The organism is Mesorhizobium sp. WSM4815, from assembly GCF_055811575.1.
In genome coordinates this window covers 219,642-329,464 of sequence record NZ_JBVVQS010000099.1, presented here as the reverse complement: position 1 = coordinate 329,464, position 109,823 = coordinate 219,642, and the positions used below count along the sequence as shown (strand labels likewise).

The window sequence follows — 109,823 nt, the reverse complement described above, 5'->3', positions numbered from 1 at the left end:
GGCCGGCGGCGGGCCGTCCTCGAAGACGTGGCCGAGATGGCTGCCGCAGCGGGCGCAGTGGCATTCGGTGCGAACCATGCCGTAGCTGCGGTCGACGGTCGTCTCGACCGAACCGGGCACCGGATCGTTGAAACTTGGCCAGCCGGTACCGCTCTCGAACTTCAGCTTGGATTCGAACAAGGGCTGGTCGCAGCCGGCGCAGGAAAATGTGCCGGCGCGCTTCTCGTGAAGCAGGGCGCAACTGCCCGGCCGCTCGGTGCCGTGGTTGCGCATCACCGCATATTGCTCCGGCGTCAGCCGGGCGCGCCATTCGGCATCGGTGCGGGTAACAGGGTAGGTGTGACTATCCATTTTTGCCTCTTGGCTCATGCTGCTATTGGGCTGCTTTTCCCAAGTTCGCCTAAAATAGGCATTTGTTACGGCGTTTGCCCGTATTTCCAATCCTGCGGCGAAGAATTCCTCAGGCGATCGCTGCCAGATAGCGCGCAACAGATCTTGCAAATGCCGTCTTTGCATCGCCGATGACGTTCTGATTCCACCATGCGCCATAGATATGGTCGAACGCGAAAGGCTCCAGTGCCGACGCGATGCGGAGCACCTTCGGCGCATTGAGCGGGATGTAGTTCGGGTAGCTGTACATGAAGCTGACATGGCGGCGGGTTGGCGTCACCTGCAAGATGTCGCCGGCCAGGATGGCGTTGCCGCCGTCGCGCTTCCAGTGCAGCACCTGGCCACCGGCAAAGTGACCGCCGCAACGGATAAGTGTCAGCGACGGGTTCAGGGCGCGCGTCTCACCCTGCCAACTGACAACAGCCGAATGCGGCCGCATGATCCACTTGCGGTCATCGGCATGCAGATAGATTGGCACGCCGCCAAAGGCTTCGCTCCACTCGACCATCGCCGAATAATAATGGCAGTGCGAAATGGCGATCGCGGCCAGGCCGCCTCGTCGGTTGATTTCGGCCGCCGCCTCGTCGCTGACCATCGAGATGCAGTCCCACAGCACATTGCCGTGCGGCGTCTGTGCCAGCAGCGCCCGCTGACCGATGGCGAAGCGCGGCTCGATTCCGAAGGCGAGCACGCCGGCGTCGTCTTTCATCACGACCCGATGACCGGCGGCGAGCTCTTCCGGCGTGATCCAGGCCTGGCCCTCCCAGCGCACATATTGCCGCTCGTCCTCGCAGATCGGGCAATGGTCCGGCGGCGCGGCTGCCGCCGCGAACTGGACGCCACATTGCAGGCAGAGGAAGCAGGTCGGCCGTCCTGTTTTGTGTGGATCCATTCAGTGCTTCCTTGAAAGCTGCTTCGTCGCGGCCTCGAGCCCGGCCAGCGTAAGCGGAAACATGCGGCCGCCGAAGATGTCGCGGACCATGGCGATCGAATGGGTAAAACCCCAGTGCTTTTCGCTTTCGGGGTTCAGCCATACCGCGTTCGGCCATTGCTGCAGCAGACGGCTGAGCCAGACGACGCCGGCCTCCGGATTCCAGTGCTCGACCGAGCCGCCGGGATGCGCAATCTCATAGGGGCTCATCGAGGCATCGCCGACGACGATCACCTTGTAGTCCGGACCGTATTTGTGGAGGAGATCGAAAGTTGGAATCACCTCCGCATGGCGACGGCGATTGTCCTTCCACACACTCTCATAAAGGCAGTTGTGGAAATAAAAATATTCGAGCTGGCGGAATTCGGCGCGGGCGGCCGAAAACAGCTCCTCGACGCTTCTGATGTGATCGTCCATCGAGCCGCCGACATCGAAGAACATCAGCAGCTTCACGGCGTTGCGCCGCTCGGGCCGTGTCTGCACGTCGAGATAGCCGTGCTCGGCCGTGGCGTGGATGGTGCCGGGCAGGTCGAACTCCTCCTCGGCGCCTTCGCGCACCCAGCGGCGCAATCGCTTCAGCGCGATCTTGATGTTGCGGGTGCCGAGCTCGACGGCATCGTCGAAATTCCTGAATTCACGCTTGTCCCAGACTTTCACCGCACGGCGGTTGCGGCTCTCATGCTGGCCGATGCGAACGCCCTCGGGATTGTAGCCATAGGCGCCGAAGGGTGAGGTGCCGCCGGTGCCGATCCATTTCGACCCGCCCTGATGGCGGCCCTTCTGCTCCTCCAGCCGCTTTTTCAGCGTTTCCATCAGCTTTTCGAAACCGCCCAGCGCCTCGACCAGCTTTTTCTCCTCATCGGTCAGGTGCTTTTCGGCAAGCCGCCGCAGCCATTCCTCCGGGATGTTTTCGACGTCGACCGGGTTTTCGCCAGCCAGCGCTTCGACACCCCTAAAGACGTGCGAAAAGACCTGGTCGAAACGATCGATGTGGCGCTCGTCCTTCACCAATGCCGAGCGGGCGAGATAGTAAAAACCCTCGACGTCATAGTCGACCAGCCCCGCCTCCAGCCCTTCCAGCAGCGACAGATATTCCCGGAGCGAGACCGGAACCCGCGCAGCCTTCAGTTCGAGGAAGAAAGGGATGAACAATTGCTATCTGTGCCTCACGATCACGACGGATTCACGCCCGGGCCTGTCGATTTCGCCGGATCGCAGCAAATCCGCTACCGTCCTTGGGTTGGGTATTGGGTAAGTGCTTTGCAATACGTGCTTCGATCCATTCGCGGGTGGCGGACGTCGCGTCGGCAATTGCTTCCTCGGGGCTCGCGCCGCCGCAGCCGGGAAGATCGGGCACCCGCACCCCCCAGACGTCATCGGTGCTATCCAGAATTCCGACATAGTGCATCATCATTCCTCCTCAAATCCTTCCGGCAAGCCGGGTGATCGATCGTTCATCACATCAGATCATATTCGATGAAGCCGGTCCTGCGTGCCACGTGGTCGTAGAGCTTGCGCGCGGTGGTGTTGGTCTCGTGCGTCATCCAGTAGACGTTCTTGACGCCGATCTTGCCGGCTCCCTGCTTGACCGCCTCGATCAGGGCGGCGCCAACGCCTTTGCCGCGCACATCCGGGTCGGCGAACAGGTCCTGCAGATAGCAGTTGTTTTTTTCGGACCAGCAGGAGCGGTGGTAGAGATAGTGCGTCAGGCCGACCGCCTTGCCGCCGAACGTGGCGATGAACCCTTTTGGTTCGAACTCACCCGCCGTGAACAGGCGCTTCCAGGTGACGGCGTAGACGTCTTCCGGCAGCTTGGTTTCGTAGAAGGCGAGGTAAGCAGTCCACAGACGCTGCCAGTCGGCATGGTCGGATTGTGCGAGTGGGCGGACGGTGATCTCGGTCATTTCATTTCCTTCCGAAGTTTCGGGCCAAGGCTGCCCCGGTGCCCGGACGGCGGCAACGGTCCAGCAACGGGAAAGCGCTGTCCGCCGCATGCCCGGCCCTGCGCTATGGCTTCGGGCGTGAGTCGCTCGAAAAGCCCAAATCGTTGGCTTTTCGTCGGCCTTTGGCCGACCGCTCCTCACCCCTGCCTTCTCGCCATAAAGGCCAGCCGCTCGAACAGATGCACGTCCTGTTCGTTCTTCAACAGCGCGCCGTGCAGCTTGGGCAGTGCGTTTTTCGGGTCGCCGCGCAAATCCTCGGGCGCGATATCGTCGGTCACGAGCAGGCGGATCCAGTCCAGTGCCTCGGAGGTCGACGGCTTCTTCTTCAGGCCCGGCACGTCGCGGATTTCGTAGAACTGGGTGAGTGCGGCGCGCACCAGGTTCTGCTTGATGCCGGGATAGTGCACGTCGACAATCCGATGCAGCGTCTCGACGTCGGGAAAGCGGATATAGTGGAAGAAGCAGCGGCGCAGGAAAGCGTCCGGCAGTTCCTTCTCGTTGTTGGAGGTGATGATGACGATCGGGCGCACAGCGGCGCGGATCGTCTCGCCGGTCTCGTAGACGAAGAACTCCATTCGATCGAGTTCCTGCAGCAAATCGTTGGGGAACTCGATGTCAGCCTTGTCGATCTCATCGATCAGAAGCACGACCTTCTTGGCCGTCGCGAAGGCATCCCACAGCTTGCCACGCTTGATATAATTGCTGATGTCGTTGAAGCGCTCGTCGCCGAGTTGGCTGTCGCGCAGCCGCGACACGGCGTCATACTCGTAGAGGCCCTGCTGCGCCCTTGTCGTCGACTTGACATGCCATTCGATCAGCTCGAGGCCAAGCGCGGCCGCCACTTGCCTGGCCAGTTCGGTCTTGCCGGTGCCGGGCTCGCCCTTGACCAGCAGTGGCCGCTCCAGCGCGATCGCCGCATTGACCGCCACCATCAGATCCTTGTCGGCGACATAAGCCGCCGTGCCTTCGAAACGCATTTTTGCTCCTCGGTTTTCATGGCAACCGTAAGGAGACAGCCCAGCCCATGCAAGGCGCAGCGGCGAGCGCGCGGTGACCCCATGTGCCGCGCAGCTCCCAGGCAGGGCCTTGCGACGAATAAAGCCGCCGAACATGGCCGTCTCTCTGGCGCTTGGCCTGCCATCGGCCTATATTGGGCGTGACGGTCTGCGCTTCCCGGCAGGAGAACATTTTCCCCGGGGCCTTAATGATCCCTAGGGAGCTGTCCCTGGGAAGACCCGTGGGTTTTCTCATACGGCGCCCACCTACTTTGTAGGTTCCCGGGATCGCTCTCTCCACCGGTTGTGTGGATCGTCACTTGACGCAAAGGATCCACGCTTCGGTGGATCATGCGGTGGAAAACGTCGCTCCTAAAACTCCATCCAAATCTGACCTTTTCTATCGTCGGCGCATGACATCCTCGAAAGACCTGAAAAGACAGTTGCGACGCGAAGCACTCGGGCGCCGCGACGCGCTCGATCCGTTCTGGCGGGTGGAGGCAGCGCTCGAAGTGGCCGAGACGGCGCGGGACAGCATTGCGATGGAGCCGGGCCAGATCGTCTCCGGCTTCTGGCCGATGCGCTCGGAAGTCGACGTCCGGCCGTTGATGTTCGCCTTGCGCGAAAAAGGTGCACGGCTTTGCCTGCCGGCGATTCTCGACAAGACCACCATCGTCTTTCGCGAACTGGTGCGCGGCGCGCCGATGATCGACATGGGGTTCGGCACCGTCGGGCCGCATGAGGAGGCCGAGGTGCTCGATCCCCAGGTAATGCTGGTGCCGCTCGCGGCTTTCGACGCGCGCGGCCACCGCATCGGCTATGGCGCCGGCTACTACGACCGTGCCATCGCGCGGCTGGTCGACAAGGGGCAGCCGCCCAGGCTGATCGGCATTGCTTTCGACTGCCAGCAGGTGGCGCTGGTGCCGGACGAGCCGCATGACGTGACCATTCCGGAAATACTCACCGAGAGCGGGTTGCGCCGGTTCGCGCCGAAATTGTAGATAAGTTCCTGGACGCATGGTCTTTTCCGGAAGTCATGCAGCTTTTTGCTTCGCTGACCTCCGGTTCGGGATCATGTTTAGATGAGACTTCTCTTCCTCGGCGATATGGTCGGCAAGACGGGACGCACGGCGGTGTGGGAACAACTGCCCGGCCTGATCTCAGATTTCAAACTCGACTTCGTCATCGTCAATGGCGAGAACGCCGCCGGCGGCTTCGGCATCACCGAAGAGATCTTTCGCGAGACGATCTCGGCGGGCGCCGATGTCGTCACCACCGGAAACCATGTCTGGGACCAGCGCGATGCGCTGGCTTTTGCCCCGCGCGAGGAACGGTTCCTGCGTCCGTCCAATTTCCCCAAGGGCACGCCAGGGCGGGGCTCGGGCGTCTACATCGCCAGGAACGGCGCGCGCGTTCTGGTCGCCAACATCATGGGCCGGGTGTTCATGCATCCCGAACTCGACGATCCATTTCAGGCCGGCGAGCGCGAGCTTGCCGCCTGCCCGCTCGGCGAGCAGGCCGATGCGGTGGTCATCGATTTCCATGCCGAGGCGACCTCTGAAAAAATGTGCTTTGCGCACTTCGTCGACGGCCGCGCCAGCCTGGTCGTCGGCACCCACACGCATCAGCCGACCGGCGACCACCATATCCTCAACGGCGGCACCGGCTATATCTCAGACGCCGGCATGTGCGGCGACTATGATTCTTCGCTCGGCATGGACAAGGAGGAGCCGCTCAACCGCTTTCTGTCGAAGGTGCCGAAAGGGCGCTTCGAGGCGGCGAGCGGCCCGGCGACATTGTGCGGCGTCGGCGTCGACATTTCGGATCGCAGCGGCCTGACCGAGCGGATTGCGCCGTTTCGCCGCGGGCCGCGGCTCGAAGAAACCGCGCCCTCGTTCTGGTCATGACATTGATGTAAGCGATTGCAGTACCTAATTGCCGGCCACGCCTGCTTCAGATCGTAAGAGGGGACGACCTCCATGCAGCTCATCGAATTCCTGGCGCCACATTTCGCCTTTGTCTCCGATCCGACTGCATGGGTCGCGTTGCTGACGCTGATCGTGCTGGAGGTGGTGCTCGGCATCGACAATCTGATCTTCATTTCGATCCTGACCAACAAATTGCCGGAGGCGCAGAGGGCCCGCGCCCGGCGAATCGGTATTTCGGCGGCGCTGATCATGCGGCTGGTGCTGCTTGCCACCATCTCGATCATCGTCCAGTTGACGGCGCCGGTGTTCACCGCTTTCGGCCATGGTTTCTCCTGGCGCGATCTGATCCTGATCGCCGGCGGCCTGTTCCTCGTCTGGAAAGCGACCAAGGAAATCCACCACACGGTCGATCTCGAGGACCATCAGGACACGATGATCGGCGAAACGCTGCAGCTTTCGCTGGGCGGCGCCGTCTTCCAGATCCTGTTGCTCGACCTCGTCTTCTCGATCGATTCGATCATCACCGCAGTCGGCATGACCGACGAGATCGCCATCATGTACATCGCCGTGATCGTGGCAGTCAGCGTGATGATGCTGGCGGCCGGGCCGCTCGCCAACTTCATCGCCAAGAATCCCAGCATCGTCATGCTGGCGCTGAGCTTCCTGCTGATGATCGGCATGACGCTGATCGCCGACGGCATGGGCTTCCATGTGCCGAAGGGCTACATCTACGCCGCCATGGGCTTTTCCGCTCTTGTCGAGGGCCTCAACATGCTGGCGCGACGTCGGAGGAAGGCAAAGGCGGGCGCGGGGCACTGAGGTTGGCGGGGCGAAACGACGGCGCGAAGGCCTGAGCTCTGCCTCAATTGTCGCGGCCATGCAGAACCTTTGACACGTCGGAGGGACAGCACCCCCTCTGTCCTGCCGGACATCTTGGATCGCTGCAGAATGGCTTTTGGCACCCGGCGACTTAAGCGGTCGGCACGCCCTTCGGATGACGGTCGCCGATCAGGCCAAGCGTCAAGCCTTGCTCCAACCAGGCCTTGGCGCCGGCGAGCACCAGCGCGAAGCCCTCGGTCGAGCCGATCGCCTGCCTGACCTGCTCATCGGGTCCGCCGGCAAAACCGTAATTGCGAACCTCGACAAAGGTCGTGCCGCCGGGCATCTCGGTAAAAGTCCAGACCACGGTGATCGGCGGATCGCTCCATTGCATGACGATCTTTTCGTTCGTGACGAACTCGCTGACCGTGACCGGCGTCGAAACGCCATACATCCGCCACTCCCAGCGAACTTCCTTGCCGCTGTCCAACCTGCCGCTGCCGTGGGTGAACCAGAATTTCGTCGTGATCGCCGGATCGACGACGGCTTCGAACACTTCTGCGACCGGCCGCCGGATCAGCATGCCGGCTTCGGCGGTCGGTGTCTCACGGATATCCATTTCGTCCTCCTTCCGAACCGGTCTCCGTCACCAGGCGTCGGGTTCGCGCACCAGGTGAATGATGTTGGCCGGATTGGTGATCCAGCCGCCACGAAAACCTTCGCCGAGCGCCTCGATGGCGTCGCAGCGCACGACACCGGCTTTGGCGAGATGATCGGCGGCGGCCGGAAAATCGTCGGTGAACAGTTCCAGCCAGATCTCGGCCTGGCTCAGCATCGGCGCTTCGTCGATCCACAGGCGATTGGGGCCGAGCTCGAAACCGATGGCCGGCGCCTTGGCCGTGAACGGTTTTAGGCCGACGACATCGCGGTAGAAGGCGATCGTCTCCTGGTGTTGGTGGGGCGGCACTTTCATGGCGATGTTGATGCCGCCGGTGATTTTCGCAGCCATTCTTTCCTCCGTCTTCTCAGATATTGTCTTCATTGGCGGGCTCGCCCTTCATCTCGCTGCGATAATAGCCGTCGCGCAAATTGATGCCGTATTCGACATAGGCCTTCATGCAGGCCAGCATCTGCGACCAGCCCTCGCAATTGAGGTAGGACTTCTTCAGGCCGACCGCGTCCTCGTGCCAGCCGCCCTCGGCGATGGTGACGAAGGTGCCGCCATCGTCCAGCGGCTCGAAATTCATCTCGATGCGGGTCTTGTAGGCCGGCTTGCCGTCGGCGTCGGTGGCGTCCCAGCGCAGCACGATGCGGTTGTCTTTCTCCACCTCGTCGACTTCGACCGGGACCTTGCCCCACCAGACGACCCTGGCGCCGGCCACCAGCGGGGCACTGGCGCCGCCGATGGTGGTGAAATAGCTGCTGAGCTTGTTCGGATTGACGACCGCATCGAAGACTTCGGCGACCGGTTTGCCGATGCGGCCCGAAACTCTGAATCCAAGAGACATATCCACAGCTCCTTCCTTGATCAGAACCGCATTATGTTATAAAAATATAACATGTCAAGCAAAGCGCAGGATGACAATGTTTTCAAGGCGCTGGCGCATCCGCGCCGGCGCGCGCTGCTCGACGAGCTGAAGGACGCGCCCCGGACCACCGGCATGCTGTGCGATGCCTTTCCCGACATGGACCGCTGCACCGTCATGCTGCATCTGAAAGTGCTGGAGGAAGCCGACCTGGTGGTGGCGCGGCGCGAGGGGCGCGAGCGCTGGAACCATCTCAATGCGCTGCCGATCAAGCAGATCCACGACCGCTGGATCAGCCAGTACGCCACGCATGCGATCAGCATTCTCGACCGGCTGAGATCCGATCTGGAGGAGTGAGCGTTCGCAGGAAAGCAGCTGGCGGTTACCTTGCCGCACCATCCTTACGGCGCGGCTGGACGAATTGAGCCGATTTATCTATAAGCCGGCCATTCCGAGATAGAGCGCCGTACGTCCATCCGGACGCAGCAGGGACGTTCTGAAATTTGACTTCGAGCATTTTGGCAAAGGCGAGGTGACTACCTCGCTGCAGGATGCTCTGCCAAGAAGACGACAGGGGTGCCATGGCTGGCCATTCACAGTTCAAGAACATCATGCACCGCAAGGGCCGCCAGGACGCGGTGCGGTCGAAAATGTTTTCCAAGCTGGCGCGCGAAATAACCGTCGCCGCCAAGAGCGGCACGCCGGATCCGTCGATGAACCCGCGCCTGCGTCTTGCCGTGCAAAACGCCAAGGCGGTGTCGATGCCGAAAGACAACATCCAGCGCGCCATCAACAAGGCGTCGATGGGCGACGCCGAGACTTACGAAGCTGTGCGTTACGAAGGCTACGGGCCAGGCGGCGTTGCGCTCATCGTCGAGGCGCTGACCGACAACCGCAACCGCTCGGCGTCGAATGTGCGTGCCGCCTTCACTAAGGCCGGCGGGGCGATGGGGGAAACCGGCTCGGTGTCGTTCATGTGGGACCGTGTCGGCGAAATCTTCTATCCGGCATCGGTTGGCAGCGCGGAGAAGGTCATGGACGCGGCGATCGAGGCCGGGGCCGACGACGTCCAGTCGGACGAGGAAGGCCACACGATCTATTGCGCCTTCGAGAATCTTGGTGAGGTGTCGAAGGCGCTGGAAGGCGCGCTCGGCGAGGCTGAATCAGTGAAGCCGATCTGGAAGCCGCAGACCAACATTGCGGTCGACGAGGAGCGGGCACAGTCGCTGATGAAGTTGGTCGCCACGCTCGAGGACGATGACGACGTGCAGAGCGTCTACGCCAATTTCGAGGTCGACGACGAGACCATGGCGAAGCTCAGCGCGGCATGAGCACAGCTCAGTCCGAGAATATGAGCGGAGCTCAATTTGACATATGAGCGGAGCTCAATCTGACATGACCGAAAAGCCGTTGCCCCAGGTCCGCATCACCTATTGCGCGCAGTGCCACTGGCTGCTGCGGGCCGGCTGGATGGCGCAGGAGCTGCTGTCGACCTTCGCAACGGATCTGGGCGAGGTCACGCTGGTGCCCGGCACCGGCGGCATCTTCACCATTTCCTGCAACGAGACACTGGTCTGGGACCGCAAGCGCGACGGCGGCTTTCCCGATGCCGCAAGGCTCAAGCAACTGGTTCGCGACGTGATCGATCCGGACCGCGATCTCGGCCATGCCGACCGCAAGAGCGACAAGTCAAAAGATACCCCGTCAAAAGACCCTGCCTGACGCAAGGTCTTTTAGACTTCTGCCCTCGTTCACCGCCACGCCACGATGAAGCAGGGCAGCGCGACGATGGCGGTGATGGTACGGACGTGGTTCCACATCACCCAGTCCCTGAGATAGGTGGCCCAAACGGCGGCGCCGTTGGCGCTTGCCGGATCGACGGCGGCCAGCGCGTTGTTGAGCGGCACGTTGAAGATCATCGTCACGATCAGGTTGCCGACGACATAGATCAGGGCGCCGGCGAGAAGCCACAACGAGCCCGGTTGGCCCCAGCCGATGACAGCGCCGACGACGAGGACGAGGCAGATCAGCCCGGTGCCGAAAAGCGCGGTCATGAACAGCGGCGTCACCGCAGTGACGTTGATCGAATTCATGGCGGCGATACCGCCCGCGGCAGGCATGCGGGCGAGGCCCGGCATGACGAAGCTGGAGAAGGCGAAGAAGACACCAGCGACGACGCCCGAGCCGAGCGCGGCGATGAAGGTGAGGCTGGGAAGCAGTTTCATGATCATGTCAGTCACTCCATATGCCCGTACCAGCGGTTTCGGTTGCATAGGCCGAAAAGTCCTTTGGGGCGCGGCCGAGCACGCGCTCGACGCCGTCGGTCAGCGCCTCGTTGCGACCGTCGAGCACCTCGGTGAACAGCTCGTTGAGCAGCCAGGCGAACTCGGCCGGCAAATTGTGCCCGGCTACTGCGGCGGTGAACTCGGCATGCGAAATCCTGACAAAGCGGATGTCGCGGCCGGCCGCCTTGCCGATCTCGGCGACCGCGTCGGCGAAGCTCAGCAGACGCGGCCCGGTCAGCTCGTAAAGCTGGCCGACATGGCCTTGCCGGGTAAGCACCGTCACGGCGGCATCGGCAATGTCGTCGGCATCGACGAACGGTTCTCCGACAGTGCCGACCGGCAAAGCCACCTCACCGGCCAGCAGCGGATCGAGCAAAAAACTCTCGCTGAAATTCTGGGAAAACCAGGCGCAGCGCAGGATCGTCCAGTCGGCGCCTGAGGCTTTCAGCATCTCTTCGGCACGTTGCGCTTCGATCTCGCCGCGCCCCGACAGCAGCACCAGCCGGCGCACACCGCTTGCCACGGCAAGGTTGGCGAAGGCGCCGACCGCTTCGGCCGCGCCGGGCACCGCAAGATCGGGATAGTAGCTGATGTAGGCGGCACCGACACCATCGAGCGCGGGTTCCCAGGTCGTATCGTCTTCCCAGTCGAAGGGCGGGGCGCCCGAGCGCGAGCCGATCCGTACCGGCAGGCCCTGCGCCGTCAGCCTGTCCGCGAGACGACGGCCGGTTTTGCCGGTGCCGCCGAGGATCAAAATCGGTTTTGCTGCTGTATCGATCATGGCGATTTTCCTTTGCTCACAAATATGAGTAATCCTCACATTTGCAAAACGTGATAAACACTCGTATTTTGTGAGTCAAGCCAGTTTGTTGATCATTCGCCAGGAGACAGTGATGGAAGGCTCGAGCGTAGCGGGTTCACAGGATGGCCAGATCGCATCGCCGCGCCGGGCGCCCAGCCAGCAGCGTAGCCGCGAGCGGGTCGAGCGGATGCTGGCCGCCGCCTCTGCGCTGATCGCCGAGCGAGGCAGCGATGTCATGCGCATGGGCGAAGTTGCGGAACGGGCCGGCGTGTCGATCGGCTCGCTCTACCAGTTCTTCCCGGACAAGCGGGCGATCATCTGGACGCTGGCCGAGCGCCACACCGCCGAAAGCCAGGCCTGCATCGCGGCAGCACTTGCCGAGGTCAGCGACGCCGAGGGGCTGCGGCGGGCATTTTCCGAGTTGGTGGATATTTATTATGGGCTGTTCCTGGCGGAGCCGGTGATGCGCGACATCTGGTCGGGCACGCAAGCCGACAAGGCGCTACGCGAACTCGAACTCGCCGACAGCCGGGCCAACGCCGAATTCCTCACCGCAGTGCTGAAGCGGCTGCGGCCTGCCGCCGATCCGGCGGCGCTGGAAACGACGGCGCTTCTCATCTGGCAGATGGGCGAGGCCACCATGCGGCTGGCGATCTCGGTCGGTCGAAAGGAAGGCGACGACCTGGTCGCCGCCTACAAGCGCATGGCGCTGCGCGAACTGGTCGACGAATAGAGCCGCATTCCGGCAAGAAAAAACCCGCCACGAGGGCGGGTTCCTTCTGATCCGAAAAAGGCTTACGGCTTAGAGCCCAAAACCTTCGAAACGCTTCTTGAACTTCGACAGGCGGCCGCCGCGGTCGAGCAGGGTCTGCTGGCCGCCGGTCCAGGCCGGATGGGTGGTCGGGTCGATGTCGAGGTTCATCGTATCGCCTTCCTTGCCCCAGGTCGAACGGGTCATGTATTCGGTGCCGTCGGTCATGACGACCTTGATGGTGTGGTAGTCGGGATGGATATCGGTCTTCATTGTGCTATTCCTGGTTCGCTGGCGCCGCTGACGGGCGTAAAGCCTGCGTCGATGCGCCCCTTTTTAAAACTCGAAGCCGCAGCTATTGAGGAGCCACGGCTTTTAAAAACGGTCGGCGAGCCTATACATCAGCCGGAATTGAATCACAAGGCCGCGGTAAGCGCATATTGAGGCGCATGCCCAGAAGGCGGCCAGAGGAAACGGTCATGGCGCACACCAGCGGCGATGCAGACGAGCGTAGGCGCTCGCTCAAGCCGCTGCGGCGCCTGTTCCCCTACATCACCCGCTACCGGAAAATGGTCATTGGCGCGGTCGTCTCGCTGACCGTTGCTGCGGCGACGACGCTGGCGCTGCCGCTGGCCGTGCGGCGCATGATCGACCATGGCTTTTCCGCTTCCGATTCCATTTTCATCGCCGAGTATTTCGCCATGCTCGTGGTGATGGCTGCCTTGCTCGCTGCGGCGTCGGCCAGCCGCTATTATTTCGTCATCACGCTGGGCGAGCGCGTCGTCGCCGACATCCGCAGCGACGTCTTCCGCCATGTCACGACGCTGTCGCCATCCTTTTTCGATACCGCACAGTCGGGCGAGATCGTCTCGCGGCTCGCCGCCGACACGACGCAGGTCAAGTCGGCGGTCGGTGCCACCGCATCGGTAGCGCTGCGCAACGTCATTCTTGGGCTTGGCGCCGTGGCTATGATGGTCTTCACCAGCCCGAAACTGTCGGGCCTCGTCATCGCCGCCATCCCGGTGATCGTGCTGCCGCTGGTCGCCTTCGGCCGCTCGGTGCGGCGAAAATCGCGGCTGGCGCAGGACACGCTGGCCGACGCCACGGCCTACGCCAGCGAGCAGATCGGCGCGGTGCGCACGCTGCAGGCCTTCACCAATGAGAAGCTGGTCACCGGGCATTTTTCGGCTGCCGTGGAAGCCGCTTTCGCGGCGGCGCGATCCTCGATCTTTGCCCGCTCCTTCCTCACCTTCTTCGCCATCTTCATGATCTTTTCCTCGGTGGTGGCGGTGCTGTGGTTCGGTTCGCGCGACGTGCTCGACGGCACGCTGTCGCCTGGCACGCTCGGCCAGTTCCTGCTCTATTCGGTGTTCGCCGCCGGCGCGCTTGGCGCGCTGTCGGAAGTGTGGGGCGAGCTTTCCCAGGCGGCGGGTGCTGCCGAACGGCTGACCGAGATCCTGGCCGAGAAGCCCGCGATCCAGGCTCCCGCGCATCCGAAACTGCTGCCGGCGACGGCCAGAGGCGCAATCAGTTTCGACGACGTGTCCTTCTCCTATCCGGCCGGGCCCGACCGCGCTGCCGTCCACGGCCTGAGTTTCCAGGTCAAGCCCGGCGAGACGGTGGCGATCGTCGGCCCGTCGGGTGCTGGCAAGAGCACCGTCTTTTCGCTGCTTTTGCGATTCTACGACCCCGAGACCGGCAAGATCATGATCGACGGCGTCAATGTGCGCGAGGCCGACCCCGTCGCCATCCGAGAGCGAATCGCCATCGTGCCGCAGGACGTCACCATCTTCGCGGCCAGCGCGCGCGACAATATCGGCTTCGGCCGTCCGGACGCCAGCCAGGCCGAGATCGAGGCGGCGGCCAGGGATGCGCTTGCCGACGAGTTCATCCTGAAACTCGAGAAAGGCTATGACAGCCAGGTCGGCGAGCGCGGCGTGACCTTGTCAGGCGGCCAGCGCCAGCGCGTGGCGATTGCCCGCGCGATACTGCGCGATGCGCCGATCCTGCTGCTCGACGAGGCAACCTCGGCACTGGACGCCGAAAGCGAGACGCTGGTGCAGACGGCGCTGGAGCGGCTGATGCAGGACCGCACCACGATCGTCATCGCCCACCGGCTGGCGACGGTGCTGAAGGCGGACCGGATCCTGGTCATGGATGGCGGCTGCATCGTCGAGGAAGGCACCCACCAGAGCCTCGTTGGCAAGGGCGGCATCTATGCGCGGCTGGCCAAGCTGCAGTTCGAAACCGGGGCGAACGCTTTCAGGGGCGCCGCGGAGTAGTAGGACGACGCTGCCAAACGGCTTCGTCTTTGCAAAATGGCGCTGGTCGGCGGTGACGAAAGTGCCGCGGCGTTCGATGCGCTTAATGGTATTTCAGGCGCCCTTCAGCACCTCCCCATAGCGCTTGCGCAAATGCTCGGTGAAATGCGTGGCGTTGAGCTTCTCGCCGGTGGCGCTCTCGAGCAGGTCGGGCGTCGACCAGCGTGAGCCTTGCGACCAGATCTTTTGCCGGCGCCAGTCGTTGATCGCCGCGAAATTTCCCTTGGCGAGGTCTTCGTCGGCGGAGGGATGGTCTCTGGTCAGGGCGGCCCATTGCTGCGCCGCCATCATCGCGCCCAGTGTATAAGACGGGAAATAGCCGAAGGCAGCACCCGGCCAGTGCACGTCCTGCATCGGCCCGTCGGCCGGGTTGTCGATGGTCGACAGGCCGAGATAGTCGCGCATCCTGGCGTCCCAGGCCTCGGGCAGGTCGGCGGCCTCCAGCCGCCCCGAGACAAGCTCCTGCTCCAGTTCGTAGCGCAGGATGACGTGCAGCGGATAGGTCACCTCGTCGGCGTCGACGCGGATCAGCCCGCGCTCGACCCGGTGCACATGCGGCAGGATGTCTTCGATCGACCAGGTCTCGCCGAGGTGCTTTTCGACCACCGGCAGCGCCCAGCGCCAGAATTCGGGGTTGCGGCCGATCTGCTTCTCGACGAACAGGCTCTGGCTTTCATGCACAGCCATGCCGCGCGCCTTGCCGAGCGGCCAGTGCGCCCACGCCTGCGGCAGGTTCTGTTCGTAAAGCGCGTGCCCGGTCTCGTGCAGCACGCCCATCAGCGCCGACAGGAAATCGGAGGTCTTGTAGCGGGTGGTGATGCGCACGTCGCTCGGCACGCCGCCGCAGAACGGATGATGCGATACCGACAGCGAGCCGTGGGTGAGATCGAAGCCGACCGCCGCCATCATGGCGAGGCCAAGCTCGCGCTGCTTTTCGATCGCATAGCTGCCCGAAAGCGGCTTCAGCGGATGTTTCGCCAGCCGCTTTTCCTGCACCGCCAGTGCCTCCGGCACGAAATCCCTGAGAAAGGTCTTCAACTCGGCGAAGACCGGCGTAATGTCGGCGGCGCGGTTGCCGGGATCGTACTGCTCCATCAGCGCGTCGTAGGGATCAAGGCCGAGCACGTCGGCGCGAAGGGCTGCTTCCTCGCGCACCAGCGCAACGACGCCTTCGAGCGCCGGCAGGAACCTGGCCCAGTCGTTCTTTGCACGCAAGTCGCGCCACAACTGCTCGGAGCGCATCCGGGCGGTGGTTTGGCGCTCGACGAATTCGACCGGCAGACAGGTCAGGTTGGTGTATTGCCGCCGGAATTCCTTGACCGCTGCCTGCTGTTCTTCGTTCAGCGTTTCCTGTTCGGCCGCTGCGATCCAGTCGGCGATCTCCGGCGCTGTCGCTCTGGCGTGATGCATGCCGGCCAGCGCCGACATCGCCTCGGCGCGCTTTTCGCCGCCGCCGACGGCCATGTGGGTAGCCTCGTCGGCGCCGAGAATGGCGAGCGCATGCTCCAGTGCTTCAAGCTTGTGGCCGAGGTCGTCGAGTTTTTGAAAGGACATGGTGGCTTCCGCTGAATTTGAACGGCGGGAAAAGATACCAATGCGCTGATATTGGCAACCCTGAAAGGCGGTTCGCGATGGGCACATTGGTTGCTGGCCAGGATGCACGCTGCAATGGGTCTTGCGGGAGCGGTGGCGTGCGTGATCAATGTCGCGAGGCGGCGGCGCGTCGCATCGGGGAGACGAAGCATGATCGCCAATGTGCTGGTCGGGTTGGTGGCGCTGATCCACCTTTACATCGTCTATCTGGAGATGGTGCTGTGGGACACGCCGCGCGGCCACAAGGCATTCAAACTGACGCCGGAATTCGCCAGCGCATCGAAAGTGCTTGCGGCCAACCAGGGACTTTACAACGGCTTTCTCGCAGCCGGGCTGACCTGGGGGCTTTGCCTCGGCGCGGCTGGTTTCCAGATCAAGGTGTTTTTCCTGCTCTGCGTCGCCATCGCCGGCCTCTACGGCGCGGCAACGGTCGGCAGGAAAATCCTCTACATCCAGACCGTGCCGGCTGCAGTTGCTCTGGTCGCAGTTTGGCTGGGCGCATAACCCCGAAATCGGACTCGATTTTTGGAAACGCTCCCTGCCTGGGGCTTCGGTGCGGAACGGATCTTGCACAAAATCAACAGATCATGCGCAAAATCAAAGTGCGGCGCTGTAATGGATGATTTCAGCCTTTTGGATAGTTTGGGCCGTAGCCGTTCGGATAGTACCCGCCATCGCCACCGCTGCCGATGAGGAAGGCACTGCCGGTGGCAGCGCGCAGCCTTTGGCTGACATGATCGAGCTCAGCCAGCAATTGATGATATTGCGTGGCCGGCATCGTTCCATCTCGCGCGACCCTCTGCGCGGCCCGATCAAGTCGAGCGACCTGCGTGCGCAAGCCACGCGCTTCGTCCAGCTTGATGCTGTTCGCCTGCATGGCGCCTCGGATACCGGTATCCACGCTCTCTATCTGGTTGATCAAAGATGCCTCATGCGGGCCGGCGTCGGCGCCAGCAAACGGAACGGTGACGAGAAGTGCGGCGAGCGTTGCAGCCCTGAGGGTCTTGGGAGTGAAAGAGCGCATGTTGCGTCTCCTTTTACAGGGGAGGCGGCGATTGGGAGGGCCACCTTCCGGCCGTGGGCCGTCGGTTCCGTCGGGTCGCAATGGACGGCTCCACCGCCAGCGGTTCTCGGCCCCGTGACATAGCTAGGAGCGATCCTCGGCAAAGCGTAATCAAAAAAAGGTAATCTTTTCAGGCCTTGCTTGCCCGCATTGCCGCCCTAAATGCGGCGCCGCCTGGAGTCGGGGCGATCAGCGCTCGGTCAGTTTCAGCTCGATGCGGCGGTTCTTGTTGCGCGCGTCTTCGGTGTCGGCGGGGTCGAGCGGCTGGAATTCGCCGAAGCCAGCGGCAACCAGGCGGTTGGCCGGCACGCCGTTCTCGATCAGGAACTTCACCACCGAGGTCGAGCGCGCCGTCGACAATTCCCAATTGTCGCGGTAGCGGCCGGTGCCCGACAGCGGCTTGTCGTCGGTGTGGCCGTCGACGCGCAGCACCCAGTTGATCTCCGGCGGGATCTCCTTCTGTAGGTCGATGATGGCGTCGGCGAGCTTCTTCATCTCGTCCTTGCCGGCATCGTTGATCACTTCGGAGCCTGTCGGGAAAAGCACTTCCGACTGGAAGACGAAGCGGTCGCCGACGATGCGGATGTTCTCGCGGTCGGCGAGGATTTCGCGCAGGCGCCCGAAGAAGTCGGACCGGTAGCGGTTCAGTTCCTGCACACGTTGCGCCAACGCGACGTTCAGGCGGCGGCCGAGATCGGCGATCTTGGTGTTGGACTCGCGATCGCGCGCTTCCGACACGTTGAGCGCTTCTTCGAGCGCTCCGATCTGTCTGCGCAGCGCCGAGATCTGCTGGTTGAGGATTTCAACCTGGCTCAGCGCCTGCTGGCTGATCTGGCGCTGGTTGTCGAGTTCGCCCGACAGCGCCGTGGCCCGCTGGTTGGCGGCGTCGCCGGCACCGGCGCCCTGCGCCAGCAATTGCTCGAGCCGGCTCTTTTCCGCCTCCGACGCCGACAGCGACGCCTGCAAATTGGCGAGCGAATCTTCCTTGTCCTGCGTTGTCGAACGCTCCAGCGCCAGAAGCTGGGTCAGTTCGTTGATCTGCGAATTGAGGCGGTTGAGCACCGTGTCCTTGCCGGAGATTTCGCGGCCGAGCAGGAACTGCGCCAGCACGAAGACGGTAAGCAGGAACATGATCGCGAGCAGCAACGTCGACAGCGCGTCGACGAAGCCCGGCCAGTAATCGATACGGCGATCGGCACGCCGGCTCCTGGCGAGAGCCATGCTAATGGACTCCAGTCTTCTTCAAGGCGTCGGCGATCTTCTCCAGAGTGTTGCGCATCGCCTTCTGCTCGTCCGACTGGGCCTCGACCCAGTCGCGCATGATCTGCTGCTCCGAGCGCATGTTCTTGACCAGACCCGAAATGCCGTCGGCAAGGTTGGCCATGGCGGTGGCGACACGCGGATTGGCGCCACCGCCGCTCTCCTGCATGCTGCGCAGTCTTTCCGACAGGACGCGGATCTCGTCGGAGGACTCGACCCTGGGCGGTTCGGCGACGACGATGTCGGAGGACAGGTCGGTGACCGAGGACAGCCAGTTTTCGAGCTCGGTGTAGAAGCGTGTCTGGGCGCGGCCAGCCTGCAGGTCGAGGAAGCCGAGCACCAGGGAACCGGACAGGCCGAACAGCGAGGACGAGAAGGCGGTGCCCATGCCGGCCAGCGGCGCGGCAAGCCCGGCCTTCAGCGATTCGAGCACGGCGGCGGCATCACCGGTGCCGGGATCGAGCGAGCCGATGGTTTCGCGGATCGAGCCGATCGTGTTGAGCAGGCCCCAGAAGGTGCCAAGCAGGCCGAGGAACACCAGGAGCCCGACAAGATAGCGCGAGGTGTCGCGGCTTTCGTCGAGGCGGGTGGCGATCGAATCGAGCATGGTGCGCATCGAGCTGGTCGAGAAGGCGATCGTCGGCGAGCGGCCGATCATCGCCTTCATCGGCGCCAGCAGCACCGGTTCGGTGGTTTCGGAGCCGGCCCGAAAAGAGTTGACCCAGCGCACTTCGCGAAACAGCCGGCCGACCTGCGCGAAGGCCAGCAGGATGCCGACCGCAAGCACGCCGACGATCAGGCCGTTGAGCCCGGGATTGGTGGCAAAGGCTGTCGAGATCTGCCGGGTCAGGATGGCGGCGATGAAAGCGACGATCATCAGGAAGATGACCATGGTCAGGAGAAAGACCTGCGGGCTCGACAATTTGTGCGGATCGTACATCAGCACGTCGGAGCGCCTGCCCATGCCGAAGGATTTGAAAAAAGCCATCCGTGCCCCGTTTCCGATGCCGCCGCCGCCAATTCACGTTTGACGGCGACTCTAAACGCAATTGTGACCAAATTGAATGGCGCTTGGCAATATTGCCAAGCGGACCATTGCGTTAGAGCCGCTTGATGATCAGGCAGTCGACCATGGCAGCAAGATGCAAACCGGCGCCGGTGACGACAAAGCCGTGCCACAGCGCATTGTGGAAGCGCAGGCCTTTCCAGGCGAAGAAGATGACGCCGCAGGAATAGACGATGCCGCCGGCAACGATCAGCGCGATCGATGTCGCCGGCAATGTCTGGACGAGCGGCTCGACAAGAACGACGCCGCTCCAGCCGATGGCGAGATAGAAGACGATCGCCAGCCGGTCGAAGCGGCCGGGAAGAAGCACTTTGATGGCGATACCGATCGCTGCCGCGACCCAGACCAGGACGATCATCGAGACGGCCAGCGGCGAGCCGTCGAGCTGGGCGAGGAAAGGCGTGTAGGTCGCGGCGATCAGCAGATAGATCGCGGCATGGTCGAAGCGCCGCAATATCCACTTGGCTGGCGACGACACCGGCCACAGATTGTAGGCCAACGACACCGACAGCACGGTGAGCAGCGAAATCACGTAGAAAGCGGCGGCGATATATTCGCCCGGACCGGTATGGAAGGCAGCCAGCGCCAGCAGTGTCGAGCCAGCAGCAATGGCGAGCACGATGCCTACCGCGTGGACGATGCCGTCGGCGATCATTTCGGAGCGCGAATAGTGCCAGCGCCCCATGAACGGGATTTCGATCTGGGGTTTCGGGCCGAAATGCGTCATGAAGGATCCTGCAACCGCCTATTTGGGCGGATGCCGGACAGCATTTCAAGCTTTCGTTGCGGTTTTGCGACTGCGGCGGTTCAGCGCGCCAAGTCCGGGTTCATGCTTTTTCGGGATCATGGTCTAGCGCGGCGTCACCGGCTTCCTGACGGTCTTCAACAGCGCACGCTGGATGGTCTCGTTGCCGGCGACGATCGAGCCGCCATCCAGCATGTTCTGCCCGCCGGCGAAGTCGGAGATGAAGCCGCCCGCCTCGCGGATCAGCAGGATGCCGGCGGCGACGTCCCAGGCCGACAGGCCGGTTTCCCAGAACCCGTCCATGCGGCCGGCAGCGACGTAGGCGAGATCGAGCGAGGCGGAGCCGAGGCGGCGCACGCCTGAAACTTCGGCCATCACGTTGCGCAGCTCGATCAGGAAATTGCCATGCTGGCCGCGGCCGAGATGCGGCACGCCGCAGCCGATCACCGTGTCGATCAGTTTGGTGCGGCCGGCAACCCGCAGCCGGCGGTCGTTCATGAACGCGCCGCCGCCGCGCTCGGCGGTGTAGAGTTCGTCCATCGCCGGATTGTAGACGACACCGGCGACGATCTGGCCCTGGCGCTCCAGCGCGATCGAGATGGCGAAGAGCGGAATGCCGTGCAGGAAATTGGTGGTGCCGTCGAGCGGGTCGACGATCCAGCGGTGCTGGCTGTCGTCGCCTTCGATCAGGCCGCGCTCCTCCATCAGGAAGGCATAGCCCGGCCGCGCCTTCGACAGCTCGGTGAAGAGGATTTCTTCTGCCTTGCGGTCGGCCTGGCTGACATAGTCGCCCGGCCCCTTCATCGAGACCTGCAGGTTCTGCACTTCGCCGAAATCCCGCGACAGCGAGCGGCCGGCCTTCATAGCGGCCTGGACCATGACATTGAGGATCGCGGAACGCGCCATTGCTCTTCTTCCTGCCGCTGCGCCTATTTGCCTTGAGGCATGATCTTATCCAAAAAGTCTGCAACTTTTTGGGATGATGCTATTTGCTTTGAGAACATGATCTTGTCCAAAAAGTCTGCAACTTTTTGGGATCATGCCTTAGTCGGCGCGGCGCACATAAGTGATTTCGTTGGTGTCGACGATGATACGCTCGCCCGAGCCGATGAAAGGCGGCACCAGCACGCGAATGCCGTTTTCCAGCATCGCCGGCTTATAGGACGAGGCGGCGGTCTGGCCCTTCACCACCGGGTCGGCCTCGGTGATCGTCAGCGTCACCTGGTCGGGCAGCGAAATGCCGATCGGCCTTTCGTCATAGAGCTGGACCGTCACCATCATGCCGTCCTGCAGGAAGGCAGCGCGATCGCCGACGAAATCCTTTTGCAATTCAAGCTGCTCGTAGCTTTCGGTGTCCATGAACACCAGCGCTTCGCCCTGTTCGTAGAGGAAGGAGAAATCCTTCATCTCCAGTCGGATCTGCTCGACTGTCTCGGCCGAGCGGAAACGCTCATTGAGCTTGGTGCCGTTGATCAGGTTCTTCAACTCGACCTGATTATAGGCGCCGCCCTTGCCTGGTTTGACAGCGTTGGTTCTGACCGCCACCCACAAGCCGCCATCGTGCTCGATGACGTTGCCGGGACGGATTTCGTTGCCATTGATCTTGGCCATGATGATGTGATCCGGAATGAGATTTTCGCGACGAAAGCGATTTGGCGCCTCCAAGACCACAAATCGCCAGGAGAGGCAAGCGATTGGGCAAGAGGGGGAGTGGACAGCAGGGGGAGCGGGCAAGGGGTGGCATGAGAGGAGTGGGGGGGGCGGAGCCATTCCCTCGTCAGCATCCGCTGCCCGATATTCACTGTCCGCGACGCTTTACGGCAGGCGGTTGGCCTTCTGCAGCAACCGCTTGGTCTGGTCGTCGGTCAGGCCCTGCAGAAAATCGTCCATCTCCGGATCGATCAGCCCGGCGCGCCGTGCGACGACGTACCAGGCGCCGGCAAGGATCGGATCCGGATCGGTGCCGATGCCGGCCATGTAAAGCTTGGCGAGGCGGTTCTGGGCGGCGACATTGCCGCCCTCGGCGGCCTGTTTCATCCAGCCGAAGCCGGACTTCAGGTCGCGGGCGCCACCGCGTCCCTCGATCATCCAGGCAGCGAGATCGATCTGCGCCGTATCGTAGTTCTGCCTTGCTGCCTGCGCCAGCAGGCCGCGCGCCTGGGCATCGTCGCGCAGCTTGCCGCCGACGCCATTGGCATAGACCTGCGCCAACGCATATTGCGCGTCGGCAAGGCCGGTCGCGGCGGCGCGCTGATAATAGGACACGGCCTTTGCGATGCCGGCATCGCCGGGGTCCTGCCGCACCAGCAGCTGCGCGAAATTGAACTGCGCCAGACGGTTGCCGGCCTCGGCGGCGGCCTGCATCAGCGCGTAAGCCCCTTTCTCGTCCTTCTTGACGTAGCGGCCGTCGAGCAGCATCAGCGCATATTGGAACTGCGATTCCGGTATCCCCTGCTCGGCGGCAAGCGCGTACCACTTGGCCGCCTCCGCCGCGTCGACCGGCACGCCAAGGCCGCGCGACAATATCTCGGCGATCAACGTCTGCGCCGCCGGATCGCCGTTCTGGGCGCGAACCAGAGCGAGGTTGTAGGCCGTCTTGTAAAGGCCGCGCTGGAAGGCGCCATAGGCAGAATCCGACGGCTTTGCACCGAAGCGGTCGGGATTAATGGCGTCGGCCGACGGCAGCGGCGCCGTGGTGGCGGGCTGCGGCAGCGGCGTGGCGATCGGCTTGTCCGTGCTTGCAGCGGTGTCGGGCTTCGGTTGCGGCAATGGGACGGTTTCCGCCACGGCGACCTGCACCGTGAGCTGCGCAAGCAAAGCACCAAAAAGGATTGTCGGCGCGGGCACGTCAGTCCTCGAAACGCGGCGCGGTTTCGTCGAGCAGCGCGTTGGCGCTGGCGACTGCCATCTTTGGGTCGATGCCCTCGGCAAAGACGGCGCTGGACAGCGCCACGAATTCGGCGCCGGTGGCAGCCACCGCTTCCACCGAAGTGATGTCGGACCCGGCCATGACGATGCAAGGGATCTGGATCACATCCGCCCACCATTGCCCCAGCGACAGGTTGCGTGGGTGCGGCTCCGGCTTGTTGTCGTAGCCGAAGCGGCCGAAGAAGATGTAGTCGGGCCTGAGTTCGCCGAGTTCCAGCGCATCGTCGCGAGTCTTGGCGCCGCCGGTGCCGACCATCATTTTTTCCTGGAAACGCTCGATCGTCTCGGCGAGTTCGGCCTTGCCGGCCTCGACATGAAGGCCATCGGCCTGGACGCGGCCGGCGATGCGGGTGTCGCCGGCAATGATGACAGCGATGCCTGCCGCTTGCGCCGCCGGCACGATCTGTTCGGCGAAGGCCTGGAAGGAGGCTTCGTCCATGTCGTTTTCGGGCAGGATCAGCGAGGCGACGTCGCCGCCCTCGAACGCCGCGCCGATGTGCTCAGCCGGCATGCCGGGCGGCGCGATCAGCACGATGCGGCAGCGATTTGGAGGCGTTGCGTCGTTCATTGGTTTTTGACCCCGGTTTTCGCCTATGCCGGGCGAAGATGGTTGCATTGCGGCATAGAGCAAAGTGCCGGCCTTGAACAGGCGGGCGGCCAGGACCGTTGGCGCATGATTGTCGCACGGCGACGTTGTTGCCTCACTTGATTGGCTGGGTGCTCTCGGCTGGGGTCTTCGATTTCCACAGCGTCCAGCCAAGATTCATGCCGGCGGCAGCGATCAGGATGGCGGCGCCGCCGACCATCTGGGCCGGATGCAGCCGGTGGCCGAAGGCGACGACATCGACCAGGATCGCGACCACAGGGTAGATGAAGGACAGCGACCCCTGCAGATAGGTTGGCAGTTTCTGAATGGCGCCGTACATCAGGATGTACATCAGGCCGGTATGGACGACGCCAAGCGTCGCCAGCATGCTCCAGCTCCACACGTCGGCGGGAAGGTGGGAAAGGTTGGCGAAGGGTGCCAGGATGACGACGCCGACGCAGACCTGGATGAGGGCGATCAGGTGCGGCGACGTGCCTTTGAGCTTCTTGGTGACGATGGCGGCGACGGCCCAGAAGAAAGCCGCACCCAGCGCCATCGCGATGCCGATAAAATAATCCGTGCCGACATTACCTGTATTGGGGCCTGCATCGGAGCCGGCATCAGGCGAGCCTTGCACGATCAGCAGCATGCCGGCGAAGGCGATGCCAAGCCAGGCCAGCTTTGTCAGGGTCAGCCGCTCTGGGAAGAAGAGCGCGCCAAAGCCAACCAGCATGAAGGGCTGCGTGTTGTAAACAGCCGTGGCGATCGAGATCGAGGCGCGGGAAAACGAGCTGAACAGCAGCAGCCAGTTGATGACGATGGCCGCGCCGCCAAGGGCCGCAATCGCCACGATGCGCAGTGACAGCGTACCGCGCAGCAGCCCCAGGGCAGCGCAGATGATCAGCAGCGTTATAGCGCCGAAGGCGCAGCGCCAGAAGACGACGTTCATGATGGGCTCGCCCGACATGACGACGAACCATCCGATCGTTCCGAGGATCACCATTGCGGCCGTCATTTCGACCGTGCCACGCACCGTGCTGTCCATGAATACTGCCTCTCGAAACGCTGATGGTTGATAATCCCATGCCACATCAGCGCTTTCAATAATTTGCGCCGGGTGATATGCCCGTTATGCCTAATTAAATAAGGTGAAGATGGCCTTTTCCTTGGAAATGTCAAATGCTGGACGATCTGGACCGACGCCTTCTCGAAAGTCTGATCAAGGATTCGCGAACCTCATTGAAGGAACTGGCCCAGCAGGTTGGACTGTCATCGCCGAGTGTCGCGGAACGCCTGCGTCGGCTGGAGGATCGTGGCGTTATCAGGGCCTTCACCGTCGAAATCGATCCCCAAGCGCTCGGCTACACTTTGCAGGCGATCGTTCGCATCCGGCCCTTGCCGGGCAAGCTGCATATTGTCCAGAAGCTGATCGAGGAGATTCCGGAATTTGGCGAATGCGACAAGGTGACGGGCGACGACTGCTTTGTTGCCCGGCTGTTCGTGCGCTCGATCGGCGACCTCGACAAGCTTCTCGACCGTATCGCCGACAAGGCCGAAACGAGCACAGCCATCATCAAGGCGCAGCCGATCCGCAGGCGCCCGCCGCCACTCGGCGCAACTGCCTCCTCAAAACCGTGACAGACCTCAGCGCGAACGACCACAGCGTCGTGTGCGCATTTGCAGTCGCGGCGCGAAGGTTTATCGGCTATTCCAGCGTCTGCACGCTTTCCCTCCAACTGCTCCCCGCCGATGTCAGGCCTGCTTCTCGATCCGTGGTTCTATGCCGCCGCCATTCCAGCCGTCATCCTGGTCGGTCTGTCCAAGGGCGGCTTTGGCGGTGCGGTCGGATTCGTCGGCGTGCCGCTGATGGCGCTGGCCATGCCGCCGGTGCAGGCAGCCGCCATCCTGCTGCCCATACTGTGCCTGATGGACATCGTCTCGGTTTGGACATGGCGGGGTGTCTACGACCGCAAGATGCTTGCGGACATGATGCCGGGCGCGGTGATCGGCATCGGCCTCGGCTGGCTGACCGCGGCGCTGGTGACAGTGGAAATGGTGCGGCTGATCGTCGGCGCCGTGGCAATCATCTTCGTGCTTCGCTGGGTCTATCTACAAATGCGGCACGGTGCGCGCCACTCAGCCGAGCCCAACCGCGCGGCTGCCGCCTTCTGGGGGACGGTCGCCGGCTTCACCAGCTTCGTCGCCCATGTCGGCGGCCCGCCGTTTCAGGTCTATGCGCTGCCGATCCGGCTCGATCCGAAAGTGCTGTCGGGCACCGCCGCAATCTTCTTTGCTGCCACCAACGCGTTGAAGCTCATCCCCTATTTTGCGCTCGGACAGTTCGACACCACCAACCTGATCGCATCGGCGGTTCTGGTGCCGCTGGCGCCGCTCTCGACCATCGCCGGCGCCTGGCTGGTGCGGCGGATGCGACCGGAACTGTTCTACCCCTTCACCTATGCGACCGTAGCGGTCGTCGCGGTCAAGCTCCTGTGGGACGGGACCGCCGGCCTTTTCTAGATTGCCAGCCGGTTGGAAGCCGCCGGCAGCCGAGCCGTCAGCAGCGTTGTTTCGGAACGATGGTGCGCGGGAGACGGCTTTGCTCGGCGTCCTGTGAGACACGGCCGGAAGGGAACCGCTCGAGGATTGCGCAAGCGCGTCCCGCCGTTTTCGGCTATTGTGGCAGCGCCGGGGAAGGGTCGGGCGCGATGCGACATCGTCCAGAAACATTGCCGATGCTAATGCGCCGATGCCGGGGACCGGTGGCGGGGCGACCGCCTGATCTCAACCCATTCCCATGACGGGAAAAGGCAAATCGGGGCACACAATGCAAAAGGTAGCACGAAACTTCTTCACGCTGGCCGTTGTCTACGCACTGGTCGGAATGGCGCTCGGCCTGCAGATGGCGATCAGCAAAGATCATGCGCAGATGCCAACCCACGCCCACATCATGGTGGCCGGATGGCTGATGTCGGCGGTGTTCGCCTTCTTCTACCATCTGTTTCCGGCAGTCGCGGAAAAGACGCTTGCCACCGTGCATTTCTGGTTGACGGCAATCAGTGGCACCGGCCTGTTGATCGGCCTTTACATCATGCTTGCCGGCAACCCGGCGATCGAGCCGCTGGTGGCAACATCCTCGATGGGCTTTTACGCGGGGCTGCTGCTGTTTGCTTATATCGCGCTGCCGGTGGTGTGGAAGGCAGAGCGGCATGCTGAGACGCAAAAGGCCTGAGTGCAAAGGTCTAGGCCCCCAAAAAGCCTGGAGTTATTGTGCTGTTACGGCACAGGGGGGCGACGCTTGTTCAAAAAATATCCACGCTGTTAAGGCTTCATTAAGCTTTACGGGCGTTTACTATGCGCATCCAGTGATCTGGATTCTTACCGAGTGGTTGGAGCCACTTTGTTTGACGCCTCCCTGTTAAACTCCTGAGAGCCGCCTTATCCGCGGCTCTTTTTTTTCGGCAATCCGGATTGCCGGTCGCCCGTGCCGCTGCGCCGCCGTTAACCGTTTGTTAAACATGTGCTTGCCTTCACCGGCGGCGAAGCGCATTTTCAAGCCTCGGTCATATAGGGTGCAGGCGTGACGGCGATGACGCCGATTCGGCCGGCTGTAAGGCAAGTGCAGGGCGTATCGATGAACGATCCTTCGATGGGAAGCGCGAAAACCATCAAGCTGGCGGAGCGCCGGGTTTTCTCCCAATCTTTCAAGCCGCTCTACCAGGAAGGCATGGGCCTGGTCGAGCAGGCGGCCGAATATCTGGACGGCAAGGGCCGGGCCGAGGCGAAGAAACTGTCCAGGCTGGCGGCGACGCTCTATGCGGCCGAGTCGATGCGACTGACCACGAGGCTGATGCAGGTCGCCTCATGGCTGCTTCTGCAGCGCGCCGCGAATTCCGGCGAGATGACTCGCGATCAGGTTGCTTCCGAAAAATCCAAGGTGCGTCTCGATACCGCTTCCGCCAACAACGATGCCGCAGGCTGGGTCGAGTTGCCCAAGGATTTTCTTGACCTCATCGACCGCTCGCTGCGCCTGCAGGCGCTGGTGCGTCGCATGGACGAGGAAATCTACGGCGGCGCCGTGGCCGAGGCCGCTCCATCCGGCCGCCGCATCAATCCGGTTTCCGACCAGATCACGCTGCTCAACACGGCTTTCGCCCGCGGCTGAGAGACTGCTCGATAATTCTCCGCTAAACGCCAGGAGCGTCCTTTTGTGGGCCAATCCTCAAATCGTGTTTGGGCCGAAATGGGGCCGCAAGCCGCCGGGCTGGTTTCGAGCATAATTGCGCAAACGCGCCATTTACGCGCTCACTAGTCCCCATACTGCCCAGTGGCAGGCTAGACAGGCACTAGATCTTGCATTGCCCGGTAGGATAGCCAAACCTGTGCCCGAGTAGCGCGACCGGTCATCCGTTGAAGGCAAGATCAATAACGACGTCCGGATCCACTCGTCGCAGGATGCGATCGACGCGATCAAAGCATTGCCGAGGCGACGAGCACGGGTAGAATTGACGCGGACAGCATCGAACATCTGCGGCGCTGTTTCAAACCTCTGGTCCAGCCCGCATAAGGGGGTGCAATGACCGAGCATCGAATCTATTCCATGAGCTTTGCCAGCGTCTATCCGCACTATGTCGCCAAGGCGGAAAAGAAAGGACGCACCAAAGCCGAGGTTGATGAGATCATCCGCTGGCTGACGGGCTACACCCAGAAGCGGCTGGACGCCCAGCTGAGGAAGAAAACCAGCCTGAAGGATTTCTTTGATCAGGCGCCTCAACTGAATCCTTCTCGGAATTTGATCACGGGGGTGATCTGCGGTGTCCGGGTGGAAGACATCGAAGACCCGCTGATGAAGGAAATCCGCTACCTCGACAAGCTGATCGACGAGCTTGCCAGGGGCAAGGCGATGGAGAAGATCTTGCGGAAATGACGCGATCGCACGATCGCATCAACCGCGATCCGTTTCAGATCGGATACCTGAAGAACGCCGTTGGCGACGGTCGCGACGGCATCGACAACGATGGACACAACGAAATTCGACATCGACACAGGGCGGCTTCGGCCGCCCCGTTTGATGGCAACGGATGACGTTCACGGCTCTGTAGCACGGCGGCGACGAGCCCGACACGATGTCGCAGGCATATCCACGCGACGGGCAGCAAGGGCCGTCGCCGGCTCTATGTTCCCTTTACGATTCTCGGCTTGATTGGTCGGCGAGGTTGAGCCGCACTTTCAAGGGCCAAGGCCAGCCGTTTCTCGTCTTCGAGGGCGCGATCGACTGCCTCGATTTCCTCTTGGAGCTCCTTTAGCTTGGCTCCGTAGCTGGAGCCGTCGCTGTCCCCGATCTGAAAGCCGCTTGCCCGCATTGCGTCGCGGGTATGGTGCACGTTACGGACTCCTTCGCGTCGAGTCGCGACCAGGATTTCCCTGAACTCTTCAAGACGTTCAACGTGATTGCGAGGCATTGCGTTCTCCTATTTCGTCGTCATCGGCGCTGGCGGCGATTCAGCAGGGTTACAACTTACGGCGCAGAAGGTTTAGGCGACTCTAAGAGATACGCTCGACAAAGCATGAATGCGAAAGCTCAAATTTGATCGTCTTGCCGGTATTGCCACAAAGTGGAGCGGGAGGAGGAAATTGGCTGAAACCCGACCGATCACCGACCAGGTGCCAGACACTTCGGCCGAGCGCGTCAGCTGCTCGGCGCTTGCCGGTTCTGCCCTCTTCCTGCACCCAGCCCTGACCGCTCGTGATGATAAGCATCTGGCCTGCCTGGCCAGACCGTCCGCGCGGCGGCCAGTGGATACGGCATCGCCTACGTCCCGGAGAACATCGTCGAGCAGCACATCGCACGTGGCAAGCTGGTTCAGCTTCTGGACGATTGGTCGCCGCTTTTTGAAGGCTATTTCCTCTACTATCCGAGCCGTCGTCAAAATCTTCCCGCGTTCAAGGTCATCGTCGATGCGCTACGACATCGGAATTGAAGCGAGGGGATCTACGCGCGGCTCACGGACCCAAATGTCCGCTCCGCTTCGGTTCTCGCAAACCACGCCGTCTGTCTCGTCAGAACGAATTCTCAAACAGCCTGTGGGACGCAGCAGAACCTGTTTCTGGTTTGTTCACATTTCGCTGGCATCGCTGTCCGCCACGGGTAGACTTGGCGGATGGGGGAAACGATTCGCATCATCGGCATCGATCCGGGGCTGAGGCGCACCGGCTGGGGCATCGTCGAAAGCCTCGGCAACTCGCTGCGCTTCGTCGCCTCCGGCACCGTGCGTTCAGACGACAAGGCGGCGCTGGCGACACGGCTTTGCCAGTTGCATGACGGGCTTGCCGAGATCCTGCACGCCGCCATGCCGCACGAGGCGGCGGTTGAGCAGACATTCGTCAACAAGGATGCGGCCGCGACCCTGAAGCTCGGCCAGGCGCGCGGCATCGCCATGCTGGTGCCGGCGCTGGCCGGCCTGGTCGTTGCCGAATATGCGCCCAACGCCGTCAAGAAGGCGGTGATCGGCGTCGGCCATGGCGACAAGAAGCAGATCCATTTGATGGTCAAGGTGCTGATGCCGAAGGCGACGTTCGACACCGACGATGCCGCCGACGCGCTGGCCATTGCCATCTGCCACGCGCATCACCGGCAGAGCGTTGTCTACAGGTTGGCGGCGTTGACGGGATAATCTTGTTCTTGACTTGTTCTCGGAGAGGCCGTAAGTAATACCTGTGAGGTATTACCATGCGGGTGACAACCAAAGGACAGGTGACGATCCCGAAAGAGATACGGGATCGCCTGGGCATTGGCCCAGGCTCGGAGGTGGAGTTCTTGCCGACCGAGGACGGCGTCCGTGTTGTTGCGGTCAACGAAAACATTTCCGAAGAAGAGGCCTCTCGCAAATTCAGCCACTTGCTCGATCAAATGGCCGGTACGTTGGATCTGGGAGGGATGACGACGGACGAGTATATGGAGTGGCTGAGGGGTCCACGTGAAGATCTCGACATTGATTGACACGAATGTCCTGATCGACGTTTGGGGTCCGGCCGGACGGGAGACGAAGTGGTCGGCGTCGGCGATCACCGCATGCCGGCGCGAAGGCGCACTCGTTATCAACACAATCGTCTGGTCCGAACTGGCGCCGCTGATAGCGACGGAGGCGGCCCTTCGTAAAGCAGTCGAGACGCTCAAGGTGGAACGCGAACTCCTGCCTTGGGAAGCGGCATTCCTTGCCGGGGTCACGCATTGCCGCTATCGCCACGCCGGCGGTCTACGCGAACGAACGCTGCCGGATTTCTTTATCGGAGCCCATGCGGTTGTCGCTGGACATCGCCTGCTGACGCGCGACGCGGCGCGCTACCGCAGCTATTTTCCGGGTCTCGATATCATGTCTCCGGAAAACTACCCATGAGGCCCCTTTATCCATGAAAATCTTGGCATGATCGGCAAGCTAAAATGATCGGCAAGCTAAAAGGCACGGTGGACGAGATCGATGAGGATTTCTGCATCATCGACGTGCACGGCGTCGGCTATGTCGCCCACTGCTCGACGCGCACGCTGGCCGCCTTGCCGGCCCCCGGCGAGGCGGTGGTGCTGTTTATCGAGACCTATGTCCGCGAAGACATGCTGCGGCTGTACGGTTTCCAGTCGGTGCTGGAGCGTGAATGGTTCCGGCTGTTGATGAACAATGTGCAGGGCGTTGGCGCCAAGGTGGCGCTGGCCATTTTGTCGACGCTGGCGCCGGCCGATCTCGCCAATGCCATCGCATTGCGGGATATTGCCATGGTCAGCCGCGCGCCCGGCGTCGGCAAGAAGGTGGCCGAGCGCATCGTCACCGAACTGAAGAACAAGGCGCCGGCCTTTGCAGGCGCTGCCTCCGGCACCATCGGCCTGAAGCAGGAGCTTGGCGAAGGCGTCGCGCCGGCGCCGATCACCGACGCCGTCTCGGCGCTGGTCAATCTCGGCTATTCGCGCGATACCGCCGCCAATGCGGTGGCGGCGGCGCTGAAAAGCGCCGGCGAGGACGCGGATGCGTCGAAGCTGATCCGCTTCGGGCTGAAGGAACTGGCGCGGTGAGACCGTTGCCCGAGAAATAAATTCCGACTAGGAACAAGAGCATGGGCAGATATGCGGGCTTGACCTCCAGGGGGCAGCTTACGATTCCAAAGAAAGTCCGGGACGCGTTGTCGCTCAAGGCGGGCGATACGGTTGCGTGGACGGTCATGGACGGTCTTCTGATAGGAACGCCGCGCAATCTTAGATTTGCCGACCTTGCCGGATTTCTGGGCAATCCGCCCGGCGGGCCTGCCACGCTGGAGGAAATCGACGCCGCGCTAGGGGATGCCGTCGGTCGCCACGCCGCCGGCGATCGCGATGGAAGTGGGCGCGCCTGATGAGCCTTTCGCCACGCCTCATTGCTCCCGACAAGCGCGGCGAGGACGCCGAGCAGACCTTGCGTCCGCAGACGCTCGGCGATTTTGTCGGCCAGGCGGCGGTGCGGGCCAATCTCAAAGTGTTCATCGAGGCCGCCAAGGGCCGCAGCGAGGCGCTCGACCATGTGCTGTTCGTTGGCCCGCCCGGCCTCGGCAAGACGACGCTGGCGCAGATCATGGCACGCGAGCTCGGCGTCAATTTCCGCTCGACCTCCGGTCCGGTCATCGCCAAGGCCGGCGATCTCGCAGCACTGCTCACCAATCTCGAAGACCGCGACGTGCTGTTCATCGACGAGATCCACCGGCTCAACCCGGCGGTCGAGGAAATACTCTATCCGGCGATGGAGGATTTCCAGCTCGACCTGATCATCGGCGAAGGGCCGGCGGCGCGTTCGGTCAAGATCGATCTTGCCCGCTTTACCCTAGTCGCTGCCACCACCCGGCTCGGCCTTTTGACCAATCCGCTGCGCGACCGCTTCGGCATTCCGGTCCGCCTCAATTTCTACTCGGTCGAGGAACTGGAGCAGATCGTGCGCCGCGGCGCCCGCATCCTTGCCATGCCGCTCGGTGACGATGGCGCGCTGGAGATCGCGCGGCGCGCGCGCGGCACGCCGCGTATCGCCGGCCGGCTGTTGCGCCGCGTGCGCGATTTTGCCTCCGTCGCCGGCGACGGTCACGTCGACCGCCAGATTGCCGACGAGGCGCTGACGCGGCTTGAGGTCGATGCGCTCGGCCTCGACGCGCTCGACCGCCGCTATCTCTCGATGATCGCTCGGAATTTTGGCGGCGGGCCGGTCGGCATCGAGACCATCGCGGCAGGGCTTTCCGAGCCGCGCGACGCCATCGAGGACATCATCGAGCCCTATCTGATCCAGCAGGGTTTTATTCAGCGCACGCCGCGCGGCCGCGTGCTGACCGCCAATGCCTGGCGGCATCTCGGCCTCGATGCGCCGAAGGACCTGGCGCAGCAGCAGATCAGCCTGTTCCAGGAAGAGTAGCCGCGCGGCCTTGCGGCTCCATTCCTGCGCAAAATGTCCTAATCCTGGTCAGCTTGCCGGCGCATTTGCGGGCTCTAACGCTTCGCTGTGGGACTGTCGGTTCCACGAATGACGGGGTTGAGCGATGATCACCAGACGCGGCTTCCTGCGCCTCATCGGCGGTTCCTTCCTATCTGCCGTGTCGCTCAGCGCTTATGCGGTTGGCCTCGAGCCGATGCTGCTGACACATGTAAAGCGCTATTCACTGACCCCGCCAAACTGGCCTGCAGGATTGCGGCTTCGCGTCGTCGCTCTCGCCGATATTCATGCCTGTCGGCCATGGATGACGCCGGAGCGGATCAGGTCGCTTGCCGAACGGGCGAACAGCCTGCAGCCGGATCTGATTGTCCTGCTTGGCGACTATGCAGCCGGCACACGCCTGGTTACGGACTGGGTGGGCTCCTCCGAATGGGCGCCGGCATTGTCAGGCCTGAAGGCGCCACTCGGGGTGTGGTCAATCCTTGGCAATCACGACTGGTGGGAGGACCTTTCCGCGCAGAAGGCCGGGTTGGGGCCGACGGTGGCGCGCCGGGCGCTCGAGAGCGCCGGCATACCGGTCCTGGAAAACGATGTGGTGCGCCTGGAAAAAGACGGGCATGGCTTCTGGGTCGCCGGACTTGCCGACCAACTTGCGCTGCGGCCGGGCAAGGCCTGGAGCCGCAGCAGGTTCAAAGGACTGGACGATCTGCGCGGCACGCTGGCAAAGGTAAGCGACAAGGCTCCTGTTATCCTGCTGGCACATGAGCCGGACATTTTTCCGAAGGTCCCATCACGGGTATCGTTGACCCTTTCGGGTCATACCCATGGTGGACAGGTGCGGTTACTCGGCTATTCTCCGGTCGTGCCATCCCGCTTCGGCAACCGTTTTGCCTATGGCCATGTCGTGGAGGAGAACCGCAACCTGATCGTCTCCGGAGGCCTCGGTTTCAGCATCCTGCCGGTGCGTTTCGGGATGCGCCCAGAGATTCTTTCGATCGACCTGGGTTCAGCACTTCAATGAAGTGACCTGATCGCGTCCATCACATCCGGCTCGGCCTTGTCGCCGTCGAAAGCGTCGACGATGCCGAAGGCGCCGCCATAGCTCCAGACCGACCATGCGAAGCCATGGGCTTCGGCGCGCGCGATCATGTCCCTGGCATAAGCGGCACGGTATTCGGCCGGCATCACGTAGGCATTGCCGTATTCCTGGCGGATCATGCCGAATTCGCCGAGCGTGATGTTCTCCGGCTTTATCCCGTTGGCCTTTGCCCAAGCCTCGACCCTGGTGAACGGCGCATCCATCGTCTCGCGCAGCTCCTCGTCGGTGTCCAGGCTGGCGACCTGCTCGTCGAGATAGGCAAGCAGGCCGCTCTGGCGCGCCCATGGCGCCTCGGCCTTGATCCTTGCGCGGATCGTATCGAGCGCAGTATCCAGCTGGGCGCGCGAGACGGCGCTGAGCGGATAGGGCAGGCCGGTGACATAGGGGATGAAGTCGCCGGCCCAGGTCGCGCCCTGATGGGTCAGCAGGAAGGGGTCGTAGGAGTGAAAGGTCCAGATGATGTTGTCGTCGGGGATCGCCTTCGGATCGATCTTTGCCAGCGATGCCGCATCGGAATAGCAGGCGCCGGTCAGGATCAGGGTGAGCCTGGTGGCTGACGAACGCGCCGCCGCGAACAGTTTCTGCTGGCGCTCCGGCCACAGGCCGGCGCCCTCGGCGTCGCAGTCGATGACCGGCTCGTTCATCAACTCGAAAGCGACCTGGCGCGGATCCTCATCGGCCAGCGTGCGCGCCATCCTGCGCACCATTTCGACATAGGCGTCGAACATTTGTGGATCGTCCATCACCTCGCCCATGCCGATCTTGCGGCTGCTGCCGCTGGGGATCAGATGCATGTCGACGATCACCTTCAGCCCGGCGCGATTGATCATGCGCACCGAGGCCAGCACGCTGGCATAGAGGTCGTCGCGCAGCGCCAGCGTCTCGCCGGACAGGAACGGCGACGGATCGACCGGCATGCGCAGGAAATCGAAGCCGGCGCTCTTCAGCGCCTTGAGGTCGTCGTCGTTGAGGAACTTGCGCCATTCGGGATAGGGCAGGATTGCCCGCCGGTCGCCCCATTTGTCCTCGCCCGGCCATGTCGTCCATTGGTCGAGATTGAGGCCGCGCTTCATCATAAAGCTCGCCGCCTGGCCCGGCGGCACCAGCGCGGCCAGCGCAAGCAGCGCTGCCATCAAGGTCTTGATCATCGCCGTCAACAGTGCCATCGGGTTCATGCGCCAAGTTAATGCGTGTCGCCCAAAACTGTGTAGCGGTTTTGGGACAACGACGCGCCCGGAACCTGAACCGCGTCGCGCTTTAGGTGCCCGGCCAGGCCAAAAAAGGAAAGCGCGATGGACGATCATGGTGAATCGGCGGCGCTCTGCGCCGGGCTTTCCGGCGCGCTGACCGAATTCGGCCACCGGCTGATGGCGCGGGTCTACTATGCCGACACCGATTTCTCCGGCGTCGTCTATCACGCGCGCTATCTCGAATTCTTCGAGCGCGGCCGTTCCGATTATCTCAGGCTTGCCGGCGTCCACCACACCGAGCTTGCCGACGGCAAGCACGGCGAAAGAATAATCTGGGTGGTGCGGCGCATGGAGATCGACTTTCGCGGCTCCGCCCGCATGGACGATGTCTTGACCATCGAGACGCGCACCGAGGACATTTCGGGCGCCCGCATCTTTATGGCGCAGCAGCTGAAGCGCGGCGGCGAGGTGCTGGTCGAGGCGCGGGTCGAGGCGGCGATCATCGGCGAGAACGGCCGGCCAAGGCGCTTTCCGAAGGAATGGATCGCAACCTTCATGCCCAAGACAAATCGGTAGTTCAAATCGGCAAGTTACCGATCCCAATGATCCGCTGACGATGCCAGGTGGCTCGCCCAAGGCGCGGCAATGCGCCGCGCTGTGCGTCCTAACCCATCCTTAACCATAACGGTTCATGAAGAGAGTGGTGAAGATTGGAGGAATCCAGCGCCTTCCTTTCACCAAGATTTGCCCTGAAAAGGCCGCCTACGGTGCATTTTGGGGTTATTCCGCAAGCTTTGCGCGAACGGATTGCAAGGGATGCCTATGGGCCAGCCGCCAGCCGTGCCCGGAAAATTCTTAAGGACGTAACCATGGAAAATATCGCACTCGCCGAACCGGGCGCGCATTTGTCGATTTGGGCGCTGTTCACGCAGGCCGGCTGGGTGGTCAAGCTGGTCATGATCGGGCTGCTCGGCGCCTCGATCTGGACCTGGGCGATCATCGTCGACAAGCTCGTCGCCTATGGCCGCATGCGGCTCGCGCTCAATCGCTTCGAACAGGTGTTCTGGTCCGGGCAGTCGCTGGAAGAGCTCTACCGCACGCTCGCAGACCGCAAGACGTCAGGCATGGGCGCGATCTTCGTCGCCGCCATGCGCGAATGGAAGAAGAGTTTCGAGAAGGGGGCGAAATCGCCGCTGGGCCTGCAGACCCGCATCGACAAGGCGATGGACCTGGCGCTGACCCGCGAAATGGAAAAACTGGAAGGACGGCTTGGCTTTCTCGCCACCACTGGCTCGGCGGCGCCGTTCATCGGCCTGTTCGGCACCGTGATCGGCATCATGACCTCGTTCCAGGCGATCGCGGCATCCAAGAATACCAGCCTGTCGGTGGTCGCACCCGGCATTGCCGAGGCGCTGCTGGCCACGGCAATAGGCCTGCTGGCGGCTATCCCCGCCGTCATCGCCTACAATAAGCTGTCGTCGGACGCGAGCAAGATCGCCGTGCGCATGGAAGGGTTCGCGGACGAGTTCTCCGCCATACTCTCGCGCCAAATCGATGAAAAAGTCGCGCAGAAGGCCTGAGGAACAATCATGGGAATGTCTGTAGGCGCGGGTGGCGGGGGACGCGGTGGTCGCGGCCACAGGCGGCGCGGCCGCCATCACGCCATGATATCGGAAATCAACGTCACGCCGATGGTCGACGTGATGCTGGTGCTGTTGATCATCTTCATGGTCGCCGCGCCCTTGCTGACGGTCGGCGTGCCAATCGACCTGCCGGACACGCAGGCCAAGGCGATGAATGTCGACACGCAGCCGATCACCGTCTCCATCAACTCTGCCGGCCAGATCTATCTCCAGGAGACTGAAATCCCGGTTGACGAACTGGTGGCGAAGCTGCAGGCGATTTCGAAGACCGGCTATGACGAGCGCATCTTCATCCGCGGCGACAAGTCCACCGACTATGGCACGGCAATGAGGGTGATGGCCCGTATCTCGGCCGCCGGCTACAAGAACATCGGCCTGGTCTCGTTGCAGGAACAGGATCAGTAGACGCTAAATGAGAACCGGCCTCACCACATCGGTGATCTTGCATGCGGTCGCGATCGGCTTCGGCCTGTTCACGCTGTCGGCGCCGGCGGCGTTGCCGGCGTCCGATGCCGAGTCGCTGGCGGTCGAAATCGTGCCGATGGAAGCGATCGCGCAGCTACAGCAAGGCGACAAGAAAGCTGCGGTGAGCGAAAAGCCGGCGCCATTGCCGACCCAGCGCCCGGACATCGTGGCCGACGCGAAGACGGTCGGCGACGCCAGCGTCGATACCGACAAGCCGCCGACGCCGGATCCCAAGCCACAGCCCGTCGACAAGGCTGAGGCGCCGCCGCCGGCGCCGACGCCGAAAGAAAAGCCCAAGCCCGAGGACGCGCCGAAGCCGAAGGAGCCGCCGAAGCCTGTTCCGGCGACGGAGGTCGCACCGGTGCCGCAGCCGAAGGAAGAGGTCAAGCCGGAGCCGGTCAAGCAGGCGGAGCCCAAGCCGACGCCGGCCAAGGAGCCGGCGCCGACGCCGCCGCAGGACAAGACCGCCGCCATCGACCCGAAGCCCGAGGTCAAGCCGGACGCCGTCGCCGAAGCGATTGCCCAGGAGCCGCCAAGCGAGGAGACGCAGCTTCCGGACTCGGCGCCCGCCCCGCAGGCGCGGCCGAAGCCGCAGCCGGCCCAGGCCGAAAGCGCCAAGGCGCCCGAGCGCAAGGACGCCGACAAGCCGGTCAAGGAGGCCTCGTCGAAGCCGAAATCGGAAGACAAGCAGTTCAATGCCGACGAGATTTCGGCGCTGCTCGACAAGCGCAAGCCGTCCGGCGGCGGCGCCAAGCGCTCGACCCAGCAGGCATCGCTCGGTGGCGACAAAAACCAGGGTCAGAAGCTTTCGAGATCGGAACAGGGCGCGTTGGAGGCGCAGCTTGGCGGTTGCTGGACCCTGCCGGTGGGGCTCGAGGGTTCGGAGAATTTCATCGTTGTAGTCCGGTTCAACCTCGACGCCTCCGGCAATCTGGACGGACGGCCATCTGTCGAACAGTCGAGCGGCAACCGCCCGTTCGACGAAAGTGCCGTGCGCGCGGTTCAGAAATGCGATGTCGCCGGCCTGCAGGTTCCCGCAGGCAAGCAAGACATCTGGGCCGACGTCCGGGTCACGTTCGATCCGAGGGAGATGCTGGGCTTATGAGCCTGGCGCCCGTAGAAACATTGAAGAGAAGCGAGAAGATATGAAATCCATCCTCAAGCCGCTCCTGATGATCGTAGCGATGGCGCTGGGCATGACTGCCGCCGCCACCTTGCCAGCGCGGGCGCTCGTTGAGCTCAATGTCAACAAAGGCAATGTCGAGCCGCTGCCGATCGCCATCACCGATTTCCAGGGCGGCGATGCGTTGGGCGCGGAGATTTCCGGCATCGTCAGCGCAGACCTGAAACGCTCCGGCCTGTTCGCGCCGATCGACAAGAGCGCCTTCATCGAAAAGATCTCCAACCCGGATGCCGCGCCCCGCTTCGAGGACTGGAAGGTGATCAACGCCCAGGCGCTGGTCACCGGCAGCGTCAGCAAGGAGGCCGATGGCCGCGTCCGTGCCCAGTACCGGTTGTGGGACACCTTTGCCGGCCAGCAGATGTCGGGCGAGCAGTTCTTCGCCAACGACGCCAATACGAGGCGCGTCGCCCACATCATCGCCGACGCTATCTATGAGCGGCTGACCGGCGAGAAAGGCTATTTCGACACGCGCGTCGTCTTCATCGACGAATCGGGCGCAAAGAACGCGCGCAAGAAGCGCCTCGCCATCATGGACCAGGACGGCGCCAATATCCGCTATTTGTCGGATGGCAGGTCGATCGTGCTGACCCCGCGTTTCTCGCCGAACCGGCAGGAAATCACCTACATGTCCTATGAAAGCGGCCAGCCGAAGGTCTATCTGCTGCAGATCGAGACCGGACAGCGCGAACTGGTCGGCGACTTTCCCGGCATGACTTTTGCGCCGCGCTTCTCGCCCGACGGCCAGAAGGTGATCATGAGCCTGCTGCGCGAAGACGGCAATTCCAACATCTTCGCCATGGATTTGAGAAGCCGCTCGACGACCAGGCTCACCAACTCGACGGCCATCGACACCTCGCCGTCCTATTCGCCGGATGGCAGCAAGGTGGTATTCACCTCCGACCGCGGCGGCCGCGCGCAGATCTATGTGATGGGCGCCGACGGTTCGGGCCAGACCCGCATCTCCTTCGGCGACGGCGTCTATTCGACGCCGGTGTGGTCGCCGCGCGGCGACCTCATCGCCTTCACCAAGCAGACTGCCGGCGAGTTCCAGATCGGCGTCATGCGCGTCGACGGTTCGGGCGAGCGCATCCTTTCAACCGGCTTCCAGCAGGAGGGGCCGACCTGGGCGCCCAACGGCCGGGTGCTGATGTTCTTCCGCGATTCAGCCGGCGGCCCGAAACTCGTTTCGGTCGATCTCACCGGCCGCAACGAACAGCCGATCCCGACCGCGAATTTTGCTTCGGACCCGGCCTGGTCGCCGCTGCTCGAGTAAGTGGGAATTGGAGAAATGAGGAATTAAGGAATTGAAGAATTGAAGAGATGGAGAAAAAGGGATTCCTCAACTCTTCAATTCGCTCTTTCCACGGCCTGGTCGCGTTTCAGCCGCATTTCTGCCTACGGTCCGCGCACATTGTGGATCCCTCGGGCGGCGCTCGGCAAACGGTTGCGGACGGCAGCCGAAACCAAATTTTAACCGTGTTTCTTGAACGCCGGTTAACCCAAACGTGGTTACTGGACGATCAACGAAATCACTCGAATTGCGAAGGAGAGGCGGCATGGGCCGTATCGCAGCACTTACCAGAAACCCGGCGATGATCGCGCTGGTGGCGTTGCTCGCCATCGCCGGCTGCGCCTCGAAGAAGAACCTGAACAGCGCCGCCGATCTCGGTCTCAGCGGCGCCGGGGCGGCAACGCCCGGATCGGCCCAGGATTTTACCGTCAACATCGGAGACCGCATCTTCTTCGACACGGATTCGTCCTCGATCCGCGCCGACGCGCAGACGACGCTTTCGCGCCAGGCGCAATGGCTGAATCAGTATCGGCAGTATGCCATCGTCATCGAAGGCCATGCCGACGAGCGCGGCACGCGCGAATACAATCTGGCGCTCGGCGCCCGCCGCGCCGCCGCCACCCGCGATTTTCTCGTCGCCAGGGGTGTTTCCGGCCAGCGCCTGAAGACCATTTCCTACGGCAAGGAGCGTCCGGTCGCGGTTTGCGACGACATCTCCTGCTGGTCGCAGAACCGCCGCGCCGTCACCACGATCAGCGGCGCCGGTTCCTGATCGGCAATTTTCCGATCGGCAGAAATGCAACACCTACGTGTGAAAGGCGGCTGCGGCCGCCTTTTTCATGTCCGGCGCCCGGATGTGGGACTTGAAACAAAATTTGGCCGAAGTCCTGCGTCCTTGGTAATAACCGAGGCGCCTGACGGTCCACTCCGATCGGAAGGCATGCAACAGGCAAACAATCCACGGCGAGAGGCACATGCATTTCAGATCGGTCTTGAGCGGCACGCTTGCGTTGCTGCTCGTATCAAGCGTCGCTGCCCCGGCAGTAGGCAATGAGCAAGGCACAGAAAAAAGCGGTTTTTCTTTCCGCCTGCCGACGCTCGGCATTTTCGGTGAAAAAAAGAAACCGGATCAGGTGCAATTTGCGCAGGATGGCACCGGCACTACCGCGCTGGAGGAACAACTCCGGCAAATGAACGGCAAGATCGAGGAGCTCAACTTCCAGGTGCTGCAGATGCAGGAGCAGATCCGCAAGCAGCAGGAAGATAACGAGTTCCGTTTCCAGCAGCTGGAAGGCGGCTCACAAGGCGCGCAGCAGCCACGCGAGCAGAAGAAGTCGGACGCCACCACCAACACCGACAGCAGCGTCGCCGAGGCTCCGGCGACGCATGCCCCGGCCGATGCGGGCACACCGCCCGCCGGCGGCCAGAGCGGCGAGGTGATCGTCGAATCACCGACAGGCGAACCCGGCGCGGTGATCCCGGGCACGCCGCCGAAGACGTTCGGCACCATCACGGTCGACAAGAACGGCAATGTGATCGAGGGCAACACGCAGGCACATGCACCGGCGCAGAACACCGCCCCTGTCCCCGGCGACCAGGCCGCTGGCACGCAGGCCGGCAAGTCCGACGATACGGTGGTCGCGGCGCTGCCCGCCACCGACGACCCGGAGGAGCTTTACCGCAATTCCTATCAGTTCGTCCTGTCGGGCGACTACGGCACTGCCGAACAGGGTTTTCGCGACCACATCGCCCGCTTCCCCAAGGACGCCAAGACGGCGGACGCGCATTACTGGCTGGGTGAGTCGCTGCTCGGCCAGCAAAAATACCGCGACGCGGCCGAGACCTTTCTCGCCGCCAGCAAGGACTATCCGAAGGCCAAGAAGGCTCCCGACATGCTGCTGAAGCTCGGTGTGTCGCTGGTCGGATTGAACCAGCGCGACGTGGCCTGCGCCACTTTCGGCGAAATCGGCAAGCGCTATCCGAACGTTTCCGGCGCGCTCAAGGAACGCGTCAAGCAGGAAAGGGCGCTCGCGGCGTGCTAGTTTTTCTCCTGCACGTCGTTGCCCCAAAGCCGGGGCGACTTTTGGGCGACATGCTTTGACGCCCGAAACCGAGCCTGACCGTTCGGTTTTTTCGCAGATCGACTTTACCAGCGGCGCTGTTGCGGCCGTGTCCGGCGGCAGCGACTCGACCGCCCTCCTCCTTCTCCTCAAAGATCACCTCGACCGTACCGCGCCGGCAACGAAATTGCTGGCTGTGACCATCGATCACGCTCTGCGGCCGGGCTCGGCAGCGGAAGCGCAGGCCGTGGCCAGGCTTTGCGCCGGGCGCGGCATTGCCCACCGCATCCTGCTCTGGTCCGGGCGCAAGCCGTCGACCGGTCTGCCGGCTGCCGCGCGAGAGGCACGCTACCGGCTGCTGGCCGAGGCGGCTCAGGCGGAAGGTATCGGCTTGATCCTGACCGGCCACACGGCCGACGACCAGGCCGAGACGGTGCTGATGCGGCAAGCTCGCCAGGAGGGGGCGCGAGAGCCAGAGCGAGGTCTAGCCGGCATGTCACCGGCCACCCTCTATGACTGGCGGATCTGGATCGCACGGCCGCTTCTCGGCACACGGCGTGCGGCGCTGCGCGAAGTCCTGCGGCGCGCGAATGTCGGCTGGGCCGAAGACCCGACCAATGAAGACGAGGCTTTCGAGAGGCCGCGTATCCGCGCAGCGCTTGCCGACCGCAATGGTGCGCGGGAAGAGGCGTTGGCGTTGGCCGCGCGGGCTGCGGTAGAGCGCGAGCAGCTTGGCCATCGCGCCGCCGCGCTGATCCGTGGCTTTGCCCGCAGGCCTGCAGCCGGCCTTGTCCGTCTCGATCCGGGCTTTGCGACAGCCGTCGACGAGGCGGCGGCCGTATACGCGCTGCGCATCCTGCTGGCGACTGTCGGCGGCGTTGCGTTTCTGCCCGGTCAGGCTCGCAGCGAGGCGCTGCTCAACCGGCTGAGGCCCGGACCTCCTGGCACAACCCCAATTTTGGCTGCCCCGTTTTGCGCTACTTTGTCGCGGACGGTGGTCGATGCGCGGCGTGCCGGCATCTTCCTGCGTCGCGAAACCCGCAACCTGCCGCCCGCTGCGCCTGCCGTGAACAATGCCCTCTGGGACGGTCGCCGGAGGATCACATTGGGCGACGAGCCGGGTGCATTTTTGATCGCGCCGCTCGGCGCGGCTGGTGCCGCAAGACTGGCGATTGCCGAAAACGGCACGCAGCCAAGCCTTGTCCGCGCGGCTCTGGCGGCCGAGCCGGTGCTGTGGCGCGCAAGCGAATATCCTGGCGACAGCCCGGTCTTGCCAGGAATGGCGGTATGCCCGGTCGTCGCGCCCTTTGCCCGCTTCCTGCCGTCCTTCGACCTGGCGCCGGCCGGAACTGTCGCCGCGCTGATCGGTGCGCCGCGACTTCCTGCCTCGCCTTTCGGCGGCCACACTGCCGGTTGATCATGGGCGAAAGCTTAACCGCGACATGCTGTTCTGCTTGGCAATGAAGGGCGCCATCCCTATGTTAGACCCAAGTTTCCTCTCACGACGCGTGTCCGCTGGCGGACACCAACGGGACAATTGATGAATCCGAATTATCGCAATCTCGCGCTCTGGGCGATCATAGCGGTCCTGCTCATCGCTCTCTTCAATCTGTTCCAGACGCCGCAGACGCGCGGAGCAGCGAGTGACGTCCCCTATTCGCAGTTCCTGCAGGACGTCGCGGCCGGCCGGGTCAAGACGGTGACCATCGCGGGCGCCCGCATCTCGGGCACCTATACCGACACCTCTACCGGCTTCCAGACCTATTCGCCGGGTGATCCATCGCTGGTTTCGAGACTCCAGGACAAGAACGTCACCATCAACGCGCGCCCCGAATCCGACGGTTCCAATTCGCTGTTCAGCTATCTCATCTCCTGGCTGCCGATGATCCTCATCCTTGGCGTCTGGATATTCTTCATGCGCCAGATGCAGTCCGGCTCCGGCCGCGCCATGGGCTTCGGCAAGTCGAAGGCCAAGCTTTTGACTGAAGCGCATGGCCGCGTCACCTTCCAGGATGTCGCCGGCGTCGACGAAGCCAAGCAGGATTTGGAAGAGATTGTCGAATTCCTGCGTGATCCGCAGAAGTTCCAGCGGCTTGGCGGCAAGATTCCGCGCGGCGTGCTGCTCGTCGGCCCTCCCGGGACCGGCAAGACGCTGCTTGCCCGTTCGGTCGCCGGTGAGGCCAACGTGCCGTTCTTCACCATTTCCGGCTCGGACTTTGTCGAGATGTTCGTCGGCGTTGGCGCTAGCCGCGTCCGCGACATGTTCGACCAGGCCAAGAAGAATGCGCCCTGCATCATCTTCATCGACGAAATCGACGCGGTCGGCCGCCATCGCGGCGCCGGCCTCGGCGGCGGCAACGACGAGCGCGAGCAGACGCTGAACCAGTTGCTGGTCGAAATGGACGGCTTCGAATCCAACGAAAGCATCATCCTGATCGCTGCCACCAACCGGCCGGACGTGCTCGATCCGGCGCTGCTCAGGCCCGGCCGTTTCGACCGCCAGGTGGTAGTGCCGAACCCCGACATCGTCGGCCGCGAGAAGATCCTGAAGGTGCATGTGCGCAACGTGCCGCTGGCCCCCAATGTCGACCTCAAGGTGATCGCACGCGGCACGCCGGGCTTTTCCGGCGCCGACCTGATGAACCTCGTCAACGAATCCGCCCTGATGGCGGCGCGGCGCAACAAGCGCCTTGTCACCATGGCCGAGTTCGAGGACGCCAAGGACAAGATCATGATGGGCGCCGAGCGCCGCTCGTCGGCGATGACCCAGGCCGAGAAGGAACTCACCGCCTATCACGAGGCCGGTCACGCCATCCTGGCGCTGAACGTGCCGTCGGCCGATCCGCTGCACAAGGCGACCATCATCCCGCGCGGCCGGGCGCTTGGCATGGTCATGCAGTTGCCGGAAGGCGACCGCTATTCGATGAGCTACAAATACATGATCTCGCGCCTCGCCATCATGATGGGTGGCCGCGTCGCCGAGGAGTTCAAGTTCGGCAAGGAGAACATCACCTCGGGCGCCTCCTCGGACATCGAGCAGGCAACCAAGCTGGCGCGCGCCATGGTCACGCGCTGGGGTTTTTCCGACAAGCTTGGCCACGTCGCTTATGGCGACAACCAGGAGGAAGTGTTCCTCGGCCATTCGGTGGCGCGCACGCAGAACGTATCGGAAGAGACGGCGCAGATCATCGACGCCGAAGTGCGCCGGCTGATCGACGAGGCCTATTCGACGGCGAAATCCATCCTGACCAAGAAGAAAAAGGAATGGATCGCGCTGGCGGAGGGGCTTTTGGAATATGAGACGCTGTCCGGCGACGAGATCAAGCAGCTGATCGCCGGCCACAAGCCGGCACGCGATCTCGGCGACGACACGCCGCCGAGCCGGGGCTCGGCCGTGCCGAAGTCCGGCAGCCGCCGCAAGAAGGGCCCGGAGCCCGAAGGCGGCATGGAGCCTCAGCCGTCAAGCTAGGGCTCGGCTCAGAAGATTGATTTCGAAAACGCCGCGGCCTGGACCGCGGCGTTTCTGTTTGAAGTTGGAGAGGGCTGCCGGAGTTGTCCGCGGCCTTGCACGCGCAGTTGGCGATTGGCGAAAGCCGCCATGGCGGCTAATCTCCCCACTTGTGGGGGAGATGTCCGGCAGGACAGAGGGGGGCGCTGTCCCGCCGACCTGTCAACGTAGCGCAGCCATGCCCACGCTAACTAATCCCAATCAGCGAGGCGAATAATGGGAAGGTTAGCGATCCTTCGCGCCCCCCCCTCTGCCATGCCGGGCATCTCCCCCACGACGGGGGGATTGGCAGCGTCGATGCTGCTCCTCGCAACGCAGGTAGCCTCTTGGAAAGTCGGCCAACAAAAAAGGCCCGCGAAGCTTGCGGTTCGCGGGCCTTGCTATCTTCGAATGTTGATGCCGATCAGCTCTTCAGTGCGGCATTGCACAGGCTGTAAAAGCCGCCACCGGTCTGGATCCATTTGAGGCCGCCCAGCGTCCCGGCCCCCTTGTTGGCGTGGTACTGGTCGCGGCAGGTGTACATGCGGGCCTTGGCCGGAGTTTCGCTGCTATATTTGGTGGAGATCGCCTTCGGAAACGTCACTCCCTGGGGAGCGGTGACGGTCGGCTTTTCCGGCTGGCTGGTGAGGCTTGCCTGATCGGCTGCCGGCTTGGTGTCTTCGTCGAAGGCACTGGCACCGCACTGGCCCATGCGGAAGTCGTTCCACTTCATGCCGTTCAGCGTGTTGCCGGCCTTGGCCGCCCGATATTTGGCGCCGCACTCCGCCCTGCTGAGGCCGCTGCCTGCATTGGCAGTTGCCGCTGCCTTGGTCGTCGCTGCGGCGGCCGCATCGGGCGTTGCAGCGCTGGTGCTGTTCGCCTTGGCTGGCGTGGCGTCGGTTGCGGCGGCGACGGTGGCGCATTCTGCCTTGCGGAACTGGTTCCAGTTCTGCCCGCCAAGTGTTCCGGCGTCCTTTGCCGCGTTATACTTGGTGCTGCATTCAGCCATGGTCAGCGCATTGGCGGGCGCTGTCAGGAATAAAGTCACGACGGCAAGACCCGTCAAAGTTGCAAGTCGATGGATAAGCATGTGTCTTCTCCCTCTGATGTTCACGTTATGTACCAAGCAAGCAATAGCACTCAACGAATGGTTGCGCCAGAGGCCAAATGGCGTAAAACCCTTCGGAAAATGCATTATTTTGGATGAACTTGTTGCCAGCTCCTGCCCCCAGGCAATTTCCTGGGCGCATATGCACGGAAAACTTGTATAGAGCGGACCACTCTCCGGGAACTGCCTCGCATGACGGGCCGAGCGGGTCGGCCAGTGCGGCGGACCTGACTGCCCGGTCCAGAGCAACACGATTTGTGGGTTCCGAATTCAATGCCTATCGACTGACACTTGAAAGAATCCGGATGCGGACTGAAGTCCCTGAACGCTGCTGCTGCAACCAGGGCAGGCAAAATCACAGCACTGACGTGACACAAAACACACAAGACAACAGTTTTCTAAGGAATGGTGCCCTATAATCATGAATTGTGATGATAGGGCTCGGGCCAATGTGTGGCATGACGTGCCGGCAATGAACAATCGGGAAGCTGACTAGCATGGCAGGAAGTTATTTCGGAACGGACGGCATTCGCGGCCGCGCCAATAGATTTCCAATGACGGCGGAGATCGCCATGAGGGTCGGCATGGCCGCCGGCCTTTCGTTCCAGCGCGGCAACCATCGTCACCGCGTCGTGCTCGGCAAGGATACCAGACTTTCCGGCTACATGATCGAGAATGCGATGGTGTCGGGCCTGTGCGCCGCCGGCATGGATGTGTTCCTGCTCGGCCCGATTCCGACGCCCGCGGTCGCCATGCTGGTGCGCTCATTGCGCGCCGACATCGGCGTGATGATCTCGGCCTCGCACAATCCTTACTACGACAACGGCATCAAGCTGTTCGGTCCCGATGGCTACAAGCTTTCCGACGAGATCGAGGAGCGCATCGAGGGCATGCTCGACAAGGATATCGAACTGGCGCTCGCCGACTCGGACGGGCTCGGCCGCGCCAAGCGCGTCGACGGCGTTCATGACCGCTATATCGAATTTGCCAAGCGCACGCTGCCGCGGTCGATGTCGCTGTCGGGCCTCCGCATCGTCGTCGATTGCGCCAATGGCGCCGCCTACAAGGTGGCACCCGAGGCGCTGTGGGAACTCGGCGCCGAAGTTGTCGCCATCAACGTCGAGCCCAACGGCTTCAACATCAACAAGGAGTGTGGCTCGACCCATCCGGCCGGCCTGCAGAAGAAGGTGCATGAAGTACGCGCCGATATCGGCATCGCGCTCGACGGCGACGCCGACCGCGTCGTCATCGTCGACGAGAACGGCGCGATCGTCGATGGCGACCAGATCATGGCGCTGATTGCCGAGTCCTGGCATCAGAGCGGACGGCTGGCCGGCGGTGGCGTCGTCTCGACGGTGATGTCCAATCTCGGCCTCGAACGCTTCCTCGGCGACATGAACCTGCAGTTGCACCGCACCAAGGTCGGCGACCGCTATGTCGTCGAGCACATGCGCGCGCACGGCCTGAATGTCGGCGGCGAACAGTCGGGCCACATCGTGCTGTCCGATTTTTCCACCACCGGCGACGGCCTCGTCTCGGCGCTTCAGGTGCTCGCCTGCATCAAGCGGCAGAACCGACCGGTCAGCGAATTGTCGAAGAAGTTCGCGCCGGTGCCGCAATTGCTGAAGAACGTTCATATTTCCGGCGGCAAGCCGCTCGAGGAAGCTTTGGTCAAGGCGGCGATCGAAGATGGACGCCACCGCCTGGGCCAGGCTGGCCGCCTCGTCATCCGGCCGTCCGGCACGGAACCGCTGATCCGCGTCATGGCGGAAGGCGACGATCAGCAACTGGTCGAGGCCGTCGTCAACGACATCGTCGAGGTCATTTCGGAAACCCGCAGCGCCGCCTGATCCCCCAGTTTTTGCCAGGTTGAAAAGCCCGCCCTCCGGCGGGCTTTTTCGTGTGTCCGCACGCCAAATCGTTGGCGGACAACGCGAAAATCCTGAAAGATTTAGAGATTCATGGTTAAGCGATAGGGTTAAACGCGTTTTAACTTTTCCAATTCATTATCCACGACTGAAGCCAATCAGATTCGGACGCGTTCGCTGTGCCGAGGGTTCTCAGGGGTGACAAGCATGTTCAATACAGCAAGAATGGCCCTCTTTGCCGCGCTGCTCGCGGGCGTGGCCGGACCAGTGTTCGCCGCCGACTTCGTCGAGCCGCCCGTGGTCGAGCCGGCCCCGCCGCCGCCCGTCTATGAGCAGCCGGTCGAATATGGCGGCTGGTACATTCGCGGCGACATCGACTACCACTGGTCGAAGTTCCGCGGCGGCGACTACATCACTTATAGCGCGGTCGCGCCGCAGAATCCCGGCCGCTTCGACAGCGGCGAGCTGGAGGGCGCCTTCTCGGCCGGCGCCGGCGTAGGTTACCAGATCAACCGGCACTTCCGCACCGACCTGACCGCGGACTGGATGAGCAAATCCGATTTCCGCGGCTCGACCAGCGGCTTCTGCGGCATCAATCAGACGCCCTGCACTTCGACCGACCACTCATCCTATACGGCGCTGCTGCTCCTGGCCAATGCCTATGTCGATATCGGCACCTGGCACGGCGTCACGCCTTATGTCGGCGCCGGCATTGGCGGCGCCTGGGTCAAATGGGACACGCTGCACAACAATGACATCGACGGCGAGTTCGAGCATCATGGCGGCAAGGGCTGGCGCTTTGCCTATGCGGCCATGGCGGGCGCCTCCTACTGCCTGACCGATCGCGTCAAGCTCGATCTCGGCTACCGCTTCAGCCATATCGAGGGCGGCAAGATGTTCGACTACGCTTCAGACAGCAATGTCGGTCCCGGCCGTGACAAGGGCATCAATGTGCACGAAGTGCGCGGCGGCCTGCGCTACCAGTTCGGCAACTCGGACTGCGCCCAGCCGGAGCCGATCGCCTACGAACCCGAACCGGTTTACACCAAGTAATCGCTTCGAGAGCAGGTTTGCGGACCGCCCGGCAGAAGCCGGGCGGTTTTTTTCGTTGTGGCGGCAACGCGCATCAAAATCAATTCGCTAACGCCTTGTTATCCTTAACCGCCACTTAACCACTATGGTTAACAATGCCCTGAAACGGCGCTCGCGATCGCGAATGGCGCCACCTTCGGGAGCCGGGGATCATGACAGTCAAATCGCGCATAGCACTGGCGCTTGCAGCAATCGCCCTGACGCCGTTGTCGCAGGCGCTTGGCGCCGACTACGATCCGCCGATCTATGTCGACCAGGCGCCGGACTATGTGCCGGTCGAAGTCGGTTCGGGATGGTATCTGCGCGGCGATGTCTCCTATCTGGTGCAGAAGAGCTTCGACAATGAGGACTTCGCCTTCGCGCCAGCGAACTTCGACGAAGAAGAGGATCACATCTTTGCCAGCATCGGCTTCGGCTACCATTTCAACGATTATCTGCGCGCCGATCTCAACCTCGGCTATCTGCCGGGCAACGAAATCAGCGTCAGCTATGACAACGGAGCGACCGTGGCATCGGCGGACCTGGAGAACTACGCGTTCTCGGGCATGCTCAACGGCTATGTTGATCTTGGCACCTATGTCGGGATCACACCCTATCTCGGCGCTGGTATCGGTATTGTCCAGACCAGGCGGCGCCTCTCGGCGGACTACTTCACAGCCAACGCCGACCCCGCCGACGATTTCGTCCGGGATGACAACGAGACCCATTACTCTTTCGCCTATACGCTGAACGCCGGCCTTGCCTACCAGGTGTCCAAGAATCTTTCAGTCGATCTGGGCTACCAATATTTTTCCGCACCCGACGCCGAATATACCACCGCACAGGATTTGGATTCCTATCCGATCGACAAAGGGATCAGCAATCATCAGGTGAAGGTGGGGCTGCGCTACGATCTCTGGTAGGCACGGCGAAAGCCTCGGGAATGCCAGCGGCGGACTTCGGTCCGTCGTTCTTTTTTTCGGTGGGACGCGACCAGTATCCCGTCAGCGACAAAAACTTTCCTCTTGACGCCGGAAGCCTGAACGCATATCGCCGTCTGTGGGCCACCCCTCCCCAACGAGGGGCCACTATCTGGAAGGATAGACCACGATGACGATCCATACGAAGCCCGGACTGCGCCCGGCAAATCCCAATTTTTCCTCAGGTCCCTGTGCAAAACGCCCCGGCTGGTCAGTCGAGGCGCTGGCCAATGCCGCGCTCGGACGCTCGCACCGCGCCAAGATCGGCAAGACCAAGCTCGAACAGGCGATCGAGCTGACGCGGGAAATTCTCCAAATTCCGGCGGATTATCGCATCGGCATCGTGCCGGCGTCGGACACCGGCGCGGTCGAGATGGCGCTGTGGTCGCTGCTCGGCGAACGCGGCGTCGACATGGTCGCCTGGGAGAGTTTCGGTTCCGGCTGGGTCACCGATGTGGTCAAGCAGCTGAAGCTCGCCGACGTGCGCAGGATCGAAGCCGGCTACGGTGCGTTGCCCGATCTGACAAAAATCGACTTCGACCGCGACGTGGTCTTCACCTGGAACGGCACGACCTCAGGCGTGCGCGTGCCGAACGGCGATTTCATCCCGGCCGCCCGCAAGGGCCTGACCATCTGCGACGCCACGTCGGCGGCCTTTGCGCAAGAGCTCGATTTTGGCAAGCTCGACGTCGTCACCTTCTCCTGGCAGAAGGTGCTGGGCGGCGAAGGTGCGCATGGCATGCTGATCCTCAGCCCGCGCGCCGTCGAGCGGCTGGAAAGCTACAAGCCTGGCTGGCCGCTGCCGAAAATCTTTCGCCTCACCTCGGGCGGCAAGCTCATCGAAGGCATTTTCAAGGGCGAAACCATCAACACGCCGTCGATGCTGTGCGTCGAGGATTGTCTCGACGCGCTGCGTTGGGCGAAGTCGATCGGCGGTCTCGACGCATTGATTGCCCGCGCCGACGCCAACGCCGCAATTATCGACGGTTTCGTCGGTAAATCCGCATGGCTCGGCCATCTGGCCACCGATCCGGCGACGCGATCGAACACGTCCGTCTGTCTTTCCTTCACCGACCCGGACGTCGCCGCGCTCGATGCCGACGGACAAGCGGCGTTCGCCAAGGGCATCGTCTCGGCGCTCGACAAGGAAGGCGTCGCCTACGATATCGGCGCCTATCGCGATGCGCCGCCGGGCCTGCGCATCTGGTGCGGCGCGACCGTCGAGACTTCCGACCTCGAAGCGCTGCTGCCGTGGCTCGACTGGGCCTTTGCCGCGCAAAAGGCGTCGCTCAAGGCGGCCGCCTGATCCTCGAGGGAAGGGTGGCCGGAAGGGCCGGGTGGGGGCGCCTCCACCAACTCAACGATCCGCATTGCAGGAAGAAAAGATTTTGGCCGCGTCCGGCCGCAACGACCCACCCCGGCGCTTCGCGCCGACCCTCCCGTCAGGGGAGGGGCGCCAATCGCAAAGGATGAAGCCCATGCCCCGCGTTCTCGTCTCAGACAAACTCTCCACCACCGCCGTGCAGATCTTCAGGGATCGCGGCATCGAGGTCGACTACCTGCCCGATCTCGGCAAGGACAAGGAAAAGCTGCTCGAAGTGATCGGCCAGTATGACGGCCTCGCCATCCGTTCGGCGACCAAAGTCACCGAAAAGCTGATCGACGCCGCCACAAGGCTCAAGGTGGTCGGCCGCGCCGGCATCGGCGTCGACAATGTCGACATCCCGGCGGCGAGCCGCAAGGGCATCATCGTGATGAACACGCCCTTCGGCAATTCGATCACCACCGCCGAGCATGCCGTCGCCATGATCTTCGCGCTGGCCCGACAGATACCGGAAGCCAATGCCTCGACCCATGCCGGCAAGTGGGAAAAGAACCGCTTCATGGGCACCGAGATCACCGGCAAGACGCTGGGCATCATCGGCTGCGGCAATATCGGCTCGATCGTCGCTACGCGCGGCGTTGGCCTGAAGATGCACGTCATCGCCTTCGATCCGTTCCTGTCGGACAGTCGCGCCGAGGAGCTCGGCGTCGAGAAGGTGGAACTCGACGAGCTGTTCGCCCGCGCCGATTTCATCACCTTGCACACGCCCTTGACCGACAAGACGCGCAACATCATCGACGCTTCGGCGATCGCCAAAATGAAGACCGGCGTGCGCATCATCAACTGCGCCCGTGGCGGGCTGATCGTCGAGGCCGACCTGATCGCGGCGTTGAAAAGCGGCAAGGTGGCAGGCGCCGGCATCGACGTGTTCGAGGTCGAGCCGGCGGAGAAAAGCGAGCTGTTCGGCATGGAGAATGTGGTGGCGACGCCGCATCTCGGCGCATCGACGATGGAGGCGCAGGAGAATGTCGCTCTGCAGGTCGCCGAGCAGATGGCCGACTACCTGATCAAGGGCGCCGTTTCCAACGCCATCAACATGCCGTCGATCACCGCCGAGGAAGCGCCGCGCCTAAAACCCTTCGTCAAGCTGGCCGAAGTGCTCGGCGCCTTTGTCGGCCAGGTCACCGAGGATCCGATCAAGGAGGTCGAGATCCTGTTCGACGGCTCGACCGCGACGATGAACACGCGCGCGCTGATCAGCGCCACACTTGCCGGGCTGATCCGGCCGCAGGTCTCCGACGTCAACATGGTTTCGGCGCCGATCATGGTCAAGGAGCGCGGCATCATCGTCGCCGAGGTCAAGCGCGACAAATCGGGCGTGTTCGACGGCTATATCAAGCTGACGGTCAAGACCGAGCACAAGACGCGTGCGATCGCCGGCACCTGCTTCTCGGACGGCAAGCCGCGCTTCATCCAGATCAAGGGCATCAACCTCGACGCCGAGGTCGGTCAGCACATGCTGTACACGACGAATGCCGACGCGCCCGGCATCATCGGCCTGCTCGGCACGGTCTGCGGCGAGAACGGCGTCAACATCGCCAACTTCCAGCTCGGCCGAAACCGGCCTGGCGGCGATGCCATTGCCCTGCTCTATCTCGATGCGCCGTTCCCGGAGAAGGTGCTGGAGCAGGTGCGGGCGCACAAGTCGATCGACTCCGCCAAGCGGCTGCATTTCGACGTCGGTGTGGCCTGAATCATGCGCGAGCGCCCCGCGGGCTTTACAAGCCCACGGGGCGTTTCGACAATGGCCCGAATTTCGACAGAGTCCATTCACGGCCCGTTACAGGATCGGGCTGTCAAATCGCCATTTTCCGTCCGCTGTATTCGGCCAGGCTGATGCCGCCGAGCACCAGCGCGAGGGCCACGCCCTGATAGAGCTGGAATGTCTCACCGACGATCAGCACCGACAGCAGCGTGCCGAAGATCGGCACCAGGTTGATGAACAGGCCGGCCCGGTTCGCGCCGATCAGTTCGATGCCCCTGATATAAAAAATCTGCGAGACGACCGAAGCGCCGATCGCAGTGTAGAACGCTATCGCCCAGCCACGCGCATCGGGGACGATGACCTTGCCGGCAGCCACCTCCCAGAGGAAGAAAGGCAGCGAGGTCACCAGTGCGGCAATCGACAGCGCCAGCATCAGGCTTTGCCAGCGTATGGCCGGCTTCAGCCGCAACCCGACCGAGTAGAAGCTGTAGCAAAGCACCGCGATCAGCATGATGGCGTCGCCGAAGTTGAGGTCCAGCTTGAGAAGCTGGCGCAGATCGCCGTGGCTGGCGGTCAGGGCGACGCCGATGATCGTCAGCACGACACCGGCGATCTGCACCCGGTTCACACGCAGGCGAAACAGCACGAAATTGGCGAGGATGATGACGACCGGGATTGCCGCCTGCTCGATCGAGACGTTGATCGCCGTCGTGTAGTTGAGCGCCGTGTAGAAGATCGCGTTGAAAAAGGTGAAGCCGCAAGCGCCGAGCCCGCCAAGCAGCAACCAATGCCTGCGCACCACCGGCCAGTCCTCGCGCAGCGTTCGCCAGCCGATCGGCAGCATGATCAGAACGGCCAGGACCCAGCGCAGGAAGACCAGCGTCATCGGCGAAATATGGTCGACTGCCAGCTTGCCGGCCACGGAGTTGCCGCCCCACAGCAAGGTGGTGAACAGCAGGAACAGATAGGCGGTTCGATGCATCGCGAAATTCCAGCCGGGGTGGGCAGGGTCATTGCCGACCTATTGTGGTGGTTCGCCCAAGTAAATGATGTCAAAGGCGAAAATTGTTGTGCCTGAGGGCGCTTTCGGCGGCAAAGAATGGTCGCGCTCGCCGGGTGTTGACGTTATAGAACGACGTACGTCCACCTGGACGCGCAAAAGTACGAGTCTCAAGGCTTTGAACGTTCGCGTCGTGCTTTCCGAAAATCGATTCCGATTTTCTGGCCGATGCGATAGAAGCCTGTCGTTTCGAACCATTCAAGCCGCTCGGAGCGGCGCCTCAAGGGAAAAGAAACATGGCCAATGTGGTGGTCGTCGGCTCGCAATGGGGCGACGAGGGCAAAGGCAAGATCGTCGACTGGCTGTCGGAACGTGCCGACGTCGTCGTGCGCTTCCAGGGCGGCCACAATGCCGGCCATACGCTGGTCGTCGACGGCAAGGTCTACAAGCTGTCGCTGCTGCCGTCCGGCGTGGTGCGGCAAGGCAAGCTGTCCATCATCGGCAATGGCGTCGTCTTCGATCCGCATGCCTTCGTAGCCGAGGTGACGAAATTGAAGGCGCAAGGCGTCGAGGTGACGCCGGAGCGCCTGAAAATAGCCGAAAACACCGCGCTTATCCTGTCCTTGCACCGGGAGCTGGACGGATTCCGCGAAGACGCCGCCTCCAATTCGGGAACGAAAATCGGCACGACCCGTCGCGGCATCGGCCCCGCTTATGAGGATAAGGTGGGCCGGCGCGCGGTCAGGGTGATGGATTTGGCGGATTTGGAAACGCTGCCCTTGAAGGTCGACAGGCTGCTGACGCATCATAATGCGCTGCGCCGCGGGCTCGGCCACGCCGAAGTCACGCATGAGGCGATCATGAGTGAGCTGATTTCGGTCGCCGACGAGATCCTGCCCTATATGGACCGCGTCTGGAAGATCCTCGACGACAAGCGCCGCGCCGGCGAACGCATCCTGTTCGAGGGCGCGCAGGGCACGCTGCTCGACATCGACCACGGCACCTATCCGTTCGTCACCTCGTCCAACACGGTAGCCGGTCAAGCGGCCGCCGGATCCGGCGTCGGCCCGGGTGCCATCGATTATGTGCTCGGCATCACCAAGGCCTATACGACGCGTGTCGGCGAAGGTCCGTTCCCGACCGAACAGAAGAACGAGATCGGCGAGTTCCTGGGCACGCGCGGCCACGAGTTCGGCGTCGTCACCGGCCGCAAGCGCCGCTGCGGCTGGTTCGATGCCGTGCTGGTTCGCCAAGCCGTCGCCGTAAACGGCATCAAGGGCATCGCCCTGACCAAGCTCGACGTGCTCGACGGGCTGGACGAGATCAAGGTCTGCACCGGCTACCGCCTTGATGGCGAGGCGATCGATTATCTGCCGGCCAGCCAGGGTGCGCAGGCGCGCGTCGAACCGATCTACGAGACGCTGGAGGGCTGGAAAGGCACCAGCGCCGGCGCCAGAAGCTGGAACGATCTGCCGGCCCAGGCAGTCAAATATGTCCGTCACATCGAGGAACTGATCGGCGCGCCGGTCGCACTCCTTTCCACCAGCCCTGAACGGGACGACACAATACTTGTGACCGATCCGTTTCAAGACTAGATTCCAAGCTGTTCCGGGCATCGCGGCCGATTTGCAGGGGCCGGCCCAGAAACGAAATGCAGGTCGACTGAAGCATGGCAGATTTTGTTGGTGCTCTGAAAAAGACGCTCGACGGCCTTGGCAATCCGACGCCGGAGATACGCGCCAGGGTCTATGACAAGGCCCGTTCGACAATCGCGGACAAGCTTGCGAAGAACATACCGCCGCTGGCGCCGTCGGTCGTTGCCCAGCATAAGCGCACTCTGGAAGATGCCATCGCCATCGTCGAGCGGGGCTACGCCAAGCCTGCGCCGGTATCCGATCCGCTGTCGGAGCTGGAAGACATTTTCTCCTCCATCGACCGCAACAAGAACCAACCCAGCCATGTCCGCCAGCCGGCAAAGGCCGAGCCGGCATGGCAACCGGCCAAGACCGAGCCGGAATGGCAGCCGGCACCTGCCGCCAAAGCCGGGCTGAATTGGCAAAAACCGCCTCCAGAGGACACCGATGCGGAGCCTTCGGACGCGGATCCTCCAGCGGCGTACGAGGGCAGCGATAGCTTTAGAGACGATGTCTTCCCCAACGACGAGGAGCCGGCGCCGGACACTTTTCAGCATCCTGCCGAGCGCAGGCGCAGCTATGGCGGGCTGATCGCCGCTGTCGTCGCCTTGCTCGTCATCGCGGGCGGCGGCTACGGCATCTGGCTGAACAAGGACGCGTTCAGCAACATGCTGGGTCTCAACAGCACGACGGTCGCAACCGTAGAACCGCTGGTGAAGCCGAGCCCGGCCGAGCGGCCGGCTGCCGATGCTGCGGCAAGGGCCCCGGCCGCAGCGGCTCCAGCCGATGCCGAGGGCACAAAGTTCACCCAGCGGCTGACACCTGAGGGCGGTGAGGTCGATCCCGGCCCCGCTTCAGGACAAAGTGGCATCGGAGAGGGCGAATCCGTCGCAGCACTGACCACGCCGCCGCCGGCCGCACCTGCGCCTGCAGCGCCTGCCGGCACGCCAGCCACGAATGTGCCCGCACCGGGCGCGGCCCCCGCAACACCGCCTGCCGATGCCGCCACGCTGGCGCCTGCGGCGCCGACCGATAGCGCAGCCGCGCCGGCAGCGCCGGCCCCGGGTGCCGCGCCGGGTGCTGCACCGACAGCCGCGCCTGCGGAAACCGCACTGGCGGTCGGCCAGAAGGCGATCTTCTACGAGGAGCGCACCAGCACCGCGCAAGGCTCGGCCGAGCCCGGCAGCATCGTCTGGTCGCTGGTGCAGGAATCGCCCGGCGGCAATCTGCCGCCCGAGCCGGCAATCCGCGCCGAGGCGAGCATTCCGGGCAAGGACGTGCAGTTGCGCATGACCATCCGCCGCAACACCGACCAGACGCTGCCGGCCAGCCACATCATCGAGATGATTTTCCTGACGCCCGATGGTTTCGACGGCGGCGGTGTCGACAACATCCTGCGCGTCGCCATGAAGGGCTCTGAACAGGATGCCGGCAGTCCGCTGATCGGCATCCCGGCCAAGATCGCCGACGGCTTCTTCCTGGTCGCGCTCAACGACACAAAGCCGGACGAAGACGCCAATCTGACCCTGCTGCGGGGCCAGAAATGGATCGACGTGCCGGTCGTCTACAAGACCGGGCGGCGGGCGCTGCTCACCATGGAAAAGGGCATTCCCGGCGAGAAGGTGTTCGACGAGGCGCTGAAGGCCTGGCAAACAAAAGAGGCGGGCTGAGGCCGGCTCACCAGCCTCCCTTCGGCTCAGAAGCCCTGGAACAGCATGTCGAGCGCGGCCACGATGTCGTCGTGATGCCTGGAGATATTCAGTCGACTTTCGCCCAATTCCTTGGCCGGAACCGTGGCGATCAGATGGGTGGCCACAACCAATTTTCGCCCATTGATCTCGACGAGGGGATGGAGCTTTCGCATCGGCGGTGGCGTCATTGTTGTCGGAAGCAGCGGGATCACCACCCGTGTTTTAAAATCGTCGAGCAGGTCGGATTGGACGTCCAGCAAATAGCTGCCTTCGACCCGACCCGCGAAGACATCATAGCGTGCCATCAGAACTGCCGATGTTCTTCCAACGGAATACCGTGCTTTTCGACGTATTCGTTCCACGCTTCTATTGTGGCGCGATTCTCAAGTTTCCATAGTCGGGCTTTCTCGGCAGCCACCGCCTCTGCGATACCGGCTTCGGCGGCGCGCGAGACATTCACATCAAGTCCCTTGGCTTCCTTCATGAGCTTTGAGTCGATCGACAGATTTGCCGGCTGACGAACCGCATTCATAGCTATCTTTCGCATGATAACCTCCGCAGAATGCGCATAATGTATGCGCATTATCGTGGTGGAGCAACGGCGAAGCGTCTACCCCTCCATCTCCTCGCGCAGCATTTCAAGTTCCAGCCATTCCTCCTCGAGCGCTGCCAGCGTGGCGCGCTCCTTGTCGAGCGCGGCGATGGTCTTCTGGAATGAGGCCGGGTCGCGCTCGTAATAGGCCGGGTCGGCGATATTGTCCTCCAGCCGTGATATCGAGGCGGTCACCGCGTCGATCTTCTTGGGCAGCGATTCCAGCGCGAATTTCTGCTTGAACGACAGTTTTTTCGCCGGGCCCTTCGGCGCAGTTGCCTCGGTCCGGGATGCCGCCGCCACTTCACTCGTCTCCGCCTTCGGCCGTGCCTTGCGGTCGTCCAGCCTGGTGCCGCCGCGCTGCGCCAGCATGTCGGAATAGCCGCCGGCATATTCGATCCAGCGGCCGCCGCCTTCCGGCGCGATCAGGCTGGTCACCGTGCGGTCGAGGAAATCGCGGTCGTGGCTGACCAGGATGACGGTGCCGGCAAAACCGGCGACCAGTTCCTGCAGCAGTTCCAGCGTCTCCATGTCGAGATCGTTGGTCGGCTCGTCCAGCACCAAAAGATTTGCCGGCCGCGCCAGCACACGGGCGAGCAGCAGCCGCGCCCGCTCGCCGCCCGAAAGCTCGCGCACCGGCGTGCGCGCCTGTTCCGGCTTGAACAGGAAGTCCTTCATGTAGGAGACGACGTGGCGCTGCTCGCCGTTGATGACAAGGTTCTCGCCGCGGCCGTCGGTGAGATACTGCGCCAGCGTCTCTTGCGGGTCGACCGCCCCGCGTTTCTGGTCGAGCGTGGCGATCTCCAGATTGGTGCCGAGTCGCACCGTGCCTGAGTCCGGCTTCAATTCGCCGGTCAGCATCTTCAGCAGCGTCGTCTTGCCGACGCCGTTCGGGCCGACCAGGCCAACGCGGTCACCGCGCTGGATGCGGGTCGAGAAACCCCTGACCACGGTGAGGTCGCCAAAGCTCTTCTCGATGTTCCTGGCCTCGATCACCAGCTTGCCGGATTCGGCGGCGTCGCTGGCCACCATGGTCGCCGCACCCTCGGCGCCGCGATGGCCGCGAAAGCGCTGGCGCATGGTCTGCAGTTCGCCAAGCCGGCGCATGTTGCGCTTGCGCCTTGCCGTCACGCCATAGCGCAACCAGTGCTCCTCGCGCACGATCTGGCGGCCAAGCTTGTGCTGCTCGCGCTCTTCTTCTTCCAGAACGGTGTCGCGCCATTCCTCGAAATGGCCAAAGCCCTTGTCCAGCCTGCGGGTCTGGCCCCGATCGAGCCAGACCGTGGCGCGCGACACGCGCTCGAGGAAGCGGCGGTCGTGCGAGATGACGATCAGCGCCGAAGAGGTGCGGGCAAGCTCCTCCTCCAGCCATTCGATGACCGACAGGTCGAGATGGTTGGTCGGCTCATCGAGGAGGAGAATGTCGGGCTCCGGCGCCATGACGCGGGCCAGGGCAGCACGGCGGGCTTCGCCGCCGGAGAGATCGTTCGGCCGTTCCTCGCCGGACAGGCCGAGATGCTCCATCAGATAGGTGGCGCGGTAGGGATCGTCGGCGGGTCCGAGCCCCGCCTCGACATAGGCGCGGACGCTGGCGAAACCATCCATGTCGGGCATTTGCGGCAGGTAGCGCACTGTTGCCGAAGGCTGGCGGAACACCTCGCCATCCTGCGGCTCGATCAATCCCGCAGCGATCTTCAGCAACGTCGACTTGCCCGAGCCGTTGCGGCCGACCAGAGCGATCTTGTCGCCCGCCGACGCCGTCAGTTCCGTCCCGTCGAGCAGCGGCGTGCCACCGAAGGTCAGTTTTATCCCGTCGAGATTGAGAAGCGGCGGCGCCATGTCAGCTTTCAGGTAGGGGGAATGGATGGGCGAGCAACAGCGCGCGGCCGCTGCCCAGCGCGACTTCGAGCCGGCCCTTGACCTCGTTGGAAATGGTCAGCGACGAGCCGAACGCCACCTCGACATGGTTCAGCGGCCATTTGGCGCCGGTCACGGTCAGACCGGCAAGGTCGGAGAAGCCGAGAATCGAAAACAGCGTGCCGTCGGCGTAGTCGAAGCCGGCCTTTCCGGGAAGCAAGGGCACGCCTTCCTGTGCGCCACTGGTCAAAAGCACCTCTGTCCCTGCCTCGGCCAGCCGGACGCCGAGCGCCAGGTGCAGGAAGGCGTGGTCGGTGCGCTTGCCGCCGAACGCGCCGGCGAGCACGAGGCTGGTCGCGCCGCGTTCGAGCGCGGCGGCGATAGCCAGTTCGCCGTCGGTCTTGTCCTTTTCTGCCGGAAACACCTGGCGCGGCACGGCGGCGAGCTCGTCCGGCAAATCCGCCGGCACCGAATCGAAGTCGCCGACCCAGAGTTCCGGCGTCAGGCGCAGAGTCCGGGCATGGCTGATGCCGGCGTCGGCGGCGATGACACGCGTGCCTTCGACCTGGCGGTCGAGCAGCGGCGTGCGGATAAGGTCGCCGCCAAGCAGGATGGTGAATTTGCTCATATGCGTGGCCCTTACCAGCCCTGCTTGCGAAACGGAAGGCCGCGGTCTGGATGCCCGGCAACTTCCGCTTGCGCCGCAGATGGGCCGGGCCTATGTGTCGAAGCGCTCTAACGGGGTGCTGGACGCGATCTTCGCGGACCGGCTGAGAGGCAACCTGCCAACCCGCTGAACCTGATCCGGTTTGTACCGGCGGAGGGATTAGACGTTTCGGACAACCCGACGCCTCAATTCCCTTCAACGCCAACGAAGGAGGCGCCGATGCGCACGTTTTTATACACACTTGTTTCGGCAGTGCTGCTCGCGGCGACCGTTCTCGCCGGCACCGGGCCGGCATCCGCGCAGGAAAAACTCACCGTCTATACCTATGAGAGCTTCACCGCCGAATGGGGTCCAGGCCCGGCGGTCAAGAAGGCGTTCGAGGCCGAATGCGGCTGTATTCTCGAATTCGTCGCGGTCGCCGACGGCGTCGCCCTGCTCAACCGCGTCAGGCTGGAAGGGGCCGCGACCAAGGCCGACATCGTGCTCGGCCTCGACACCAATCTGACGGCGGAAGCCAAGGCCACCGGCCTGTTTTCGCCGCATGGTGCCGTCATCGACGTCAAGGTGCCGGGCGGCTGGAGCGACGATATTTTCGTGCCGTTCGACTATGGTTATTTCGCCGTCGTCTACGACACCGAAAAGCTGAAGACGCCGCCGAAGAGCCTGAAGGAATTGGTCGAGGGCAATGCCGATGAAAAGATCGTCATTCAGGATCCGCGCACCTCGACGCCCGGTCTCGGCCTACTGTTGTGGGTGAAGTCGGTTTATGGCGACAAGGCGCCCGAAGCCTGGGCCAAGCTTAAGGCAAAGGTGCTCACCGTGACTCCGGGCTGGAGCGAGGCCTACGGCCTGTTCACCAAGGGCGAGGCGCCGATGGTGCTGTCCTATACCACGTCGCCGGCCTATCATATGGTCGCCGAAAACACCCAACGCTATCAGGCAGCGCCCTTCGACGAGGGCGCGTATCTGCAGATCGAGGTTGCCGGCATCACCAAATCAGGTGCGAAGAACCCGTTTGCGAAACAGTTCCTGACTTTCATGACCGGGCCGAAATTCCAGGATGTCATTCCCGAGACCAACTGGATGTTCCCTGCCGGCAAGACCGAGAAGCCGCTCAATCCGGCTTTCGACAAGCTCGTCAAGCCGACCAAGACGTTGCTTTTCAGCCCCGAAGAGGTCGCCGCCAACCGCAAGGCCTGGGTCGACGAATGGCTGTCGGTGATGAGCAAGTAGGACTTAGATTTCTGCATGGTGTTCGCTCCACGCCACCCCCCTCTGGCCTGCCGGCCATCTCCCCCTCCAGGGGGGAGATCGGATGTCACTTCCGCTTTCGCCAATCGCAACAGTCGAAGGATTGAGGCGAGGGTGAAGCTTCCAATCTCCCCCCTTGTGGGGGAGATGGCCGGCAGGCCAGAAGGGGGTGGGCGGGAACTCGACCTCAGCCACATCCCATCTTTCAGCGCCCGCCGTTAAGTTGGGCAGCGCGGAATGCACACTGGCCATCGTAGAGATCCCCGCATCACCGCCGGCACCATCGCGCTTGCCGCTGTTGCGCTGCTGATCGGCGGCGCGTTCGCCGGGCTCATCGTCGAAGGCGCACGCGATCCGTCCGGCGCCGCGTCGGCCTTCGATTCCTACCTCTTCCGCGTCGCCCGATTCACACTGTGGCAGGCATTGCTGTCGACGCTGCTCTCCGTCGTGCCGGCGCTGTTCGTGGCGCGGGCGCTGTCGCGGCATCCGCGCTTCTTCGGTCGCGGCCTGATCCTGCAGCTCTTCGCCGTGCCGCTCGCGCTGCCGGCCATCGTCGCAGCACTCGGGATTTTGGCACTCTATGGCCGTGCCGGCTATTTCGCCGGCGTGCTCAGCGCGATCGGCGGTCAGGGCTGGCCGGGCATATACGGCCTGTCCGGCATCCTCGTCGCCCATGTCTTCTTCAATCTGCCGCTGGCCACGCGGCTGTTCCTCGAAGCGCTTGCGACAGTGCCCGCCGACCAGTGGCGGCTGGCGAGCCAGCTCGGCATGGGCGCCAGGCCCGCCTTCCGGCTGATCGAATGGCCAACGCTGCGCGCGGCGCTGCCGGGCGTCGCCGGGCTTGTCTTCATGCTCTGCATCACATCCTTTACCATCGTACTCACGCTGGGCGGCGGGCCGCGTGCGACAACGCTGGAGGTCGCCATCTACCAGGCGCTGCGTTTCGATTTCGATCCTGCCCGCGCGGTGACGCTGACAGTGCTGCAGATCGCGCTGACCTTCGTCGTCGTGCTGGCATTGATGCGGCTCGGCGCCAATACCGTCGGCGACGCCAACCTGCCGGTGGCTTCGCGCCGCTATCTTTCGGCCGGCGCCGCCGAGACCGTGCTGAACACAGCATTGATCATCCTGGCTTTGCTGTTCGTCGCCGGGCCGATGGCGGCCACGGTCACCTCAGGCCTTGGCGCCGATCTCGGCCGGCTGGCGGGCGAGAGCGCGGTGCGGCAAGCGGCGCTGACCAGCGCCGTGCTCGCCTTGCTGGCGGCGCTGCTTGCAGTGGCGCTGTCGCTGTCGCTGGTCATGGCACGCCGGGCGCTGGCCTTGAGGCGTCACGTCGGCGCCAGGACGCCGCTCGAATACGCCACGGATACCGGCGCCGGCTTCGTCCTCGTCGTGCCGCCCGTCGTCATCGGCGCCGGCTGGTTCCTGCTGCTGCGGACCGTCAGCGACGTCTTTGCCATCGCCCCTGTCATGGTCGTCGCCGTCAATGCGGTGATGGCGATGCCGTTTGCCATCCGCGCCATTCGCCCCGGCTATGATGCGGCGAGCGAACGCCACGAACGGCTCTGTTTGCTGCTTGGCATTTCGGGCTGGAACCGTTTCCGGCTGGTCGACTGGCCGTCGCTGCGGCGGCCGCTCGCCACCGGTTTCGCGTTCGCGATGGCTTTGTCGCTCGGCGATCTCGGCGTCATTGCCCTGTTTGGCAGCGACTCCCTGCAGACGCTGCCTTATCTCCTGCTGGCCCGCATGGGCAGCTACCGCACGATGGACGCGGCAGGATTGGCATTGCTGCTCGGCCTGATCTGTCTCGCGCTTGTCCTGGCCGCGGACTGGCTGGGACGGGGAGAAAGATCATGACGCTCAACAGCGAAAACGGTACGGCTGTGCGGCTGGAAAAGGCCTCGTTCAGCTATGGCGAAGCGCCGTTTTTATTCGATGTCGAGTTCGCCGCCTCGAAGATCACCGCCATCATGGGGCCGAGCGGCTCGGGAAAATCGACACTGCTCAATCTGGTGGCCGGCTTCGAGACGCCGCAATCGGGCCGCGTGCTGATCGGCGGCGCCGATGTCGGCGCCAAACCGCCGTCGGCGCGGCCCGTGTCGATGGTGTTCCAGGAAAACAATCTCTTCGCCCATCTTTCGGTCGAACGAAATGTCGGCCTTGGCCGCTCGCCGTCGCTCAGGCTGACCGAGGCCGACCACGCTGCAATCGCCGCGGCGCTCAAGCGCGTCGGCCTTGCCGGCAAGCAACAGCGCCTGCCGCGCGAACTCTCCGGCGGCGAGCGGCAGCGCGTCGCGCTCGCCCGCGTCCTGGTGCGCGACCGGCCGGTTCTCTTGCTCGACGAACCGTTCGCCTCGCTCGGACCGGCGTTGCGCGACGACATGCTCGATCTGGTAGCCGACGTCCATGCGGAGCGGCGCATGACGGTGCTGTTCGTCACCCATCAGCCGGAGGACGCCCACCGTGTCGGCCAGGACATGGTGTTCCTGGACAATGGCACGGTTGCCGCAACCGGGACTGTCGCCGATTTTTTTACCAAGGCTGGACCGGAAGCCTTCCGGCGCTATATCGGTGCAGGTCCCTTTGGCGCAGGATCACGAGATGTTGCCCGGAAGCGGACATAATTTACGGCCAAACCGGCTTCAGGCGATGTGGCGTTTGCTTGCCATGGTCAAAGTAGTGTGGCTAGGTCCTCCGATACTGGTCCGGCATAGGTTGTGATTTGCCACTACGGTGCCATCCGCGCTCGTGGGCTCGAAGGACGCTGTGGCAGTTGATTTTGCGCATGATCTGAAAATCGATGCCCGATTTTCGGGCCATGTGCTGAGAGCCGAAAGGAAGCTGTTCTGCCGACCGGCACAGACAGAGTGAGAAGGAAACCGCTGGCGCGCTTCCTGGCGCTGGCCGGCTTTGCCATGGCGTTGGCAAGCTGCCAGATGTTCACGCCTCCGGACGTTCAGGAATCCGGCTTCCAGCCTTCCAGCAAACCGGTCACCGTCGACAATGTTGCCGCCAACAGCAAGGTCGCCGAAATGGCCAAGGCGCAGCATCCGCGCATCCTCGCGACCTATGGCGGCGAATATTCCGATCCCAAGCTCGAGCGCATGGTCGCCAAGGTCGTCGGCAGCCTGACGGTGGTTTCGGCCAACCCGAGCCAGACCTACCGCATCACGATCCTCAATTCGCCCAACGTCAACGCTTTCGCATTGCCTGGCGGCTATCTCTACATCACGCGCGGCCTGTTGGCGCTGGCCAACGATTCGGCCGAGCTCGCCGCGGTCATCGCGCATGAGATGGGCCATGTCACTGCAAACCACGGCTTGCAGCGCCAGCAGCTCGAGGCCGAGGAAGGCTTTGCGACAAAAGTCGTCTCGGATGTGCTCGGCGACAGCCCGACCGCCAAGGCGGCACTGATCCGCGGCAAGCTGCGGCTTGCCCAGTTCTCGCGCAATCAGGAGCTGGAGGCCGACGGCATCGGCATCAAGTCGATCGGCGAGGCGGGCTTCGATCCGTTTGCCGCCGGCCGCTTCCTGCAGTCCATGTCGGCCTACACCGATTTCCGCTCGATCAGCGGCGCCACCGACGCCAGCCTCGACTTCCTGGCAACGCACCCGAACACGCCGCAACGCATCGATCTGGCGCAGCGCCATGCCCGCCAGTTCGGCGCGCCCGGCGTCGGCACGCGCGACCGCGACGCCTTCCTCGCCGGCATAGACGGGCTGCTTTACGGCGACACGCCGGAGGAAGGCTATGTGCGTGGCGAAACCTTCCTGCATCCGGGGCTCGGCGTGTCGTTCTCGGTGCCCGACGGCTTCATCATCGACAACTCGGCCGCGGCGGTGACGGCAACCGGGCCGGGCGACATAGCGATCCGCTTCGACGGCGTCTCGATCGACAGGAACCGATCGCTGACCGACTACCTCCGCAGCGGCTGGGTGGCCGGTCTCGACGAAAGCAGCGTGCGCCAGGAAACAATCAACGGCAACGAGGCGGCGACGGCGCATGCCAGCGCCGAGGGCTGGCAGTTCGGCATCGCGGTGATCCGCGCCGGCGGCCAGGTCTACCGGCTGCTGACGGCAGCCCCCTCCGCCAGCACCTCGCTGGACGCGGTGGCGCGCTCGGTCAGCGGCTCGTTCCGGATCTTGAGCGCGGCCGAAAAAGCAGCGCTGAAGCCGCTGCATATCCGCGTCGTCACGGTCCGGCCCGGACAGACCATGGGTTCGCTCGCGGCGCAGATGGTCGGCGTCGACCGCAAGCTCGACCTGTTCAGGGTGCTCAATGCAATGTCGCCCGGCGCAGCCGTTTCGGCCGGCGACAAGGTCAAGATCATCACCGACAGATAGGGTGTGTCGATATTCAGGTGATGCCGGCCCGCAAACGGCAATTTCCTGCGCTTCCGACCTTCGCCGGCCGGAGCACTCATGAGCGGTCGCGGCAGTAAGGCTACGGCCGGCGTAGGCCGGTGCTCACGTACTTTATGTACGCTCCGCTCTGGTTCTCGGAAACCACCTGGTTTGGTCGCTTCGCGCCCGTCTTCGACTCCGACTCGTCCTAACCTGAATCGCAACACACCCTAGGCGGCGGTCGCCAGAAACTCGGGGTTTTGCTTCACCAGCGCTATCTTGAGCTTTTCCATGGCGCGTGCCTCGATCTGGCGGACGCGTTCCTTGGAGATGCCAAGCGCCTCGCCGAGGGCTTCGAGCGTCGCGCCCTCGTCGCTCAGCCGGCGTTCCTCGATGATCCTGAGCTCGCGGGCATTGAGCGCGCCGAGCGCGGTTTTCAGCCAGATAGAGCGGCGTTCGACATCGATCGTGTCGCCCACGACTTCGTCCGGCAAAGGATCGTCCGAAACCAGGAAATCCATTCGCTCGGTGGCGCCCGCATCGTCGGCGAGCGGCTGGTTGAGCGAACTGTCCGGGGCCGAAAGGCGCGAGTCCATCATCGCCACGTCGGCCTCGGAGACGCCAAGCGCCACCGACACCTCGCGGTAGAGCGAGGTGTTCGAGATCGGCTCGGCACCGTTCGCCAAGCGGGCGCGCAGGCGCCGCAAATTGAAGAACAGCGCCTTCTGCGCCGAACTGGTGCCGCCGCGCACGATCGACCAGTTGCGCAGGATATAGTCCTGCATCGAGGCACGGATCCACCACGTCGCATAGGTCGAAAACCGCACCTCGCGCTCCGGTTCGAAACGGGCCGCTGCCTCCAGCAGGCCGACATGGCCTTCCTGCACCAGGTCGCCGAGGGGCAGGCCATAATGGCGGAACTTCGAGGCCATGGAAATAACCAGCCGCATATGCGCCATGGCGATTTGGTGCAGTGCCTGCTGGTCGTTGTCTTCCTTCCAGCGCAGCGCGAGAAGATGCTCCTCGTCGCGCTCGAGATAGGGGGCTTTCATCGCCGCGCGGACCATGGTTCGCCCTGCCGTATCTTCCATCATGCCACGCTCCCTGTTCCGGGCGTTGCGGTGCGATCGCTCGCCCCTGAGCTGGCATCGTGGTTGAATTGGCGACGCCGCGCCCTACAACAGCCAACAAACGTGCCACCCGCGCGAATGGTTCCGCCGCTGATGTCGCGTGGATTGCACTGTTCGAAAGCGCGATGCGGCGGTCGCTCCTCGGCCGGTTGGCGTGAGTCGATGTGGTTTTGAGAATTGGATTTCGAAAGTGTCTCATTTTTGAAATCTGGTTCCTTATTTCGCCAGGCTGCATCTGTCAGTTTCCGGCGCTCACAAATGCGCCGGACGCTGGCCCGGACGCCGGCCAATGACGGGATCACAGAAAAATGAAATGGCTCAAATCGCTTATCGTCGCCGCAACACTGCAGGTACTGGCAGGCACATCAGGCCATGCCGGCGCCAATCTCGATCAGATCAAGCAGGCCGGTGTCTTCAAGGTCGGCACCGAAGGCACCTATGCCCCCTTCACCTATCATGATGCCTCGGGCGAACTGGTCGGGTTCGACGTCGAGATTGCCAAGGCGATCGCCGAGCGACTCGGCGTCAAGGCCGAATTCCTCGAAGGCAAATGGGATGGGCTGATCGCCGGCCTCGACGCCGAGCGCTATGACGCTGTTATCAACCAGGTCGGCATCACCGAGGAGCGCAAGGCCAAGTATGATTTCTCCGATCCCTATATCGCTTCCAAGGCGGTGCTGATCGTGCGCGGCGACAATACCGACATCAACAGCTTTGCCGACCTGAAGGGCAAGAAGGCGGCGCAGTCGCTGACCTCGAATTTCGGCAAGCTCGCCGAAGCGAACGGCGCCGAACTCGTCGGTACCGATGGTTTCGACCAATCGATCCAGCTGCTTCTTACCGGCCGCGCCGATGCCACCATCAACGACAGCCTGTCCTTCCTCGATTTCAAGAAGCACAAGCCCGACGCCAACGTGAAGATCGCCGCGCAGGAAGAAAACGCCGACTATTCCGGCGTCCTCGTGCGCAAGGGCGATCCGGAACTGGTCGCCGCCATCAATCGGGCGCTGGCCGATATCAAGTCCGACGGCACCTACCAGAAGATCGCCGACACTTACTTCGGCCAGGACGTTTCGAAGTAAGCGCATTTCACGGAGCGGGCCGGTTGCCGGCCCGCATGGCGAAGTATCGCGGCGAGCCGTCTTTGACGGCCGCCGCTTTTGGCGTGATATGACGACCTATGGTCGCGCCTCGATGCTGCCGGGCCGATTTTTGGGCGGCAATCTCTCAAGGAGAATTTTCGTGCCGCACTGGCTGCAATTGATGCTGGATTCGTTGCCCACGCTGCTATGGGCCGCGCTGATCTTCACGGTGCCGCTAACGCTGCTGTCGTTCGCATTCGGTCTCTTCGTAGGACTGGTTGCGGCGCTCGTCCGGCTGTTCGGCCCGAAGCCGCTGGTCGCGGTGGTCCGCTTCTACGTCTGGATCTTCCGTGGCACGCCGCTTCTGGTGCAGCTCTTCCTGATCTTCTACGGCCTGCCCTCGGTCGGCATCCTGCTCGACGCCTTTTCAGCCGCGTTGATCGGCTTCACACTCAATATCGGCGCCTATACGTCGGAAATCATCCGCGCCGTCATAGGCTCGGTGCCGAAGGGGCAGTGGGAGGCGGCCTATTCGATCGGCATGACCTGGGGCCAGGCGATGCGACGCACTATCCTTCCACAAGCGGGCCGCGTCGCGGTGCCGCCGCTGTCCAACACCTTCATCTCGCTGGTCAAGGATACATCACTGGCCGCCGCCATCACGGTGCCGGAGATGTTCCAGGCGGCGCAGCGCATCGTCGCCACCACCTATGAGCCGCTGATCCTCTATGTCGAGGCGGCGGCTCTCTATCTGGCGCTGAGCTCGGTGCTGTCGGCGTTGCAGACGCGCCTGGAAAAGCGGCTCAATCGCTATGGCGGCTTCCTCGAGGCGCGCTCATGATCGGCCTCACCGACATCGAGAAGCGTTTTGGTGACAACCTCGTGCTGAAGGGCGTGACCGTCACCATCGAGGAAGGCAGCGTCACCGCCCTTGTCGGCCCCTCGGGCGGTGGGAAAAGCACGCTTCTGCGCTGCATCAACCTGCTCGAGATCCCGACCTCGGGCACGGTGCGCATCGGCGACGACGCGCTTGAATTCCACCCCGGCGGCAAGGTTCCCGGCAGGGCCATCCAGCGCCTGCGGCTGCAGACCGGCATGGTGTTCCAGAATTTCCAGCTGTTCCCGCACCGCACGGCGATCGAAAATGTCATGGAGGGGCTGGTGACGGTGCTGAAATGGCCGGCCGGGCGAGCGCGCGAGCGGGCGCTCGCCCTGCTCGAAAAGGTTGGGATGGCGCACAAGGCCGACGCCTGGCCGGCGACGTTGTCAGGCGGCCAGCAGCAACGCGTGGCGATCGCCCGGGCGCTGGCGCCATCGCCGAAAGTGCTGCTGTGCGACGAGCCGACTTCGGCGCTCGATCCGGAACTGGCGCAGGAGGTGGTCGACGTGCTCGGCCAGCTCGCCAGCGAGGGCACCACCATGGTGATGGCGACGCATGATTTGCGCCTCGCCTCCAAAATCGCGCAGGAGGTGGTGTTCCTCGACGCCGGCAGCGTCGTCGAGAAAGGCCCCGCCGCGGTTTTGTTCAGCAATCCGGAGCGCCAGCGAACCAAGCGGTTTATCGCGACGCTGAAGCAGGAGGCAGAGAAGGAAACCGGTGGCGAAATTTAAGGCATGTCGCCCAAAAAGTGCGTAGCGGGGTGACGATCACTAATGCAGGGCGCGCGGTGGTTTTGCGATCACGACATGCATAGCAACAACAACAACCTAAAGCGCGTCGCATGAATCCAGTCAAACGCGACGAGCTTAGGAATAAAAAAACCCGACGCGAGGCCGGGTTTTTCCAAATTAAGGCGAGAAGCGCTCAGGCTGCTTCTTCCTGCTCGGCTTCTTCGTTGTCGGCCTTGGCGCCGCGCTTCGGTCCCTTGTTGAGGTTCACCTCGATGAGGCGCACCGCTTCGGTTTCCGACATGCGGTTGACGGCCGCGATCTCGCGCGCCATGCGGTCGAGTGCCGCCTCATAAAGCTGGCGTTCGGAATAGGACTGCTCCGGCTGATTGTCGGCGCGGTAGAGGTCGCGCACAACTTCCGAGATCGAGATCAGGTCGCCGGAATTGATCTTCGCATCATATTCCTGGGCGCGGCGCGACCACATGGTGCGCTTGACGCGGGCGCGGCCCTGCACGACCTTCAGCGCGCGATCGACGTAATCCTCTTCCGACAGCTTGCGCATGCCGATGGAGGTCGCCTTGGCGACCGGAACCTTCAGACGCATCTTGTCCTTCTGGAAGTCGATGACGAACAGTTCCAGCTTGTGGCCCGCAACTTCCTGCTCGTCGATCGAGACGATCTGGCCGACGCCATGCGCCGGATAGACGATGTACTCGCCGGTCTTAAAACCGTGACGCGCTGCGCTGGACTTCTTCTGCGGGGTGATTGTTGCCATTACGCCATGAACTCCTTGGTGTGGAACCGGCATTCTGCCGGTCGAACTCGCGCGATCGGGTACCGATCGTTAGCCGCACAACTGCGAACCCACCGGAAAAGCCGAGGGCGGCAAATCGCATTGTCGCGACTGCCTGCCCCAGATCACTCTGGTCCGGATTGAAAAATTCACCTTTCAGTGATTTGGGGCGTTTGCGCCATAAATCGACGTCGTGTCACCGGCATGTTTGGTTCGTGTAGCACAAAAAGTCGGAAGAATCAAGGTTTTGCTGCACGCGCGAAGGTCAAGCGCGATCTCCGCCTGTCAAGGCAGTTAACGTGCGGTGCCTGTCAGCACGCGTGATGCCGATCAAACCGGCGCCGCCGTTACGGTGCCACGCGCCCGTTTTGGACGCGCAAGGACGATGTGACACTTTGATCTGGCGCATGGTCCTTCCGAAAATCGATTTCGATTTTCGCGGTCGAGCGCTAGTCGCCCTGGCCGGGCTCGGGGGAAAAATATTTTTCGAACTTGCCGGCCTCGCCATCGAAGGACTTGGCGTCGGCCGGAGGCTCCTTCTTGGCGGTGATATTGGGCCATTTATCGGCGTACTCGGTGTTGATCTGCAGCCATTTGTCGAGCCCTGGCTCGGTGTCCGGCTTGATCGCGTCGGCCGGGCATTCCGGTTCACAGACGCCACAGTCGATGCACTCGTCGGGATGAATGACGAGCATGTTCTCGCCCTCATAAAAACAGTCGACCGGACAGACCTCGATGCAGTCCATGTATTTGCATTTTATGCAATTATCGGTCACGACATAGGTCATCGGTCGGCTCCGGGACGTCCCGTTTTATCAGGGCGACGTGGCGTCCAATCGGACGCATAAGGTACGCTCTAACACTTTGAATCCACGCATCGTGCTCTTGGAAAATCGATATCGATTTTCGGGCCGATGCGGTAGGCTTTCTTGGTGAGGTAACGTCTTTGCCTGCCGCTTGCAAGGGCAGCCATTGCGCGTGATGCCGGTGTTTCCGGAATGGATTTCCTGCCGGCGATGCGACGAAAGCCGGTTATGCGTCAGTCGTCGCCGAGCAGCCGGTCGGTCTCCCGGCGTTCCTTCTTGGTCGGGCGGCCGCTGCCGGCATCGCGCAGTGCGGGGATCGCATCGGCAACGGCCTCGCCCTTTGGCGTCGGCGGTGGCGAGATATCCTCGTAGAGCAAGCGCGCTTCCTCGGCGGGACCGCGCCGGCTTCCGGTGCCGAGCACCTTCCAGACGAAGATGCGCCGCTCGAGAGTGATGGTCAGGACGTCGCCGAGGCGGACCAGATCGGAGGCCTGCGCTGCTTTGTCGCGATTGATGCGAACGCGTCCGGCCACCACCAGCTTCGCCGCCAGCGAGCGCGATTTCACCGCACGCGAAAAGAACAGCCATTTGTCGATGCGCTGGCGGGCATCAGTGACCATTGGAGCGAACGAACTTACTTCTTCAGGTGGTCGCGCAACGCGGCGAGCTTGGCGAAGGGGGAATCCGGGTCGAAGCGCACCGGACGCTCCTCGCGAGGCTTCGGCTGGAACGCGGGCTTTCCACCAGGCGCGCCACCCTTGCCGTCCGGCCTGCCGCCTTTCCAGTCGGGCCGGCCTTCGCGACGATCGGGACGTTCACCCTGCGGCTTGCCGTCGCGCCGTTCGGCTGGCTCGCCCTGGGGCTTGGGCTTGAACTTGCTGCGGTCGAAGCGCGGCTTGCCGGCGCCGTCGCCGTCGCGGCGTCCTTCACGGGCGGGCCGGTCGCCGGGAGCGCCGGCCTGCTGCCCGGCCGCTGCCGGCGCGTTGCTGCGGCCATCGCGCGCGGCTTGTCCGCTGCGCGGGCGATTGTCCCTGTCACGGGGCCGGTTGTCGTGGTGGCGGTGGCGTGGGCGCTGGTCGAAGCGGCCCTGCCGCCACAACAGGATGGGTTTTGGTTCTTCTGCCTCTTTCTCGGCCTCTGGAGCAGCCTCGCCGGTGGCGGCTTCCGCCGCCACGGCAGGTTCGGCCGAGACTGCTGCCGTTGCGGGCGAGGCTTCGGAAGCCGGCTCCGCCGGTGCGACCTCAACCTCGGCGGTTTCGGGTGCTGCCTCTCGAGCTGCGGCTTCAGCTGCAGGCAGACCCTCTACCGTGACCTCAGGCGGAGTTTGCAGTTGAGCTTCTGCGAGAGGTTCCGCTTCGGCAGCGGGTTCCGCGAGAGCCTCCGCCGTGGCTTCTGCCACTGCATCCGGCTCAGAACTGTCGGCCGGCGCCTCGGCGGCTGCGTCGGCAATCGCGGCTTCAGCTGCCTTGGCCTGTTCGGCTTGTTCTTCCGCCGCCTGCTTGGCCGCGGCGGCTTCGCGCGCGGCATTGTCCTGTGCCTCGAGCCGTGCCTTCACCGCGACAGCCGCCTTCGGCTCGGCCCGGTAGCCGAGGCCTTTCAGAATCTCTTCCATGTCGTCGGCCGTCGCGCCGAGGATCGACATCATCGGCGGCGTCACCATGAAGGACTGACCATCATAGGCGCCGTCGGGGCGCTGGCCGAGGCCCGGCTTCCAGTTGGTTGCTGGCCGGATCAGGTCGGCCAGCCGTTCGAGGATGTCGACGCGCACCGCGCGACGGCCGAGATTGCGGTAGCCGGCCAGCTTGTAGAAGGTCTTGTCGAAGGTGGGATCGATGACCACCGAGGTGCGGCCGGAGGCCAGCGCGTGAACCACGTCGCCAAAGCCAGGCTTGTCCTTGCCGTCGTTCTGCAGCGCCCACAACAGCGTCACCAGTCCGGCCGGAGCCGGCTTGATCAGCGCCGGCACGAAGACGTGGTAGGCGCCGAAGCGCACGCCGAGCCGGCGCAGGGCGGCGCGGCCCTCCTGGTCGAGCGACTTCATCTCCTCGGCGATGTCGCGGCGGTTGATGAGGCCGAAATTCTCGACGAGCTGGAAGGCGATGCCGCGGCCGATGCCGGTGATCTGCTCGGCGTTCTTGAGGTCGACCAGCGGCTTCAGCAGCGACTCGATCTGGAAATTGACGAAGCGCTCGGCGCGCGCCGCGACCTTGTCGCGGGCGGGACCGGTGAGCTGCTCGTCGGCCAGCAGCACCAGGCGCGGCTTCAACGGCTCGTCGCCTGCGACCAGCGTGCCGATCGGCGCGCCGATCCAGCGCAGCGTGCCATCGGAGCCGAGCGCGATGTCGCCATTGGCCGAGGCGCCGAAGCGTTCGGCCCGCGCCTCGAATTCGGCTGCAAGCGCCTTCTGGGCTGCTGTGCGCACCGCCTTGGCGTCCTCGCCGCCGGCGCTTTGGTCCGCGGTGAAGCGGAACCCCTGCAACTCGCCGACATGATGGCCTTCGACGAGGACGGTTCCGGTTGGACTGATTTCGGCTTCAGGCATGGTATTTTCTCTAAGGCGCCGCATGAGGACGGAAGTCCTGCGGTCTACGAAGCGTTTCGTCAACCGCTCATGCAGCGCATCCGACAATCTGTCTTCGATTTCGCGCGTCTTTTCCTGCCAGTGTGCCTGATCGGCCAGCCAGCCGGGCCGGTTGGAAACGAAAGTCCAGGTGCGGATCTGGGCGATCCGGTGCGACAGCGTGTCGATGTCGCCCTCGGTGGTGTCGGCGCGGCGCACCTGCTCGGCCATGTAATTCTCATCGACATGGCCATGCCTGGCAAGGTCCATGTAGATCGAGGCGATCAGGTCGGCATGCTGAGCCGGGGCGATTTTCCTGTAATCGGGAAGGGCGCAGGCCTCCCACAACAGCGCCACGCGCCTGGCGTCGGTGGCAAGCGCCCGGATGTCCTCGTCGCGGGACAGATGTTCGAGCGCCTGCGCATCGACCGCCGGCAGCGCGCGCGTCAGGCCTTCAACCGGCGCGTTGGTCTCGATCGAGCGCTTCAGCGCGTCGAGGTTGGCGAAATCGAAACGCGCGGTGCGCCATTGCAGCACCTTCACCGGGTCGAAATCATGCGCTTCGATCTTCTTGACCAGTTCCTCGTCCAGTGGATCGACCTGGCCGGTGACGCCAAAAGTTCCGTCGCGCAAGTGGCGGCCGGCGCGGCCGGCGATCTGGCCGAGCTCGGCCGCCGTCAGGTTGCGATACTGGTAGCCGTCGAATTTGCGGTTCTGGGCGAAGGCGACGTGATCGAGATCGAGGTTGAGGCCCATGCCGATCGCATCGGTGGCAATCAGATAATCGACATCACCCGACTGGAACAGCTCCACCTGCGCGTTGCGGGTGCGCGGCGATAGCGCGCCGAGCACGACTGCCGCACCGCCCTGCTGGCGGCGGATCAGTTCGGCGATGGCATAGACCTCGTCGGCGGAGAAGGCGACGATCGCCGTACGTCGCGGCAGGCGGGTCAGCTTCTTGGAGCCGGCATAGGCGAGATGCGACAGCCGTGGCCGCGTCACCACCGACACCCCCTTCAGCAGACGCTGGAGGATGCCGTGCATGGTCGCTGCGCCGAGCAGCAGCGTCTCCTGGCGGCCGCGCAGATGCAGGATGCGGTCGGTGAAGATGTGGCCGCGCTCGAGGTCGCCGGCCAGTTGGACCTCGTCGACGGCAACGAAGGCGGCGTCGGTCTCGCGCGGCATGGCTTCCACGGTGCAGACCGAATATCTGGCGCCGTCGGGCTGGATCTTCTCCTCACCGGTGATGAGGGCCACCTTGTGAGCGCCGACTTTTTCGCAGACGCGCGAGTAGACCTCGCGGGCGAGCAGCCTGAGCGGCAGGCCGATAATGCCGCTTTCATGCGCCACCATGCGCTCGATGGCGAGATGGGTCTTGCCGGTGTTGGTTGGTCCGAGCACAGCGGTCACGTCGCGGCCTGACAGGATCAGTGGCTCAGTGTGTTTCGGCTGGATGTTCATCGACCTGGAAATTAAGGCTCTCTGCCTCGCGTTGTCGGGAGCACGCCCCGTGGTGGCGCGGGTGACAGCCGACACATAGGGATTTTGGGCGTGAAGCGAAAGCAGAATATTCCGACGGCAGCTCGAAGCCTTCCGTCGGCGTCGACATGCCGTTCCGCCGTTCCGATTTAACAGTTGGAACGAGTCTGGAACGAATCGGCTACGAATCGCTGACTCGCGCAGATTCAGGGTTTGTTCACGGCTACATCTGGATTTCTCGCCTGCGAGTCTCACCACATGCTGAATCGCCGAACTGGCCCGTTTCATGCAGGGCTGACGTCGCCGTTAACCTTTGCCGCTGAACGATCGACGCAGGTCGGCCGGCGTCATCCAACATTTTGAAATAATTAGTCTTTCCTAACGCGCCTTAACCATTTGGGGATGTTTTTCAGCCTTTGTCGGTTAACACCGCGCTCAAAGCCGGAACGAAACGGCGACGAATCGGCGCCGGAGCATGTTTCCCGGTTTGTTCACCCCCATATGTAGTATCGTGAACAGGTATTCCACCTGTTATCCACAGGCGGGGAACAGGGTTTTGCACAGGCCGCACGGCCGCGGTTAACCCTTTGCGTGCCGCTTCGGCACAAATCGGCGTCACGCCCGTCGGTCGGCGCAGTCGCTGCACGAGGACCAGACTGCCAGCCCGGCTTGTTCAAGGCGCATCCTCTCCCACGGCATAGCGCTGCAAAGTAGGGCCGACGTTCTGGATAATTTCGTCGCGCGACAGGGCGACGACGGGCGGAAGCCGCAGCAGGTATCGGCACATCGCCAGACCCAGCAACTGGCTCGAAACGAGCCCGGCCCGTCGACCCGCATCGGCGGGGTCAGCGACCGCCGCAATCACCGGCCTGACCTGGTTGCCAAATACGTCGCGCAATTTTTCCGCGGCGAATTCGTTCGACGTCGCCGAACGCAGCAGAATTGCCATGCCAGGGCCGCTTGCCGGGCCCTCCCAGACTTCAAGAAAACGCCTGATCAGCGTTTCGCCGATGGCATTTCGGTCGATCACCCGCAGTGCCGGCAATTGCAGGTCGACGACCGCCGCCCTGGCGAACAGCTCATCCTTGCTGCGGAAATAGCGGATCACCATGGCCGGATCGATCGAGGCATGCGCCGCGACGTCCCGGATCGAGGCGCCCTCATAGCCGTGCTCGGCGAACAGGAGCTTCGCGGCCTCCAGGATTTTGGCGCGCGTGCGGTCCGACTTGCCGGGTTTTTTCGGCTGATTCTCGGTCATGAAATACTTATGCCAACAGCCGTTGACAAATGCAATGGCTTCGCCTAGAAAGTCAACGATCGTTGATGGAGAGAGAGATGTTGCCCGAAACCACGGAAGTCCTGATCGTTGGCGCCGGCCCGACCGGCATGGCGCTGTCCATCGTGCTGCACCAGGCCGGTGTCGATCATGTCCTGATCGAGCGGCTGGCGCAGGGCCTCCAGACCTCGCGGGCGGGCGTCATCCATGCGCAGACGCTGGAAACGCTGGAGCCTCTCGGCGTCACGCAGCGGCTGAGCGAACTTGCCCTAAAACTGCAGAATTTTGCCATCCGCGACCGCAACCGGGCGCTGCTCAATCTCGATTTCAGCAAGCTTCCTTCGAGGCATCCCTATCTGATGATGCTGCCTCAGAACCTGACCGAGCAGGTGTTCGCCGAACGGATCGCAGCCCTGGGCGGCGTGGTTCACCGCGTGGTCGAGGCCAAGGCGGTCGTTCAGGATGCTGACGGCGCACACGTGACGGTGGTCGAGAACGGCCGCGAGAAACTGATATCGGCACGCTACGTCATTGGTGCCGACGGCATGCACAGCCTGGTGCGCAAGTCGACCGGCATCGAGTTCGACGGCGCCGCCTATGATGCTTCGTTCGTACTCGCCGATGTTCGTCTCGACTGGCCGGTTGGCCCGACGGAAGTGTCGCTGTTCTTTGCACCGGCCGGGCTGGTGGTGGTGGCACCGCTCCCGGACGGTTCGTACCGGATCGTCGCGACAATGGATGACGCACCGGAAAACCCCGCGGTCGCCGACATCCAGGCGCTGCTCGACAGCCGTGGCCCGACCAAGAAAAGAACCCGGGTGCTCGAGCTGGCGTGGAGCTCACGTTTTCGCGTGCATCACCGCCTGGTCCGCTCGTACCGCAAGGACCGATTGTTCCTCATCGGCGATGCCGCGCACGTGCACAGCCCGGCGGGAGGGCAAGGCATGAACACGGGCATCATCGACGCGGTCGTGCTTGGCCAGTTGCTTGGCGACGTGGTGAACGGCGTGCGGCCGGAAACCGCGCTCGACCTCTACGAAACGCTGCGCCGCCCGGCGGCCCAGGAGGTGCTTGAACTGGCGGGCATGATGACCGAGATGGCGTTTTCCCGCAATTCGGTGAAGCGGTTCGTCCGCAATCTCGTGCTTTCGGCGCTGAATCTCACTCCATTTCTGAAGCGTCGCATCGCCTTGAAACTGTCGGGCCTCAGCCGGGCGTCGCTTGCCCGCCTGCCGGCACCTTCGCGCCAGCCGGCTCCAGTCGCCCAGACCAAGCCGGCAGCCGAACCAGGGCTGAAGCGTGTCGCCTGACAGCCGGAGTAATCCGGATCCCGGCCTCGAACTCGGCCGTGTGGGTGGTTAGACCCGTGCAACGGTCACCGGCAACAGGCCGACGCCTCAGGTGAGATGACGCCTCAGGTGATATATTGGCCGCCATTGGCTGATATGGTCGAGCCGGTGATGAAGCCGGCATCGTCTGACGCGAGGAAGACGACGCAGCGTGCGATCTCTTCCGGCTCGCCGAGGCGGCCGACCGGGATCTGCGGGATGACGCGCTCATTGAGCACCTTCTCGTCCATCGCCCTGACCATCTCGGTGGCGATGTAGCCGGGGCAGATGACATTGACGGTGATGCCGACCCGCGCCCCTTCCTGGGCGAGCGCCTTGGTGAAGCCGATATCGCCGGCCTTCGACGCCGAATAATTGACCTGGCCGGTCTGGCCTTTCTGGCCATTGATCGAGGAGATGGTGATGACGCGGCCGAACTTGCGGTCGCGCATGCCGACCCACAGCGGGTGCGTCATGTTGAAGACGCCGGAAAGATTGGTGTCGACGACCTCTTTCCACTGCTCGCGCGTCATCTTGTGGAACATGGCGTCGCGGGTGATGCCGGCATTGTTGACCAGAACGGAAACCGGGCCGAGATCGGCCTCGACCTGCTTGATGCCGGCGGCGCAGGCATCGTAGTCGGCGACCGACCATTTGTAGACGGGGATGCCGGTCTCTGCCTTGAATTTCTGGGCCGCTTCGTCATTGCCGGCGTAGTTCGCGGCGACCTGATAGCCGGCGGTTTTCAGGCCGATCGAGATCGCGGCGCCAATGCCGCGCGACCCACCGGTGACGAGTGCTACCTTTGTCATCATATCCTCCCTTTTTCTCGATCGGCGGGCGGCGAACGGGAAGGCTCTAACGACGATCGAGCCTGTTCGCCACCGACTGTTTCACGGCTTGCTCGCTCCGTCTTCACGGCGCTTTGCAGATGACTTCACAGCGCTTCCACGCACATGGCGACCCCCATGCCGCCGCCGATGCACAGCGTGGCAAGGCCTTTCCTGGCACTTCTGCGGCGCATCTCGTAAACCAGCGTGTTGAAGATGCGGGCCCCGGAGGCGCCGATCGGATGGCCGATGGCGATGGCGCCGCCATTGACATTGACGATCGACGGATCCCAGCCCATGTCCTTGTTGACGGCGCAGGCCTGGGCGGCGAAGGCTTCGTTGGCCTCGACCAGGTCGAGATCGCCGACCGACCAGCCGGCCTTGGCCAGCGCCTTGCGCGAGGCGGGAATGGGCCCGGTGCCCATGATCTGCGGATCGACACCCGCGGTCGCCCAGGACACTATGCGCGCCAGCGGCGTGATGCCGCGCTTTGCGGCTTCCGCTTCGGTCATCAGCAGCACGGCGGCGGCGCCGTCATTGATGCCGGAGGCATTGGCGGCGGTCACCGTGCCGTCCTTGTCGAAGGCCGGTCTCAGCTTGGTCATCGCCTCGATCGTGGCGCCGTGGCGGATATATTCGTCCTGGTCGACAATGGTGTCGCCCTTCTTGCCCTTGACGGTGAAGGCCACGATCTCGTCCTTGAATTTGCCGGCCTTCTGCGCGGCCTCTGCCTTGTTCTGGGAGGCCAATGCGAGCTGGTCCTGGTCCTCGCGGGTAATCTGGAACTGGCGAGCGACGTTTTCGGCCGTGTTGCCCATGTGGTAGCCATTGAAGGCGTCCCACAGCCCATCCTTGATCATTATGTCGATCATCTTGTAGTCGCCCATCTTGACGCCGGCACGCAGGTGTTGAGCGTGCGGGGCCAGCGACATCGATTCCTGCCCACCGGCGACGATCACCTTGGCATCGCCTGTCGCGATCTGCTGCATACCGAGAGCAATAGCGCGCAGACCTGAGCCGCAAACCTGGTTGAGGCCCCAGGCGGTGGTTTCATTTGGCAGGCCGGCTTCGATAGATGCCTGGCGGGCGGGGTTCTGGCCCTGAGCCGCGGTCAGCACCTGGCCGAGGATGACCTCGTCGACTTCCGCCGGCTCGACACCGGCACGGGACAGCAACTCCTTGATGACGACGGCACCAAGCTCATGCGCCGGCGTGGCGGCGAAGGCGCCGTTGAAGGAACCGACGGGCGTGCGCGCCGCACTGGCGACAACGATGGCAGCGGACATGTTCTTCTCCACACTTCGAGGTATCGAGGTTTTGGTATCGCAGTTTGTATCGTCAGGGCTTTTCTTGCCCTTTCAATGATCCAAGTCAAACCGGAAATGGGCATACCGGCCATGCGCCGCAAGCAGGTTGCGCATCGTGGTGGATACAGCTGGCCCATTGCTGCGCAGCATTTTTAGCCCGCCGTGCAGCATTAATTGATGCCGCACTGCACAAACCGCTTGGAATTGTGACGCTTTTGCGCATATCCTTGAAAAGGCGCAATCGTTACCGGCAGCTTACCTCAAGTGCGCCGGTGTCCCGGGAGGATGCTGATGGCCGCGAAAGACGAACCGATTATCATCAAGAAATATGCCAATCGCCGCCTCTACAACACCGGCACCAGCACCTATGTGACGCTCGAGGACCTTGCCGAAATGGTCAAGAAGGGCGTGGAGTTCACCGTCCAGGACGCCAAGACCGGCGACGACATCACCCATCCGGTGCTGACCCAGATCATCTTTGAACTGGAGAACAAGGAAGGGCAGAACATGCTGCCGATTCCGTTCCTGCGCCAGTTGATCGCTTTTTACGGCGACCAGATGCAGATGATCGTGCCGAGCTTCCTCGAACAGTCGATGATCGCCTTCTCAAAGGAGCAGGAACGCTTCCGCGAGCAGATGAAGGGTGCGTTGGGCAAGTCGCCGCTGGACATGATGAAGATCGCCACGCCGATCAAGGCGCTGGAAGAGCAGACGCGCCGCAATATGGAGATGTTCCAGAACGCCATGCGCCTGTTCACGCCCTTCCCACCCGCAGGCTCGAATGGCACTTCCGCAGCGCCGGCGGAGCCGGCCAGGAAAGAGACGTCGGAAAAGCCCGACGACCTTCAGGAACTGAAGGAACAGATCGCCGCCATGCAGCGCAAACTCGACACGATGTCGTGATCGCCGGCCGGACCAACCCCGGCCGAAATCTCTCATCAGCAGGCCGTATCAGAAATCTCCGCTCGAATGAGGCTGAGTCCCGCCCGACCCGCGCTATTTCGTCGTCACCGTCACCAGAGCCGTAACAGGTTTGCCGTCGACGAGAATGGGCTTGTGATGATCATCGGCAAGTAGGACGCCGATCACATGCTTGCCGGCGGCATCCGGGCAATGGCCGAAACGAGCCTTGACAAGATCGCCGCCAAAGTCGCTGTTCATGCTGTTGTACGGCTTGCCGGGGATGTTGCAGGTATCTCCGGCGGGATCGATCTTCATATGCAAATGGCCGCATTGGCTGACGCCGTCGCATTCACCCGCTGGCAGAAGCGTGAAGTTGCTGCTGACGACGACGCCTATCGCCTTCTCTGGGTCATTGCCGAGTTCGATGACCGAACCGGCCGCCGGCCAGACGATTTGCAGGGTTGGCCGATCTTCGGCCTGGGCAGACCCGAGCGACAGTAAAGAGAAAGCAAAGGCAGTCGTTGCGATGATGCGAAGCATGATAACCTCCATTGATGTTGTAATCACTGATTACATATGAAACGCATGGACGCAAGAAAATAATCAGTGATTACATGTCGGCATCGTGCTATTGGCAGGCATGACCAGCCCCACGGATTCCGGCGAAGCCGCCAACCCCAAGCGCTATCATCACGGAAATCTGGGCGAGGCCTTGATCGCTGCTACCGTAGAGATCATCGAAGAGCGCGGAGCAGAGCATGTCTCGGTGCGCGAGGCGGCAAAACGTGCCGGCGTTTCGCCCGGCGCGCCATTCCGGCATTTTCGGTCGAAATCAGCACTGCTGACCGCCGTCGCCGAACAGGCGATGAACCGGCTTACCGAGGCCGTTGCCGATGCGCAGTCCAAAGTCGGCAGCGCAGATCCCATTGTGGCCTTCGAAGCGATCGGGCAAGGCTATCTGGAGTGGGCGATCAGCAATCCCACGCATTTCCAGATCATCAGTTCTCGAACGCTGATCGATTTCGACGCGTCGGACAGTCTTCGTGATCAGAATGAAGCCGTTCGCCGGAAAATGATCGCCCTGCTGACCCAAGCGCAACAACAAGGTCGGCTGGCCCCGGACACCGACTTCGATCATCTGGTGCTTGCCGCCCGCGCATTTGTCTACGGCCTGGCACGCATGGCGATCGATGGTCATTTCCCGGAGTGGCATCCGTCCGAGCCGCCATCGCTCGCCGTACGGAAAGCTCTGCGTATTTTCATCAGCCAGATGACGAATCCCGAAACGCAATCTCACGAGCGCCCTGAAGTGGCTTCCGGGGATCGCTGACAAAACTGTCTTCGCACTGCAAAACCTGTCTTCGCACTGGTGTCAGGCGCACAGCTTCGAGTGAAGGGTGGCCTCTTTCATGACAAAAATTTCATGTCATCGCCACTGAGTGCCGCTGTTTTTGCGCCACACGAGACATATATGCTGCGCTGCAATATGGTCCGTTAGCGCCGTAATGAAGGATTTCGCCTTGCCCAGCAGAAAAACCGCCATCGTCACCGGTTCCACCTCGGGCATCGGCCTGGCAATCGCCCATGCCCTCGCGGCCGATGGCTGCAACATCGTCGTCAATTCCTTTTCAGACACGGCCGACGACCAGGCCGTCACCGATGCGATCGCCAAGCATCACGGCGTGAAGACTGTCTACATCAAGGCAGATATGTCGAAGCCGGCCGAATGCCGGGCGCTGGTCGCAAAGGCAGCCGAGAGCTTCGGCTCGGTCGACATCCTGGTCAACAATGCCGGCATCCAGCATGTCGCGCCGGTGGAAGAATTTCCCGTCGAGAAGTGGGACGCCATCATCGCCATCAATTTGTCGTCGGTCTTTCACACCATCGCCGCCGCCATCCCGCTGATGAGAGAAGCCGGCGGCGGCAGGATCGTCAACATCGCCTCGGCCCATGGGCTGGTCGCCTCGCCGTTCAAATCGGCCTATGTCGCGGCCAAGCACGGCATCATGGGACTGACCAAGACGGTCGCTTTGGAACTGGCGCGCGACAAGATCACCTGCAACGCCATCTGTCCCGGCTATGTGCTGACGCCGCTGGTCGAGGCGCAGATCCCCGACCAGATGAAGGCGAACAAGATGGACCGCGACACGGTGGTCCGCGAGGTCATGCTCGACAGGCAGCCGACCAAGGAATTCGTCACGGTCGAGCAAGTTGCCGCTGCCGCGGTGTTCCTGTGCTCGGATGCGGCAGCGCAGATCAACGGCACGCAAATCTCGGTCGACGGCGGCTGGACCGCGCAGTGATCCATCCAAGGGCTCTCTACAGATCAAGGACAACGCCATGACGACAAACGGCAAGGCGGAGGAGCCCAAGAAGATCAACGTCGCGCTGCAGGGCGGCGGCTCGCACGGCGCCTTTTCCTGGGGCGTGCTCGACCAGCTGCTGGAGGACGGACGGCTCGACATCGCGGCGGTTTCGGGCACCAGCGCCGGCGCCATGAACGCGGTGGCGCTGGCCGACGGCTTCGTCCGCGGCGGCGTCGAGGGCGCGCGGCAGAAGCTCGACGATTTCTGGCGTGCGGTGGCGCGGAAGGGCCGGTTCAGCCCGGTGCAGCGCATGCCGTGGGACGTCGCCTGGGGCAACTGGTCGATCGAGAACACGCCGGGCTATCTGTTTTTCGACACGATGTCGCGGGTGTTTTCGCCCTATGTCGCCAACCCGCTCGGCCTCAACCCGCTGCGCGACGTGATCGAACAGGAGATCGATTTCGGCAATGTGCGCGCCTGCAAATCGATGGAGCTGTTCATCTCCGCGACCAATGTCGAGACCGGGCAGTTACGCGTCTTTTCCGATGGCGAGATCGATCTCGACACGGTGATGGCGTCGGCTTGCCTGCCGCAGCTGTTCCGCGCCGTCGAGATCAAGGGCGTGCCCTACTGGGATGGCGGCTATGGCGGCAATCCGGCGCTGTTCCCGTTCTTCAAGACGACTGCCACCGAGGACGTGCTTTTGGTGCAGATCAATCCGGTGGTCCGCGAGGGGACGCCTAAGAGCGCCAACGAAATCCAGAATCGCATCGACGAGATCACCTTCAACGCCGGACTCTTGCGCGAATTCCGCTCGATCGCCTTCATCAAGGAGCTGATTGCCGCCGGCCGGCTGCCGCATGGCGAATACCGCGACATCCGCATGCACCGCATCGATGCCGACGAGGCATTCAAGGACCTGTCGGCATCGTCCAAGGTCAATGCCGAATGGGCGTTTCTGACCTATCTGCGCGACCTTGGCCGCACCGCCGCCAGCGACTGGCTGGAGGAGAATTACGACGCCGTCGGCAAGCGGCCGACGCTTGACCTCTCAGGCGAGCTCGACGACGGCTTCAAGCCGATGCGTGGTCCGGCACCGGGCCGGCGGGTCAAGGAGTTCCTTGCAGCACGCAAGAAGCCCGAGGCAGCGCGTCGCCGAGCCTGAGGCGTTTTGTTTGTCAGTTTTTTTGCAAGGCTAGATCGATCACCTTGATCAGCACGGCCGCAGCCCGCCGCTGCTCGTCCGGATCGCTGATGCGCATCTTCATGCCTTCCAGTCCGTCGAGCAGCATGTCGGCCAGCAATTTTGCCGACAAGCCCTTGGCGGTGAGATCGACGCCATTGCGTCCGGCCTCGCTCTGGATCGCTGCCGCGACATGCTCGGAAAACCGGCTGCGCCAGCAGCCGATCAGGTCGGCGAGACTCGATTTCATGTCGAGGAGTTCGGCGCCATGCGGCGAGGCGTGGACGGTGCGCGTCATCGAGATCAGCGCTTCGTCGATGGCCCGCATCGTGCGCTCGGCAAATGGTTCTTCGCCGGCGAGTGCCGTTTTCGCCTGCTCGAGCGAGCGGGAGAGCAGCATCACCGCAATGGCGCGATAAATATCGGTCTTGTTCTTGAACTGGAGATAAAGCGCCGGCCGCGACATGTCGGCGGCACGCGCAATGTCGTCCATGGTGGTGCGGGCGAAACCATAGGCCAGAAACACCTTCATCGCGCTGTCCAGAATGCGGGCGCGCTTGGGGTCGGTGGCGATGTCCTCGATCTCGATCATGGCGCGACTTTATCCTGCAAAAGCTCTATTGACAAAATGACGTAATTTGTCAAGATGTATAAGGGCGAATGGCCGACCGGGCCTGCCCGGGCTGTGGACGACAACAAAGGGTATCCCCATGCACCTCACCGTCGACGGGCGGGCATTCGACGTCAATGCCGATCCCGAAATGCCGCTGCTGTGGGCGCTGCGCGATCTCATGGGCAAGACCGGGCCGAAGTTCGGCTGCGGCATCGCCGCCTGCGGCGCCTGCACGGTGCATGTCGACGGCCAGCCGGTGCGCTCCTGTTCATTGCCGATCGGTGAGGTCACCGGCGCGGTCACCACGATCGAAGGCATCGGCACCGAAGGCAGATTGCATCCGGTACAGCAGGCATGGCTGGAAGAGCAGGTCGCCCAGTGCGGCTACTGCCAAGCCGGCCAGATCATGAGCGCGGTGGCGCTGCTCGACCAGGTTGCCGACCCGACCGATGCCGACATCGACGATGCCATGGGCGGCAATCTCTGCCGCTGCGGCACCTACCCGAAGATCCGTGCGGCGATCAGACGAGCGGTCGTCCTCAAGACGGCGGGAATCTGACCATGGCCAGTGTCGGAAAGATCGCCCGCCGCACGTTTCTCATCGGCACCGCTGCCATCGCGGGCGGCGTCGCCGTCGGCTATTACTATTATCGCAAGCCTTTTCCGAATCCGCTGGAAGGCGACCTCGCGGCCGATGAAGCGACCTTCAACCCCTATGTGAAAATCGGCGCCGACAACACCATCACCATCGTCGCGCCGCGCGCCGAGATGGGCCAAGGCATCTCGACGACGCTTGCTGCCATGGTTGCCGAAGAGCTCGATGTCGGGCTCGACCAGATCAAGGTCGAGCACGGCCCGGCCTCCTACGCCTATTTCAATGCGGCGATGCTGGAAGAGGGCGGGCCGTTCGCCTTCTTCGATGAAAGCATGACCGCTGAAATAGTGCGCGCCGGCATGGGCGTGGTCGGAAAATTCCTCGCCCTGCAAGGCACCGGCGGTTCGACATCGACGGTCGACGGTTTCGGCAAGATGCGGCAGGCAGGCGCCGTCGCGCGGCAGATGCTGATTGCGGCGGCCGCGCAAAAGCTCGGCATAGCTGCCGCCGAGCTGGAAACCGCCAATGGCAGGGTCCTGCACAAGGCGTCGGGCAAGTCGCTGACCTATGGCGCGGTCGCCGCGACCGCTGCGACGATGGCGCCGCCCGCGGAAATCAGGCTCAAGGACAAAGCCGACTGGAAACTGCTCGGCAAACCGCAAAAACGCATCGACATGCTGGCCAAGGTCACCGGGGCACCGATCTTCGGCATCGACGTGACGCTGCCGCAGATGCTGTACGGCACGGTCAAGATGAGCCCGCGCTTCTGGGCCAAACCGGTCAAGGCGGATGTCTCCAACGCCGAGAAAATGCCTGGCGTGATCAAGATCGTGCCGATCGACACGAATTACGGCCACGGCTTCGGCATCATCGCCGAAAACACCTGGGCGGCGTTCAAGGCGGCGGAGGCGATCGACGCCGAATGGGCCGATCCGGAATATCCGCCGGACAGCGCCGGCATTTCCGAGGTGCTGAAGCAGGCGCTCGGCACGAAAGGATCGGTGATGCGCGACGATGGCGATGTCGATACCGCCTTCGCGGACGCGCCCCGCGAAAGGATCGTCGAGGCCGACTATGAGGTGCCTTATCTGGCACATGCGACGATGGAGCCGATGAACGCGACGGCGCGGCTGAAGGACGGCGCTCTCGACATCTGGTGCGGCAACCAGGCGCCGACTTTGGTGCGGCAGCTTTGCGCCAATGCTGTCGGCATCGAACAGGACAAGGTCAGCGTCCCCACCACCTTCATGGGCGGCGGCTTCGGCCGACGTATCGAGGTGGACTTTGCGCTCTGTGCCGCGTTGATGGCGAAGGAAACCGCAGGCCGGCCGATCAAGGTGATCTGGACGCGCGAGGAGGACATGCGCCACGACGCTTACCGGCCGGCTTCGGTCGGCAAATTCCAGGCGCGGCTTGGCGACGACGGCATGCCGGTCGCCATCGGCATGGCAATCGCCTCGCCATCGCCGATAGCCAGCACCTTGCGCCGGCTGTTTCCCTCGATATCGCCGCTTGGCCCCGACAAGTCCATTGTCGATGGAGCCTACGACCAGCCCTACACCATCCCGAATTACCGGGTCAGCGGCATTGCTGCGCCCGCTTCCATCCCGGTCGGCTTCTGGCGATCGGTCGGCTGCTCGATCAACGGCTTCTTTCATGAGGGTTTTATGGACGAGATCGCCGTCGCCGGGAAAACCGATCCGGTCGAACTGCGCAAGATGCTGATGGCTGCCTATCCGGCAGCGGTGAAGGTGGTCGAGAAGGTCGCCGAAATGGCGAAGTGGGGCGAGGCGCTGCCCGCCGGCAAGGCCAAGGGCATGGCGTTCACGCTGTCCTTCGGCAGTTGGGTCGGCGAGATCGTCCAGGTCGCCGACACGCCGTCCGGGATCCGCATCGAGAAGATGTGGATCGCCGCCGATGTCGGCACCGCGCTCGATCCTGGTATCATCGAGGCGCAACTCATCTCCGCCGCCATCTACGGGCTGTCGGCAGCGATGGGTCAGGAGATTACTTTCGCCGACGGCATGGTCGAGCAGTCGAATTTTCATGACTACGACGCCATGCGCATCTCCCAGTGTCCGGCGTTCGAAGTCGCCATCCTGGAGAATTTTCACAAGATGGGCGGCGTTGGCGAAGTCGGCACGCCGCCGGCGGCACCGGCACTCGCCAACGCCATCTTCGCACTGACAGGCAAGCGCATCCGGACACTGCCCTTGTCGAAGGAGGTGACCTTTGCATGAAATATTCCCATCATGCTGACAGCTGCTGCCATGCTGTTTTGCTGGCGCCTTTACCAAGGGCACTGGCAAGCCGGGCACGGCACCGATGATGGTCGATGCAGCCAAGACTTGCCCGAGGGACGCGGTCTGGCGGTTGCTTTCGCATCCGCGCTGCGCCGAGTGTTATGTCGCAGATAAAAGGCCGCGCTGGTCCGGCGCGCTTCACGGCGGCCGCACCCTGCCCAGCGAAGTATTACCCATCAACATTTCTGACTATATTGCGGTGCAACTTTGATGTAGAAGCTCGTTCGCCGATCACGGCAAGTTGAACACGGCCTTGCGCGCACCCATATCGGCGACGCGCCCGAGTTAGAAGACGCGGCCTGGCCGAATCCCGCGCACTGGAAAAATGACGATGCCGAAGTACAGGTTTCACAAGCTTGCAGCCATTGTTGTGCTTGTCGGTTTCGCTGCGTGGATGGCGACGGGCGAGTTCTCGTCCGTCGGCAGCGCGGCCGCCGACAAATCCAAAGCGGGGGAGGTCGAGCAGCCAAAGGCGGCTGACGCCGGCAACGCCAAGCCCGCTGAGGCAGAACAGCCCAAGGCGACCTTGCGCACCGTCGCGACCATAACCCCGCCCAGGCGTACCTATGCGCGCGCCATCCGGATTTCCGGACTGACCGAAGCCGACAAGCGCGCGGTCCTGGCGACGCGCGTCGCCGGCGTCATCGACAAGCTGCCGGTCAAGCAGGGACAGCGCGTCAAGACCGGCGACCTCGTGCTGATGCTGGCAGCCGAGGAAAAGCTTTCGGCGGTCAGCAACGCCAAGCAGCTTCTGGTCCAGCGTCGGGCCGAACTCGATGCAGCATTGCGGCTGATGAAAACCGGCAATCTGCCCAAGCTGCAGCTCGATACCGCGCGCTCCAACCTGACGCTAGCCCAGTCGCACCTGGAAGCCGCGCAGGCCGAACTCGACCGCAACGAGGTGAAGGCGCCGTTCGACGGCGTCATCGACCGGGTACCGGTGGAGCTTGGCAGTTCCGTGATGCAGGGCGGCGAAGTGGCGACCATTCTGAGCCTCGATCCGGTGATCGCCCGCGGCGAGGTCAGCGAACGTGATCTCGGCTATCTGAAGATCGGCGACAAGGCGAAGGTACGGTTGGTCAGCGGCCAGAATGTCGAGGGCACCGTGCGCTATATCAGCCGCGACGCCTCGTCCGCCACCCGCACCTTCCGCGTCGAGATCGCAATCCCCAACCCCGAGGGCACCATTCCGGCCGGGATGACCGCCGAGATCGCGCTGAGCGCGCAGCCGACCGACGCAGTCATGCTGCCGCGCTCCGTGGTGACGCTCGGCGACAAGGGCGATCTCGGCATCCGCGCCGTCGACAAGGACAACAAGGTCGTGTTCTTCCCGATCGATCTGGTCGACGATACGCCAACCGGCCTGGTGCTCGGCGGCATCCCTGCCGATGCGCGCATCATCGTCGCCGGCCAGGAACTGGTGAAGGAAGGCGAAGTGGTCAAGCCGGTCGAGGCCGACCAGGCGACCATCCAGAAGCTGCTGGGCGAAGCGACGGCCGGGACGCAGTAATCATGGATATCGTCAAACTCGCAATCAGCAATGCCAGGCTGACCATTTCGGTGCTGGTGTTCCTCATCCTTGCCGGTGCGGTCGCCTATCAGTCGACACCGAAGGAAGCGGAACCCGACGTTCCGATTCCGATGATGTATGTCAGCCTGATCTATCAGGGCATCTCGCCCGAGGATTCGGAACGCCTTCTGCTGCGGCCGATGGAAGCCAAGCTGAAGAGCCTCAAGGGGCTCAAGGAGATGCGTTCGGCCGCCTTCCAGGGCGGCGGTTATGTGCTGGTCGAATTCCACCCGCAGACGGATCTGGCGACGGCGCTGCAGGACACGCGCAGCAAGGTCCAGGACGGCAAGGCCGACCTGCCGCAGGCAGCCGAGGAGCCTGTGGTCTCCGAAGTCAACGTCTCCGAATTCCCCGTCCTTGTCGTGACGCTGTCGGGCGAAGTGCCCGAGCGCGTTCTGACGACGGCGGCGCGCGAGTTGCGCGACCGCATCGAGGAAGTACCGGGCGTGCTGGAGGGCTCGCTGCAGGGCGCCCGCGACGATCTCGTCGAAGTCGTCATCGATCCGATGAAACTGTCTTCCTACGGGCTGCAGCTCGAGCAGCTGATCGGTGCGGTAGGCGATTCCAACAGTCTTGTCGCCGCCGGCAACATCGAAGGGTCCGAGGGCAAATACGCCGTCAAGGTGCCGTCGCTGATCGAAACGCCACAGGACGTGGCGGCGCTTCCGATCGTCGCCGGCCCCAATGCAGTGGTGCAGGCCCAGGATATCGCCACCGTCCGCTCCACCTTCAAGGACGCCGAGACGGTGACCCGTCTCGACGGCAAGCCGGCGATCGCCATCGAGGTGAAGAAGCGCATCGGCTCCAACCTGATCGACACGATCGCCCAGGTGAGGGCCGTGTCCGATGCCTTCATAAAGACCATGCCGGAAGGCATGCACGTCACCTACACGCAGGACAAATCGGTGTTCGTCAACCAGTTGCTCGGCGATCTGCAGAACCACGTCATGATCGCCGTGATCCTGGTGTTCATCGTCATTCTCTACGCGCTGTCGGGCCGCGCCTCGCTGCTGATCGGCCTCGCCATTCCATCGTCCTTCCTGATCGGCATCCTGCTGTTGGCCATGATGGGCTACACGATCAACATGATCGTGCTGTTCAGCCTCATCCTGGCGGTCGGCATGCTGGTCGACGACGCCATCATCGTCACCGAATTCGCCGAGCGGCGGATGAGCGAAGGCATGCCTAAGGCAGAGGCGTTCGCGCTTGCCGCCAAGCGCATGGCCGGTCCGGTCATCGCCGCGACGATGACGCGCATCGCCGCCTTTTCGCCGCTGCTGTTCTGGCCGGGCATCATCGGCGACTTCATGAAATACATGCCGATCACGCTGATCGTCACGCTCTCGGCCTCGATGCTCTATGCACTGGTCTTTGCACCGGCGCTGGGCGCCTTGTTCGCCAAGGCGCCGCCGCATCACGAGAGCGACAACCGCGACGGCTGGTACATGGCGGTGGTCAAGCAGGCGGTGCGCTTTCCCATCACCGTGCTTCTGCTCACCGTCGGCCTCTTGTTCGGTGTCGGCTTTGCCTATTCGAAATACGGCGCCGGCGTCGAGTTCTTCCCGAATGTCGAGCCTGACTACGGTCTGCTCTACGTGCACGCCCGCGGCAACCTTTCGCTCGCCGAAATGGATGCCGCCACAACGACCGCGGAAAACCGGCTTCTCGGCTGGCCGGGCGTGAAATCGGTCTATACCCGTGTCGGCAAGACGCAAGGCGGCGGCCAGGACATTCCTGAAGACGTGGTCGGCGTGATCCAGTACGAGTTCGTCGACTGGCGCGAGCGCAAATCGGCGAACGCCATCCTGGACGAGCTGCGCGGCGTCATGGCCGGCATTCCCGGCGTCGACGTCGAGGTTCGCGTGCCCGAGGCCGGCCCGCCCACCGGCAAGCCGATCCAGATCAGGCTGTCAGCCGTCGACCCGAAAGGTCTCGACGACAAGGCGCGCGCCGTCGCCGCACGCATTGCCAAGGTGCCCGGCGTCATCGACATTTCCGACGGCCTGCCGCCGCCCGGCGTCGACTGGGCGCTCGACGTCGATCGCGCCAAGGCGGCGCAATACGGCATCAGCCCGACCTCGGTCGGCACGGTGGTGCAACTGGTGACGAACGGGCTGAAGCTCAGCGAATACCGGCCGGCCGGTGCTGACGACGCCGTCGACATCAGGCTGCGCCTGCCCGAGGACCGGCGCACGCTGTCGACCCTCGACGACCTCAGGGTGCAGACGTCGCAAGGGTCGGTGCCGATCTCGAATTTCGTCGTGCGCAAGCCCGAGCCGACCGTCGGCATCCTCAACCGCATCGACGGCGCGCGCACCGTGGTCGTCCAGGCCAATGTCGCCGCCGGCGAGCAGGTCGCTTCTGTCCAGCAGCAGGTCAGCCAGGCTGTCGCCGAAGTGGATCTCGGCAGCGGCATACGCTGGAAGCTTGCCGGCTCGAACGAGGACAGCGCCGAGGCCAGCGCTTTCCTCAGCAAGGCCTTTGGCGCGGCGATCTTCCTGATCTTCCTGGTGCTTCTGATGCAGTTCAACAAGTTCACCAGCGTCTGGCTGGTGCTGTCCTGCGTGGTCATGGCGACCGTCGGCGTGTTCCTGGGATTGCTGTTGACTGGAGAGGCGTTCGGCATCGTCATGTCGGGCATCGGCGTCATCGCGCTGGCCGGCGTGGTGGTGAACAACAACATCGTGCTGATCGACACCTACGACCGGCTGCGCGAAGAGGGCTGGGACAAGATGGACGCCGTGCTGCAGACTTGCCGCGAACGTGCCCGCCCGGTGGTGCTGACGGCGGTGTCGGCGATCCTCGGCGTGCTGCCGATCGCTTTCGGCCTCGGTCTCGAAATCTTCCATCACGAGACGACGATCAACGCGCCGTCGACGCAATGGTGGATTTCACTGTCCTCGGCGATCGTCTTCGGCCTGTCCTTCGCCACCTTGCTGACTCTGGTGGTGACACCGTCGATGCTGATGGTGTTCACGCGTAGCAAGAACAGCCGCTTCTATGCATTCTTCCGTCGGGTGTTCCGGCGCGGAACGCCAGCCGATGCGACTATGGAGACCTCCGCAGGGCCGGGCTTGCTCGACGAGCCGGCGATCGACTTCCCGAAGGCCGCCGAATAGGTCGCTCCCTTCAGCCCAGGTAGAAAAGGCCGCCGGGAACAACCCAGCGGCCTTTTGCATTGTCCTGTCATGCAATGCCTCAACGCGGGGAGTTTCTCATGACGCTCAGCACCATTCTCATCATCATTCTGATCCTCATTCTGATCGGCGCGGTGCCGGCATGGCCTCATTCGCGTTCCTGGGGTTATGGTCCCTCCGGCATCGTCGGCGTCATCCTGATCGTGCTGCTGGTGTTGCTGCTGATGGGCAGGATTTGACCCGGAGTTTGGTGTGCACGAATGCTACAGCGCTGCGCGTCCTTTTGGACTCACAGCGCTGTAGCATTTGATTTTGCGCATGGTCCTTTCCGAGCCTTCGGTTCGAAACGCACGTTTTCAGGCAGCTTTCGAAACGCCATCAATCGTGGCCACACCGATATCATCGAGGGCTTCTGCCACCGCCCTATCCAGCGGCGTATGCGGGATCGTGCCGAGGATGCCTTCCAGTCTTGCCGAGACCAACTGGTGTGGCTCGAAGCGGAGATAGGACATCGAGACGAGCTCGCGCCACATCGCCACGAACGGACTGCCGGCGCGCAACATCCACCACGGCATCGACGTCAGTTTCAACGCGCGCCCGAGCGCCTGCTCCGCTGCGGCCTTGATCTCCAGATCGGTAACGGGGTGGCCGGGAAAGTTCAGCGCCTCGTAGGTGCCGAGCTTTTCGAGATTCTCAGTCAGTCCGACGAAAGCCTTGGCCATATCAGGCAGATAGGCCCATTCATGTAGGAGATCGGCCGGCCCGGGGGCGGTATAGACGCCCTTGTCCATCTTGGCGGCCACCATCAGATCGAACCACGATCCGGTGCCGGTGCCGCCGAAGAAATCGCCGGCTCGCAGCAGAATGGTGCGCACTCGGCCGGCTTCGGCCTCGCGGCGAAAGAGGTCTTCCATGGCGACGCGGATGCGGCCCTTTTCCGTCGTCGGGTGGAATGGCGTGTCTTCGGTGATGACCGCCGGCATCGGCGAGCCGTAATTGTAAACGCTGCCGGGAGCGAGGTGCAATGCATGGTTCGCCCGGCACGCGGCCATGACGTTCTCGGCCATCGGCAGGCACTTGCCCCAGTCGGTGTAGATCGGGTTGAGACCGTTGAAGATGATGTCGACGCCTTCGGTGGCGCGGATAAGCGCTTCGCGATCGAGCCCGTCGCCGGCGACGGCTGTGGCGCCGGTGAGTTCTGCCGGTATCTTGCCGTTGCGGGTGATGGCGCGGACATCATAGCCGGCGTCGATGAAGGCCTTGGAAACCACGCGGCCGAGCCGGCCATTGGCACCCAGAATTGCGATCTTGGTCATGTTTCGTTTCCGTGTTTGCGTTACGGTCACAATATGATCCGCCCGCAAACGAATGGAAATTGACTGAATCTGGCGACATGATATTCAGTTTTGAATGGAAATCGACTGGAATCTGATCAAGAGTTTCGTCACCGTGGCGGAAACCGGCAGCCTGTCCGCTGCCGCGCGCAAGCTGGCTGCAAGCCAGCCGACGCTCGGCCGCCATATCGCCGAGCTGGAGCAGGCGCTCGGCGTCACCCTGTTCCGGCGCGGGCGGCGCGGCTACGCCCTGACAGAAGCCGGCAGTACGCTCTATGAACGCGGCCGGGCGGTGAGCGAGCAGGCGAGCGCCTTTTCGCTGTTGGCGCTGGGATCGGTCGAGGCGATCGAGGGCACGGTGCGCATTGCCGCCAGCGAGGTGGTGGCGGCCTATGTCCTGCCAGAGATGACGGCGCGGCTGGGCGCCGAGGAGCCCGGCATCGAGGTCGAGATCGTCGCGTCGAACCAGGTCGAGAATCTTTTGCGCCGCGATGCCGACATCGCTATCCGCATGGTCAAGCCGGCCCAGAACGAACTGGTGGCGCGCAAGGTGGCAGACATTCCGCTCCGCGCCTGCGCGGCAAAATCCTATCTCGACCGGCGTGGCCGTCCGCGCGAACCCGGCGATCTTGCCGGCCACGACCTGATCGGCTTCGACCGCAGCGATGAGATCATTCGCGGCTTTGCCCAATTCGGTGTCCCGCTCACCCGCAATGCCTTCCGTTTCAGAACCGACAACCAAATTGTGCTGTGGGAGGCGGTGCGGTCGGGAAACGGCATCGGCTTTGGCCAGGAGCCGCTGGCCGACCGCGATCCGCTGGTGGAGACAGTGCTGCCGGGCCTCGGGCTGCCGACGCTGCCGGTATGGCTGGCCATGCACCGCGACGTGCGCACCAGCGTGCGCATCCGCCGTGTCGCGGATTTCCTCTATGAGGAGTTGAAGCGCTATTCGGCCGGGGCCGCGTCAGGCGCGAATTCGGCGCGGTGAGCGAGCCCGGCCATCAAGAATATGACGACCAGCAGTCCCGACAAAGCGACGAAGATCGGACCGAAGCTTGAATGCTCGGCGATGAAGCCGATTGCCGACGGCGCCACCAGAATGCCGGAATAGCCCATTGTGGTGACGACGCTCATGCCGGTGCCGGACGACATGCCTTCCTGGTTGCCGCCGGCCGAAAACAGGATCGGCACCATATTGGCGATGCCGAAGCCGCAAAAGGCAAAAGCTGAGATGGCGAGCCAGGGCGAGGGCGCCAGTCCGGCCACCAGCATGCCGGCGGCGGCGACAAGCGCCGAGACGCGCAGTGTCGTCACGGCTCCGAAACGGTTACGGACGCCGTCGCCAACGAAGCGCATGACGGCCATGACGCCGGAAAAAGCAGCGTAGGCCAAACCAGCTACGGCGAGGTCGGTGCCGAGTTCCTGTTGCAGGTAAAGCGCTGCCCAGTCGAGCACCGCACCCTCGGAGATCATCGTCATCAGCGCCATCAGCCCGACCAGATAGACCAGCGGATTTCCAGGCAGCGCGAACTTGCGATGCCCGATTACCCCCGAGGACGCTTGGGGCGGCTTGTCCTCGGCAATCAGGTAGCGGACTGCCACTGCAATCACGGCGAAAGCGAGCGCCGTCACCACCGTCGCATGGGCGAGATGACCGTAATTCTGGATGGCGAGGCCACCGAGAGCGCCGCCGGCGAAACCGCCAAGGCTCCAGAAGCCGTGCGAGGACGACATGATGGCCCGGGACAAGCGCCGTTCCACCGTGACCGCATTGGCGTTCATGGCGACATCCATGCCGCCGATCGAACCGCCAAAGATGAACATGGCGATGGCCGCCAGCGGCACGTTTGGAGCCAGCGCCACAACCAGCAGGCCGAAGCTGCCGATGAGGCCGAACCAACGCAGCACGGTGCGCGACCCATGCCTGGAGATCAGGTGGCCGCACCAAGTCATCGCTGTGACCGCGCCGGCACCGAACAGCAGGATCAGCAGGCCAAGCGTGAACTTGCTGATATCCAGCCGGGTCAGCACCACAGGGATCTGCGGCGCCCATGCGCCGGTCAGAAAGCCATTGGCCAGGAAGATGGCCGCCACGGCCCATCGCCCACGAATGGCGGTCTGCATGCGGTTTAGCGTGTCCATCGTGTAGAATCCGATGCGAAAAATAGCTTCGCGCGGCAAATTAGATCGATTCAATTTGCAGTCAAGGGCTCGTTCTTGAAAAGTGCTTGGGCCAAACGGCTCGCTTGAACCCAGGTTGATGATGCAGACCTGGTCGAGCTTTGTTCGACCACGATCTTGTCCGAAAACCGGTTTCCACTTTTCGGGATCGTGGTCTCAGTGATCCCTGGGGCGTCTTGCCTCGAACTCGGCCTTCTTGGCATTGGAGGCGTCGGTCTGGTTGAGCGCCTGCCATTCGGCATAGGGCATGCCGTAGATGATCTCGCGCGACTGGTCCTTGCTGAGATCGACACCCTCGGCCTCAGCGGCGTCGCGATACCAGTTGGACAGGCAGTTGCGGCAGAAGCCGGCGAGATTCATCAGGTCGATGTTCTGCACGTCAGTGCGTTCACGCAGATGCGCGACCAGCCGGCGGAAGGCGGCGGCTTCGAAATCGCGTTTCTGCTCGTCGCTGAGTTCGGTCATGTGTTCTTGGCCTCCTTAGAGCGGCCCGGTGCGCGAGCCGAATCGTTTGACCCGATGTATATCGGGACGGCGATTGATCGCGTCAACGATCGGCGCCAGCCGTTCGGCCCAGGCGACCGCATCCTGCCGATCGGCGATCAGGTCCTGACGGATTTCCATCAGCGCATGGGCAAATCCGTTGACGATGGCATGTCTGAACATGGTGTCGCCGCGCAGCGCGCCGTCGTAGGGCTCATTGTCGCCGACGATAAGGCTTTTGTCCTCGGCGAGCATGTCGATCAGCGGTCGCGCCACCCGGTCGTCGCGATCCCACAAGATGCCAACACGCCAAGGGCGCACGACCCCCTGCATGAACGGGGTGAAGGAATGCACCGAAAGGATAAAGGGGGCGCTTGCGCAAGCCTGCGCCACCGAGGCGATCATGGCGCCGACCGCATCGTGATAGGGTCGATAGAAGCGGTCGAGCCGCCTTTCACGTTCTTTCAAAGTAAGTGGATAATTCCCCGAAATGACGGTGCCGTCATAGAGTTGGCGGATCAATGTCGGATCGTCTTCGCCGCGATTGGGATCGATCAGAAGCCGCGAAAAATTGGCGAGTACCGCCGGCACGCCGAGCAAAGCGGCCAGTTCGCGCGTCACCATTTCGACACCGATGTCGTAGGCGATATGGCGGTCGAATTCCGCCGCCGGCAGGCCAAGGCTGCCATACTCTTCCGGCAGGTCGCGACGGGCGTGATCGGCCAGGAGCACGATGCCTCGCTTGCGGTCGCCTTCGACGACGTCGAAAGGCGCGAAAACTGTGGATCGGGTCATCGGCGGGAAATGGTCTGTTCGCTGGCTTCGGGGGAGGATGGTATCCTCATTCCACGAAGGGGACGATTACGCAATGCCGTCGTTTGGCCACGGTTTCTGCGGAAATCTGGCGGAAGGCGACTGACCGTGCGCTAGAGGCCTTTCTAAATCGATTGGAATTGAGCAAAAGGGCGCGTTGACATGCGCCCGGACTTTTCCGAAAAGGGGCGTTGAGAGATGCAAATGTGGTTCTTGAGAGGATTCAGGATGGGTTCCGCCGGCAGGCCGCGTGTGCGCTATGCCTTCGCCATGCCGTTCCTGACCTTCGCTGTGGGCCTCGCCGCGATGGTTGCTGCCTCGCCGGCGCGCGCCGATTTCCGTGTCTGCAACGCCACGCAGAACCTGGTCGGCGTCGGCATCGGCTATCGCGCCAAGGCCGGCTGGATCACCGAAGGCTGGTGGCACATCGAGGGATCGAGCTGCAAGACGTTGATCGAAGGGCCGCTGTCATCAAGATTTTACTATCTTTATGCAGAAGACGCCGAACGCGGCGGGCGCTGGGATGGTCCGATCAACATGTGCGTGGCCGAAAAAGAGTTCAAGATCGCCGGCGTTAGCGATTGCGTCGCCCGGGGCTTCCAGCGCGCCGGATTCCAGGAATATGACACGGGCGAGCAGGCAAGCTGGATGGTCCAGCTGACCGATGACCCCGCAACGGGGGGCGTTCCAGCCGCCCCGGGAACAAACAGTCAATGAGACGCAGCCGCAAGGTCAAGATACTCGCCACCATCGGTCCGGCCTCCTCCTCCGAGGACATGCTGAAGAAGCTTTTCGAAGCCGGCGCCGACGTGTTTCGCATCAATATGAGCCACACCGATCATGAATTGATGCGCACACTTGTCGGTCGCATCCGCACTGTCGAGAAAGCGGTCGGCCGGCCGATCGGCATTCTCGCCGACCTGCAGGGACCCAAGCTTCGGGTCGGCAAGTTTGCCAACGGCAAGGAGACGCTGACACTCGGCCAGACTTTCACGCTCGACGACAATCCCGAGCCCGGCAACTCGACCAGGGTCTATCTGCCCCATCCGGAAATCCTGAGATCGGTCGAGGCCGGTCACCGTCTTTTGATCGACGACGGCAAACTCGAGCTGAAGGCGGTGGAGAGCGACGGACAGGCGATCGTCTGCACCGTCGTCGCCGGCACCAGCATCTCCGACAAGAAGGGCGTCAGCCTGCCCGACACCGACCTGCCGGTCGGCGCGCTGACCGAAAAGGACCGCAGCGATCTCGATGCTGTGCTGGCCACCGGCGTCGACTGGGTGGCGCTGTCGTTCGTGCAGCGGCCGGAGGATCTGGCGGAAGCGCGCAAGATCGCGCGCGGCCGGGCGCTGATCATGGCCAAGATCGAAAAGCCGCAAGCCGTCGCCAGGCTGGCCGAGATCATCGAACTTTCGGACGCACTGATGGTAGCCCGCGGCGATCTCGGCGTCGAAATGCCGCTCGAAGCCGTGCCCGGCATCCAGAAGCAGATCACCCGCGCCGCGCGCCGCGCCGGCAAGCCGGTGGTGATCGCCACGCAGATGCTGGAATCGATGATCACCGCGCCGGTGCCGACCCGCGCCGAGGTGTCGGACGTCTCGATCGCCGTGTTCGAAGGCGCCGACGCCATCATGCTCTCGGCCGAATCCGCGGCCGGCGCTTACCCGGTCGAGGCGGTGGCGATGATGAACCGCATCGCCAGCAAGGTCGAAACCGACCCGACCTATGCCGGCATCATCAATGCGCAGCGCTCGGAGCCGGAAGCGACCGGCGCCGACGCCATTTCGCTTGCCGCCCGCGAAATCGCCGAGACGCTGAAACTGTCGGCGATCATCAGCTATACGGCGTCCGGCACGACCGGCCTGCGCGCCGCGCGCGAGCGGCCGCAGGTGCCGATCGTCGCCCTGTCGCCGATCGTCAACACGGCGCGGCGGCTATCGCTTTTGTGGGGCACGCATTGCGTCGTCTCGCCCGACGCCATCGACCTAGACGACATGGTCGACCGCGCCTGCCGCATCGCTTTGGACGAGGGGTTCGGCAAGCCCGGCGACCGGGTCATCATCACCGCCGGCGTGCCGTTGAGGACGCCCGGCTCCACCAACATGCTGCGCATCGCCTATGTCGGATCGGACGTGCAGGCCCGCCGCTAGGCTTGGCCGTCGCTTCGAATGATTTCGGCGAGGTTGCTCTAAATTGGCGCGAGTTCGGCGTCCGGCGCTTTGATGTCGGCGCATTTGCCGGCACCGTAGGTGTCGCCGGCAATCCTGATTTCCACGGCCTTCGCCATTGCCTGGAGGTCCACGTCCCTGCCGGCGACCTTTTCGATCGCGCCGACAACGAGATCGGGTGCTATCCAGTCTGGCTTGTGGCCGAGATTGCGGACCCAGACCAGTTCGGCCCCGGCGATATCGCGGACGAGGCCGACCGAATGGATCGTTGCATAGACCACCTTGTCGCGGTCGCCCGAGATGACCACAGTCGGCGCCTTGATATCGCGGTAGTGCGGTGCGGCATCGAGCGTGTAGCGATAAAGCCCGGCGACATCGGTGGCGTTGGCACGAAAGGCGTTCGGCCGAAGCACCAGCGGGATCGCGACCTCGGCGACATAGAAGTCCGGCACCTTATTGGGGGCAAAGACGCAGGCGGTGGCGGCATTCATCTGCAGCGTTCCCGACGGATAGGTCAGCGTTTCGGAAAAAAGCCGACCGGCGATCGGGATGGTCGTCAAATTGTAGTACCAGGCGGTCGCGCCGCCCGGCCAGGGATGGGTGGCAGGCGCCATGAACACCAGGCCGAGCGTCTTGTCGGGATGCTCGCGGCCGAAGGCGGTGGTCACCGAGCCGCCGAAGGAATGGCCGGCGATGATGGCTTTCCTGATGCCGAGATGGTCCATCAGCGCTGCGATGGTGCTGGCCTGTGCCGATGGGGTCTCGTTGTTGCCGGGGCCGCGCGCCGACCAGCCTGCACCCGGGCGGTCGAAGAACAGCATCTCGGCACGGCCTTCCAGCAAGGGCCTCAACGGCAGCATCTGATCCCTGAGATTGGCGCTGGCGCCGTGGATAAAGACGATCGGCGGCAGTTCGGCGTTTTCCCCGGCCGGAATGTGAACGTAGTGGATGCGGGCACCGTTTATATCCGCGAAGTCGCCGATCGGCGGATTGCGGCGCTCGATCAGCCATGAACCGGCGCGGGTGACACCTGCAAGGGTGAACACAAGCGCCAGGAGGAAGGCGAGCGCGGCGTAGATCGGGTTCATGGAGAGAGGTACGGATCGGAGCGAAATTAGTTCACAGTCTAGCTAAAAAGACTTTCACTCAAGTGGAATTGTCCGCCAACCTCATATCCCTTCGCCGGCAAGTTCTTCGGAAAGCGTGCCGACCTGTTCCTGGGCACTGCGCATCATCGGATAGATGCTGAGCACGCGCTGCCAGGCTTCCAGCGCCGACTGCTTGTGGCCGGTTACCGCCATGATCTGCGCCAGGCCGGACAGCGCGCCAAAATGGCGCGGCTCGAGCTGCAGCGTGCGGTCGATGTCCGCCATCGATTTCCCAAAGTTATTCATCATGAAATGTACGGTGGCGCGCCGGTTCCAGCCTTCGGCATAGGCCGGTTGCAACGTCACCACCTGGTCGAGGAAGTCGAGCGCTACGTCGAACTTCTTGTCTTCGGCCGCTTTTTGCGACCATTGCATCATCAGGTCGATCGAGGCGCTGCCGGATTGCGACCACTCGTGCGAGATGCGCGCCGCGATGCGCTCGGCGGCTTTTTCATTGCGCTCGCGCTTCAGGTCGACAAACAGCTGGTCGAGCCTTTCCTCCCTGGTCGTGGCAACCGGAGGGGTGACCGGGTCTTCCGCCTGAGCCGGAAGCGGGGCGACACCGAAAAGAAAAAGCGCCGCGAAGAATGCAAAATGAATCCGCATGACCGGAATCTAACCCCGGACAACGGATCGTCAAACTGAATTTAGCGTGAAAGGGCCGGCAGGCCGGTATTAGAGCGCCACGCGTCGTTTTGGACGCGTAAAGGACGCTCCAGCATTTTGAACTCCTCGCATCGTGTTTTCCGAAAATCGATTCCGATTTTTGGGTCGATGCGGTACATCATGCAGGCGCTGAGGCAGGCCGCCCCAACGCGAAAAGGCTCAGCCCTGGCGCGCCTTGTAGCGCGGAGCGGTCTTGTTGATGATGTACACGCGGCCCTTGCGGCGAACCAGCTGGTTGTCGCGGTGACGCGCCTTGAGCGCCTTGAGCGAATTCTTGATCTTCATGGTCTTGCCCGTCGGTCTGGGCCCGCTTGGGCCGAATTATTAAGGCGCGCTCGGAAAGCGCGCCTCTCAACTTGTGCGTGGCTCATAAACGAGGAGCCTTGCCCGTGTCAACCAAGCATGTGGCGGAGTTTGAGTTTCTGCCCTATCGACGGCATCAATGCATGTCGCGCAAAAGTGCGCAGCGGTTTTGCGATAACGACATGCATAAAGCAACAACCTAAAGCGCGTCGCGTGAGGCCGGCCGAATGCGACGCGCTTTAGAGCGGCGCCGTCGAATAGCCTCAACGGTAGCGGCTCATTCGCGTAAAATGGCCCATCTTGCGGCCGGGGCGTGCCTCGGCCTTGCCATAGAGATGCAGCATCAGATCGGGCTCGGCGAGCAGGGCCGGGATGCGCAGGATATCGTCGCCGACCAGGTTTTCCATGACGCAGTCAAAATGGCGGCCGGGATTTCCCAGCGGCAGGCCGGCGACGGCGCGAATGTGCTGCTCGAACTGCGAGACGATGCAGGCGGCTTCCGTCCAGTGGCCGGAATTGTGAACGCGCGGCGCGATCTCATTGGCCAGCAGCGCGCCGTCGGCAAGGACAAAGAACTCGATGCCGATGACGCCGACATAGTCGAGCGCGGCAAGTATTTCTGCTGCCGCCGCCTGCGCTGCAGCGGCGGTTTCGGACCCTATCCTGGCCGGCAGGGTCGAGCTGTGCAGGATGCCGCTGCGGTGGACGTTTTCTGCCGGATCGTAGGCGGCGAGCGAACCGTCCATGCCGCGCGCCGCGATCACCGAGATCTCGCGTTCGAAGGCGACGAAGGATTCGAGGATCAGCGGCACGTTGCCCATCGCCTCGCAGGTGCCGGCAAAGCCCCCCGTTTCCATGTTGCGGAAGACGCGCTGGCCCTTGCCGTCATAGCCCATGCGTCGCGTCTTCAATATGCCGCTGCCGTTGAACTTTTTCAGCGCCGTCGTCAATTCGTCGTCATTGTCGACGGGGCAGAAATCCGCGGTGGGAATGCCGATGGCGTTGAGGAATTTCTTCTCCGCCACCCGGTCCTGCGCTACTTCCAGCGCGCGCGCCGGCGGATAGACCGGGACCGTGATGGCAAGCGCGCTGGCCGCCATGACCGGAACGTTCTCGAACTCGTAGGTGACGACGGCGCTGACTGCAGCCAGTTCGGCGAGCGCGGCCGTGTCGTCATAAGCGGCAGTGATCTGCAGGTTGGCGACCTGTGCCGCCGGACAATCCGGCTGCGGCTCCAGCACGACCGTGCGGTAGCCGAGGCGCGCCGCGGCCATCGCTAGCATGCGGCCGAGCTGGCCGCCGCCGATGATGCCGATGGTCGATCCGGCGGCCAGGCTCATGGCGTGTCCGTGGGCTCGGCGGCGACCTTGGCGGTCTGGGCGGCGCGCCAGGCATCGAGCCGGGCGGCGAGCTTTTCGTCGGTCAGCGCCAGCACGGCCGCAGCCAGAAGGGCGGCATTGGTGGCGCCTGCCTTGCCGATGGCCAGCGTGCCGACCGGAATGCCGGCCGGCATCTGCACGATGGAGAGCAGCGAATCCTGCCCGGAAAGCGCCTTCGATTCCACCGGCACGCCAAAAACCGGGAGCGGCGTCATCGCCGCCGTCATGCCGGGCAGGTGTGCCGCACCGCCGGCGCCGGCGATGATCACCCGAAAGCCGGCCGCCTTGGCACCCTTGGCGAAGTCATAGAGCCGGTCGGGGGTGCGATGGGCCGAGACGATCAGTCGCTTGTGCGGAATGCCCAGTGCCTCCAGCGTTTCGGCGGCGTGGCGCATCGTCGCCCAGTCGGACTGGCTGCCCATGATGATGGCGACGTCGGCGCGATGATCGTCCAAGCTTCTGCTCCCGGCGGCAAAGGCGCGCCTTAGCGGAATTCGGGATCGACGGCAAGGATGTGCTGCCTCTGCGCAAGCGTTCTGGAGTGAGGCGCCATCATTGCCTAATCCGGCCAGCGCAAAGCGCCGGCGCTATCCTTGCGGGCCGACTTCATCGCATCCGCCGGACGCTCGGCCACGCTCAACACGGCCCGCAGGCGTTCGGCGACGATTTCCGCCTCGCCGGGATGGAGATTGCACGGGTCGAGAAAGAAGTGACCGCGCTCGACCTCGTGGTTGCGCACGATAATGGGAGGCGAAACGGCCGCCAGCGCCGAGGCAAGACCGGCGGCGGTGAATCCGCTTTCGGGCGCAACAAACACCTGCAGGCGGTCGAGCGGATTGCCGGTCGGATCGGGAATGACATGCGCGGCGATGCCGGGCAGGCCCAGCAATGCGTCCTTCCACAGATCGAGCGCCGCTTCTTCCCGCTTGCGGATGCCGGCATGATCGCGCCGCTCCCAGGCCTCCAGTGCGGCCATGGCGCCGGCGATGCTTTCCTTGCCGACCTTCATCGCCCGCGCAACGCCACGGTTCTGCAGATAGGCGGCGCGCACCAGATCCTTGCGCCCGGTGACGATGCCGCTTGTCGGTCCCGAGAGGAATTTGTGTCCGCTATAGACGACGATGTCGGCGCCGCGCGCGAGAAAGCCGCGCAAATCGTATTCGGAGGCGGCGTCGACGATCACCGGGACGCCCTTGGCGTGGCAGATCTCGCAGAACTCCTCGAGCGAGAGCATGCCGTATTGCACCGTGTGATGGGCAACGACGTAGAGGCCTGCCGCGGTGCGGTCGCGGATCGCTTCGCGCACATGGTAATCCTGCGTCACGCTGACCGTACCGGCCGGTACGGTGCTTGCCCCGGCCAGCCGGATCGACTGGTCGATCGGCGCGCCGTAATTGACGATGTGGCCGAGTTGGACGATGACCTCGGACTTGAGGCCCTCGGTGTCGTCCGGCAGCCGCTCGATCGCCAGAAGGTTGGTGCCGGTCATCGTGCCGGCAATGGCCATGGCGATGCCGCTGGCGCAGCACGCCGTGACGAAGCCGGCCTCGCCGCCGGTGAGGCGTGCGACGATCGTGCTTGCGGCACGCTGCAGATCGTCCATCTCCACCCATTGCGAGGCGATTTCCGACATGGCGGCGATCGCTTCCGGGACGATGATCGATGCGCCGAGCGCCGTCATCGTGCCGGAGGCATTGATGATCGGGCGAAGGCCGAGCCGTTCGCGGATTGTCGTGTTGGAGCCGTTCGCGGAATAGGTTTTCATCTCTGGAGGTCCCATTGGTAGACTTCAGCCGGCGATCTCGACGACCGCCTCGATTTCCACGGTGATATTGCCCGGCAGGGAGCCGACACCGATCGCCGAACGGGCGTGCCCGCCGATACTATCAAAGACAGCGGCGAAAAGATCGGAACAGCCATTCACCACCTTCGGATGGTCGCTGAAGGTCGGGATCGCGTTGACAAAGCCAAGCAGCTTGACGACGCGCACAATGCGGCCGAGGTCGCCTGCCGCAGCGTGCATGACGGCGAGCAGGTTCAGACCGGTGAGACGGGCATGCTTATAGGCCTCTTCAACCGTGACGTCCTCGCCGACCTTGCCGGTGCAAAGCGTGCCGTCGGCGCGCAATGGCCCTTGGCCGGAGAGGAAGATCAGCCGTCCGCTTTCGGCATGGGTGACGAAGTTGGCGATCGGCGTCGGCGGCTCGGGCAGTGTCAGGCCCAATTCGGCGAGCCGGATGTAAGGCGTCATGAAAAGGCTCCTTGCGACAGCTTTCGCCGTCCTTCAGAAATGCGAGGCACGAAACCGCGCCAGGAAACTGCGGAGACGCTCATTGTCGATGTCCGCGCCCAGAATCTCGGCGGGCGGGCCTGCGGCGCTGACGCCGCCGTCTGCCATGAAGATGATGCGGCTCGAGGCATCGCGGGCAAAGGCCATCTCGTGCGTGACCATCACCATCGTCATGCCGTCCTCGGCCAGGCTGCGCACGACCTCGAGCACCTCGCCGACGAGTTCCGGGTCGAGCGCGGAGGTTATCTCGTCAAGGAGCAGGATTTTTGGCTCCATCGCCACCGCGCGGGCGATGCCGACACGCTGCTGCTGGCCGCCGGAAAGCTCGGCCGGCAGGCTGTCGGCCTTGTGGGCAAGGCCGACCCGGCCGAGCCAGTGCTCGGCAATGGCTCGGGCCTCGGTACTGCTCTTGCCGCGCACCTTGCGCAGGCCAAGCATGATGTTGCCGGCCGCCGTCAGATGCGGAAACAGATTGAAACTCTGGAACACCATCCCGGTTTCGGCCCGCATCTTCGCCAGGTCGCGCTCGCTGCGGCGCTGGCGTGTTCCCGTGTCGCGGAAGCCGACCTCCTTGCCGTCGATGCGGATGGAGCCGCTGTCGTAGCTCTCCAGGAAGTTGACGCAGCGCAGCAGCGTGGTCTTGCCGCTGCCGGAAGGCCCGATGACAGTCACCACCTCGCCGCGCGTCACCTGCAGGCTGACGGAGCGCAGGACCGCGACGGATCCAAAGGACTTGGAAACCTCGGAGACATCGAGAAGCGCCGGATTGGCGGGCGTGGCGATGGGCATCTTGCTATTCCCGGATGAAGGAGAAACGCCGCTCCAACCGTCGGCTGGCCAGGGAGAGCGCGTAATTGACGGCGAAGTAGATGACCGCGCCGAGGATGTAGAGCGGCATCGCTTCGTAGGTGCGGCCGATGACCTGGTTGATGGCATGCATCAGGTCGGTGATGCCGAGCAGCGAGACCAGCGCGCTGCCCTTCACCGCATCGGTGACGCCATTGATCCATGGCGGCAGGAAACGCCTGAACGCCTGCGGGAAGATGACGTAGGCCAGTCGCTGGCGAAAGGTCAGCCCGATCGCCATCGCCGCTTCGGACTGCCCCTTCGGTATGGAACCGACCGCACCGCGCAGATACTCGATGACCTGCGCCGTCTTGAACAGGGTGAGCGCCAGCACGGCTGCCCAGAAGGATTCCAGATGGAGGCCGACGGCAGGCAGGCCGTAATAGACGAAGAAGATGAGCACCAGGATCGGAATGCCGCGAATGGTATCGCTGAAAATGCGCACTGCCCAGCGCAGCGGAGCCGGGCCATAGACAAGGCCGACGCCCATCATCACGCCGGCGACGAGCGACAACACCACGACCAGCAGCGACACCCATAGCGTCACGGCAAAACCCTGGGCCAGGAAGGGCAAGGCATAGGCGATCTGGCCAAGCATCCTAGTGCGCCGCCCTGAACCGGCGCTCGACAAGCCGAAGTGCAAAAAGAAGCGCGTAGCCGGTCAAGAGATACATTGCCGTCACCACAAGGTAGACCTCAACGATGCGGAAGGTGTTGAAGTTGATCCACTGGGCGCCGTAGGTGAGCTCGGGCACCGAAATGACCGACGCAACGGACGTGTCCTTGAACAGCGACAGGAACGTGTTGGAAAGCGCGGGCAGCGTTATGCGCAGCATCGTCGGCAGGCGCACATGAACCAGCCTTTGCCATGGCGTCAGGCCGATCGCCTTGCCGGCGTCGAGCTGTCCGCGCGGAACCGCTTCGAGCCCCGAGCGGAACACCTCGACCAGATAAGCACCGCTATAGAGCGACAGCGTGGCGATGAACGAGGTCTGCGCGCTGTAGGCGATGTCGACCACCGTCGGCAGGCCGTAGAAGACGAGATAGACGAGCAGGATCAGCGGCACGTTGCGGATGAACTCGACATAGGCGGCGATGACGGTCCGCACCGCACGCCCGGCCGACACGTACCAGACCGCCAGAAGCAGTCCGATGAGGATGCCGATCGCGATGGAGATCACGGCCAGCTCGAGGCTGAGCAGCAGCCCGCCCCAAAGCTTGTCGAAATGCCGCCAGATCAGGTTGAAGTTCAGGGTATAGCCCATGTGTCCCTGTCATATCGAGGGCTGTCGACGATAAGCAGGCGGAAGGGCGCGACCCTTCCGCCTGCTTGCATCAGATGACCGGGAAGCCGGGATGGCGCGCCGGCGGCTCCTGTCCAAAATAGTCCTTGAATGCAGCGTCGTAGAGCGCCGTCTCATGGCCGAACATGGCGGTGGTGAAGGTCGTGTTGACGAAGGTCAGCCAGTCGAGGTCGCCTTGCCGAAGTGCGGCGCCATAAAGCATCGAGAACCAGCTCTTGCCGGCATCGAAGTATTTGTCCGGATTACGCGAGGCGAGCCAGCGAACCGTCGACAGATCGACGGCGGCAGCGTCGACGCGTTTCGATTCCAGTGCCTGCAGCACGTTGGCCTGCGTGTCTATCTGCATCACCTGCGACTCCGGCAGGACGATGTGCACATTTGCCTCGGCATCGACATTCTGCAGGATGGAAACCCGCGTCGCCGAACCGCCGGCAAGCAGCTTGTCGAAGGTCTTGTTTTCGGCGTTCGGAAGGGTCAGCAAGGCGATGCCTTCGACGTAATAGGGCCGGGAGAAGTGGATCAGCTGCGAGCGCTGGGCGGTCATGGTCATGAACTGGATCGAAATGTCGACCTTGTTGGTGGTCACGTTCGGAATGCGCTGGGCCGGGTCCTGCATGACGAACTCGACCTTGGTCGTATCGTCGAAAAGTCCCTTGGCAAGAATGCGCCCCATGGTGATGTCCATGCCGACCAGTTCGCCGGCATCGTTTTCAAAGTGCCAGGGCGCGTTGGTGCTGCCGGTGCCGACGATCACCTTGCCGCGATCGAGAACGGTGCGCAGCAGGCTGTCCGGCGCCGCCTGCGCCGCCGCCTTCTGAACATCGACTGTTGTCGCTGCGCCCACCACTCCGGCCGTTGCAAGCCCGGCCAGTTTCAGAAAATCACGTCTTTTGGATGTGTCGTTCACGGCGACCTCCTTTTCGTGTTGTGTTCCCCTTTGCCGATACATGCATCGGTAATCTGCTGGATTGTCTCTTACAAAAGACACATGTATCCTGTACGAGACAGATACTAACACCAGGAATCAGCAATGCAAGATGGCAATGGCTTGGCAGTTCGGCCGGACGCTGGTCCGGACGAAGACAGAATTGCGGGCTCCCGCGAGAAGGGTCTCAACCGCGTGCTCCATATCCTGGAGTTTCTCCATGCGAACCAGCGAGC

115 protein-coding genes, 1 other RNA gene, 1 pseudogene and 1 riboswitch (2 of these 118 cut by a window edge) are annotated in these 109,823 nt (G+C 63.1%); of the genes and pseudogenes, 61 read left to right on the top strand and 56 right to left on the bottom strand.

Annotation, left to right across the window (positions count from 1 at the left end; translation table 11 throughout):
- From msrB to AC0L2B_RS24860, 6 genes are all read right to left on the bottom strand, one after another.
- Positions 1-351 carry the 5' portion of a peptide-methionine (R)-S-oxide reductase MsrB gene (gene msrB / locus AC0L2B_RS24885; protein ID WP_473747185.1) on the bottom strand. 54 nt of this gene lie to the left of the window's left edge, so 351 of the gene's 405 nt are visible here — the first part of the coding sequence; the start codon lies at positions 349-351; its stop codon lies off the left edge, out of view.
- Positions 352-460: 109 nt separating this feature from the next.
- The gene (locus tag AC0L2B_RS24880) at positions 461-1,282 is read right to left on the bottom strand and encodes an MBL fold metallo-hydrolase (protein ID WP_473747184.1); all 822 of its coding nucleotides are present in this window, start codon (positions 1,280-1,282) and stop codon (positions 461-463) included.
- Entirely contained in the window at positions 1,283-2,473 is a 1,191-nt protein-coding gene (locus AC0L2B_RS24875; RefSeq protein WP_473747183.1) for a vWA domain-containing protein, read from the bottom strand. It abuts the gene before it with no gap.
- 31 nt (positions 2,474-2,504) lie between these two features.
- The gene (locus AC0L2B_RS24870; protein WP_473747182.1) at positions 2,505-2,732 is read right to left on the bottom strand and encodes a type II toxin-antitoxin system HicB family antitoxin; all 228 of its coding nucleotides are present in this window, start codon (positions 2,730-2,732) and stop codon (positions 2,505-2,507) included.
- 46 nt (positions 2,733-2,778) lie between these two features.
- Complete coding sequence (locus AC0L2B_RS24865; RefSeq protein WP_473747181.1) at positions 2,779-3,225, bottom strand: GNAT family N-acetyltransferase; 447 nt, start codon at positions 3,223-3,225, stop codon at positions 2,779-2,781.
- A 176-nt stretch (positions 3,226-3,401) separates the two neighbouring features.
- Positions 3,402-4,241, bottom strand: a complete 840-nt coding sequence (locus AC0L2B_RS24860; protein WP_287072235.1) for an AAA family ATPase — start codon at positions 4,239-4,241, stop codon at positions 3,402-3,404.
- A gap of 181 nt (positions 4,242-4,422) precedes the next feature.
- On the opposite strand from AC0L2B_RS24860, the gene ssrS reads away from it, so the two are divergent.
- From ssrS to AC0L2B_RS24840, 4 genes are all read left to right on the top strand, one after another.
- A non-coding RNA gene (gene ssrS, locus AC0L2B_RS24855) (6S RNA) lies at positions 4,423-4,578 on the top strand.
- Positions 4,579-4,672: 94 nt separating this feature from the next.
- On the top strand, positions 4,673-5,260 hold the full coding sequence (locus tag AC0L2B_RS24850; RefSeq protein WP_473747180.1) for a 5-formyltetrahydrofolate cyclo-ligase: 588 nt from the start codon (positions 4,673-4,675) through the stop codon (positions 5,258-5,260).
- A gap of 81 nt (positions 5,261-5,341) precedes the next feature.
- The gene (locus tag AC0L2B_RS24845; protein ID WP_023800020.1) at positions 5,342-6,166 is read left to right on the top strand and encodes a TIGR00282 family metallophosphoesterase; all 825 of its coding nucleotides are present in this window, start codon (positions 5,342-5,344) and stop codon (positions 6,164-6,166) included.
- A 72-nt stretch (positions 6,167-6,238) separates the two neighbouring features.
- Entirely contained in the window at positions 6,239-7,006 is a 768-nt protein-coding gene (locus tag AC0L2B_RS24840) for a TerC family protein (protein WP_473492175.1), read from the top strand.
- A gap of 151 nt (positions 7,007-7,157) precedes the next feature.
- On the opposite strand, the gene AC0L2B_RS24835 is transcribed toward AC0L2B_RS24840, so the two are convergent.
- Genes AC0L2B_RS24835 through AC0L2B_RS24825 form a run of 3 tightly spaced genes read right to left on the bottom strand, consistent with a single transcriptional unit; the run spans position 7,158 to position 8,514 of the window.
- Positions 7,158-7,625 carry an SRPBCC family protein gene (locus AC0L2B_RS24835; protein WP_473747179.1) on the bottom strand — a complete coding sequence of 156 codons (468 nt, stop codon included), beginning with the start codon at positions 7,623-7,625 and terminating at the stop codon, positions 7,158-7,160.
- 27 nt (positions 7,626-7,652) lie between these two features.
- A complete protein-coding gene (locus AC0L2B_RS24830) occupies positions 7,653-8,015 on the bottom strand; it encodes a hypothetical protein (RefSeq protein WP_128170690.1) in 363 nt (120 codons plus the stop codon).
- A gap of 16 nt (positions 8,016-8,031) precedes the next feature.
- The gene (locus tag AC0L2B_RS24825; protein ID WP_473747177.1) at positions 8,032-8,514 is read right to left on the bottom strand and encodes an SRPBCC domain-containing protein; all 483 of its coding nucleotides are present in this window, start codon (positions 8,512-8,514) and stop codon (positions 8,032-8,034) included.
- Positions 8,515-8,565: 51 nt separating this feature from the next.
- On the opposite strand from AC0L2B_RS24825, the gene AC0L2B_RS24820 reads away from it, so the two are divergent.
- The 3 genes from AC0L2B_RS24820 (at position 8,566) to AC0L2B_RS24810 (ending at position 10,254) form a co-directional block, all read left to right on the top strand.
- Entirely contained in the window at positions 8,566-8,889 is a 324-nt protein-coding gene (locus AC0L2B_RS24820) for an ArsR/SmtB family transcription factor (protein ID WP_023800015.1), read from the top strand.
- Between the two features lie 224 nt (positions 8,890-9,113).
- On the top strand, positions 9,114-9,863 hold the full coding sequence (locus tag AC0L2B_RS24815) for a YebC/PmpR family DNA-binding transcriptional regulator (RefSeq protein WP_023800014.1): 750 nt from the start codon (positions 9,114-9,116) through the stop codon (positions 9,861-9,863).
- 64 nt (positions 9,864-9,927) lie between these two features.
- A complete protein-coding gene (locus tag AC0L2B_RS24810; protein WP_023800013.1) occupies positions 9,928-10,254 on the top strand; it encodes an Rdx family protein in 327 nt (108 codons plus the stop codon).
- 29 nt (positions 10,255-10,283) lie between these two features.
- Here the strand turns inward: AC0L2B_RS24810 and AC0L2B_RS24805 are convergent, their stop codons facing one another.
- The gene (locus AC0L2B_RS24805) at positions 10,284-10,763 is read right to left on the bottom strand and encodes an anthrone oxygenase family protein (RefSeq protein ID WP_473747176.1); all 480 of its coding nucleotides are present in this window, start codon (positions 10,761-10,763) and stop codon (positions 10,284-10,286) included.
- 1 nt (position 10,764) lies between these two features.
- Complete coding sequence (locus tag AC0L2B_RS24800; RefSeq protein WP_473747175.1) at positions 10,765-11,598, bottom strand: NAD(P)H-binding protein; 834 nt, start codon at positions 11,596-11,598, stop codon at positions 10,765-10,767.
- A gap of 112 nt (positions 11,599-11,710) precedes the next feature.
- Between AC0L2B_RS24800 and AC0L2B_RS24795 the strand changes: the two genes are divergently transcribed.
- Positions 11,711-12,352, top strand: coding sequence for a TetR/AcrR family transcriptional regulator (locus AC0L2B_RS24795; RefSeq protein ID WP_473747174.1), 642 nt, complete (start codon positions 11,711-11,713; stop codon positions 12,350-12,352).
- Positions 12,353-12,421: 69 nt separating this feature from the next.
- Here the strand turns inward: AC0L2B_RS24795 and rpmE are convergent, their stop codons facing one another.
- Complete coding sequence (gene rpmE / locus AC0L2B_RS24790; RefSeq protein WP_006327661.1) at positions 12,422-12,643, bottom strand: 50S ribosomal protein L31; 222 nt, start codon at positions 12,641-12,643, stop codon at positions 12,422-12,424.
- Between rpmE and AC0L2B_RS24785 the strand changes: the two genes are divergently transcribed.
- Positions 12,626-12,814: a hypothetical protein gene (locus AC0L2B_RS24785; RefSeq protein WP_139172593.1), complete on the top strand. Its 189-nt coding sequence runs from the start codon at positions 12,626-12,628 to the stop codon at positions 12,812-12,814. The genes rpmE and AC0L2B_RS24785 overlap by 18 nt on opposite strands.
- Positions 12,815-12,849: 35 nt before the next feature.
- A complete protein-coding gene (locus tag AC0L2B_RS24780) occupies positions 12,850-14,652 on the top strand; it encodes an ABC transporter transmembrane domain-containing protein (RefSeq protein ID WP_473747172.1) in 1,803 nt (600 codons plus the stop codon).
- Between the two features lie 93 nt (positions 14,653-14,745).
- Here the strand turns inward: AC0L2B_RS24780 and AC0L2B_RS24775 are convergent, their stop codons facing one another.
- Positions 14,746-16,245, bottom strand: a complete 1,500-nt coding sequence (locus AC0L2B_RS24775; RefSeq protein ID WP_473747171.1) for a carboxypeptidase M32 — start codon at positions 16,243-16,245, stop codon at positions 14,746-14,748.
- A 189-nt stretch (positions 16,246-16,434) separates the two neighbouring features.
- On the opposite strand from AC0L2B_RS24775, the gene AC0L2B_RS24770 reads away from it, so the two are divergent.
- Positions 16,435-16,788 carry a DUF1304 domain-containing protein gene (locus AC0L2B_RS24770; RefSeq protein WP_473747169.1) on the top strand — a complete coding sequence of 118 codons (354 nt, stop codon included), beginning with the start codon at positions 16,435-16,437 and terminating at the stop codon, positions 16,786-16,788.
- Between the two features lie 121 nt (positions 16,789-16,909).
- Here the strand turns inward: AC0L2B_RS24770 and AC0L2B_RS24765 are convergent, their stop codons facing one another.
- From AC0L2B_RS24765 to AC0L2B_RS24725, 9 genes are all read right to left on the bottom strand, one after another.
- Positions 16,910-17,308 carry a hypothetical protein gene (locus tag AC0L2B_RS24765; RefSeq protein WP_473747168.1) on the bottom strand — a complete coding sequence of 133 codons (399 nt, stop codon included), beginning with the start codon at positions 17,306-17,308 and terminating at the stop codon, positions 16,910-16,912.
- A gap of 228 nt (positions 17,309-17,536) precedes the next feature.
- Positions 17,537-18,568, bottom strand: coding sequence for a peptidoglycan -binding protein (locus tag AC0L2B_RS24760; RefSeq protein WP_023800005.1), 1,032 nt, complete (start codon positions 18,566-18,568; stop codon positions 17,537-17,539).
- Position 18,569: 1 nt separating this feature from the next.
- Positions 18,570-19,595: a MotA/TolQ/ExbB proton channel family protein gene (locus tag AC0L2B_RS24755; RefSeq protein WP_473747167.1), complete on the bottom strand. Its 1,026-nt coding sequence runs from the start codon at positions 19,593-19,595 to the stop codon at positions 18,570-18,572.
- Positions 19,596-19,707: 112 nt separating this feature from the next.
- Positions 19,708-20,400 carry a PAQR family membrane homeostasis protein TrhA gene (gene trhA, locus AC0L2B_RS24750; RefSeq protein ID WP_473747165.1) on the bottom strand — a complete coding sequence of 231 codons (693 nt, stop codon included), beginning with the start codon at positions 20,398-20,400 and terminating at the stop codon, positions 19,708-19,710.
- A 123-nt stretch (positions 20,401-20,523) separates the two neighbouring features.
- Positions 20,524-21,324: an inositol monophosphatase family protein gene (locus AC0L2B_RS24745; protein WP_023800002.1), complete on the bottom strand. Its 801-nt coding sequence runs from the start codon at positions 21,322-21,324 to the stop codon at positions 20,524-20,526.
- A gap of 138 nt (positions 21,325-21,462) precedes the next feature.
- Complete coding sequence (gene efp / locus AC0L2B_RS24740; protein ID WP_023800001.1) at positions 21,463-22,029, bottom strand: elongation factor P; 567 nt, start codon at positions 22,027-22,029, stop codon at positions 21,463-21,465.
- Between the two features lie 204 nt (positions 22,030-22,233).
- The gene (locus AC0L2B_RS24735) at positions 22,234-23,265 is read right to left on the bottom strand and encodes a tetratricopeptide repeat protein (protein WP_473747164.1); all 1,032 of its coding nucleotides are present in this window, start codon (positions 23,263-23,265) and stop codon (positions 22,234-22,236) included.
- A 1-nt stretch (position 23,266) separates the two neighbouring features.
- Positions 23,267-23,914, bottom strand: a complete 648-nt coding sequence (locus tag AC0L2B_RS24730) for a thiamine phosphate synthase (protein WP_473747163.1) — start codon at positions 23,912-23,914, stop codon at positions 23,267-23,269.
- 133 nt (positions 23,915-24,047) lie between these two features.
- Positions 24,048-24,977, bottom strand: a complete 930-nt coding sequence (locus tag AC0L2B_RS24725) for a DMT family transporter (RefSeq protein ID WP_473747162.1) — start codon at positions 24,975-24,977, stop codon at positions 24,048-24,050.
- A gap of 134 nt (positions 24,978-25,111) precedes the next feature.
- Here AC0L2B_RS24725 and AC0L2B_RS24720 point away from each other — a divergent pair, with 134 nt between their 5' ends.
- From AC0L2B_RS24720 to AC0L2B_RS24700, 5 genes are all read left to right on the top strand, one after another.
- Positions 25,112-25,570 carry an Lrp/AsnC family transcriptional regulator gene (locus AC0L2B_RS24720; RefSeq protein ID WP_091593435.1) on the top strand — a complete coding sequence of 153 codons (459 nt, stop codon included), beginning with the start codon at positions 25,112-25,114 and terminating at the stop codon, positions 25,568-25,570.
- A 111-nt stretch (positions 25,571-25,681) separates the two neighbouring features.
- The gene (locus AC0L2B_RS24715; protein ID WP_473747160.1) at positions 25,682-26,452 is read left to right on the top strand and encodes a sulfite exporter TauE/SafE family protein; all 771 of its coding nucleotides are present in this window, start codon (positions 25,682-25,684) and stop codon (positions 26,450-26,452) included.
- 307 nt (positions 26,453-26,759) lie between these two features.
- Positions 26,760-27,164, top strand: a complete 405-nt coding sequence (locus AC0L2B_RS24710; RefSeq protein ID WP_091593430.1) for a hypothetical protein — start codon at positions 26,760-26,762, stop codon at positions 27,162-27,164.
- A 402-nt stretch (positions 27,165-27,566) separates the two neighbouring features.
- Positions 27,567-28,097, top strand: coding sequence for a protease adaptor protein RcdA (gene rcdA, locus AC0L2B_RS24705; protein WP_091593429.1), 531 nt, complete (start codon positions 27,567-27,569; stop codon positions 28,095-28,097).
- Between the two features lie 411 nt (positions 28,098-28,508).
- Complete coding sequence (locus AC0L2B_RS24700) at positions 28,509-28,859, top strand: DUF2200 domain-containing protein (protein WP_473586171.1); 351 nt, start codon at positions 28,509-28,511, stop codon at positions 28,857-28,859.
- A 247-nt stretch (positions 28,860-29,106) separates the two neighbouring features.
- On the opposite strand, the gene AC0L2B_RS24695 is transcribed toward AC0L2B_RS24700, so the two are convergent.
- Complete coding sequence (locus tag AC0L2B_RS24695; RefSeq protein WP_473512272.1) at positions 29,107-29,394, bottom strand: hypothetical protein; 288 nt, start codon at positions 29,392-29,394, stop codon at positions 29,107-29,109.
- Between the two features lie 82 nt (positions 29,395-29,476).
- Positions 29,477-29,692: a hypothetical protein gene (locus AC0L2B_RS24690; protein ID WP_473747158.1), complete on the bottom strand. Its 216-nt coding sequence runs from the start codon at positions 29,690-29,692 to the stop codon at positions 29,477-29,479.
- A 20-nt stretch (positions 29,693-29,712) separates the two neighbouring features.
- Between AC0L2B_RS24690 and AC0L2B_RS24685 the strand changes: the two are divergent.
- The 8 genes and pseudogenes from AC0L2B_RS24685 to AC0L2B_RS24650 form a co-directional block, all read left to right on the top strand.
- Positions 29,713-29,913: pseudogene (locus tag AC0L2B_RS24685) on the top strand (LysR substrate-binding domain-containing protein); the annotation flags it as partial.
- Between the two features lie 180 nt (positions 29,914-30,093).
- A complete protein-coding gene (gene ruvC, locus AC0L2B_RS24680; RefSeq protein WP_473747156.1) occupies positions 30,094-30,606 on the top strand; it encodes a crossover junction endodeoxyribonuclease RuvC in 513 nt (170 codons plus the stop codon).
- Positions 30,607-30,662: 56 nt separating this feature from the next.
- Positions 30,663-30,932 carry an AbrB/MazE/SpoVT family DNA-binding domain-containing protein gene (locus AC0L2B_RS24675; RefSeq protein ID WP_473747154.1) on the top strand — a complete coding sequence of 90 codons (270 nt, stop codon included), beginning with the start codon at positions 30,663-30,665 and terminating at the stop codon, positions 30,930-30,932.
- Positions 30,910-31,329, top strand: a complete 420-nt coding sequence (locus tag AC0L2B_RS24670; RefSeq protein ID WP_473747153.1) for a type II toxin-antitoxin system VapC family toxin — start codon at positions 30,910-30,912, stop codon at positions 31,327-31,329. Before AC0L2B_RS24675 ends, AC0L2B_RS24670 begins: the two co-directional genes overlap by 23 nt.
- A gap of 44 nt (positions 31,330-31,373) precedes the next feature.
- Positions 31,374-31,994 carry a Holliday junction branch migration protein RuvA gene (gene ruvA, locus AC0L2B_RS24665; protein ID WP_473747151.1) on the top strand — a complete coding sequence of 207 codons (621 nt, stop codon included), beginning with the start codon at positions 31,374-31,376 and terminating at the stop codon, positions 31,992-31,994.
- Between the two features lie 41 nt (positions 31,995-32,035).
- Complete coding sequence (locus tag AC0L2B_RS24660) at positions 32,036-32,311, top strand: AbrB/MazE/SpoVT family DNA-binding domain-containing protein (protein WP_091593420.1); 276 nt, start codon at positions 32,036-32,038, stop codon at positions 32,309-32,311.
- Positions 32,311-33,348, top strand: coding sequence for a Holliday junction branch migration DNA helicase RuvB (ruvB, locus tag AC0L2B_RS24655; protein ID WP_027152903.1), 1,038 nt, complete (start codon positions 32,311-32,313; stop codon positions 33,346-33,348). Before AC0L2B_RS24660 ends, ruvB begins: the two co-directional genes overlap by 1 nt.
- A gap of 124 nt (positions 33,349-33,472) precedes the next feature.
- The gene (locus tag AC0L2B_RS24650; RefSeq protein ID WP_473747149.1) at positions 33,473-34,387 is read left to right on the top strand and encodes a metallophosphoesterase; all 915 of its coding nucleotides are present in this window, start codon (positions 33,473-33,475) and stop codon (positions 34,385-34,387) included.
- Here the strand turns inward: AC0L2B_RS24650 and AC0L2B_RS24645 are convergent.
- The gene (locus tag AC0L2B_RS24645; protein ID WP_473747148.1) at positions 34,381-35,631 is read right to left on the bottom strand and encodes a glycoside hydrolase family 5 protein; all 1,251 of its coding nucleotides are present in this window, start codon (positions 35,629-35,631) and stop codon (positions 34,381-34,383) included. The genes AC0L2B_RS24650 and AC0L2B_RS24645 overlap by 7 nt on opposite strands.
- A gap of 126 nt (positions 35,632-35,757) precedes the next feature.
- Between AC0L2B_RS24645 and ybgC the strand changes: the two genes are divergently transcribed.
- From ybgC to ftsH, 9 genes are all read left to right on the top strand, one after another.
- Positions 35,758-36,231 (top strand): tol-pal system-associated acyl-CoA thioesterase, encoded by a 474-nt coding sequence (ybgC, locus tag AC0L2B_RS24640; RefSeq protein WP_023799989.1) that lies wholly within the window; start codon positions 35,758-35,760, stop codon positions 36,229-36,231.
- A gap of 293 nt (positions 36,232-36,524) precedes the next feature.
- Positions 36,525-37,235 (top strand): protein TolQ, encoded by a 711-nt coding sequence (gene tolQ / locus AC0L2B_RS24635; protein WP_027152907.1) that lies wholly within the window; start codon positions 36,525-36,527, stop codon positions 37,233-37,235.
- 9 nt (positions 37,236-37,244) lie between these two features.
- Entirely contained in the window at positions 37,245-37,703 is a 459-nt protein-coding gene (gene tolR / locus AC0L2B_RS24630) for a protein TolR (protein ID WP_473747146.1), read from the top strand.
- Positions 37,704-37,710: 7 nt separating this feature from the next.
- On the top strand, positions 37,711-38,868 hold the full coding sequence (locus tag AC0L2B_RS24625; protein ID WP_473747145.1) for an energy transducer TonB family protein: 1,158 nt from the start codon (positions 37,711-37,713) through the stop codon (positions 38,866-38,868).
- A gap of 67 nt (positions 38,869-38,935) precedes the next feature.
- Entirely contained in the window at positions 38,936-40,219 is a 1,284-nt protein-coding gene (gene tolB, locus AC0L2B_RS24620; RefSeq protein WP_473747244.1) for a Tol-Pal system beta propeller repeat protein TolB, read from the top strand.
- Positions 40,220-40,502: 283 nt separating this feature from the next.
- Positions 40,503-41,009, top strand: coding sequence for a peptidoglycan-associated lipoprotein Pal (gene pal, locus AC0L2B_RS24615; RefSeq protein ID WP_128177544.1), 507 nt, complete (start codon positions 40,503-40,505; stop codon positions 41,007-41,009).
- A gap of 202 nt (positions 41,010-41,211) precedes the next feature.
- Positions 41,212-42,279, top strand: a complete 1,068-nt coding sequence (gene ybgF / locus AC0L2B_RS24610) for a tol-pal system protein YbgF (RefSeq protein WP_473747144.1) — start codon at positions 41,212-41,214, stop codon at positions 42,277-42,279.
- A 55-nt stretch (positions 42,280-42,334) separates the two neighbouring features.
- On the top strand, positions 42,335-43,714 hold the full coding sequence (gene tilS / locus AC0L2B_RS24605) for a tRNA lysidine(34) synthetase TilS (protein ID WP_473747143.1): 1,380 nt from the start codon (positions 42,335-42,337) through the stop codon (positions 43,712-43,714).
- A gap of 123 nt (positions 43,715-43,837) precedes the next feature.
- Complete coding sequence (gene ftsH, locus AC0L2B_RS24600; protein WP_091593402.1) at positions 43,838-45,766, top strand: ATP-dependent zinc metalloprotease FtsH; 1,929 nt, start codon at positions 43,838-43,840, stop codon at positions 45,764-45,766.
- Positions 45,767-46,208: 442 nt separating this feature from the next.
- Here the strand turns inward: ftsH and AC0L2B_RS24595 are convergent, their stop codons facing one another.
- The gene (locus AC0L2B_RS24595; protein ID WP_473747142.1) at positions 46,209-46,874 is read right to left on the bottom strand and encodes a hypothetical protein; all 666 of its coding nucleotides are present in this window, start codon (positions 46,872-46,874) and stop codon (positions 46,209-46,211) included.
- Between the two features lie 515 nt (positions 46,875-47,389).
- Here AC0L2B_RS24595 and glmM point away from each other — a divergent pair.
- The 5 genes from glmM to serA all read left to right on the top strand — a co-directional run bounded on the left by glmM (position 47,390) and on the right by serA (position 53,888).
- Complete coding sequence (gene glmM / locus AC0L2B_RS24590; RefSeq protein ID WP_091593398.1) at positions 47,390-48,742, top strand: phosphoglucosamine mutase; 1,353 nt, start codon at positions 47,390-47,392, stop codon at positions 48,740-48,742.
- A gap of 225 nt (positions 48,743-48,967) precedes the next feature.
- Positions 48,968-49,813, top strand: a complete 846-nt coding sequence (locus tag AC0L2B_RS24585; RefSeq protein WP_473747141.1) for an outer membrane protein — start codon at positions 48,968-48,970, stop codon at positions 49,811-49,813.
- A gap of 191 nt (positions 49,814-50,004) precedes the next feature.
- Positions 50,005-50,754, top strand: a complete 750-nt coding sequence (locus AC0L2B_RS24580) for an outer membrane protein (protein WP_473747140.1) — start codon at positions 50,005-50,007, stop codon at positions 50,752-50,754.
- Between the two features lie 187 nt (positions 50,755-50,941).
- The gene (locus tag AC0L2B_RS24575) at positions 50,942-52,117 is read left to right on the top strand and encodes a phosphoserine transaminase (RefSeq protein ID WP_473747139.1); all 1,176 of its coding nucleotides are present in this window, start codon (positions 50,942-50,944) and stop codon (positions 52,115-52,117) included.
- Positions 52,118-52,289: 172 nt separating this feature from the next.
- Entirely contained in the window at positions 52,290-53,888 is a 1,599-nt protein-coding gene (gene serA / locus AC0L2B_RS24570; RefSeq protein ID WP_031255292.1) for a phosphoglycerate dehydrogenase, read from the top strand.
- A gap of 103 nt (positions 53,889-53,991) precedes the next feature.
- Here serA and AC0L2B_RS24565 read toward each other — a convergent pair whose 3' ends face one another.
- Positions 53,992-54,882 (bottom strand): DMT family transporter, encoded by an 891-nt coding sequence (locus tag AC0L2B_RS24565; RefSeq protein WP_473607333.1) that lies wholly within the window; start codon positions 54,880-54,882, stop codon positions 53,992-53,994.
- Positions 54,883-55,196: 314 nt separating this feature from the next.
- Between AC0L2B_RS24565 and AC0L2B_RS24560 the strand changes: the two genes are divergently transcribed.
- Positions 55,197-56,495, top strand: coding sequence for an adenylosuccinate synthase (locus tag AC0L2B_RS24560; RefSeq protein WP_473747138.1), 1,299 nt, complete (start codon positions 55,197-55,199; stop codon positions 56,493-56,495).
- 74 nt (positions 56,496-56,569) lie between these two features.
- Positions 56,570-58,204 (top strand): hypothetical protein, encoded by a 1,635-nt coding sequence (locus AC0L2B_RS24555; RefSeq protein WP_473747137.1) that lies wholly within the window; start codon positions 56,570-56,572, stop codon positions 58,202-58,204.
- Between the two features lie 26 nt (positions 58,205-58,230).
- On the opposite strand, the gene AC0L2B_RS24550 is transcribed toward AC0L2B_RS24555, so the two are convergent.
- The 4 genes from AC0L2B_RS24550 to AC0L2B_RS24535 all read right to left on the bottom strand — a co-directional run bounded on the left by AC0L2B_RS24550 (position 58,231) and on the right by AC0L2B_RS24535 (position 61,302).
- The gene (locus AC0L2B_RS24550; RefSeq protein ID WP_023803907.1) at positions 58,231-58,530 is read right to left on the bottom strand and encodes a CcdB family protein; all 300 of its coding nucleotides are present in this window, start codon (positions 58,528-58,530) and stop codon (positions 58,231-58,233) included.
- Positions 58,530-58,772, bottom strand: a complete 243-nt coding sequence (locus AC0L2B_RS24545; protein WP_091593381.1) for a type II toxin-antitoxin system CcdA family antitoxin — start codon at positions 58,770-58,772, stop codon at positions 58,530-58,532. Before AC0L2B_RS24545 ends, AC0L2B_RS24550 begins: the two co-directional genes overlap by 1 nt.
- 63 nt (positions 58,773-58,835) lie before the next feature.
- Positions 58,836-60,656 (bottom strand): ABC-F family ATP-binding cassette domain-containing protein, encoded by a 1,821-nt coding sequence (locus AC0L2B_RS24540; RefSeq protein WP_473747136.1) that lies wholly within the window; start codon positions 60,654-60,656, stop codon positions 58,836-58,838.
- A gap of 1 nt (position 60,657) precedes the next feature.
- Positions 60,658-61,302, bottom strand: coding sequence for a thiamine diphosphokinase (locus AC0L2B_RS24535; protein ID WP_023803904.1), 645 nt, complete (start codon positions 61,300-61,302; stop codon positions 60,658-60,660).
- A gap of 101 nt (positions 61,303-61,403) precedes the next feature.
- Positions 61,404-61,517: riboswitch (TPP riboswitch) on the top strand.
- A gap of 43 nt (positions 61,518-61,560) precedes the next feature.
- On the opposite strand from AC0L2B_RS24535, the gene thiB reads away from it, so the two are divergent.
- From thiB to AC0L2B_RS24515, 4 genes are all read left to right on the top strand, one after another.
- Positions 61,561-62,574, top strand: a complete 1,014-nt coding sequence (gene thiB / locus AC0L2B_RS24530) for a thiamine ABC transporter substrate binding subunit (protein WP_473747135.1) — start codon at positions 61,561-61,563, stop codon at positions 62,572-62,574.
- Between the two features lie 255 nt (positions 62,575-62,829).
- Entirely contained in the window at positions 62,830-64,449 is a 1,620-nt protein-coding gene (gene thiP / locus AC0L2B_RS24525; protein ID WP_473747134.1) for a thiamine/thiamine pyrophosphate ABC transporter permease, read from the top strand.
- The gene (thiQ, locus tag AC0L2B_RS24520; RefSeq protein ID WP_473747133.1) at positions 64,446-65,216 is read left to right on the top strand and encodes a thiamine ABC transporter ATP-binding protein; all 771 of its coding nucleotides are present in this window, start codon (positions 64,446-64,448) and stop codon (positions 65,214-65,216) included. Before thiP ends, thiQ begins: the two co-directional genes overlap by 4 nt.
- A gap of 291 nt (positions 65,217-65,507) precedes the next feature.
- A complete protein-coding gene (locus tag AC0L2B_RS24515; RefSeq protein WP_236369087.1) occupies positions 65,508-66,935 on the top strand; it encodes a M48 family metalloprotease in 1,428 nt (475 codons plus the stop codon).
- 230 nt (positions 66,936-67,165) lie between these two features.
- Here the strand turns inward: AC0L2B_RS24515 and AC0L2B_RS24510 are convergent, their stop codons facing one another.
- Positions 67,166-68,029 carry an RNA polymerase factor sigma-32 gene (locus AC0L2B_RS24510; RefSeq protein ID WP_091593367.1) on the bottom strand — a complete coding sequence of 288 codons (864 nt, stop codon included), beginning with the start codon at positions 68,027-68,029 and terminating at the stop codon, positions 67,166-67,168.
- A gap of 344 nt (positions 68,030-68,373) precedes the next feature.
- On the opposite strand from AC0L2B_RS24510, the gene AC0L2B_RS24505 reads away from it, so the two are divergent.
- From AC0L2B_RS24505 to AC0L2B_RS24495, 3 genes are all read left to right on the top strand, one after another.
- On the top strand, positions 68,374-69,147 hold the full coding sequence (locus AC0L2B_RS24505; protein WP_473587774.1) for an amino acid ABC transporter substrate-binding protein: 774 nt from the start codon (positions 68,374-68,376) through the stop codon (positions 69,145-69,147).
- A 160-nt stretch (positions 69,148-69,307) separates the two neighbouring features.
- Positions 69,308-69,988, top strand: a complete 681-nt coding sequence (locus tag AC0L2B_RS24500; RefSeq protein ID WP_023803896.1) for an amino acid ABC transporter permease — start codon at positions 69,308-69,310, stop codon at positions 69,986-69,988.
- Complete coding sequence (locus AC0L2B_RS24495) at positions 69,985-70,758, top strand: amino acid ABC transporter ATP-binding protein (protein WP_473512246.1); 774 nt, start codon at positions 69,985-69,987, stop codon at positions 70,756-70,758. Before AC0L2B_RS24500 ends, AC0L2B_RS24495 begins: the two co-directional genes overlap by 4 nt.
- A gap of 193 nt (positions 70,759-70,951) precedes the next feature.
- Here AC0L2B_RS24495 and AC0L2B_RS24490 read toward each other — a convergent pair whose 3' ends face one another.
- The 5 genes from AC0L2B_RS24490 to AC0L2B_RS24470 all read right to left on the bottom strand — a co-directional run bounded on the left by AC0L2B_RS24490 (position 70,952) and on the right by AC0L2B_RS24470 (position 77,654).
- Positions 70,952-71,533: a CarD family transcriptional regulator gene (locus AC0L2B_RS24490; RefSeq protein WP_027152934.1), complete on the bottom strand. Its 582-nt coding sequence runs from the start codon at positions 71,531-71,533 to the stop codon at positions 70,952-70,954.
- A 467-nt stretch (positions 71,534-72,000) separates the two neighbouring features.
- Positions 72,001-72,339, bottom strand: a complete 339-nt coding sequence (gene fdxA / locus AC0L2B_RS24485; RefSeq protein ID WP_023803892.1) for a ferredoxin FdxA — start codon at positions 72,337-72,339, stop codon at positions 72,001-72,003.
- 251 nt (positions 72,340-72,590) lie between these two features.
- Positions 72,591-72,977 (bottom strand): RNA-binding S4 domain-containing protein, encoded by a 387-nt coding sequence (locus tag AC0L2B_RS24480; RefSeq protein ID WP_023803891.1) that lies wholly within the window; start codon positions 72,975-72,977, stop codon positions 72,591-72,593.
- A 14-nt stretch (positions 72,978-72,991) separates the two neighbouring features.
- Positions 72,992-76,378, bottom strand: a complete 3,387-nt coding sequence (locus AC0L2B_RS24475; protein ID WP_473747131.1) for a helicase-related protein — start codon at positions 76,376-76,378, stop codon at positions 72,992-72,994.
- Between the two features lie 691 nt (positions 76,379-77,069).
- Positions 77,070-77,654, bottom strand: coding sequence for a TetR/AcrR family transcriptional regulator (locus AC0L2B_RS24470; RefSeq protein ID WP_473747130.1), 585 nt, complete (start codon positions 77,652-77,654; stop codon positions 77,070-77,072).
- A gap of 77 nt (positions 77,655-77,731) precedes the next feature.
- Here AC0L2B_RS24470 and AC0L2B_RS24465 point away from each other — a divergent pair, with 77 nt between their 5' ends.
- The gene (locus AC0L2B_RS24465; protein WP_473747129.1) at positions 77,732-78,982 is read left to right on the top strand and encodes an FAD-dependent oxidoreductase; all 1,251 of its coding nucleotides are present in this window, start codon (positions 77,732-77,734) and stop codon (positions 78,980-78,982) included.
- Between the two features lie 104 nt (positions 78,983-79,086).
- Here the strand turns inward: AC0L2B_RS24465 and phbB are convergent, their stop codons facing one another.
- Complete coding sequence (phbB, locus tag AC0L2B_RS24460; RefSeq protein WP_091593354.1) at positions 79,087-79,812, bottom strand: acetoacetyl-CoA reductase; 726 nt, start codon at positions 79,810-79,812, stop codon at positions 79,087-79,089.
- 125 nt (positions 79,813-79,937) lie between these two features.
- Positions 79,938-81,116: an acetyl-CoA C-acetyltransferase gene (locus AC0L2B_RS24455; protein ID WP_473747128.1), complete on the bottom strand. Its 1,179-nt coding sequence runs from the start codon at positions 81,114-81,116 to the stop codon at positions 79,938-79,940.
- A gap of 312 nt (positions 81,117-81,428) precedes the next feature.
- On the opposite strand from AC0L2B_RS24455, the gene phaR reads away from it, so the two are divergent.
- A complete protein-coding gene (gene phaR, locus AC0L2B_RS24450; protein ID WP_027152940.1) occupies positions 81,429-82,040 on the top strand; it encodes a polyhydroxyalkanoate synthesis repressor PhaR in 612 nt (203 codons plus the stop codon).
- Positions 82,041-82,133: 93 nt separating this feature from the next.
- Here phaR and AC0L2B_RS24445 read toward each other — a convergent pair whose 3' ends face one another.
- On the bottom strand, positions 82,134-82,580 hold the full coding sequence (locus tag AC0L2B_RS24445; protein ID WP_473747127.1) for a hypothetical protein: 447 nt from the start codon (positions 82,578-82,580) through the stop codon (positions 82,134-82,136).
- Between the two features lie 100 nt (positions 82,581-82,680).
- Between AC0L2B_RS24445 and AC0L2B_RS24440 the strand changes: the two genes are divergently transcribed.
- The 3 genes from AC0L2B_RS24440 (at position 82,681) to AC0L2B_RS24430 (ending at position 85,511) form a co-directional block, all read left to right on the top strand.
- Positions 82,681-83,370, top strand: a complete 690-nt coding sequence (locus AC0L2B_RS24440; protein ID WP_473747126.1) for a TetR/AcrR family transcriptional regulator — start codon at positions 82,681-82,683, stop codon at positions 83,368-83,370.
- A 190-nt stretch (positions 83,371-83,560) separates the two neighbouring features.
- Positions 83,561-84,343, top strand: coding sequence for a 3-hydroxybutyrate dehydrogenase (locus AC0L2B_RS24435; RefSeq protein ID WP_473747125.1), 783 nt, complete (start codon positions 83,561-83,563; stop codon positions 84,341-84,343).
- A gap of 37 nt (positions 84,344-84,380) precedes the next feature.
- Complete coding sequence (locus AC0L2B_RS24430) at positions 84,381-85,511, top strand: patatin-like phospholipase family protein (protein ID WP_027152943.1); 1,131 nt, start codon at positions 84,381-84,383, stop codon at positions 85,509-85,511.
- A gap of 13 nt (positions 85,512-85,524) precedes the next feature.
- Here AC0L2B_RS24430 and AC0L2B_RS24425 read toward each other — a convergent pair whose 3' ends face one another.
- Positions 85,525-86,121: a TetR/AcrR family transcriptional regulator gene (locus AC0L2B_RS24425; RefSeq protein ID WP_473512242.1), complete on the bottom strand. Its 597-nt coding sequence runs from the start codon at positions 86,119-86,121 to the stop codon at positions 85,525-85,527.
- 118 nt (positions 86,122-86,239) lie between these two features.
- Between AC0L2B_RS24425 and AC0L2B_RS24420 the strand changes: the two genes are divergently transcribed.
- The 5 genes from AC0L2B_RS24420 (at position 86,240) to AC0L2B_RS24400 (ending at position 93,986) form a co-directional block, all read left to right on the top strand.
- Positions 86,240-86,701: a (2Fe-2S)-binding protein gene (locus AC0L2B_RS24420; protein ID WP_473747123.1), complete on the top strand. Its 462-nt coding sequence runs from the start codon at positions 86,240-86,242 to the stop codon at positions 86,699-86,701.
- 2 nt (positions 86,702-86,703) lie between these two features.
- The gene (locus tag AC0L2B_RS24415; protein ID WP_473747122.1) at positions 86,704-88,977 is read left to right on the top strand and encodes a xanthine dehydrogenase family protein molybdopterin-binding subunit; all 2,274 of its coding nucleotides are present in this window, start codon (positions 86,704-86,706) and stop codon (positions 88,975-88,977) included.
- Between the two features lie 394 nt (positions 88,978-89,371).
- Positions 89,372-90,550 (top strand): efflux RND transporter periplasmic adaptor subunit, encoded by a 1,179-nt coding sequence (locus AC0L2B_RS24410; protein ID WP_473747121.1) that lies wholly within the window; start codon positions 89,372-89,374, stop codon positions 90,548-90,550.
- Between the two features lie 2 nt (positions 90,551-90,552).
- Entirely contained in the window at positions 90,553-93,729 is a 3,177-nt protein-coding gene (locus tag AC0L2B_RS24405; RefSeq protein ID WP_473747120.1) for an efflux RND transporter permease subunit, read from the top strand.
- A gap of 98 nt (positions 93,730-93,827) precedes the next feature.
- Entirely contained in the window at positions 93,828-93,986 is a 159-nt protein-coding gene (locus AC0L2B_RS24400) for a DUF3309 family protein (RefSeq protein ID WP_091593346.1), read from the top strand.
- 117 nt (positions 93,987-94,103) lie between these two features.
- Here AC0L2B_RS24400 and AC0L2B_RS24395 read toward each other — a convergent pair whose 3' ends face one another.
- The gene (locus tag AC0L2B_RS24395) at positions 94,104-95,063 is read right to left on the bottom strand and encodes an NAD-dependent epimerase/dehydratase family protein (RefSeq protein ID WP_473747119.1); all 960 of its coding nucleotides are present in this window, start codon (positions 95,061-95,063) and stop codon (positions 94,104-94,106) included.
- A gap of 94 nt (positions 95,064-95,157) precedes the next feature.
- Here AC0L2B_RS24395 and AC0L2B_RS24390 point away from each other — a divergent pair, with 94 nt between their 5' ends.
- Positions 95,158-96,069, top strand: a complete 912-nt coding sequence (locus AC0L2B_RS24390) for a LysR family transcriptional regulator (protein WP_091593342.1) — start codon at positions 95,158-95,160, stop codon at positions 96,067-96,069.
- On the opposite strand, the gene AC0L2B_RS24385 is transcribed toward AC0L2B_RS24390, so the two are convergent.
- The 3 genes from AC0L2B_RS24385 to AC0L2B_RS24375 form a co-directional block, all read right to left on the bottom strand.
- A complete protein-coding gene (locus AC0L2B_RS24385; RefSeq protein WP_473747118.1) occupies positions 96,027-97,223 on the bottom strand; it encodes an MFS transporter in 1,197 nt (398 codons plus the stop codon). The genes AC0L2B_RS24390 and AC0L2B_RS24385 overlap by 43 nt on opposite strands.
- 195 nt (positions 97,224-97,418) lie before the next feature.
- Positions 97,419-97,727 carry a DUF1244 domain-containing protein gene (locus tag AC0L2B_RS24380; protein WP_023797020.1) on the bottom strand — a complete coding sequence of 103 codons (309 nt, stop codon included), beginning with the start codon at positions 97,725-97,727 and terminating at the stop codon, positions 97,419-97,421.
- Positions 97,728-97,742: 15 nt separating this feature from the next.
- Complete coding sequence (locus tag AC0L2B_RS24375; protein ID WP_473747117.1) at positions 97,743-98,540, bottom strand: N-formylglutamate amidohydrolase; 798 nt, start codon at positions 98,538-98,540, stop codon at positions 97,743-97,745.
- A 246-nt stretch (positions 98,541-98,786) separates the two neighbouring features.
- On the opposite strand from AC0L2B_RS24375, the gene AC0L2B_RS24370 reads away from it, so the two are divergent.
- Positions 98,787-99,275, top strand: a complete 489-nt coding sequence (locus AC0L2B_RS24370; RefSeq protein WP_023797022.1) for a DUF1036 domain-containing protein — start codon at positions 98,787-98,789, stop codon at positions 99,273-99,275.
- Positions 99,272-100,708 (top strand): pyruvate kinase, encoded by a 1,437-nt coding sequence (pyk, locus tag AC0L2B_RS24365; protein WP_023797023.1) that lies wholly within the window; start codon positions 99,272-99,274, stop codon positions 100,706-100,708. Before AC0L2B_RS24370 ends, pyk begins: the two co-directional genes overlap by 4 nt.
- A 38-nt stretch (positions 100,709-100,746) precedes the next feature.
- Here the strand turns inward: pyk and AC0L2B_RS24360 are convergent, their stop codons facing one another.
- The 11 genes from AC0L2B_RS24360 to AC0L2B_RS24310 form a co-directional block, all read right to left on the bottom strand.
- Positions 100,747-101,814 carry an alpha/beta fold hydrolase gene (locus AC0L2B_RS24360; protein WP_473747116.1) on the bottom strand — a complete coding sequence of 356 codons (1,068 nt, stop codon included), beginning with the start codon at positions 101,812-101,814 and terminating at the stop codon, positions 100,747-100,749.
- A gap of 81 nt (positions 101,815-101,895) precedes the next feature.
- A complete protein-coding gene (locus AC0L2B_RS24355) occupies positions 101,896-102,480 on the bottom strand; it encodes a tetratricopeptide repeat protein (RefSeq protein WP_473747114.1) in 585 nt (194 codons plus the stop codon).
- 219 nt (positions 102,481-102,699) lie between these two features.
- Positions 102,700-102,825: a type B 50S ribosomal protein L36 gene (ykgO, locus tag AC0L2B_RS24350; RefSeq protein WP_006327841.1), complete on the bottom strand. Its 126-nt coding sequence runs from the start codon at positions 102,823-102,825 to the stop codon at positions 102,700-102,702.
- Positions 102,826-103,106: 281 nt separating this feature from the next.
- A complete protein-coding gene (locus AC0L2B_RS24345) occupies positions 103,107-104,183 on the bottom strand; it encodes a 5-(carboxyamino)imidazole ribonucleotide synthase (protein WP_473747113.1) in 1,077 nt (358 codons plus the stop codon).
- Entirely contained in the window at positions 104,180-104,677 is a 498-nt protein-coding gene (gene purE, locus AC0L2B_RS24340; RefSeq protein ID WP_065011353.1) for a 5-(carboxyamino)imidazole ribonucleotide mutase, read from the bottom strand. Before purE ends, AC0L2B_RS24345 begins: the two co-directional genes overlap by 4 nt.
- Positions 104,678-104,781: 104 nt before the next feature.
- Positions 104,782-105,987 (bottom strand): aminotransferase class V-fold PLP-dependent enzyme, encoded by a 1,206-nt coding sequence (locus AC0L2B_RS24335; protein WP_473747112.1) that lies wholly within the window; start codon positions 105,985-105,987, stop codon positions 104,782-104,784.
- 24 nt (positions 105,988-106,011) lie between these two features.
- Positions 106,012-106,473 carry a RidA family protein gene (locus AC0L2B_RS24330; protein WP_473747111.1) on the bottom strand — a complete coding sequence of 154 codons (462 nt, stop codon included), beginning with the start codon at positions 106,471-106,473 and terminating at the stop codon, positions 106,012-106,014.
- Between the two features lie 33 nt (positions 106,474-106,506).
- Complete coding sequence (locus AC0L2B_RS24325) at positions 106,507-107,301, bottom strand: amino acid ABC transporter ATP-binding protein (RefSeq protein WP_473747110.1); 795 nt, start codon at positions 107,299-107,301, stop codon at positions 106,507-106,509.
- A gap of 4 nt (positions 107,302-107,305) precedes the next feature.
- Positions 107,306-107,956 (bottom strand): amino acid ABC transporter permease, encoded by a 651-nt coding sequence (locus AC0L2B_RS24320; RefSeq protein WP_077380470.1) that lies wholly within the window; start codon positions 107,954-107,956, stop codon positions 107,306-107,308.
- 1 nt (position 107,957) lies between these two features.
- Positions 107,958-108,623 carry an amino acid ABC transporter permease gene (locus AC0L2B_RS24315; RefSeq protein ID WP_023797032.1) on the bottom strand — a complete coding sequence of 222 codons (666 nt, stop codon included), beginning with the start codon at positions 108,621-108,623 and terminating at the stop codon, positions 107,958-107,960.
- A 70-nt stretch (positions 108,624-108,693) separates the two neighbouring features.
- Positions 108,694-109,569: a transporter substrate-binding domain-containing protein gene (locus AC0L2B_RS24310; RefSeq protein WP_091593538.1), complete on the bottom strand. Its 876-nt coding sequence runs from the start codon at positions 109,567-109,569 to the stop codon at positions 108,694-108,696.
- A gap of 123 nt (positions 109,570-109,692) precedes the next feature.
- Between AC0L2B_RS24310 and AC0L2B_RS24305 the strand changes: the two genes are divergently transcribed.
- On the top strand, positions 109,693-109,823 hold the 5' end (the start) of the coding sequence (locus AC0L2B_RS24305; RefSeq protein WP_473512227.1) for an IclR family transcriptional regulator. Its footprint extends 673 nt past the window's final position; the window shows 131 of its 804 coding nt (coding positions 1-131); the start codon lies at positions 109,693-109,695; its stop codon lies off the right edge, out of view.

Bases quoted from the DNA above. Each gene is read 5' to 3' on its own strand.
- AC0L2B_RS24880 (WP_473747184.1), bottom strand. From the start codon at position 1,282: ATGGATCCACACAAAACAGGACGGCCGACCTGCTTCCTCTGCCTGCAA.
- AC0L2B_RS24870 (WP_473747182.1), bottom strand. From the start codon at position 2,732: ATGATGCACTATGTCGGAATTCTGGATAGCACCGATGACGTCTGGGGG.
- AC0L2B_RS24865 (WP_473747181.1), bottom strand. From the start codon at position 3,225: ATGACCGAGATCACCGTCCGCCCACTCGCACAATCCGACCATGCCGAC.
- AC0L2B_RS24860 (WP_287072235.1), bottom strand. From the start codon at position 4,241: ATGCGTTTCGAAGGCACGGCGGCTTATGTCGCCGACAAGGATCTGATG.
- AC0L2B_RS24850 (WP_473747180.1), top strand. From the start codon at position 4,673: ATGACATCCTCGAAAGACCTGAAAAGACAGTTGCGACGCGAAGCACTC.
- AC0L2B_RS24845 (WP_023800020.1), top strand. From the start codon at position 5,342: ATGAGACTTCTCTTCCTCGGCGATATGGTCGGCAAGACGGGACGCACG.
- AC0L2B_RS24840 (WP_473492175.1), top strand. From the start codon at position 6,239: ATGCAGCTCATCGAATTCCTGGCGCCACATTTCGCCTTTGTCTCCGAT.
- AC0L2B_RS24835 (WP_473747179.1), bottom strand. From the start codon at position 7,625: ATGGATATCCGTGAGACACCGACCGCCGAAGCCGGCATGCTGATCCGG.
- AC0L2B_RS24830 (WP_128170690.1), bottom strand. From the start codon at position 8,015: ATGGCTGCGAAAATCACCGGCGGCATCAACATCGCCATGAAAGTGCCG.
- AC0L2B_RS24825 (WP_473747177.1), bottom strand. From the start codon at position 8,514: ATGTCTCTTGGATTCAGAGTTTCGGGCCGCATCGGCAAACCGGTCGCC.
- AC0L2B_RS24820 (WP_023800015.1), top strand. From the start codon at position 8,566: ATGTCAAGCAAAGCGCAGGATGACAATGTTTTCAAGGCGCTGGCGCAT.
- AC0L2B_RS24815 (WP_023800014.1), top strand. From the start codon at position 9,114: ATGGCTGGCCATTCACAGTTCAAGAACATCATGCACCGCAAGGGCCGC.
- AC0L2B_RS24810 (WP_023800013.1), top strand. From the start codon at position 9,928: ATGACCGAAAAGCCGTTGCCCCAGGTCCGCATCACCTATTGCGCGCAG.
- AC0L2B_RS24805 (WP_473747176.1), bottom strand. From the start codon at position 10,763: ATGATCATGAAACTGCTTCCCAGCCTCACCTTCATCGCCGCGCTCGGC.
- AC0L2B_RS24800 (WP_473747175.1), bottom strand. From the start codon at position 11,598: ATGATCGATACAGCAGCAAAACCGATTTTGATCCTCGGCGGCACCGGC.
- AC0L2B_RS24795 (WP_473747174.1), top strand. From the start codon at position 11,711: ATGGAAGGCTCGAGCGTAGCGGGTTCACAGGATGGCCAGATCGCATCG.
- AC0L2B_RS24785 (WP_139172593.1), top strand. From the start codon at position 12,626: ATGGATATCGGTCTTCATTGTGCTATTCCTGGTTCGCTGGCGCCGCTG.
- rpmE (WP_006327661.1), bottom strand. From the start codon at position 12,643: ATGAAGACCGATATCCATCCCGACTACCACACCATCAAGGTCGTCATG.
- AC0L2B_RS24780 (WP_473747172.1), top strand. From the start codon at position 12,850: ATGGCGCACACCAGCGGCGATGCAGACGAGCGTAGGCGCTCGCTCAAG.
- AC0L2B_RS24775 (WP_473747171.1), bottom strand. From the start codon at position 16,245: ATGTCCTTTCAAAAACTCGACGACCTCGGCCACAAGCTTGAAGCACTG.
- AC0L2B_RS24770 (WP_473747169.1), top strand. From the start codon at position 16,435: ATGATCGCCAATGTGCTGGTCGGGTTGGTGGCGCTGATCCACCTTTAC.
- AC0L2B_RS24765 (WP_473747168.1), bottom strand. From the start codon at position 17,308: ATGCGCTCTTTCACTCCCAAGACCCTCAGGGCTGCAACGCTCGCCGCA.
- AC0L2B_RS24760 (WP_023800005.1), bottom strand. From the start codon at position 18,568: ATGGCTCTCGCCAGGAGCCGGCGTGCCGATCGCCGTATCGATTACTGG.
- AC0L2B_RS24755 (WP_473747167.1), bottom strand. From the start codon at position 19,595: ATGGCTTTTTTCAAATCCTTCGGCATGGGCAGGCGCTCCGACGTGCTG.
- trhA (WP_473747165.1), bottom strand. From the start codon at position 20,400: ATGACGCATTTCGGCCCGAAACCCCAGATCGAAATCCCGTTCATGGGG.
- AC0L2B_RS24745 (WP_023800002.1), bottom strand. From the start codon at position 21,324: ATGGCGCGTTCCGCGATCCTCAATGTCATGGTCCAGGCCGCTATGAAG.
- efp (WP_023800001.1), bottom strand. From the start codon at position 22,029: ATGGCCAAGATCAATGGCAACGAAATCCGTCCCGGCAACGTCATCGAG.
- AC0L2B_RS24730 (WP_473747163.1), bottom strand. From the start codon at position 23,914: ATGAACGACGCAACGCCTCCAAATCGCTGCCGCATCGTGCTGATCGCG.
- AC0L2B_RS24725 (WP_473747162.1), bottom strand. From the start codon at position 24,977: ATGGACAGCACGGTGCGTGGCACGGTCGAAATGACGGCCGCAATGGTG.
- AC0L2B_RS24720 (WP_091593435.1), top strand. From the start codon at position 25,112: ATGCTGGACGATCTGGACCGACGCCTTCTCGAAAGTCTGATCAAGGAT.
- AC0L2B_RS24715 (WP_473747160.1), top strand. From the start codon at position 25,682: ATGTCAGGCCTGCTTCTCGATCCGTGGTTCTATGCCGCCGCCATTCCA.
- AC0L2B_RS24710 (WP_091593430.1), top strand. From the start codon at position 26,760: ATGCAAAAGGTAGCACGAAACTTCTTCACGCTGGCCGTTGTCTACGCA.
- rcdA (WP_091593429.1), top strand. From the start codon at position 27,567: ATGAACGATCCTTCGATGGGAAGCGCGAAAACCATCAAGCTGGCGGAG.
- AC0L2B_RS24700 (WP_473586171.1), top strand. From the start codon at position 28,509: ATGACCGAGCATCGAATCTATTCCATGAGCTTTGCCAGCGTCTATCCG.
- AC0L2B_RS24695 (WP_473512272.1), bottom strand. From the start codon at position 29,394: ATGCCTCGCAATCACGTTGAACGTCTTGAAGAGTTCAGGGAAATCCTG.
- AC0L2B_RS24690 (WP_473747158.1), bottom strand. From the start codon at position 29,692: ATGCTTATCATCACGAGCGGTCAGGGCTGGGTGCAGGAAGAGGGCAGA.
- ruvC (WP_473747156.1), top strand. From the start codon at position 30,094: ATGGGGGAAACGATTCGCATCATCGGCATCGATCCGGGGCTGAGGCGC.
- AC0L2B_RS24675 (WP_473747154.1), top strand. From the start codon at position 30,663: ATGCGGGTGACAACCAAAGGACAGGTGACGATCCCGAAAGAGATACGG.
- ruvA (WP_473747151.1), top strand. From the start codon at position 31,374: ATGATCGGCAAGCTAAAAGGCACGGTGGACGAGATCGATGAGGATTTC.
- AC0L2B_RS24660 (WP_091593420.1), top strand. From the start codon at position 32,036: ATGGGCAGATATGCGGGCTTGACCTCCAGGGGGCAGCTTACGATTCCA.
- ruvB (WP_027152903.1), top strand. From the start codon at position 32,311: ATGAGCCTTTCGCCACGCCTCATTGCTCCCGACAAGCGCGGCGAGGAC.
- AC0L2B_RS24650 (WP_473747149.1), top strand. From the start codon at position 33,473: ATGATCACCAGACGCGGCTTCCTGCGCCTCATCGGCGGTTCCTTCCTA.
- AC0L2B_RS24645 (WP_473747148.1), bottom strand. From the start codon at position 35,631: ATGGCACTGTTGACGGCGATGATCAAGACCTTGATGGCAGCGCTGCTT.
- ybgC (WP_023799989.1), top strand. From the start codon at position 35,758: ATGGACGATCATGGTGAATCGGCGGCGCTCTGCGCCGGGCTTTCCGGC.
- tolQ (WP_027152907.1), top strand. From the start codon at position 36,525: ATGGAAAATATCGCACTCGCCGAACCGGGCGCGCATTTGTCGATTTGG.
- tolR (WP_473747146.1), top strand. From the start codon at position 37,245: ATGGGAATGTCTGTAGGCGCGGGTGGCGGGGGACGCGGTGGTCGCGGC.
- AC0L2B_RS24625 (WP_473747145.1), top strand. From the start codon at position 37,711: ATGAGAACCGGCCTCACCACATCGGTGATCTTGCATGCGGTCGCGATC.
- tolB (WP_473747244.1), top strand. From the start codon at position 38,936: ATGATCGTAGCGATGGCGCTGGGCATGACTGCCGCCGCCACCTTGCCA.
- pal (WP_128177544.1), top strand. From the start codon at position 40,503: ATGGGCCGTATCGCAGCACTTACCAGAAACCCGGCGATGATCGCGCTG.
- ybgF (WP_473747144.1), top strand. From the start codon at position 41,212: ATGCATTTCAGATCGGTCTTGAGCGGCACGCTTGCGTTGCTGCTCGTA.
- ftsH (WP_091593402.1), top strand. From the start codon at position 43,838: ATGAATCCGAATTATCGCAATCTCGCGCTCTGGGCGATCATAGCGGTC.
- AC0L2B_RS24595 (WP_473747142.1), bottom strand. From the start codon at position 46,874: ATGCTTATCCATCGACTTGCAACTTTGACGGGTCTTGCCGTCGTGACT.
- glmM (WP_091593398.1), top strand. From the start codon at position 47,390: ATGGCAGGAAGTTATTTCGGAACGGACGGCATTCGCGGCCGCGCCAAT.
- AC0L2B_RS24585 (WP_473747141.1), top strand. From the start codon at position 48,968: ATGTTCAATACAGCAAGAATGGCCCTCTTTGCCGCGCTGCTCGCGGGC.
- AC0L2B_RS24580 (WP_473747140.1), top strand. From the start codon at position 50,005: ATGACAGTCAAATCGCGCATAGCACTGGCGCTTGCAGCAATCGCCCTG.
- AC0L2B_RS24575 (WP_473747139.1), top strand. From the start codon at position 50,942: ATGACGATCCATACGAAGCCCGGACTGCGCCCGGCAAATCCCAATTTT.
- serA (WP_031255292.1), top strand. From the start codon at position 52,290: ATGCCCCGCGTTCTCGTCTCAGACAAACTCTCCACCACCGCCGTGCAG.
- AC0L2B_RS24565 (WP_473607333.1), bottom strand. From the start codon at position 54,882: ATGCATCGAACCGCCTATCTGTTCCTGCTGTTCACCACCTTGCTGTGG.
- AC0L2B_RS24560 (WP_473747138.1), top strand. From the start codon at position 55,197: ATGGCCAATGTGGTGGTCGTCGGCTCGCAATGGGGCGACGAGGGCAAA.
- AC0L2B_RS24555 (WP_473747137.1), top strand. From the start codon at position 56,570: ATGGCAGATTTTGTTGGTGCTCTGAAAAAGACGCTCGACGGCCTTGGC.
- AC0L2B_RS24550 (WP_023803907.1), bottom strand. From the start codon at position 58,530: ATGGCACGCTATGATGTCTTCGCGGGTCGGGTCGAAGGCAGCTATTTG.
- AC0L2B_RS24545 (WP_091593381.1), bottom strand. From the start codon at position 58,772: ATGCGAAAGATAGCTATGAATGCGGTTCGTCAGCCGGCAAATCTGTCG.
- AC0L2B_RS24540 (WP_473747136.1), bottom strand. From the start codon at position 60,656: ATGGCGCCGCCGCTTCTCAATCTCGACGGGATAAAACTGACCTTCGGT.
- AC0L2B_RS24535 (WP_023803904.1), bottom strand. From the start codon at position 61,302: ATGAGCAAATTCACCATCCTGCTTGGCGGCGACCTTATCCGCACGCCG.
- thiB (WP_473747135.1), top strand. From the start codon at position 61,561: ATGCGCACGTTTTTATACACACTTGTTTCGGCAGTGCTGCTCGCGGCG.
- thiP (WP_473747134.1), top strand. From the start codon at position 62,830: ATGCACACTGGCCATCGTAGAGATCCCCGCATCACCGCCGGCACCATC.
- thiQ (WP_473747133.1), top strand. From the start codon at position 64,446: ATGACGCTCAACAGCGAAAACGGTACGGCTGTGCGGCTGGAAAAGGCC.
- AC0L2B_RS24515 (WP_236369087.1), top strand. From the start codon at position 65,508: ATGGCGTTGGCAAGCTGCCAGATGTTCACGCCTCCGGACGTTCAGGAA.
- AC0L2B_RS24510 (WP_091593367.1), bottom strand. From the start codon at position 68,029: ATGATGGAAGATACGGCAGGGCGAACCATGGTCCGCGCGGCGATGAAA.
- AC0L2B_RS24505 (WP_473587774.1), top strand. From the start codon at position 68,374: ATGAAATGGCTCAAATCGCTTATCGTCGCCGCAACACTGCAGGTACTG.
- AC0L2B_RS24495 (WP_473512246.1), top strand. From the start codon at position 69,985: ATGATCGGCCTCACCGACATCGAGAAGCGTTTTGGTGACAACCTCGTG.
- AC0L2B_RS24490 (WP_027152934.1), bottom strand. From the start codon at position 71,533: ATGGCAACAATCACCCCGCAGAAGAAGTCCAGCGCAGCGCGTCACGGT.
- fdxA (WP_023803892.1), bottom strand. From the start codon at position 72,339: ATGACCTATGTCGTGACCGATAATTGCATAAAATGCAAATACATGGAC.
- AC0L2B_RS24480 (WP_023803891.1), bottom strand. From the start codon at position 72,977: ATGGTCACTGATGCCCGCCAGCGCATCGACAAATGGCTGTTCTTTTCG.
- AC0L2B_RS24475 (WP_473747131.1), bottom strand. From the start codon at position 76,378: ATGAACATCCAGCCGAAACACACTGAGCCACTGATCCTGTCAGGCCGC.
- AC0L2B_RS24470 (WP_473747130.1), bottom strand. From the start codon at position 77,654: ATGACCGAGAATCAGCCGAAAAAACCCGGCAAGTCGGACCGCACGCGC.
- AC0L2B_RS24465 (WP_473747129.1), top strand. From the start codon at position 77,732: ATGTTGCCCGAAACCACGGAAGTCCTGATCGTTGGCGCCGGCCCGACC.
- phbB (WP_091593354.1), bottom strand. From the start codon at position 79,812: ATGACAAAGGTAGCACTCGTCACCGGTGGGTCGCGCGGCATTGGCGCC.
- AC0L2B_RS24455 (WP_473747128.1), bottom strand. From the start codon at position 81,116: ATGTCCGCTGCCATCGTTGTCGCCAGTGCGGCGCGCACGCCCGTCGGT.
- phaR (WP_027152940.1), top strand. From the start codon at position 81,429: ATGGCCGCGAAAGACGAACCGATTATCATCAAGAAATATGCCAATCGC.
- AC0L2B_RS24445 (WP_473747127.1), bottom strand. From the start codon at position 82,580: ATGCTTCGCATCATCGCAACGACTGCCTTTGCTTTCTCTTTACTGTCG.
- AC0L2B_RS24440 (WP_473747126.1), top strand. From the start codon at position 82,681: ATGACCAGCCCCACGGATTCCGGCGAAGCCGCCAACCCCAAGCGCTAT.
- AC0L2B_RS24430 (WP_027152943.1), top strand. From the start codon at position 84,381: ATGACGACAAACGGCAAGGCGGAGGAGCCCAAGAAGATCAACGTCGCG.
- AC0L2B_RS24425 (WP_473512242.1), bottom strand. From the start codon at position 86,121: ATGATCGAGATCGAGGACATCGCCACCGACCCCAAGCGCGCCCGCATT.
- AC0L2B_RS24420 (WP_473747123.1), top strand. From the start codon at position 86,240: ATGCACCTCACCGTCGACGGGCGGGCATTCGACGTCAATGCCGATCCC.
- AC0L2B_RS24415 (WP_473747122.1), top strand. From the start codon at position 86,704: ATGGCCAGTGTCGGAAAGATCGCCCGCCGCACGTTTCTCATCGGCACC.
- AC0L2B_RS24410 (WP_473747121.1), top strand. From the start codon at position 89,372: ATGCCGAAGTACAGGTTTCACAAGCTTGCAGCCATTGTTGTGCTTGTC.
- AC0L2B_RS24405 (WP_473747120.1), top strand. From the start codon at position 90,553: ATGGATATCGTCAAACTCGCAATCAGCAATGCCAGGCTGACCATTTCG.
- AC0L2B_RS24400 (WP_091593346.1), top strand. From the start codon at position 93,828: ATGACGCTCAGCACCATTCTCATCATCATTCTGATCCTCATTCTGATC.
- AC0L2B_RS24395 (WP_473747119.1), bottom strand. From the start codon at position 95,063: ATGACCAAGATCGCAATTCTGGGTGCCAATGGCCGGCTCGGCCGCGTG.
- AC0L2B_RS24390 (WP_091593342.1), top strand. From the start codon at position 95,158: ATGGAAATCGACTGGAATCTGATCAAGAGTTTCGTCACCGTGGCGGAA.
- AC0L2B_RS24385 (WP_473747118.1), bottom strand. From the start codon at position 97,223: ATGGACACGCTAAACCGCATGCAGACCGCCATTCGTGGGCGATGGGCC.
- AC0L2B_RS24380 (WP_023797020.1), bottom strand. From the start codon at position 97,727: ATGACCGAACTCAGCGACGAGCAGAAACGCGATTTCGAAGCCGCCGCC.
- AC0L2B_RS24375 (WP_473747117.1), bottom strand. From the start codon at position 98,540: ATGACCCGATCCACAGTTTTCGCGCCTTTCGACGTCGTCGAAGGCGAC.
- AC0L2B_RS24370 (WP_023797022.1), top strand. From the start codon at position 98,787: ATGGGTTCCGCCGGCAGGCCGCGTGTGCGCTATGCCTTCGCCATGCCG.
- pyk (WP_023797023.1), top strand. From the start codon at position 99,272: ATGAGACGCAGCCGCAAGGTCAAGATACTCGCCACCATCGGTCCGGCC.
- AC0L2B_RS24360 (WP_473747116.1), bottom strand. From the start codon at position 101,814: ATGAACCCGATCTACGCCGCGCTCGCCTTCCTCCTGGCGCTTGTGTTC.
- AC0L2B_RS24355 (WP_473747114.1), bottom strand. From the start codon at position 102,480: ATGCGGATTCATTTTGCATTCTTCGCGGCGCTTTTTCTTTTCGGTGTC.
- ykgO (WP_006327841.1), bottom strand. From the start codon at position 102,825: ATGAAGATCAAGAATTCGCTCAAGGCGCTCAAGGCGCGTCACCGCGAC.
- AC0L2B_RS24345 (WP_473747113.1), bottom strand. From the start codon at position 104,183: ATGAGCCTGGCCGCCGGATCGACCATCGGCATCATCGGCGGCGGCCAG.
- AC0L2B_RS24335 (WP_473747112.1), bottom strand. From the start codon at position 105,987: ATGAAAACCTATTCCGCGAACGGCTCCAACACGACAATCCGCGAACGG.
- AC0L2B_RS24330 (WP_473747111.1), bottom strand. From the start codon at position 106,473: ATGACGCCTTACATCCGGCTCGCCGAATTGGGCCTGACACTGCCCGAG.
- AC0L2B_RS24325 (WP_473747110.1), bottom strand. From the start codon at position 107,301: ATGCCCATCGCCACGCCCGCCAATCCGGCGCTTCTCGATGTCTCCGAG.
- AC0L2B_RS24320 (WP_077380470.1), bottom strand. From the start codon at position 107,956: ATGCTTGGCCAGATCGCCTATGCCTTGCCCTTCCTGGCCCAGGGTTTT.
- AC0L2B_RS24315 (WP_023797032.1), bottom strand. From the start codon at position 108,623: ATGGGCTATACCCTGAACTTCAACCTGATCTGGCGGCATTTCGACAAG.